The organism is Syntrophotalea acetylenivorans, assembly GCF_001887775.1.
Classification (GTDB): Bacteria; Desulfobacterota; Desulfuromonadia; order Desulfuromonadales; family Syntrophotaleaceae; genus Syntrophotalea_A; species Syntrophotalea_A acetylenivorans.
Genome location: NZ_CP015519.1, coordinates 57,672 through 173,014 on the forward strand (window position 1 = coordinate 57,672; position 115,343 = coordinate 173,014).

General features: G+C 51.5%; 105 protein-coding genes, 1 tRNA gene and 2 pseudogenes (2 of these 108 cut by a window edge). 92 read left to right on the forward strand and 16 right to left on the reverse strand.

Going from position 1 to position 115,343, the window contains the following annotated elements; genetic code table 11:
* The 36 genes from prsT to prsR all read left to right on the forward strand — a co-directional run.
* A protein-coding gene (gene prsT, locus A7E78_RS00260; protein ID WP_072282391.1) for an XrtA/PEP-CTERM system TPR-repeat protein PrsT crosses the window boundary here: on the forward strand, window positions 1–276 show its 3' end. The gene continues 2,397 nt to the left of window position 1, outside the view; the window shows 276 of its 2,673 coding nt (coding positions 2,398–2,673); the start codon falls outside the window, past its left edge; it ends in the stop codon at window positions 274–276.
* Between the two features lie 19 nt (window positions 277–295).
* Complete coding sequence (locus tag A7E78_RS00265) at window positions 296–1,657, forward strand: TIGR03013 family XrtA/PEP-CTERM system glycosyltransferase (protein WP_072282392.1); 1,362 nt, start codon at window positions 296–298, stop codon at window positions 1,655–1,657.
* Complete coding sequence (locus tag A7E78_RS00270) at window positions 1,658–2,455, forward strand: polysaccharide biosynthesis/export family protein (RefSeq protein WP_072282393.1); 798 nt, start codon at window positions 1,658–1,660, stop codon at window positions 2,453–2,455.
* A 104-nt stretch (window positions 2,456–2,559) separates the two neighbouring features.
* Complete coding sequence (locus A7E78_RS00275; protein ID WP_072282394.1) at window positions 2,560–4,068, forward strand: XrtA system polysaccharide chain length determinant; 1,509 nt, start codon at window positions 2,560–2,562, stop codon at window positions 4,066–4,068.
* A gap of 303 nt (window positions 4,069–4,371) precedes the next feature.
* A complete protein-coding gene (locus A7E78_RS00280) occupies window positions 4,372–5,199 on the forward strand; it encodes an XrtA-associated tyrosine autokinase (RefSeq protein ID WP_072282395.1) in 828 nt (275 codons plus the stop codon).
* A 444-nt stretch (window positions 5,200–5,643) separates the two neighbouring features.
* Entirely contained in the window at window positions 5,644–6,885 is a 1,242-nt protein-coding gene (locus A7E78_RS00285; RefSeq protein WP_072282396.1) for a TIGR03016 family PEP-CTERM system-associated outer membrane protein, read from the forward strand.
* A gap of 184 nt (window positions 6,886–7,069) precedes the next feature.
* Window positions 7,070–8,149, forward strand: coding sequence for an XrtA/PEP-CTERM system-associated ATPase (locus A7E78_RS00290; RefSeq protein ID WP_072282397.1), 1,080 nt, complete (start codon window positions 7,070–7,072; stop codon window positions 8,147–8,149).
* Window positions 8,150–8,420: 271 nt separating this feature from the next.
* The gene (locus A7E78_RS00295; RefSeq protein WP_235606767.1) at window positions 8,421–8,789 is read left to right on the forward strand and encodes a GxxExxY protein; all 369 of its coding nucleotides are present in this window, start codon (window positions 8,421–8,423) and stop codon (window positions 8,787–8,789) included.
* A gap of 443 nt (window positions 8,790–9,232) precedes the next feature.
* Window positions 9,233–10,099, forward strand: a complete 867-nt coding sequence (locus tag A7E78_RS00300; RefSeq protein ID WP_072282399.1) for a glycosyltransferase family 2 protein — start codon at window positions 9,233–9,235, stop codon at window positions 10,097–10,099.
* Complete coding sequence (locus A7E78_RS00305) at window positions 10,099–11,220, forward strand: hypothetical protein (RefSeq protein WP_072282400.1); 1,122 nt, start codon at window positions 10,099–10,101, stop codon at window positions 11,218–11,220. Before A7E78_RS00300 ends, A7E78_RS00305 begins: the two co-directional genes overlap by 1 nt.
* Window positions 11,220–12,506, forward strand: coding sequence for an O-antigen ligase family protein (locus tag A7E78_RS00310; protein WP_072282401.1), 1,287 nt, complete (start codon window positions 11,220–11,222; stop codon window positions 12,504–12,506). Before A7E78_RS00305 ends, A7E78_RS00310 begins: the two co-directional genes overlap by 1 nt.
* 28 nt (window positions 12,507–12,534) lie before the next feature.
* Window positions 12,535–14,034: an oligosaccharide flippase family protein gene (locus A7E78_RS00315; RefSeq protein WP_072282402.1), complete on the forward strand. Its 1,500-nt coding sequence runs from the start codon at window positions 12,535–12,537 to the stop codon at window positions 14,032–14,034.
* 15 nt (window positions 14,035–14,049) lie between these two features.
* Window positions 14,050–14,709, forward strand: coding sequence for an acyltransferase (locus A7E78_RS00320; protein WP_072282403.1), 660 nt, complete (start codon window positions 14,050–14,052; stop codon window positions 14,707–14,709).
* 271 nt (window positions 14,710–14,980) lie between these two features.
* The gene (locus A7E78_RS00325) at window positions 14,981–15,607 is read left to right on the forward strand and encodes a GNAT family N-acetyltransferase (RefSeq protein WP_083552462.1); all 627 of its coding nucleotides are present in this window, start codon (window positions 14,981–14,983) and stop codon (window positions 15,605–15,607) included.
* 14 nt (window positions 15,608–15,621) lie between these two features.
* On the forward strand, window positions 15,622–16,749 hold the full coding sequence (locus A7E78_RS00330; RefSeq protein ID WP_072282405.1) for a GNAT family N-acetyltransferase: 1,128 nt from the start codon (window positions 15,622–15,624) through the stop codon (window positions 16,747–16,749).
* Between the two features lie 117 nt (window positions 16,750–16,866).
* Entirely contained in the window at window positions 16,867–17,787 is a 921-nt protein-coding gene (locus A7E78_RS00335; protein WP_235606768.1) for a polysaccharide deacetylase family protein, read from the forward strand.
* A 26-nt stretch (window positions 17,788–17,813) separates the two neighbouring features.
* On the forward strand, window positions 17,814–19,175 hold the full coding sequence (locus A7E78_RS00340; protein ID WP_072282407.1) for a phenylacetate--CoA ligase family protein: 1,362 nt from the start codon (window positions 17,814–17,816) through the stop codon (window positions 19,173–19,175).
* Window positions 19,175–20,275, forward strand: a complete 1,101-nt coding sequence (locus tag A7E78_RS00345; RefSeq protein WP_072282408.1) for a glycosyltransferase — start codon at window positions 19,175–19,177, stop codon at window positions 20,273–20,275. The genes A7E78_RS00340 and A7E78_RS00345 overlap by 1 nt, the downstream gene beginning before the upstream one ends.
* Window positions 20,272–21,429 carry a glycosyltransferase gene (locus A7E78_RS00350; protein WP_072282409.1) on the forward strand — a complete coding sequence of 386 codons (1,158 nt, stop codon included), beginning with the start codon at window positions 20,272–20,274 and terminating at the stop codon, window positions 21,427–21,429. The genes A7E78_RS00345 and A7E78_RS00350 overlap by 4 nt, the downstream gene beginning before the upstream one ends.
* Before the next feature lie 49 nt (window positions 21,430–21,478).
* Window positions 21,479–22,537: a dTDP-glucose 4,6-dehydratase gene (gene rfbB / locus A7E78_RS00355; RefSeq protein ID WP_072282410.1), complete on the forward strand. Its 1,059-nt coding sequence runs from the start codon at window positions 21,479–21,481 to the stop codon at window positions 22,535–22,537.
* A 135-nt stretch (window positions 22,538–22,672) separates the two neighbouring features.
* Complete coding sequence (gene rfbA, locus A7E78_RS00360) at window positions 22,673–23,551, forward strand: glucose-1-phosphate thymidylyltransferase RfbA (protein WP_072282411.1); 879 nt, start codon at window positions 22,673–22,675, stop codon at window positions 23,549–23,551.
* A gap of 2 nt (window positions 23,552–23,553) precedes the next feature.
* Window positions 23,554–24,096, forward strand: coding sequence for a dTDP-4-dehydrorhamnose 3,5-epimerase (rfbC, locus tag A7E78_RS00365; protein ID WP_072282412.1), 543 nt, complete (start codon window positions 23,554–23,556; stop codon window positions 24,094–24,096).
* 59 nt (window positions 24,097–24,155) lie between these two features.
* Complete coding sequence (locus A7E78_RS00370; RefSeq protein ID WP_072282413.1) at window positions 24,156–25,460, forward strand: glycosyltransferase family protein; 1,305 nt, start codon at window positions 24,156–24,158, stop codon at window positions 25,458–25,460.
* Complete coding sequence (locus A7E78_RS00375) at window positions 25,457–26,455, forward strand: hypothetical protein (RefSeq protein WP_072282414.1); 999 nt, start codon at window positions 25,457–25,459, stop codon at window positions 26,453–26,455. The genes A7E78_RS00370 and A7E78_RS00375 overlap by 4 nt, the downstream gene beginning before the upstream one ends.
* A gap of 28 nt (window positions 26,456–26,483) precedes the next feature.
* A complete protein-coding gene (locus A7E78_RS00380) occupies window positions 26,484–28,904 on the forward strand; it encodes a hypothetical protein (protein ID WP_072282415.1) in 2,421 nt (806 codons plus the stop codon).
* Window positions 28,905–28,961: 57 nt separating this feature from the next.
* The gene (locus A7E78_RS00385) at window positions 28,962–29,549 is read left to right on the forward strand and encodes a YdcF family protein (RefSeq protein ID WP_072282416.1); all 588 of its coding nucleotides are present in this window, start codon (window positions 28,962–28,964) and stop codon (window positions 29,547–29,549) included.
* A 148-nt stretch (window positions 29,550–29,697) separates the two neighbouring features.
* Complete coding sequence (locus tag A7E78_RS00390; RefSeq protein ID WP_072282417.1) at window positions 29,698–31,197, forward strand: MBL fold metallo-hydrolase RNA specificity domain-containing protein; 1,500 nt, start codon at window positions 29,698–29,700, stop codon at window positions 31,195–31,197.
* Between the two features lie 596 nt (window positions 31,198–31,793).
* Window positions 31,794–33,233, forward strand: coding sequence for a mannose-1-phosphate guanylyltransferase/mannose-6-phosphate isomerase (locus tag A7E78_RS00395; RefSeq protein WP_072282418.1), 1,440 nt, complete (start codon window positions 31,794–31,796; stop codon window positions 33,231–33,233).
* Window positions 33,234–33,463: 230 nt separating this feature from the next.
* On the forward strand, window positions 33,464–33,847 hold the full coding sequence (locus tag A7E78_RS00400) for a GxxExxY protein (protein ID WP_072284968.1): 384 nt from the start codon (window positions 33,464–33,466) through the stop codon (window positions 33,845–33,847).
* Window positions 33,848–34,797: 950 nt separating this feature from the next.
* Complete coding sequence (xrtA, locus tag A7E78_RS00405) at window positions 34,798–35,631, forward strand: exosortase A (protein ID WP_072282419.1); 834 nt, start codon at window positions 34,798–34,800, stop codon at window positions 35,629–35,631.
* 164 nt (window positions 35,632–35,795) lie between these two features.
* Window positions 35,796–36,143, forward strand: a complete 348-nt coding sequence (locus A7E78_RS00410; RefSeq protein WP_072282420.1) for a four helix bundle protein — start codon at window positions 35,796–35,798, stop codon at window positions 36,141–36,143.
* Between the two features lie 135 nt (window positions 36,144–36,278).
* Window positions 36,279–36,911 carry an exosortase C-terminal domain/associated protein EpsI gene (locus tag A7E78_RS00415; protein WP_072282421.1) on the forward strand — a complete coding sequence of 211 codons (633 nt, stop codon included), beginning with the start codon at window positions 36,279–36,281 and terminating at the stop codon, window positions 36,909–36,911.
* 162 nt (window positions 36,912–37,073) lie between these two features.
* Window positions 37,074–37,445 carry a four helix bundle protein gene (locus A7E78_RS00420; RefSeq protein WP_072282422.1) on the forward strand — a complete coding sequence of 124 codons (372 nt, stop codon included), beginning with the start codon at window positions 37,074–37,076 and terminating at the stop codon, window positions 37,443–37,445.
* Window positions 37,446–37,562: 117 nt separating this feature from the next.
* Window positions 37,563–39,620, forward strand: a complete 2,058-nt coding sequence (prsK, locus tag A7E78_RS00425) for an XrtA/PEP-CTERM system histidine kinase PrsK (RefSeq protein ID WP_072282423.1) — start codon at window positions 37,563–37,565, stop codon at window positions 39,618–39,620.
* A 489-nt stretch (window positions 39,621–40,109) separates the two neighbouring features.
* Window positions 40,110–40,481, forward strand: coding sequence for a GxxExxY protein (locus tag A7E78_RS00430; protein WP_072282424.1), 372 nt, complete (start codon window positions 40,110–40,112; stop codon window positions 40,479–40,481).
* Window positions 40,482–40,541: 60 nt separating this feature from the next.
* Window positions 40,542–41,933: a PEP-CTERM-box response regulator transcription factor gene (gene prsR / locus A7E78_RS00435; RefSeq protein WP_072282425.1), complete on the forward strand. Its 1,392-nt coding sequence runs from the start codon at window positions 40,542–40,544 to the stop codon at window positions 41,931–41,933.
* A gap of 95 nt (window positions 41,934–42,028) precedes the next feature.
* Here the strand turns inward: prsR and A7E78_RS00440 are convergent, their stop codons facing one another.
* Window positions 42,029–42,907, reverse strand: coding sequence for a fibronectin type III domain-containing protein (locus A7E78_RS00440; RefSeq protein ID WP_072282426.1), 879 nt, complete (start codon window positions 42,905–42,907; stop codon window positions 42,029–42,031).
* A gap of 677 nt (window positions 42,908–43,584) precedes the next feature.
* On the opposite strand from A7E78_RS00440, the gene mog reads away from it, so the two are divergent.
* The 4 genes and pseudogenes from mog to A7E78_RS15690 all read left to right on the forward strand — a co-directional run bounded on the left by mog (window position 43,585) and on the right by A7E78_RS15690 (window position 50,007).
* Complete coding sequence (gene mog, locus A7E78_RS00445) at window positions 43,585–44,133, forward strand: molybdopterin adenylyltransferase (RefSeq protein ID WP_072282427.1); 549 nt, start codon at window positions 43,585–43,587, stop codon at window positions 44,131–44,133.
* Window positions 44,134–44,579: 446 nt separating this feature from the next.
* Window positions 44,580–46,178, forward strand: coding sequence for an SLC13 family permease (locus tag A7E78_RS00455; protein ID WP_072282429.1), 1,599 nt, complete (start codon window positions 44,580–44,582; stop codon window positions 46,176–46,178).
* A gap of 325 nt (window positions 46,179–46,503) precedes the next feature.
* Window positions 46,504–48,669, forward strand: coding sequence for a bifunctional 23S rRNA (guanine(2069)-N(7))-methyltransferase RlmK/23S rRNA (guanine(2445)-N(2))-methyltransferase RlmL (rlmKL, locus tag A7E78_RS00460; RefSeq protein WP_072282430.1), 2,166 nt, complete (start codon window positions 46,504–46,506; stop codon window positions 48,667–48,669).
* Window positions 48,670–48,990: 321 nt separating this feature from the next.
* Window positions 48,991–50,007 (forward strand): annotated as a pseudogene (locus A7E78_RS15690) (TPM domain-containing protein).
* A 123-nt stretch (window positions 50,008–50,130) separates the two neighbouring features.
* On the opposite strand, the gene A7E78_RS00480 reads toward A7E78_RS15690, so the two are convergent.
* Window positions 50,131–50,694, reverse strand: coding sequence for a manganese efflux pump MntP (locus A7E78_RS00480; RefSeq protein ID WP_072282433.1), 564 nt, complete (start codon window positions 50,692–50,694; stop codon window positions 50,131–50,133).
* A 201-nt stretch (window positions 50,695–50,895) separates the two neighbouring features.
* On the opposite strand from A7E78_RS00480, the gene A7E78_RS00485 reads away from it, so the two are divergent.
* From A7E78_RS00485 to A7E78_RS00510, 6 genes are all read left to right on the forward strand, one after another.
* Window positions 50,896–51,690, forward strand: a complete 795-nt coding sequence (locus A7E78_RS00485) for a DsbC family protein (RefSeq protein WP_072282434.1) — start codon at window positions 50,896–50,898, stop codon at window positions 51,688–51,690.
* 70 nt (window positions 51,691–51,760) lie between these two features.
* The gene (fabI, locus tag A7E78_RS00490; RefSeq protein WP_072282435.1) at window positions 51,761–52,528 is read left to right on the forward strand and encodes an enoyl-ACP reductase FabI; all 768 of its coding nucleotides are present in this window, start codon (window positions 51,761–51,763) and stop codon (window positions 52,526–52,528) included.
* A gap of 70 nt (window positions 52,529–52,598) precedes the next feature.
* Complete coding sequence (gene hflX, locus A7E78_RS00495) at window positions 52,599–54,242, forward strand: GTPase HflX (RefSeq protein ID WP_145924811.1); 1,644 nt, start codon at window positions 52,599–52,601, stop codon at window positions 54,240–54,242.
* A 59-nt stretch (window positions 54,243–54,301) separates the two neighbouring features.
* Window positions 54,302–55,969 carry a LysM peptidoglycan-binding domain-containing protein gene (locus A7E78_RS00500; protein ID WP_072282436.1) on the forward strand — a complete coding sequence of 556 codons (1,668 nt, stop codon included), beginning with the start codon at window positions 54,302–54,304 and terminating at the stop codon, window positions 55,967–55,969.
* A 172-nt stretch (window positions 55,970–56,141) separates the two neighbouring features.
* On the forward strand, window positions 56,142–56,867 hold the full coding sequence (locus A7E78_RS00505) for a hypothetical protein (RefSeq protein ID WP_072282437.1): 726 nt from the start codon (window positions 56,142–56,144) through the stop codon (window positions 56,865–56,867).
* A 2-nt stretch (window positions 56,868–56,869) separates the two neighbouring features.
* On the forward strand, window positions 56,870–57,553 hold the full coding sequence (locus tag A7E78_RS00510) for a Smr/MutS family protein (protein ID WP_072282438.1): 684 nt from the start codon (window positions 56,870–56,872) through the stop codon (window positions 57,551–57,553).
* Between the two features lie 116 nt (window positions 57,554–57,669).
* On the opposite strand, the gene A7E78_RS00515 is transcribed toward A7E78_RS00510, so the two are convergent.
* Window positions 57,670–60,219: an Rne/Rng family ribonuclease gene (locus A7E78_RS00515; protein ID WP_072282439.1), complete on the reverse strand. Its 2,550-nt coding sequence runs from the start codon at window positions 60,217–60,219 to the stop codon at window positions 57,670–57,672.
* 555 nt (window positions 60,220–60,774) lie between these two features.
* On the opposite strand from A7E78_RS00515, the gene A7E78_RS00520 reads away from it, so the two are divergent.
* From A7E78_RS00520 to A7E78_RS00565, 10 genes are all read left to right on the forward strand, one after another.
* Window positions 60,775–62,703: an ABC-F family ATP-binding cassette domain-containing protein gene (locus A7E78_RS00520; protein WP_072282440.1), complete on the forward strand. Its 1,929-nt coding sequence runs from the start codon at window positions 60,775–60,777 to the stop codon at window positions 62,701–62,703.
* A gap of 330 nt (window positions 62,704–63,033) precedes the next feature.
* On the forward strand, window positions 63,034–63,693 hold the full coding sequence (locus A7E78_RS00525; protein WP_072282441.1) for a hypothetical protein: 660 nt from the start codon (window positions 63,034–63,036) through the stop codon (window positions 63,691–63,693).
* 133 nt (window positions 63,694–63,826) lie between these two features.
* Entirely contained in the window at window positions 63,827–64,354 is a 528-nt protein-coding gene (locus A7E78_RS00530; protein WP_072282442.1) for an O-acetyl-ADP-ribose deacetylase, read from the forward strand.
* A 66-nt stretch (window positions 64,355–64,420) separates the two neighbouring features.
* Complete coding sequence (locus A7E78_RS00535; RefSeq protein ID WP_072284971.1) at window positions 64,421–65,539, forward strand: tRNA-queuosine alpha-mannosyltransferase domain-containing protein; 1,119 nt, start codon at window positions 64,421–64,423, stop codon at window positions 65,537–65,539.
* Window positions 65,540–65,728: 189 nt separating this feature from the next.
* Window positions 65,729–66,199, forward strand: a complete 471-nt coding sequence (locus A7E78_RS00540; RefSeq protein ID WP_072282443.1) for a TIGR00725 family protein — start codon at window positions 65,729–65,731, stop codon at window positions 66,197–66,199.
* A gap of 2 nt (window positions 66,200–66,201) precedes the next feature.
* A complete protein-coding gene (locus A7E78_RS00545; protein ID WP_072282444.1) occupies window positions 66,202–67,245 on the forward strand; it encodes a DHH family phosphoesterase in 1,044 nt (347 codons plus the stop codon).
* Window positions 67,246–67,318: 73 nt separating this feature from the next.
* Window positions 67,319–68,362, forward strand: a complete 1,044-nt coding sequence (locus A7E78_RS00550) for an N-acetylmuramoyl-L-alanine amidase family protein (RefSeq protein ID WP_072282445.1) — start codon at window positions 67,319–67,321, stop codon at window positions 68,360–68,362.
* A 144-nt stretch (window positions 68,363–68,506) separates the two neighbouring features.
* Window positions 68,507–69,241, forward strand: a complete 735-nt coding sequence (rph, locus tag A7E78_RS00555; RefSeq protein ID WP_072282446.1) for a ribonuclease PH — start codon at window positions 68,507–68,509, stop codon at window positions 69,239–69,241.
* A 4-nt stretch (window positions 69,242–69,245) separates the two neighbouring features.
* Entirely contained in the window at window positions 69,246–69,833 is a 588-nt protein-coding gene (locus A7E78_RS00560; protein ID WP_072282447.1) for an XTP/dITP diphosphatase, read from the forward strand.
* A gap of 166 nt (window positions 69,834–69,999) precedes the next feature.
* Window positions 70,000–70,329, forward strand: a complete 330-nt coding sequence (locus tag A7E78_RS00565; protein WP_072282448.1) for a hypothetical protein — start codon at window positions 70,000–70,002, stop codon at window positions 70,327–70,329.
* A gap of 60 nt (window positions 70,330–70,389) precedes the next feature.
* Here A7E78_RS00565 and A7E78_RS00570 read toward each other — a convergent pair whose 3' ends face one another.
* Window positions 70,390–71,184 (reverse strand): L,D-transpeptidase, encoded by a 795-nt coding sequence (locus A7E78_RS00570; protein WP_235606769.1) that lies wholly within the window; start codon window positions 71,182–71,184, stop codon window positions 70,390–70,392.
* Between the two features lie 197 nt (window positions 71,185–71,381).
* Complete coding sequence (locus A7E78_RS00575) at window positions 71,382–71,903, reverse strand: response regulator transcription factor (protein WP_072282449.1); 522 nt, start codon at window positions 71,901–71,903, stop codon at window positions 71,382–71,384.
* A 129-nt stretch (window positions 71,904–72,032) separates the two neighbouring features.
* Here A7E78_RS00575 and hisI point away from each other — a divergent pair, with 129 nt between their 5' ends.
* The 15 genes from hisI to coaBC all read left to right on the forward strand — a co-directional run bounded on the left by hisI (window position 72,033) and on the right by coaBC (window position 85,027).
* Complete coding sequence (gene hisI / locus A7E78_RS00580) at window positions 72,033–72,542, forward strand: phosphoribosyl-AMP cyclohydrolase (RefSeq protein WP_256359868.1); 510 nt, start codon at window positions 72,033–72,035, stop codon at window positions 72,540–72,542.
* Window positions 72,539–73,414 carry an ATP phosphoribosyltransferase gene (hisG, locus tag A7E78_RS00585; protein ID WP_072282451.1) on the forward strand — a complete coding sequence of 292 codons (876 nt, stop codon included), beginning with the start codon at window positions 72,539–72,541 and terminating at the stop codon, window positions 73,412–73,414. The genes hisI and hisG overlap by 4 nt, the downstream gene beginning before the upstream one ends.
* Window positions 73,415–73,604: 190 nt before the next feature.
* Entirely contained in the window at window positions 73,605–74,018 is a 414-nt protein-coding gene (gene ndk / locus A7E78_RS00590) for a nucleoside-diphosphate kinase (RefSeq protein ID WP_072282452.1), read from the forward strand.
* Between the two features lie 107 nt (window positions 74,019–74,125).
* Window positions 74,126–75,184, forward strand: coding sequence for a dual-specificity RNA methyltransferase RlmN (gene rlmN / locus A7E78_RS00595; protein ID WP_072282453.1), 1,059 nt, complete (start codon window positions 74,126–74,128; stop codon window positions 75,182–75,184).
* A 19-nt stretch (window positions 75,185–75,203) separates the two neighbouring features.
* On the forward strand, window positions 75,204–76,067 hold the full coding sequence (gene mtnP, locus A7E78_RS00600; protein WP_072282454.1) for an S-methyl-5'-thioadenosine phosphorylase: 864 nt from the start codon (window positions 75,204–75,206) through the stop codon (window positions 76,065–76,067).
* A 51-nt stretch (window positions 76,068–76,118) separates the two neighbouring features.
* Window positions 76,119–76,862, forward strand: a complete 744-nt coding sequence (locus A7E78_RS00605; protein ID WP_158516046.1) for a tetratricopeptide repeat protein — start codon at window positions 76,119–76,121, stop codon at window positions 76,860–76,862.
* A gap of 26 nt (window positions 76,863–76,888) precedes the next feature.
* Complete coding sequence (locus tag A7E78_RS00610; protein WP_072282455.1) at window positions 76,889–77,704, forward strand: purine-nucleoside phosphorylase; 816 nt, start codon at window positions 76,889–76,891, stop codon at window positions 77,702–77,704.
* Between the two features lie 163 nt (window positions 77,705–77,867).
* Complete coding sequence (locus A7E78_RS00615; RefSeq protein WP_072284974.1) at window positions 77,868–78,260, forward strand: response regulator; 393 nt, start codon at window positions 77,868–77,870, stop codon at window positions 78,258–78,260.
* 90 nt (window positions 78,261–78,350) lie between these two features.
* The gene (locus tag A7E78_RS00620; protein ID WP_072282456.1) at window positions 78,351–78,797 is read left to right on the forward strand and encodes a universal stress protein; all 447 of its coding nucleotides are present in this window, start codon (window positions 78,351–78,353) and stop codon (window positions 78,795–78,797) included.
* Window positions 78,798–78,984: 187 nt separating this feature from the next.
* Window positions 78,985–80,148, forward strand: coding sequence for a response regulator (locus A7E78_RS00625; RefSeq protein ID WP_072282457.1), 1,164 nt, complete (start codon window positions 78,985–78,987; stop codon window positions 80,146–80,148).
* Between the two features lie 93 nt (window positions 80,149–80,241).
* Window positions 80,242–80,868 (forward strand): FAD-dependent oxidoreductase, encoded by a 627-nt coding sequence (locus tag A7E78_RS15595; protein WP_335743821.1) that lies wholly within the window; start codon window positions 80,242–80,244, stop codon window positions 80,866–80,868.
* A complete protein-coding gene (locus A7E78_RS00630) occupies window positions 80,775–81,833 on the forward strand; it encodes an NAD(P)/FAD-dependent oxidoreductase (RefSeq protein WP_335743822.1) in 1,059 nt (352 codons plus the stop codon). Before A7E78_RS15595 ends, A7E78_RS00630 begins: the two co-directional genes overlap by 94 nt.
* Window positions 81,830–82,972, forward strand: a complete 1,143-nt coding sequence (locus tag A7E78_RS00635; RefSeq protein ID WP_072282458.1) for a 3'-5' exoribonuclease YhaM family protein — start codon at window positions 81,830–81,832, stop codon at window positions 82,970–82,972. The genes A7E78_RS00630 and A7E78_RS00635 overlap by 4 nt, the downstream gene beginning before the upstream one ends.
* Window positions 82,972–83,610 carry an MBL fold metallo-hydrolase gene (locus tag A7E78_RS00640; protein ID WP_072282459.1) on the forward strand — a complete coding sequence of 213 codons (639 nt, stop codon included), beginning with the start codon at window positions 82,972–82,974 and terminating at the stop codon, window positions 83,608–83,610. Before A7E78_RS00635 ends, A7E78_RS00640 begins: the two co-directional genes overlap by 1 nt.
* A 199-nt stretch (window positions 83,611–83,809) precedes the next feature.
* The gene (gene coaBC, locus A7E78_RS00645; RefSeq protein WP_072282460.1) at window positions 83,810–85,027 is read left to right on the forward strand and encodes a bifunctional phosphopantothenoylcysteine decarboxylase/phosphopantothenate--cysteine ligase CoaBC; all 1,218 of its coding nucleotides are present in this window, start codon (window positions 83,810–83,812) and stop codon (window positions 85,025–85,027) included.
* Here the strand turns inward: coaBC and A7E78_RS00650 are convergent.
* Window positions 85,021–85,929 carry a zinc dependent phospholipase C family protein gene (locus tag A7E78_RS00650; RefSeq protein WP_335743823.1) on the reverse strand — a complete coding sequence of 303 codons (909 nt, stop codon included), beginning with the start codon at window positions 85,927–85,929 and terminating at the stop codon, window positions 85,021–85,023. The genes coaBC and A7E78_RS00650 overlap by 7 nt on opposite strands.
* A gap of 62 nt (window positions 85,930–85,991) precedes the next feature.
* On the opposite strand from A7E78_RS00650, the gene A7E78_RS00655 reads away from it, so the two are divergent.
* The 16 genes from A7E78_RS00655 (at window position 85,992) to dnaB (ending at window position 100,452) form a co-directional block, all read left to right on the forward strand.
* On the forward strand, window positions 85,992–86,714 hold the full coding sequence (locus A7E78_RS00655; RefSeq protein WP_072282462.1) for a uracil-DNA glycosylase: 723 nt from the start codon (window positions 85,992–85,994) through the stop codon (window positions 86,712–86,714).
* A gap of 1 nt (window position 86,715) precedes the next feature.
* Entirely contained in the window at window positions 86,716–87,483 is a 768-nt protein-coding gene (locus A7E78_RS00660; protein ID WP_083552470.1) for an ATP-binding cassette domain-containing protein, read from the forward strand.
* Between the two features lie 3 nt (window positions 87,484–87,486).
* Window positions 87,487–88,269, forward strand: coding sequence for an ABC transporter permease (locus A7E78_RS00665; protein ID WP_072282463.1), 783 nt, complete (start codon window positions 87,487–87,489; stop codon window positions 88,267–88,269).
* A 185-nt stretch (window positions 88,270–88,454) separates the two neighbouring features.
* Window positions 88,455–89,891, forward strand: a complete 1,437-nt coding sequence (locus A7E78_RS00670) for an ATP-binding protein (protein WP_072282464.1) — start codon at window positions 88,455–88,457, stop codon at window positions 89,889–89,891.
* Window positions 89,892–89,996: 105 nt separating this feature from the next.
* Window positions 89,997–90,860, forward strand: coding sequence for a 4-(cytidine 5'-diphospho)-2-C-methyl-D-erythritol kinase (gene ispE / locus A7E78_RS00675; RefSeq protein ID WP_072282465.1), 864 nt, complete (start codon window positions 89,997–89,999; stop codon window positions 90,858–90,860).
* A 25-nt stretch (window positions 90,861–90,885) separates the two neighbouring features.
* Window positions 90,886–90,960: transfer RNA gene (locus A7E78_RS00680), tRNA-Gln, on the forward strand.
* A gap of 138 nt (window positions 90,961–91,098) precedes the next feature.
* Complete coding sequence (locus tag A7E78_RS00685) at window positions 91,099–92,037, forward strand: ribose-phosphate pyrophosphokinase (protein ID WP_145924812.1); 939 nt, start codon at window positions 91,099–91,101, stop codon at window positions 92,035–92,037.
* 81 nt (window positions 92,038–92,118) lie between these two features.
* Window positions 92,119–92,763 carry a 50S ribosomal protein L25/general stress protein Ctc gene (locus A7E78_RS00690; protein WP_072282467.1) on the forward strand — a complete coding sequence of 215 codons (645 nt, stop codon included), beginning with the start codon at window positions 92,119–92,121 and terminating at the stop codon, window positions 92,761–92,763.
* Between the two features lie 11 nt (window positions 92,764–92,774).
* Entirely contained in the window at window positions 92,775–93,350 is a 576-nt protein-coding gene (pth, locus tag A7E78_RS00695) for an aminoacyl-tRNA hydrolase (RefSeq protein ID WP_072282468.1), read from the forward strand.
* A 22-nt stretch (window positions 93,351–93,372) separates the two neighbouring features.
* Complete coding sequence (locus tag A7E78_RS00700; protein WP_072282469.1) at window positions 93,373–95,388, forward strand: sodium-translocating pyrophosphatase; 2,016 nt, start codon at window positions 93,373–93,375, stop codon at window positions 95,386–95,388.
* 114 nt (window positions 95,389–95,502) lie between these two features.
* Window positions 95,503–96,597, forward strand: coding sequence for a redox-regulated ATPase YchF (ychF, locus tag A7E78_RS00705; RefSeq protein WP_072282470.1), 1,095 nt, complete (start codon window positions 95,503–95,505; stop codon window positions 96,595–96,597).
* Window positions 96,598–96,903: 306 nt separating this feature from the next.
* The gene (rpsF, locus tag A7E78_RS00710) at window positions 96,904–97,266 is read left to right on the forward strand and encodes a 30S ribosomal protein S6 (protein WP_072282471.1); all 363 of its coding nucleotides are present in this window, start codon (window positions 96,904–96,906) and stop codon (window positions 97,264–97,266) included.
* A gap of 33 nt (window positions 97,267–97,299) precedes the next feature.
* Complete coding sequence (gene rpsR / locus A7E78_RS00715) at window positions 97,300–97,578, forward strand: 30S ribosomal protein S18 (protein ID WP_072282472.1); 279 nt, start codon at window positions 97,300–97,302, stop codon at window positions 97,576–97,578.
* 30 nt (window positions 97,579–97,608) lie between these two features.
* Window positions 97,609–98,538 carry a DUF2232 domain-containing protein gene (locus A7E78_RS00720; RefSeq protein WP_072282473.1) on the forward strand — a complete coding sequence of 310 codons (930 nt, stop codon included), beginning with the start codon at window positions 97,609–97,611 and terminating at the stop codon, window positions 98,536–98,538.
* A 22-nt stretch (window positions 98,539–98,560) separates the two neighbouring features.
* Complete coding sequence (gene rplI / locus A7E78_RS00725) at window positions 98,561–99,010, forward strand: 50S ribosomal protein L9 (protein WP_072282474.1); 450 nt, start codon at window positions 98,561–98,563, stop codon at window positions 99,008–99,010.
* Window positions 99,011–99,081: 71 nt separating this feature from the next.
* A complete protein-coding gene (dnaB, locus tag A7E78_RS00730) occupies window positions 99,082–100,452 on the forward strand; it encodes a replicative DNA helicase (protein ID WP_072282475.1) in 1,371 nt (456 codons plus the stop codon).
* 131 nt (window positions 100,453–100,583) lie between these two features.
* On the opposite strand, the gene A7E78_RS00735 is transcribed toward dnaB, so the two are convergent.
* The 3 genes from A7E78_RS00735 to dusB are packed head-to-tail and all read right to left on the reverse strand — an operon-like array spanning window position 100,584 to window position 104,178.
* On the reverse strand, window positions 100,584–102,020 hold the full coding sequence (locus A7E78_RS00735; RefSeq protein ID WP_072282476.1) for a sigma-54-dependent transcriptional regulator: 1,437 nt from the start codon (window positions 102,018–102,020) through the stop codon (window positions 100,584–100,586).
* Window positions 102,021–102,077: 57 nt separating this feature from the next.
* Window positions 102,078–103,199: a two-component system sensor histidine kinase NtrB gene (locus tag A7E78_RS00740; protein ID WP_072282477.1), complete on the reverse strand. Its 1,122-nt coding sequence runs from the start codon at window positions 103,197–103,199 to the stop codon at window positions 102,078–102,080.
* A 4-nt stretch (window positions 103,200–103,203) separates the two neighbouring features.
* Complete coding sequence (gene dusB, locus A7E78_RS00745; RefSeq protein ID WP_072282478.1) at window positions 103,204–104,178, reverse strand: tRNA dihydrouridine synthase DusB; 975 nt, start codon at window positions 104,176–104,178, stop codon at window positions 103,204–103,206.
* 266 nt (window positions 104,179–104,444) lie between these two features.
* On the opposite strand from dusB, the gene A7E78_RS00750 reads away from it, so the two are divergent.
* The 5 genes and pseudogenes from A7E78_RS00750 (at window position 104,445) to A7E78_RS15260 (ending at window position 109,198) form a co-directional block, all read left to right on the forward strand.
* Window positions 104,445–105,749 carry a citrate (Si)-synthase gene (locus tag A7E78_RS00750; RefSeq protein WP_072282479.1) on the forward strand — a complete coding sequence of 435 codons (1,305 nt, stop codon included), beginning with the start codon at window positions 104,445–104,447 and terminating at the stop codon, window positions 105,747–105,749.
* A 216-nt stretch (window positions 105,750–105,965) separates the two neighbouring features.
* Complete coding sequence (locus tag A7E78_RS00755) at window positions 105,966–106,538, forward strand: ANTAR domain-containing response regulator (protein WP_072282480.1); 573 nt, start codon at window positions 105,966–105,968, stop codon at window positions 106,536–106,538.
* Window positions 106,538–107,332 (forward strand): NAD(+)--dinitrogen-reductase ADP-D-ribosyltransferase, encoded by a 795-nt coding sequence (locus A7E78_RS00760; RefSeq protein WP_072282481.1) that lies wholly within the window; start codon window positions 106,538–106,540, stop codon window positions 107,330–107,332. The genes A7E78_RS00755 and A7E78_RS00760 overlap by 1 nt, the downstream gene beginning before the upstream one ends.
* Entirely contained in the window at window positions 107,325–108,242 is a 918-nt protein-coding gene (gene draG, locus A7E78_RS00765) for an ADP-ribosyl-[dinitrogen reductase] hydrolase (RefSeq protein WP_072282482.1), read from the forward strand. The genes A7E78_RS00760 and draG overlap by 8 nt, the downstream gene beginning before the upstream one ends.
* Window positions 108,243–108,604: 362 nt before the next feature.
* Window positions 108,605–109,198: pseudogene (locus tag A7E78_RS15260) on the forward strand (DUF3313 domain-containing protein).
* Window positions 109,199–109,382: 184 nt separating this feature from the next.
* On the opposite strand, the gene A7E78_RS00775 reads toward A7E78_RS15260, so the two are convergent.
* The 7 genes from A7E78_RS00775 to A7E78_RS00800 all read right to left on the reverse strand — a co-directional run.
* On the reverse strand, window positions 109,383–109,982 hold the full coding sequence (locus A7E78_RS00775; RefSeq protein WP_072282483.1) for a PqiC family protein: 600 nt from the start codon (window positions 109,980–109,982) through the stop codon (window positions 109,383–109,385).
* The gene (locus A7E78_RS14760) at window positions 109,979–110,179 is read right to left on the reverse strand and encodes a hypothetical protein (protein WP_083552480.1); all 201 of its coding nucleotides are present in this window, start codon (window positions 110,177–110,179) and stop codon (window positions 109,979–109,981) included. Before A7E78_RS14760 ends, A7E78_RS00775 begins: the two co-directional genes overlap by 4 nt.
* Entirely contained in the window at window positions 110,176–111,633 is a 1,458-nt protein-coding gene (locus A7E78_RS00780; RefSeq protein ID WP_158516047.1) for a PqiB family protein, read from the reverse strand. Before A7E78_RS00780 ends, A7E78_RS14760 begins: the two co-directional genes overlap by 4 nt.
* Window positions 111,626–112,264 carry a paraquat-inducible protein A gene (locus tag A7E78_RS00785; protein WP_072282484.1) on the reverse strand — a complete coding sequence of 213 codons (639 nt, stop codon included), beginning with the start codon at window positions 112,262–112,264 and terminating at the stop codon, window positions 111,626–111,628. Before A7E78_RS00785 ends, A7E78_RS00780 begins: the two co-directional genes overlap by 8 nt.
* Window positions 112,251–112,862 carry a paraquat-inducible protein A gene (locus A7E78_RS00790; RefSeq protein ID WP_072282485.1) on the reverse strand — a complete coding sequence of 204 codons (612 nt, stop codon included), beginning with the start codon at window positions 112,860–112,862 and terminating at the stop codon, window positions 112,251–112,253. The genes A7E78_RS00785 and A7E78_RS00790 overlap by 14 nt, the downstream gene beginning before the upstream one ends.
* 221 nt (window positions 112,863–113,083) lie before the next feature.
* Window positions 113,084–114,487 carry an efflux transporter outer membrane subunit gene (locus tag A7E78_RS00795; RefSeq protein ID WP_158516048.1) on the reverse strand — a complete coding sequence of 468 codons (1,404 nt, stop codon included), beginning with the start codon at window positions 114,485–114,487 and terminating at the stop codon, window positions 113,084–113,086.
* 34 nt (window positions 114,488–114,521) lie between these two features.
* Window positions 114,522–115,343, reverse strand: the 3' end of a protein-coding gene (locus tag A7E78_RS00800; protein WP_083552490.1) for an efflux RND transporter permease subunit. Its footprint extends 2,259 nt past the window's final position; 822 of the gene's 3,081 nt are visible here — the last part of the coding sequence; the start codon falls outside the window, past its right edge — the gene reads right to left on this strand; the stop codon is at window positions 114,522–114,524.

Sequence of the window (115,343 nt, forward strand, 5' to 3'; positions counted from 1 at the left end):
CGCAGCCAGCCGACGAATGCCGGCATCATGGATACCTTGGGATACGTTTTGCTGCGCATGGAACGGTTCACCGAAGCATTGCCGTATTTACAAAAAGCGGCGCAGATGCTGCCGAAGGAACCTCTGGTTAAGATTCACTTGGGGCAGGCTTACTTTGGTCTCGAGCAATTTGTCGAAGCACAGAAGGTGTTGCAGCAAGTCCAAACCGGCAGGCTGAGCGAAACCGAGACTCTTCAAGTGGAAAAACTGTTGCAAGAATTGGCTACCAAAGGTTAAGGGAAAGGGTGAATCAATCGTGAGAAAGATTTCCTGGGGGCTCCTTTGGGCCGATACCACCCTTGCACTGTTATCTCTGCTGATTGGGGCTTTCCTTCGCTTTGGCAGGGTCGAAGAGGTTCCCAATCTGCCCTATTATGGATTTTCCAAGGTAGTGCCATTTGTGGCCATAGTCATTATATGCGGGTTTTTCTGTGAGCTCTATTCCAAGGAGCACCGCAGCCAGGGGGCAGAACTGGCGGCCCGTCTTGCCGTAGAGATGATGGCGGCGTTGCTGGTGCTGTCGGTCTTTTATTATTTGGTGCCGCCGGCTATGATCGGACGCGGCTATCTGACCCTGGCTTTGGCAACATGCGGAGTGCAGCAGTTCATACTCCGCAGGGCCCTGCAGGAACTGGGGCGCTTGCCCGGGTTCGCCCAGCGGGTACTGATTCTCGGTGTCGGGCCGTTGGCCGAAACCATGGAGCAGGCCTTGGGCCTATCCAAGGACAATTACGTACTGGCAGGTTTTGTCCAGCCGGATACCGATTTGGTGACCGTGTCTGCCGATCGGGTGGTTGGCCGGGTCGAGGATATTCGTGAGCTGGCCGACCGTCACCGCGCCACCGAGTTGGTTGTTTCCTTGACCGAGCGGCGCGGGGCTTTGCCAATGCGGGAGCTTCTGAGGTGTAAGCTGAGTGGCATCAATGTACTGGATGCTTCCTGCTTTTATGAAAAGATGGCCGGCAAGCTGCTGGTGGAAAATATCCAGCCGAGCTGGTTTATCTATTCCGGTGGCTTCCGCAATACGCCCTTCCGACTTTTTTTCAAGCGGATTCTCGATGTCGTGTGTTCGCTTTTCGGGATTTTACTTGCGCTGCCGCTCTTCCCGTTAGTGGCTCTGCTGGTCAAGTTCGATTCGCCCGGGCCGGTGCTGTTCAAGCAAAAGCGGGTTGGCGAAGGCGGGCGCGATTTTTACATTCTGAAGTTTCGCACCATGTGTCAGGATGCGGAGAAAAAGACCGGTGCGGTGTGGGCCACGGAAAACGATCCGCGCGTAACCCGCGTCGGAAACTTTTTACGCAAAACCCGCCTTGACGAAATTCCCCAGCTGTTCAACGTGTTGCGAGGCGACATGAGCTTTGTCGGTCCTCGTCCCGAACGTCCTGAGTTCGTCAGTCGACTCAGCGAAACGATTCCCTATTACAATAAACGTCATTTCATCAAGCCGGGAGTGACCGGCTGGGCGCAGATATGCTACCCCTATGGCGCATCGGAAGAAGATGCCCTGGAGAAGCTGCGTTACGATCTGTATTACATTAAGAATTATTCGATTCTTCTCGATTTGTCTATTATGCTGGAAACCGTCAAGACGGTTATCTACGGCCGCGGAGGAAGGTGAATGCTTGGGAAAAAGTTGATTTTAGCAGTGGCGTTTCTGGGTTTATTGAGCTCGGTCGCCTGGGGCAAGGACTATCTTGTCGGTGACGGCGACGTGCTGCAGGTTTCTGTCTGGGGTGTACCTGAGCTGACTGTCGAGGTTACCGTGCGGCCCGATGGCAAGATTACCCTGCCTGCCGCCGGTGATGTGGTTGCCTCCGGGTTGTCTCCGGCGCAGCTTAGTTCACGCTTGACCGAAGTACTTGAGAAATTTGTGAAAAAACCGGTCGTGACCGTTTCCGTGAACCAGATCACCAACAACCGGGTCTATGTTTCAGGTGGCGGCTCCGGACCAACGGTGGTGCCCCTGCCTGGTCGTACCAGCCTTCTCAAGCTGCTCTGCCGGCTGGAAAATCTTAGCAATGCGGATCTGCGCCGGGCTTACATCATTCGCGATGGTCAGCGTGTCGAGGCCGATTTCTACCGGCTGTTCGTCAAGGGGGATATTTCCCATGATGTCACCTTGCAGCCCGAGGATGTGCTGTTTCTGCCCACTCAAGAGCTCAACAAGGTCTATGTAACCGGTGCCGTTCAAGATCCGAAATATATTTTTTACCGCGAGGGCATGACGGTGCTCGATGCCATTCTTGAAGCCGGCGGCTTTGGCGAATATGCCAAACAAAACGATGTCCTGGTCGTGCGCAAGGACAGTGAAGAACTGGAATTACGCATCAAGGACCTGATGTTTGGCAAGGATCTCAAACAGAATATTGCCCTGCAGCCCGGTGACCAGGTCGTGGTCAAGGAAAGCATGTTTTAATTTCCGTAATGCGTGAGGCGTGAATCGTAACTGGTTCAAGCCAATCTGCCCCTCACTGCTTGCGAGAAACAAACCTATTACGTTTTACGAATTACGGATTATAGATGGAATCGAATAAAAACGAAATTATCAACATCCTGCGGATGGTCTACCGGCGCAAAGGGCTTTTCTGCCTGGTGGCCCTGCTGATCACCACCTCGGTGATCACCTACAGCTATTTCATTCCGAAAAAGTACCAGGCAGACAGTACGGTCTTCATTGAAAAGAATGTCATCAACAGCCTGGTCAAGGGGCTGGCGATTACTCCGGATATGAACGACCGGGTCCGGGTGCTGAAATACGCCCTGCTCAGCCGAGAGTTGGTGGCCCGGGTATTGGACGATATCGACAGCACTCCTCCGTTGGGCAATGAAAGCCAGAAACAGGATTTCATTAGTGCACTGCAGCGGCGAGTCAAGCTGTCGGTCAAGGGGAAAGGGGACCTTTTTATTATTTCCCTGATCGATGGAAACCCGATTTTCGCCCGGGATTTTATCAACAGCCTGGTGCGCACCTATGTCGAGGAAAACCTGTCGGCCAAAAGGGAGGAAACCTATGGTGCCAACCGGTTCCTCGATGAGCAGATTGCCCTGTTCAAAATCAAGCTGGATCAGAGTGAGGATGCGATCATTCAGTTTCGCCGCAGTCAGAACGTGTTTCTTGGCAACGACGAACAGTCCAAGGTGGCCGATATAAAAAGCTATCAGAGCCAGATCGATCAGATCGACCTGGATATTACCACCCTGAGCGCTAAAAAGCAGTTGCTGGGGAAACAGCTGCAGACCATCGACCCTGAAATCTCCCTGTTCAGTGAAAAACGCCGGAAAGACACCATTGCCCTGCTTGAAGAACGGCTCAACGGCTTGTTGCTAACCTACACCGAGAGCTATCCCGAGGTGGTCCGCCTCAAGGCCGAAATCGAGGCTCTGCGAATACAAAAGGAGCGTGGCGGCGACCAGATTGCGCCGATGGAAATGCAAGGAGTCAACCCCGTCTATCAGGAAACCTTGCAGAATAAATTGGCCCTCGAAGCGGAAATTAATTCGTTAAAAGCCAAAAAAAGTAAGTTGCAGCAGATGGTTCAGGCGCGGGAGGCAGCGCTGCGGGAAGTGCCGGAGCAGCGCAAGGAACTCGATCGCCTGATCCAAGAACGGGACTCTGCCCGCAAGATCTACCAGGAACTGTTGCTGCGCCTCGGCCAGTCGGAGGTCTCCAAGCAGATGGAGATCGGCGACAAAGCCACTACCTTTCGCATCGTCGATCCGGCCATTCTGCCCCGAGTACCGGTGTCGCCAAATATGCTCAAGATGATCCTGCTGGCCATTGCCGCCGGACTCGGTGCCGCGGGAGGGCTAGTGATGCTCCTCGAAAAGAGCGATGCCTCGGTAAAAAGCGTCGAGGACCTCAAGCCTCACGGGTTGCTGGTACTAGCACAGATTCCGAGCATCGTTGACGAGCAGGCGGTACGGAGGAGAAAAAAAAGGGACCGCTGGTTCTATGCCGCAGCAACGGGCTATGGGCTGTTGGTCTTTGCTCTGCTTGCGTATGAGAGTCTCTATCGGCTTAAAGGGTAAAATGCAAGGCTAATTGGACGCAGATGACCGCAGATTAGGTCAAAGTCTTATCACCACAGAGGGCACGAAGAACACGAAGGAATATTCTTGAAGTAACAGCTTATCTCTGTGTTCTCTAGTGAGTGCAACGAACGGGCGGTAAAACCCAGTTTTTGTTTGATCAGCGTATGCGAAGCATCAGATTTTATCTGCGTCCAATTCCGGGTTTAAGGGGTTGTAAAGCTTAATCGAGACACAGATTACGAATTACTGATTACTTTTTACCGTTTGTGGATTACAGGTTTTAGGAAACGGAAATAAATTATGAGCCGAATTGAAAAAGCCATCGAAAAGGCCAACCAACTGCGACAGGGCGCTCCTGCCGATATATCACCGGTAAAGGTTACGCCGCTGCCGGCCGCTGCGTCGACCATCCAGCCGCCCGCCGAGGACCTTCCGACGGGTCAGGCCCTGCAGCCGGACCACCCCTGTTTGGTCATCAACCGTGACCCCGGTGAAGGAATCGCCGAAGAATACCGCAAGCTCAAGTCGGTGGTGTTCGAACTGACTCGGCAGGGCGGCTTTGACAACACCCTGTTGGTGACCAGCGATCTGCCCGATGCAGGTAAGAGCCTCACAGCTCTCAATCTGGCTCTCACCATGGCCAAGGAGTACGACCATACGGTGCTGCTGGTCGATACCGACCTGCGCAAGCCGTCGGTGCATAAATACCTTGGCATTGCCCCGGAAAAAGGTCTGTTGCATTGTCTGACCGAGAACTACCCCCTGGAAAAGGCCTTGATCCGCACCGGCATCGGTAAGCTGGTGGTGCTGCCGGCCGGTGGCACCGTAGCCGACCCAGCCGAACTGCTCGCATCCAATCGCATGCGCGATCTGGTTGCCGAACTCAAGGCTCGCTATCCGGATCGCTATGTCATCTTCGATACCACGCCGGTATTACCTTTTGCCGAGGCGTCGGTGCTCGGCTCCCTGGTCGACAAGATCCTGTTCGTGGTCCGCGAGCGCCAGACCCGTAATGACCATCTGCAAGAAGCCCTGGGAATGCTCAAAGGGAACAATCTGCTCGGCATCGTTTATAACGACGCCGATGTCAGTCATAAAATGGATCATTACCGGTATTACAATTATTGATTTCCGTAATAGGTAATGCGTGAGGCTTAACGGGACGCAGATTCACGCAGATCAACGCAGAAAAGGTCAAAGCCTTTTCACCACGAAGCTCACGAAGGACGCGAAGGAATAGTCTGGAAGTAATAGCTTATCCCGGTGTTCTCAACCAGCGTAACGGTTAGGTGGTAAAAGCCGGGTTTAAATTGATCAGCGTATGCGTCAGTATCAGATTTTATCAGCGTCCAAATCAGGGCTTAAAGGCTTTTCGGGAACGCAGATGAACGCAGAAAAGGTCAAAGTCTTTTCACCACGAAGGGCACGAAGAAACACGAAGAGATCCTTTTGGAATAATGGTTTTCTCTGTGTTCTTTAGTGAGCAGAGCGAACGGGCGGTAAAAACAAGGTTTTGATCGCTTTACGTTTAAGTGATGATTTTATGGGTTTGGAATGTCGAAGGAGGAAACTTTGCAGCGTATATTGACCATTATTGTCCTGCTAGGAGCCTTATGGCCGCTGTCAGCCCGGGCGGCATTTCAGATCGAACCCCGCCTGCAGCTTCGGGAAGAGTTTACCGACAACCTGTTTCTCGATGACCGGGACGAAGAAAGTGATTTCATCACCACCATCAATCCGGGGATTCTACTGCGCTATGACGCCCGGTTGCTGGAGCTAGAACTCGATTATGGCCTAAACTTTCTCAAATATTTGCACCACGACGAAAAGGACGAAACCAGCCTGAGAGATACTCAGCGGATTCAGTTGAGAAGCGTCTTTTTGCCCGGGCAGGATTTCTCCGTGACGGTGCTCAATGAGTATCAGCGGGTGACCATCGACAGCCAGCGCCAAGTCGATGAAGACAGTCCTTTCGTCAACAAGAGCAACCGTAACAAGCTGGTGATCAACCCCGAATATCGCAGCAGCTATTTCAGGACCTTTACCCCCAGCGTCGGTTACCGGTTTGAAAAAATTGACTATGACAAGCCGGAAGGGGACGATTCCTACAGCCAAGAGGTCTACCTTGATCTGCGCAAGCAGCTCAACTCCAAGATCGATGTGACCCTTGGGGCGAGCCAGCAGTTCTATCGTGCCGACCGGGATCAGGATACTGGCCAGGACGAGGACTACGATCGCCTGGATGTCACCGGTCGTCTCGACTACCGTCTCAGTCGGGCCCTTACCCTGCGGGCCGGAGGCGGCAGCGGTTGGGTTGATTATAAGGATCAGGACGAGGAACAATCCCTGCTCTGGGATCTGGCTCTTGACTATCAGCCCGGCTCCCGCTGGCGGGCAGGCCTCGCCTACCGAGAGGACTTCAGTCAATCCGTCAATGAAGGCTTGACCCGCAGCAAGCGTTTCGAAGCCTCCTTCGATTACCTTGAGCGACTGCCTGTCAGCCTGCTGCTCTACGCCGACAAGCAGGATTACCAGACCGAAGATCGTGAAGACCGCTCCATCGGGGGGAACTTCAAGCTCACCATCCCCTTTGCCAATCGACTGTCTCTCAACCTGACCAGCGAAGCCTCGGTCTGGCGCTTCCGACCCGAAGACGAGGATGCTTTCCGCTACGGAGCCGGTCTGGCCGCCAGTTACCCCTTCAAGATCGGCACCCTGAGCGCCGGTTACCGCTACCGGGCCAGTAATTCCGACCTGGACGAGAACGATTATAAGAGCAATGTTGTTTATGTTCAGGCGGGTTTAACTTTCTAAAGGCCGTAATGCGTGACGGGTGAAGCCGTGAGTATAAACACGTAATAGGGGGAAAAACCTTTTTCTGTTCACGGGATTTATCACTAGCGTCCTTTGACTCACGTTTTAATCCTCACGGCAGTAGACTCACGGCAGTAGACTCACGTTTCCTTACTCACGGAAGTACACTCACGGATTTAAAACCATGTACGAATCCTTCTTCGGTCTCAAAGACAAACCCTTCAGCCTGGTGCCGGACCCGCGTTTTCTCTTTTTGAGCGCGACCCACAAAAAGGCTCTGCGTTACCTGCAGTACGGTCTTCAGGAAGGGGCCGGTTTTATTCTGCTCACCGGCGAGGTCGGCTCGGGCAAGACCACTATCCTAAAGGATTTTGTATCTCGTCTCGCCGGGGATACGGCATTGGCCATGGTGTTCAATACCTCCCTCGACGGCGAACAGCTGCTGGCCGCCATCAATGAAGAATTCGGTCTCGATATCCAAGGCCGGGACAAGATGGCCCTTCATCGCGATCTCAACGATTTCCTCATTCAGCAGTACGCCGACAGCATTCGGCCGATCTTGATTATCGACGAGGCGCAGAATCTCTCCGCCGAATCGTTGGAAGAGATTCGTCTGTTGTCCAACTTGGAAACCGGTGGCACCAAGCTGTTGCAGATCATTCTGGTAGGCCAGCCAGAATTGCAGGAAATCCTTGATCAGCACCGTCTGCGTCAGCTTCGGCAACGCATTGCCGTCAGTTGTCATCTCAGCACATTGTCTTTGGCCGAAGTCGAGGAGTACATCTTCTATCGTCTCGAAAAGGCTGGCAACCGAGGTGCACTCAGCTTCGAGGCGGACTGTATGGAGGTCATCCACCGTTACAGCGGCGGCATCCCCAGGTTGGTCAACCGCATTTGCGATTTTTTGCTGCTGGCCGCCTTCGGCGAGGAGACCTTTTATCTGACCCTGGATCTGGTTACCGAGGTCGCCAGCGAAGCCGGTGACGCGACGGCTCTGGAAGGGGGGCATCCGCGCACGCAGGATCTGCCCGATGAAGGCGCGGAAACACGCCTTGAGCAACTCGAATCGGATTTTGCCCGCATGCTCTCCGGGGATCTGGAGAAAGAACGAATTTTTGAGAAGCTTACCCTGTTTGAGAATGTGTTAAAAAAAATGATTAAAAAACAACAGCTTCAGTTCGATGCGCTGGAGGAGAGTATCGACAAACTTTCTTCCCGTCTGGAAGAGGTGGAGAAGAAGCGGGGGATCTCGTTGGTCAAATGATTTGTTGTCCACGGAAAATACGGTGAAAAGCTTTGTCCACGGAAAACACAGAAAGCACTGACAATGCAGAAATAATAGAGTGGTTCTTTTCAGTGACTTCCGTGCCTTCAGTGGACAAGAAGAGTTTGAAGTTTGAGTTTTGGTTTTTATTCAAAACCTGAAAGGCATAATCGGTCCACGGAAAACACAGAAAGCACGGAAAGGTTAAGAGCAAATATTCAGTGTCTTCTGTGGGCAGAAAAGGTTTTAAGTGAGTTCAGAAGATAAACAGTTGCTGCTTGAAAAAGAGACTTACGTGATTCGTGGCGCGGTGTTCGAGGTTTATCGAGAGATGGGTTGCGGATTTCTGGAGGCTGTTTATCAGGAGTGTCTGGAAAAAGAGTTTGCTCGACAAACAATCCCTTATACTTCACAGCAAACGTTGCAACTCATGTATAAAGGGGAACTTTTGCACCAGAGCTATAAGCCTGATTTTATTTGTTTCGACTCAGTGGTTGTTGAACTGAAAGCTCTTGCAAAACTGACCGGTGAACATAAAGCACAGTTGCTGAACTATCTGAAAGCATCAGGTTTACGGGTCGGTTTGTTGGTCAACTTCGGTTCTTATCCGAAAGCGACTTTGGAGCGAATTGTTCTTTGATCAAAGCGGGTCCAACGGAAAACACGGTGATAAGCTAGGCCCACGGAATACACGGAAAGCACTGAAGGTAAAGAAGGGTAAGGCTGTTTTTTTCAGTGACTTCAGTGCCTTCTGTGGTCAAAAAGGTTTGAAGGTTTAGTTCAGGTTTGACAATACGGACATTAAGGTCGAGCTCAGTCCACGGAAAGCACTGAAAGCACGGAAGGGTTAAATTGTTTTTTCTGTGACTTCAGTGGACAAAAAGAGTTTGAAGACTGAGCCTGGTTTTAATAACAAAAACCCCTAAGTTGCAATCGGTCCATGAAAAATACAGAACGCATGTAATAGTCAGCAAGTATTTTCAGTATCTTCCGTGCCTTCCGTGGATAACAAAGGGTTCTCTGTAGTGCTTATAATCAATTTTTTATCGACGGTGAAAACATTATTCAGAAAGGCCCAAGACATTGTGTGATCTTTCCTTTGTCATATTGACCTGGAATTCAGAATCATACCTGCAGCGTTGCTTCGATTCCATTATCGACAAGTGCCGTCAGGAACAATTGGTTTTTGAAATTATAGTGGTCGACAACGGTTCGTCCGATGATTCGTTGGCTCTTTTTGAACGTTATGAAAGAGACTACCCGGAAAACTTCGTACCGATTTTACTGAAGGAAAATACCGGCACGACTTACTCGCGCAATCTCGGTTTGAAAAAGGCGCGGGGTCAATATCTCTGTATTCTTGATTCGGACACTGAATTCTCCGTTGGTTCTTTGAATCAGGTTCTTCAGCGCCTGGAACAAGATAAGCAGGTCGGTCTTATCGCGCCCCGTCTGGTCTATCCCGATGGTACCGTGCAGAACTCGGTAAAAAAATTCCCCGCCTTCTGGCACAAACTCAGCAAGCTGCCAAAAGCCCTGTTGAAGATCCCGGTGCCGAATCGCGATTTCTATAGCGACTTTCCTTTCACTGCCGAGCGCAGCGTCGACTCCGCCATTTCGGCCTGCTGGTTTTTCCGCAAGGAGCTTGTAGAGGAGGTTGGTCTGCTCGACGAAAAGATCTTTTATTCTCCCGAGGATCTCGACTACTGTCTTCGGGTGCGCAAATCAGGCCGGCAGATCATTTACTGTCCCGATCTGACGGTGATCCATCACACCCAGCAGATTTCCCACAAAAAACCGTTGTCCAAGGTGTCTCTGAGCCACTTCGGCGGTCTGCTCTACTATTTCCGTAAGCATGGCGGCTGGTTGTCTTGTAAAGGCATTTATAGGCAGATTGCCGCTCAACAGGCCAAGGCTGCGACCTCCGGCCAGTCAGTGGCGGGTTCCTGATGAACGAAAAACTTCATAGCTGCGCCCAGTGGCTGCCTCACTACCTGTGGCGCTCTTTGTCACGGACACTGGCGGGCGGGAGAACGAAGCCGCGCCATATCTATTTCGCTATCTGCGATCACTTCGAGCCCTACTGGGGTAAGGCCGACAAGGGCACCGCTCGCAAGCGACTGCAGCGCTGGTTGGATGAGTACCCGAAGATCGCCGAGAAATACCGGGATTCCGATGGGGAGATGCTCAAGTACAGCTTCTTCTATCCCGAGGAAGAGTATCAGAAAGACGATCTCGATGCCCTGGCCGAGCTGTGTCATGCCGGCTATGGCGAGGTGGAAGTTCACCTGCACCACGATAACGATACCTCCGAGAACCTGCGCCGCACTCTGCTCGACTATAAAAAGCGCCTCCATGAAGAACACGGACTGCTGTCGGTGGATAAACGCACCGGCGAGATCGCTTACGGCTTTATCCACGGCAACTGGGCGCTCGACAACTCCCGTCCCGATGGCCGCTGGTGCGGTGTAAACGATGAGATCAGCATCTTACAGCAGACCGGATGCTACGGCGACTTCACCATGCCCTCGGCTCCCAGTAATACCCAAACCCGCAAAATCAACAGCATCTACTATGCGGTTGATGATCCGCAACGGCCCAAGTCCCACAACTGGGGGCGCAACGCCAGGGTTGGCAATCAAGAAGCAGGTTTGCTAATGGTACAGGGGCCGTTGTCACCGGCTTGGCACCATCGCAAATGGGGACTTATCCCCCGCATCGAAAATAGCGGCCTGGCCGTTAGTACGCCCCTAAGTCGTCAGAGGGTACGCTCCTGGATCGATATCGGAGTGCACGTTCAGGGCGCCCCTGAGCATGTGTTTGTAAAACTCTATGCTCATGGCACCCAGGAGAAGAGCCTGGAGATGTTTTTTGATCAGGGGGGTATGTCTCAGTTGCTTGAGCTGGTTCAGGAAGAAGGAGAGAAATCAGGAGCCAAGGTGCATTTCGTAAGCGCCCGGGAGATGGTCAATGTTGTCCAGGCTCTTGAGGAAGGAATGGCGAGGCCCGAAGAGTGCCGCAATAGCCGGTTCCTTAGCCACTTGTCACATCAGGTGAGACAGGCCGGTTAATGCTTTTCTATTTGCTTTGTATATACGTATCGCTCTATTACATTCGGCCATTTGAGTGGTACGGGCCTCTGCGCGGTTTACCGATTTTCGCCGTGCTGGGCATCATCTGTCTGCTGGCCCTCTTCTACTGCTGGGCGACCGATAAGATCCGCCTCTTCGCCTACAAGACTGACTATATGATGGCCGGCTTCGTCCTAGCCATAGTCTTATCCCATCTCAGCAATGGCTATTTCGGCGGGGCTGTCGATTCGGTTATGCAGTTTCTCCCAAGTTTGGTGGGTTATTTTCTCATTGCGCATGGCTTGGACAACAGACAAAAGGTCAACCGGTTTATTTTACTGTTGATCGTGCTGTCAACCTATCTAGGTTATGAGGCTTGGTTGCAACATTCGCAGGGTTTTAGTCATGGCGGCCTGGAGCCGCTCTACCAGCAAATAACCAATGCCGACGGGGTCCGTGAGCCATTGCTTAGGGTACGCTGGTACGGTTTGTTTAACGATCCTAATGATTTAGGGTTGGCATTGGTTATAGCGGTACCCTTTTTGATTCAGCGCATATTAGAGAAAAAATACATTATAGCGGTTGTGTGTCTGCCAACCCTGTTATACGCGATTTATCTGACCAATTCCCGGGGGGCTATGTTGGCGTTGCTGGCCGCCATTTTCACATTTTTCATTCTATATTATCAAAGCAAGAAGGGGATGATATTTGGAGTGATCTTAACGGGACTTCTAATCGTTTTCGGTCCCAGTCGCATGGCCGAGATTTCGGCGGGGGAGAGCTCAGCCTACGGTCGTATTGAAGCTTGGTACGAGGGCTTTCAAATGTTTAAGGGCAGCCCCCTCTTCGGGGTTGGTAAGGGCATGTTCACTGATTACCATGCACTGACAGCCCATAACTCTTATATGCTGGTACTGGCAGAGTTGGGGGCTGTTGGGTCATTTTTTTTCATAGGCGTGTTCTTTTATTCTTTAAGGTGGGCTCAAAAACCCTTTTTCTCTAAAAGAAGTATGCCATCGAACAGCCAGGAACATGGTTTGCTTGCGGCCTGTTACGGAAGCTTGATGGGCCTCATGATATGTATGTTTTTTCTTAGTCGTGCCTATATTTTACTGCCTTTTATGGTTTTGGCCCTGTTGACCAGCTTTATCAATAAGTTGAATAGCACAGAGACAATAAAACCAAACCCCGATTTAGTATCTAAGGATTTCCAAGTGAAAAGGATTGGTCAGTTGGTTTTGTTGGAGATCGTTGGAATGTATGTTCTAATTAAGGTACTTCTGTGAAAGTTTGATTCAGACTGGAGTTTATGGAATGCTGAAAAATATCCTTTCCAATTGGTCCAACCTTTTCCTGTCTATATTGGCAGTCTTTGTGCTTTACCCATTTTGCGTTCGGGTGCTTGGAGAAGAACAGTACGGGGTTTGGCTGTTGATATCCTCCATCACAGGATACTTCGCTTTGCTCCAGCTGGGCGTTCCTCTGGCAAATGTGCGTTTTATTTCTAAATACTATGCCCGTGGAGAGATTGACAAGCTGAACGAGGTTTTTAGTTCAAACTTCGCTTTTTTTTCGCTGCTAGGCTTGGTTGTTCTTCTTTCCGGTATAGGTCTAGCATGGTCAATTGACAATTTTTTTCAGATACCAGCAAAATTTCGGCCCCTAGCACAGCTGGCAACCATCATCGCCTCGGCAAACATAGCCCTAAGTTTTGTTTTTGAAGCGTTTGAAGGTGTGTTGCATGCCCTGCAAAAATTTGTCTTCCTTAACTTTGTAAAAAACATTCTTTTGTTTGTGAGGGTTTTTCTCACCTTTCTAATCTTAAATTCGAGAGATGGGCTTTTTGTTCTGGCTTCGATTCTTGTCGTGGTTACTGTTTGTCAAGCAATGTTCTTATATTTTTACATCAGGTTGAGGCATCCTTATGTAAGGATAAAAAAGAGATATATTAAGCTCGCGACATTTAAAAAAGTGGCTGGTTACAGCATTTTTGTATTAATTTTTCAAGTGGCTAGCAGGGTGAGTTTCAATACCGATGCAATGGTGATCGGAAGCATTGTTTCTGTTTCGTCCATCGTATTTTTTACCGTCGGAAACAATTTTATTATCTATTCCATGCAATTCATCACAGGGATCTCAAAAGCATTAATGCCCCGGGTGAGTGAATTAGATTCGTTAAAAGACAACCAAGGCTTGAAAGATGTTTATTTAAAGTACAGTCGACTAACTTCATTTTTAGTCCTTCCCCTGTGTTTAGGGTTTATTTTCTTTGGTGGCGATTTTATTGCTCTCTGGATGGGGGAAAAGTATCGAGTAGTCTCGGGTAACATTCTTTCGATTCTAGCGATCTCCTATCTCTTTTTTCTGGTACAAAGGGGAGTGGCTTATCCGCTTTTAATGGGTACCTCAAATTTGCGATTTCCAACAATTTTTATGGCTGTGACAGCTATACTTAATCTTTTGTTGAGTATCTGGTGGGGGAAATATTACGGACTTTACGGTGTAGCGTGGGGTACTACTTTGCCGAACTTATTGAACACGGCAGGAATTGTCTGGTTTACATGTCGCACATTCAAGCTGGCCATAAGAACTTATCTGGTATCCGGCCTTTTTATTCCCCTCAGTGCTGGTGTATTTTTTATCATTCCGGCTTTTGTTTTGCACAAATATATAATTTTAGACACTTATCTTAAATTTGGTTTTGCCATAATTAGTTCGAGCCTTATTTATTCATTCTTTGTATTGCCAATATATATTGATAAAAAAAACAGAGACTTCCTGTTAAAAAAAATTCGGTTTTCATACGCAAAATAAAAAAAGGAGAAATGAGTGTTTCTATATTTGGCAAAATGTTTATTAAGAACCTATAGAAATAATCAGTTATTAAAACTTTCCCAAAAATTTCATCGAGAAGCAACTATAGGGCCTTTTTTTGAGCTAGAATTAGGCGCATCTATAAAAAACGAATCAGATGATAAAGGAAAGATTATAATAGGCCATCACTGTCGAATTAATGGAACGCTAGCCTGTAAAGAATTCGGGAAAATAAAAATAGGTAACTATTCAACTATTCAAAGTGGTGCCTCCATAGAATGTTTGCAGAATATCTCTATTGGAAATTTTTCTGCTGTGGCTGGTTGCGCTTTAGTAACGGATAACAATACTCACGCAATTGGAATTGAAGAATGGATCAAACACCGCATCCGAACCGCGCCAGAAGGCGCAGGTTACCCCGGCTTAGGGAATGGATGGGAATTATCTGATTCTGCACCTGTCAAAATAGGTGATGGGGTCTGGGTTGGTGCAGGGAGCACAATTTTAAAAGGAGTGACGGTTGGTGATGGGGCAATTGTCGCTAGAGGGTCTGTGGTGACCAAAGACGTTGTGCCGTTTACTATAGTTGCCGGAAACCCAGCAAGAAAGGTTAAAGATCTTCCTGTCCCTGATAAACCCATTGATGAGATCGTTAATGAAATATTAGTTAAATGAGGCTACCGTGATTTGAATTTTAAAACTTTAGGAGGAGCGTCATACCATTATTCAAATATGTTTCTCCAATCCCATTTTATATTATTAGTTATTTTCTTATTTTTATATGCGGTTTGAATTAGTTAAAGTTGCAGATCATAAGGATAATAAAGTTCAGCTCCATGATTTAGAGCGCATACGATTAACCACCAAAACATTGTCCTTTCTATTGTGTCTTATTATATTAAAAAATATAATAAGATGAAATATTTTTTGTAATTGGTGACAAATAATGATTCAAGTTACTAGGCACATAAAAAAAATTTATAAAGGAATATTGTGGCGTTTTTTAAGAGTTGATAAACTATTAGTCTTTAGTTCCTCTTTATATTCATCTAAAGAATTTCCAGTTTATTCATTCAAATTTATCCGAATATGTAAGCCTAATGACGCCTATAGTCTGCAACAGTTAGAATGTGCGATGCAGTCTATGGGTGAGCCGGCAGGCCTTGTTGAGTCACGATTGAAAAATGGTGATGAAGTTTTTGGGTGGTTGGATGGTGATCGAATTGTATGCTTTGGATGGGTTACATATAGAAAAAGAGCTCTCGGATTAGTGCGCTTCCAAGACAAGCATGGCCGAGTTTTTTTATATAACTTTCATACATCAGAAGATTATCGAGGTCGTGGTCTGTATCCTGCCTTACTAATTAAGATACGTCAGGTGCTTGGTTGTGATCTTGGGGCCGAATTCATTATTGATGTTAATTCTAAAAACCTGAAATCTATTAGGGGAATTGAAAAAGCAGGCTTTGCTCCTGTTGCGCAGCTTTTTTTCTTGGTTCTTTTTAACTGTTGGAGGTGGTCATTTAGAATAAAAACTATAGACCACTCGTCCAGAGATCTATTTCAGATATGAGAGAAGTATAATATATGTCAAAATTATCAGAAAATGAAAAGGTGGTCGCGCGTATTATTACAAATGAACTTGAATGGGATGCCATTAGGTCTGCCTGGAATGGACTTTTTGAGCGGAGCCCTAATGCATCACCGCCTCTTCATTTTGATTGGCTGCGTAGGTGGTGGCGTACATATGGTCATGTCTATGCGGATGGTTTGCTGATTTTTACTTTATGGCGGGAAACAAAACTTATTTGCGGTGTGCCTTTATATGTCAGCAGGGGAAAGTTTGGTGTCAGATGCATTCGTTTTATCTCAACGGGTGAGGAGGAGTATGAGGAAATTTGTCCAGATTATTTGAATATTCTCGCTTTGCCAGGTGAGGAGGAGGTGTCCGCTGCTGCGTTTTGGCGTGAGATAGCTGGCTTGGGTTGGGATCAAATTGAGTTTCAGGACTTGCCTAAAGATTCGCCATTGTTTCCTAATTATAATGACATGTTTGATGCCCAACCTTATTTCAGGGGAGGGTGTCCCATCGCAAATATTTCTGGAGGGTTTGACGCTTATCTTGGGCGCTTGTCATCGCATAGGCGAAATAAGGCTCGCCGTCTCTTGAGGGATGGAAAGCGGGCCGGAGTGAAATTTGAAATCGTTGAGCACTGTAGAGCCGACCAAGTGTTTGACGCATTAATTCGATTACACCAAGAACGATGGGTGGCAAATGGAAAACCAGGTGTTTTTTCGGCCCCGAGGTTCGTTGAATTTCATCGTAACCTTATCCATGATTGGATGCCCGAGGGAAAGGCATTGCTCGCCCAATTGTTAATTAATGATGAGCCAATAGCTGTACTTTACGGTTTTGTTTCTGGTAGTAAATTTGATTTTTACCAGTGTGGAATTAGGCGCGATCCTACCATTTCTCTGCGGAGTCCAGGGAATTTAGCTAATTTGCTTTTTATAAAAGCACTCTCAGAAATGGGAATAAGTGAGTATGATTTTCTCCGGGGTTCTTCTGCTTATAAGAACGAGTTGGCGACATGTGAAAACCAATTGTTTGGGTTAAGAATATGGCGATTAACCCCTAGATCGATGGTTCACCGTTTCATGGGCCTTTCTTGTGGTGCCGTTCGAAAAGGATTATCTCTGTTCGGAATTTATTAGATTTTAATTTTAAATGTAATTCTTTGTTGCTGAAAAGGTAAATTAAAATTGTTGGGAAAAAAACTTATTTTATCGAAAATATTATACCGCTCTCGGATAACTAGTCTTTTAGGCCTGATGTCAAGAAATAAGATTATAGTATGCAATTATCATCGCCTGTATAAAGAAAAAATATTCACAGAATTTGATAGAGGGGTATTTGCTCACTCTGTTATAGAGTTTGAGAAGCATTTGTTATGGCTTAAAAAGAACACTAAAATATTAGCGGAAAGTGAACTTATTGATATTTTATCCGGTAGGGTTTCAACAACCAAAATATGCAGCTTGGTCACATTTGACGATGGTTATATAGATAACTATACGCTTGCATATCCTTTGTTGAAGAGATTAAACGTGCCGGCAATCTTTTTTATTCCAACAGGATTGATTGATTCAAGAAAGCTTGGTTGGTGGGATGTTATTGCGTATTTAATAAAAAAAACTGAAAATACTTCTGTTGATTATAGGGGGGAGGTTGTTTCGCTCGAAAGTAAGATATCTGCGATTAAAAAATTTCAGGGCATTATGAAAATAAAGCCGTTTGAAAAAACAGCAGATCTACTTCACGAGCTCTCTAGTTTATGTGATGTCCCATTGCCAGATATAAAGAAGCAATCAAAAGAATTGATGACTTGGGAACAAATCAAGGAAGTCTCTGATGCTGGCATAGATATAGGGTCACATACTCATAGTCATAGAGTTCTGAGTACCATATCAAAATATGAACAAAAAAAAGAATTAAGTTTTTCAAAATCAATCATAGAGAAAAAAATTGGAAAAAAAGTTAATACAATTGCGTATCCAGTCGGAAATTATCAACACTTTAATTCTGATACAATTAATGTTATTTCTAAGACTGGCTATGATGCTGGATTTTCTTTCAATACAGGGATTAATTATACAAGAGAACTAAGTGGATTTAATCTTAAACGAATAGAACCTTCGGCAAATATAGAACTTTTGGCATCAACAATTTTTTTCCCAAGGTTATTTATTTAATAAAGATAATAGGGTTAACAGCTCATATGTACCAAAAAGTTTACGAGAAAATTTATTTTCCATTTTTCGAGAGATTCCTAAAGCATAGACGCATAGCTAGTATCTATGAGGGGTCATTTGAAACACAATGGCTAAATTTATCAAAAATACAGAACCGTCAGGTCAATTCTCTTAAAAAACTACTTTGTTTAGCGCAGACCCACTCTGCCTATTATAAAGACCTTTTTAAACGTAACAGTTTTGATCCTCATGAACTATCATCGTTAAACGATCTTTCGCAAATAGATATTCTGAACAAAGATATTATTCGTCAGAAATTTGATTCTCTCATTTCTTCTCCCTTTAAAAATAATCTTTGGCGAAAATCTACTGGTGGGTCTACAGGTCAGCCTCTTCATTTTGGATATACCAAAGAAAGCTACGAGTGGCGGGTAGCGATGTCCAAACGGGGCTATGCTTGGGCTGGGGCCCGCCCCGGAACAAAGCAGGCGTACATATGGGGAGTATCGCTTGGTGAAACTACTACAAAACAGCGATTAAAAGAATCGTTACATCATTTTATTGATCGTCAAAAATTTTACAATTGCTTTGAGTTTGGGGAACAGGAGATGGCACAGTGTCTTGCTTCTCTTAACAAATGGCAGCCTCAAAACCTTGTTGGGTATACTAACCCTCTTTACGAATTTGCTCTTTATGTGGACCGCAATGGGGGACCGCTTTTTAAGCCACAATCTATTTTATGTGCAGCCGAAAAGGTTTATCCCTATCAACGAGAGGTGCTTCAGAAAGTCTTTGGTGCACCAGTCTTTAATACTTACGGTTCACGCGAATTTATGCTTATTGCTTCCGAATGTGAAAAACATGAGGGCCTGCATATAAGTATGGAAAACCTTATCGTTGAGGTGGTAGATGATGACGGAAGGCCCACTAGACCGGGTGAGGTTGGCAAGATTTTGGTGACTGATCTGCATAACTACGGTATGCCGTTTATTCGCTATGAAATTGGTGATATGGCACGAGTCAGTGATCACCAATGTTCATGTGGTCGCGGACTTATGTTGTTGGACGACATAGTCGGTCGATCTCTTGATGTCATCAGGTTGCCGGAGGGTAAAACATTACCTGGAGAATTTTTTCCGCACTTGATGAAAGACTTTCCAGAAGTTTATCGCTTCCAAGTTATTCAGGACCGGATAGATCAGCTGATAGTTAAACTTGTTCCGCATGGGGAATTAGGAGCTGGGACCCGGTCAGCAATTGAGCAGATAATTGCTTCAGCTGTTGGGCCAGATATGGTTGTTGCATATGAAATTGTCAGTGAAATCCCACTAACGATTTCCGGGAAACATCGAGTTACCATATCCAATTTGAGCCAGGTGGTTGCGTGATGTTAAATGTTTTGCATGTTGTTCTTGGGCTAGAAATCGGTGGGCTGGAGAAATTTGTTTTAGGCCTGGTCAAAGGCAGTAAAAAGGAGGTTGTTCCACATATTCTTTGTTTGCAAAAAAAAGGGGCCTTGGGTGAACGGATTTTTGATGTACCGATCTTTGAACTAGACTGCTCGGAGGGTATAAAGCCAAAAGTTGTCCTGGATATTTATAAAATAATTAAAAAACTTAAGATCGAGGTTATTCATACCCATAATCCTTCCCCTCATTTCTACGGGGCTTTGGCCGGTTTTTTTGCAGGAGTACCCGTTGTTCATACCAAACACGGTCGAAATTATCCTGGTTCGAAAAAAAAGGTTCTTTTAAACCGCCTGTCCACAGCCTTTACTTCAAAGATCGTCGCTGTGTCTCACGAGGCAGCCGAAGTTTGTCGATTGACCGAAAAAGTACCTGAACAGAAAATACACACAATTTGGAATGGTGTTGATGTCAGTGCTTTTCTTCCTGCTAATGGTAAAAAACCACTTTTGAGTTCTCTTGGTATAGATGACACAAATGTGGTTGTTGGTATTGTTGCCCGCCTTTCTCCTGAAAAAAACCATTCATGCCTATTGCGTGCTTTTGCTGAGACTCAAAGTGAGTTTCCTTTGGGACGGTTATTAATCGTTGGTGATGGTGTTCTCCGTCAGCAACTTGAAGCTGAGGTAAAGTCACTTGGTTTGGGAACCAGCGTTATTTTTACAGGCTCCCGTCATGATGTTCCCGAATTGCTGAGGGAATTCGATGTTTTTTGCTTGTCTTCTAAAACTGAGGGGCTGCCGCTGACTGTTTTGGAGGCGATGGCCTGCAGTTTGCCGGTAGTTGCCACCAATGTTGGAGGTAACTCTGAGGCGGTAAAGGACGGGGAAACAGGGTTTCTTGTTGAATCGGACGACTCTGCCGCTTTAGGGATTAGACTTAAGAGCCTCCTTGGGGATGGTGATTTGCGTAAGCAAATGGGGGAAGCTGGGCGATTACTTGCGGAGAACCATTTTGACAGCCAAAGCACGGTCAAGTGTTATGTGGACTTGTACCGGTCTGTTGCTAGGGGGCGGTCATGACCAAGAAGAGGCTTCTTTTTGTCTCCAATCTTTTCCCAAATCCCCTTGAGCCACAAAGGGGCACTTTTAATCAACAACAGGTTGCTGCGTTGAAGAAATTTTACCATATTGATATTGTGGCACCTGTTGCCTGGACGTTGTGTGAGCGTAAAGCTGGCATACCTTCAAAGAGGGAGTTTGATGGTTCTGCTGTATATCACCCCACCTATTGGTATACGCCCGGGTTATGTCGTTCATGGTATGGGCGATTTTTTTTGAGATCGATTCAAAAAGTAGTTCTTGAGGCCCATAAGGCGAACCCGTTTGATGCTGTTTTTGCTTCTTGGCTTTATCCGGATGGCTGGGCGGCAGGAAAATTGGCTCAAATTATGGGGGTTCCTTTTTTCGTTAAGGTGCATGGCACGGATGTCAATCGTCTAAAATGTGGAACTTTGATGACAAAAGTTTCAATTGAAGGGATAGGGGGGGCTGAAAGAATTTTCAGTGTGAGTGGCGCTTTAAAGTCCCATCTTATGTCACTGGGCGTTCTGGAAAGAAAAATAAAAGTAATTTATAACGGTGTGGACCAAAAGATTTTTTATCCGCGCCCAAAAGATACGGCCCGGCAGTCTGTTGGTGTCGATGGCCAGAGCCAAATAATTCTCTTTGTCGGGAACCTGAAAAAGGAAAAAGGGCTCGGGGAGCTTGCCGCCGCTTTTTCTAAGTTGATTAACTCTGGTGGGGAGAGGGACTACAGATTAGTTATTGTCGGGAGAGGACCTTATGAGGGGGAACTCAAAAAGCAACTTGAAAACCTGGGTGTCATAAACCAGGTGCAGTTTAAGGGAAGCCTCCCGCCAGAGAAAGTCGCTATGTGGATGAACGCAGCTTCAGTTTTGTGTTTGCCAAGTTATATGGAGGGCGTTCCCAACGTGATATTGGAAGCTCTATCTTGTGAGGTGCCGGTTGTGGCGACAGATGTAGGCGGGATACCGGAACTTTCAGTTAAAAGTGGCTTGCTTCAGATGGTAGCTCCTAAGGATATTGATGGGTTGATTCGTGAATTAAAGTTTGTATTGGAAGAAGATCTGGAAGAAGCAAAATGTAATGGTTTACCTACGTGGCTGGAAAATGCCCAACAAGTTCGAGACGTTATCGACTCTTTCGTTTTCTAGTTAACTCAATTAATAGGAACCTGAGAGTGATAAAAAATAAGGGGATTAAATGGAAAATATACTAATTACAGGGGGCGGTGGCTTTATAGGTTCCAACTTTGTCCGGGAAGCGTTAAAGGAATTTTCAGATTGCCGTATTGTCAACTTAGATAAACTGACTTATGCGGGTAATCTGCAAAACTTATCAGATATTCAAGCAGATTCGCGCTATCGGTTTGTTCAGGGCGATATTGGTGATGCTGATCTCGTTGAATCTATTTTTTCCTGTGAAAGCATCGATACGATTGTAAATTTTGCTGCGGAATCCCATGTGGATCGCAGTATTCACGGCCCTGCAGAGTTTGTTCAAACTAACATTGTAGGCACTTTTAATCTTCTTGAGTGTGCTCGTAAAGCATGGGATGGCAAACAGGAGGATTGTCGTTTTCTCCATGTCTCAACCGACGAGGTCTATGGTTCGTTAGGGGAAACAGGGATGTTTACTGAAACTACTCCTTTCGATCCTCGTTCCCCATATTCTGCATCTAAGGCCTCTTCCGATCATTTGGTCAGCGCCTATTACCATACCTATGGCTTGCCGACCCTGGTAACCAACTGTTCTAACAACTATGGTCCCTATCATTTTCCTGAAAAGCTTATCCCTTTGATCATCAACAACGCTCTGAATGGCAAAGATCTTCCGGTTTATGGTGATGGTAAAAATGTCCGTGATTGGCTTTATGTGGAGGATCACTGTAACGCCATACTTACCGTACTTGAAAAGGGGCAAGTAGGCCAGACCTATAACGTCGGGGGAAACAACGAGAAACAGAATATCGAGATCGTTAAAACCATTTGCGACATTCTGGATGAAAAAGTTGGTTTTTTGCCTTCAGGTGAGTCTCGCCGTAGCCTGATTAGATTTGTCAAAGATCGTCCCGGTCATGATCTCCGCTACGCCATTGATGCCACCAAGATTAAAGATGAGCTCGGCTGGGAACCGTCGGTCACCTTTGAAGAGGGAATCCTTAAAACTGTCGACTGGTATCTTGAAAACCCGGAATGGGTTGCATCGGTTGTGAGTGGCGATTATCAGACCTATTACCAACACATGTACGAAGGCCGTTGAGGTGAAGGGTAAAACCAGGTTTAAGCAGGTTACGGGGCAGCGTGTTCCATGACGGCAGGAGGGATTAAAACGCTACGTAAATGGGCGTTAGTTCTTTTGTTTGTTTAATAGATTGCAATCAATAGGAGTGTTTCGATGAGCGGCCTTAAGAAAGGTATTATTCTCGCCGGTGGAGCAGGGAGTCGTCTTTATCCTTTAAATATAGTGGCCAGTAAGCAGTTGCAGCCTGTTTATGACAAGCCGATGATCTATTACCCCCTCTCTACCCTGATGATGGCTGGGATCAACGACATTCTTATTATTTCTACCCCGCAGGACACACCACGTTTTGAAGATTTGCTGGGAGATGGCAGTCGCTGGGGAATCCGGCTTACATATGCCGTGCAGCCGGAACCCAAAGGTATCGCGCAGGCTTTTTTGATCGGAGAGTCCTTCATTGGTAATGATAACGTTTGCCTGATTCTGGGGGACAACATTTTTTACGGCAAGATGGGGCTGGACCGGATTTGTAGAGAATTTTCCAGTGGTGCTCGAGTTTTCGGTTATCCGGTCCATGACCCGGAGCGTTACGGGGTGGTGGAATTTGATAAAACAGGCAAGGCTGTCGGTATTGAGGAAAAACCGACCAAACCCAAATCCCACTATGCGGTTCCGGGTCTCTACCTTTACGACAATAAAGTTGTGGAAATTGCCAAGTCAATGCAAACCTCTGCTCGTGGAGAACTGGAAATTACCGACGTCAATCTCGCCTATTTGGATCAGCAAGAACTGATGGTTGAAAAACTTGGGCGCGGCATAGCCTGGCTCGATACCGGGACCCACACGAGCCTTTTGGAGGCAAGTCACTTCATTGGTACTTTGGAAAGTCGTCAGGGAGTAAAGATTGCCTGTCCCGAAGAGATCGCATTCCGTATGGGCTATATCGATCATTCGCAAATGGAGCGGGTAATCGAAGAGACTCCCAAGTCGAGCTATCGCGATTATCTGACTATGGTACTGAAGGAAGAGTTCTGATCATGGAAGTATTAAAAACAGAAATCCCCGATGTATTGATTATTGAACCGAAGGTGTTCGGCGACGATCGAGGTTTCTTTTTCGAGAGCTTTAATCACCGGGAATGGGAGGAGCAAACCGGGCTGAAGGTTAATTTCGTTCAGGATAATCACTCTCGGTCAACCAAGGGGGTTCTTCGCGGCCTCCATTATCAGGTTAAACAATCCCAGGGTAAGCTAGTGCGTTGTGTCGTTGGGGAAGTTTTCGATGTGGCGGTGGACCTGCGGAAAGGCTCCCCGACCTTTGGCCAGTGGGTTGGGGTACGCCTCTCTGCCCAGAACAAACGCCAGTTGTGGGTGCCTGAAGGTTTTGCCCACGGGTTTCTGGTGGTGTCGGATGTTGCAGAGTTTTTATATAAAACTACAGATTATTATGCTCCAGAGTATGAACGATGTATTGTTTGGGATGATCCTGATTTGGCCATTTCCTGGCCGTTGGAAGGTGCCCCGAATCTATCTGCAAAAGATCGAGAGGGGAATCTCTTCAGGGATGCACAGGGTTTTTAGTTGGGTCCAGGTCTCTGTGTGTTTTCACTTTAAAATCCAAATAATTGAAGACTTACAAAATGAAAGTATTGGTTGTTGCTCACTATTTTCCGCCCGTTGGTGGAGCAGGCGTTCAACGTACTGCAAAGTTTGTAAAATATATGCCGGAGCTTGGGTGGGATCCCATTGTTCTTGCAGCGGAAAACCCCTCTGTGCCTGTTTTTGATAATAGCCTGATGGATGACCTTCCGCCGGAAGTAAAAATAGTTAGAACAAAAACACTTGAACCGTCATATCAGGTAAAAGAAGCGTTGGTGAAAGGCTCTCCAGATAAATCAAAGTGGAAAAAATGGCTTTCTTCCAAACTGCGATCATTCATAAAAGCCCTTCTTTTGCCAGATCCACAAATTCTTTGGTGGCCATGTACGATCTGGCAGATGTTTAAAATAATTAAAAAAGAAAAAGTAGATGTCGTGTTCGCAACGGCGCCGCCATTTTCAGTTTTGTTTTTTTCAACGATTTTAGGTCGTTTGTGCGGTGTACCAGTGGTTATAGATTTTCGGGATGAGTGGGTATTTGCTCGTGAGACACTTGAACAGACTGCCAAAGGTTGGTGGCCAAGGTTTTTTGATCAATTTATGGAGCGACTTTCTGTCGGACTGTGTACAAATTTTACGGCAGCCACCCAAAGTTATGTCACAAGTATCTCGGCAAGACACCAAAAGCAATCCCGTGGTAAAGGAATTGTAATTACCAATGGTTTTGATGAGGACGATTTTTCAGGATTAGGTGCTGAAAACTCCAATGATAATCCCGGTGAGATTGTTTCAATTGTGTACGTTGGCACTGTTTGGAAGGCCACAACTTTAAAGCCGTTTATTGATTCCATAAATGATTTTGTTAAGGACAATGAAAAACTAGCGAAAAAAATAAGGGTTAAAATTTTTGGCAGAGTTGTGGATAGTGAAAAAGATTACCTGATTTCATCTCAAGCCAGGTTTGATATCCAACTATTAGGTTATCAACCGCATAAGGACATTTTAAAAGAGTTGGTCGCAGCAGATACCCTCCTTTTGACTCTCACAGATTTGCCAGGTGCTGAGAGGATTATTCCTGGCAAGCTTTTTGAATATCTTGCTTCTGGAAGCAGAATATTGGCTGATGTTCCTTCTGGGGAGACAAAGAATATTTTGGAAAAATGCCCAAAGGGGCGCGTTTTGTGGCTAACCAGGGATAGAGAGTCCACGTCACGTTTATTTAAAAAACTTATAGGGTGCCCAAAATTGTCTTTTGCACAAGCCCCTGAAATAGAAGTGTATAGCCGTCGATTTTTAACAAAAAGACTTGTTGATGTTTTTGATTCTGTTCTTGGGGGGAAGGCATGACTGTGCGTGTTGGAACAATAATCCATGGTGCTCTTGGTGACTGTTATGAGCAGCTTTGTTGCCTAAAACTTTGGAAAAAAAACAAAGATGTAAAGGTCGTAGGGTTTTTTGCTGTAAAAGACCGTATGTTGGCTATGTTGAACTATGATCTTGATATGTTGGATGAAGTATGGCCTGCCACAGAGATTGAAAATGTCAATGTAGACTATTTTTATCAGTATCAAATTCGCGATTACGAATTAAATAAATTTTTGCTTGATGACCTTCCAGATAAAATTCGTGAAAAGTTTGATTTTAAAAGAAATATAAAGCCTTGGAGTTTTATAAGGAGGCACGACTTTCATAGTTCAGGAATAAAACTTAATCTTAGTGAAAGTGGTAAAAAATACCTTCCGATTTGTATGGAAAATAATGATATCGATAAATCCATTTTTGATGAAAAATTTACTGTTGGATATTTATGGAGATATCGGTCTGGGGGGGCAATTAAACCATATTTTCAAAGGCCAAAAGACTGGGTACTGAAAACAAAAAGTGAGCTTTTTAATCATGTTATTAATAAGTACAACGCTCATGTTTTTGTTTGCGGTATGGCTAAAGAAGAATCTTTTAGGGTTAATAATGATCTTGATGAAGCTGGAGTTGTAGCTGGCGAGTATTTAAGTAAGTACGCCAATGACCGGTTGGACTTACCAGAATCAAACTGTACTTACCTTAAAGGCCTTGGCTATGCTGCAGAGATGGAAATTATGTCCCGATGTGATCTGCTTATCATGATGCCTTCTGGTTTTTCTGAGCCTTTATGGATGATGCAAAAAACACCTGTTGTTATGCTGGACCCTCCACCAGTTTATACAGCCAAGTTGTTTTGGAATCGTATGCCTTTGTTTGATAATAAATCGCTTAAAGGGGCTATTTTTAATTCAATTGTTCCACATACGGCTAAAAATGTTATCAGCTATTTAGAGGGAAGAGGTTTTTTGCCCTTAGCTTAGTTGACGTCAATCCAACAAGGAGTGACCTATGAAAAAGCATCTCTTCTTACAGGCAATTATTTGCTTAACTTTTGTTGCAACTACATATGGTTTTGGCCTGCCAGACTATCTTCCCGATGGTCCCCATCCTAGAATTTGGCTTACCTCTTCGGAGTTGGCACGACTGCGGTCTGACATGGCCGAGAACACCCCAGAGTGGCAGAGTTTAAGCACTTGGTTAACCAATAATTACCCAGCTACCAATTATGATGTTAGATGCCCCTCACCATCGAATCCCTCTTGGCGATCAATAAACTGGGATGGCCATAGCTTCGGCAGTTATCGAGGGCTTGGTTGGCTTAAAAACATTGTTAACTATTCTCTAGCTTATCAGATATTGAAAGCCAGCGACCCGACCACGGCAGAGCTTTACGGCAATCAAGCGGTTGATATTGTTAACGGCATGATCGCAACGCACTCTGTTGGCGAAGAGAACGACAACGGCATATTGATGATGCGGGCAGGGGATGCGGTTTATAACCTGACCAACAATGCCGATGAAGTCACAGCCGCAACAGTAGCGGGGGAGTATATATCGCCAACGTACCGGGTGGGAAAATACGGTTATCCTGCCAGGGCAATGATGGCCTTGCCCATTGCCTATGACTGGCTATATGACCTGTTGACTCCGGCTGAAAGAACCCTTTGGCAAGATGTTATGTTTCGCTACTTCGATTGGGTCAGGGGTGTTACTTCTACCTACAACGATGGCGTTGTTTATGATGGGGTGCGTTATCATGAACAGTCTGATGGCGTTTGTGACGGCGTGACCAATGTTTGCACCTCTGTTAGCGACTTCTATCAAACTGGCGCTTCGTGGGAGGACATCGGGGATAACTTCTGGTCCGGTCACTTTGCAATGATGTCTCTGATTGGTGTGGCTACCTATGGAGATAACGCAGACGCGGCATCTTATTACAATTACGCCTTAAGTGAAATGTGGGAAAATAAGCTCAAGGCTTATTGGAATGATCCCCAATACGGGAAGGGTGGGGATGCCGTTGAGGGGTGGAATTATGGCGGTGGTTATTTCCGCTCTTATCAAGCCTTGTGGGGAATGTATACGGCTACAGGATATAACTTTTTCAACGATACCAGCCACCCCCAGGAGATGGTGCAGAGTTATATCCATTCCACCGCCGCAAACATGACCGATATGTATAATCATGGGCAGTGGAGCGGTAGCGCCGTTGGTCGTCCGTTTGATTACCATTTGTTTATGCCAAAATTCGTGCTTGATCAAATCGGTGATACCACCTATGCGCCAATAGCCCAAAGTTATTTGGATACTGCCGACTTTGCCGTTGTTACGGACGACTGGTCGCAGCTCATGTTTAAATTCGATTCAGCGAGTACAACAGACTACAAAACGCTCCCTCTCCACTATTGGAACGAGGGAAGCGGCTTGTTTTCTTTCCACAGTAGCTGGGATGATTTGTCGGACACTGTTTCATCGTGGTTTCAGTTAGGGCACGGCACCAGTTCAACCCATGAAAATTACGATGAAGGGGCGTTTCAAGTAATTCGTGGTAATGACAAATTGGTTTGGGATGCTGGTTTAAACCGAGATGAGTGGCGGCAGTCTGTTTTGCGCTTTGGCGTATCCGGCACTACAGGTAGTCAACGCCCGTGGGGTACACAGTGGGTGTTAGATAAATCTGTCGTTGGTCAAGAACACGATGCTGCTTACAACTATATAAAAGCTGATTTGCGTGGTGGTTATCAGAAATACTACTACAGTTCAAAAACTGCTGATATTTACCTGAAAAGTGTCTTGTATCTGCGCCCGAATCTCTTTGTTGTTTATGACGTAACCCGCACCGATCCAACCAACGCAAATAAATGGAAAGATTGGCAAACGCAGTATCCTGGCACCCCTACAACGGATGTTGGAACGCAAACCATCACCTTTTCCAATGGCAGTTCCAAGGCGTTTGTTAAGACGCTCCATCCTGCCGTTTCTTACAGTACGGCAGTGGAGTCTGGTGTTTATAACTATGTGAAAGCGCGACCAAATGTTGAGCAGGAATACGATCAGTTTTTACATGTGATTGAAGCGACTAGTTCCACCCAGAACCAAATGACCACAGCAGATGGCTTTTTATCCACAGATGGAAAAATGCGGGGTGCTTATATCCAGCATAGCAGCATACCTTGGGTCGTTCTTTTTAGTGCTGATCAAGATGGGGGGGATGTATCAGGTGATATTTCCTATACAGTCGAAACTTCCCAAGAAGATCGCCCTAGGCATATTCTGCTTGGGCTGCCTCCGAATACAAGATATAAAGTCAGAGTAACCGACAGCAGGGATTTCAGCTTGACAGTCGATGCGACTGGCGACCATGTGTCTTCAAGTCAGGGCGTGTTGTCTTTTGGTCCGCCGGTTTTTAAAGAGCGTACCTTGCAGTAATTCGAACAACAACACTGCTGACTAATGGCACCTTATATCACTCGGAAAAGTTTCTACGTGCTGGCTTCTCTGCTTTTTGCAGCAGGACTCACTTTGGGACTAAGGGCTGAACGCTCTTCCTTTTTAGCCGTCGAGCAGAAAGTCAGCCGTCCAGTGGTGTTGGTGGTGATGGCTGGGGATTCAATCATCAGATTGCCTGTTGCTGCAGCTCGATATCGCGAGGGAGGGGTTGAGAAAGTATTGCTGACCAACGACGGCGTCCTCGGTCGTTGGTCAAAGGAACATCAGCGCAACCTTTATCAGGTGGAATGGGCAGCTCGCAGACTGGTCGAGTTTGGAGTGCCGGAATCTGCTATCGTGAACTTGCCCTTTTCAAAAAGCGGCACGATTCACGATGTACGGGCCGTTCTACGGTATGTAGAGGACCGCGGGATAGAGCGTCTGCTGGTGGTGACCTCTGACTACCATACTCGCCGTACGTTGTGGACCTTTCAGCGGGCATTTAAAGATTCTTCCGTGCAAGTTGGAATTTTTGGCGCTGAAGGCGCCATACAACATGAATCCACTATTTGGCAAGAGCTCGCCGAATACAGGACGCTGATAGTTGAGTTTGGCAAGTATATCTATTATCGGGTTCGTTATTAGCAAAGACTCGTGATGAGTGATGAGTGTTAGCAATACTTCCGTAATGCGTAATACGTGATGGGTAATAAGTGAAGTCATATACCACAATTTCTTTTAAACCCGTTAAGATTTACGCCTCACGGATTTTAAGGCGAGTGACGGCTTTAAAATGAGCAACACATATCCTCAAATTCTCCATCACGGGGCCTTGCAGGGCGTTACCGGTTCCTGTCATGAATTGCGTTTGTCCGGGAAGAGCGGCATCCTCATCGATTGTGGTCTTTTCCAAGGGGAGGAGGCGGAGGGGCAGGGAGCCAGATCCAAAGGGCAAGGATTAAGAGGCGACAACGAATCCTGGCAGACCATCGAATTTCCCATTGAACATATCAAGGCCCTGGTTGTCAGTCATGTGCATATCGACCATGTGGGGCGTATCCCTTATCTGCTGGCAGCAGGCTTTGAAGGGCCGATCTACTGCTCGGAACCTTCCGCGCTCTTGCTGCCGCTGGTTTTGGAAGACGCAGTAAAGGTTGGTTTCACACGGGACTCTCGCCTGGTAGAGCGTTTTCTCAAACGTCTGCAAAAAATGATCGTGCCGTTGCCATATGGGCGCTGGCAGAAAATCGAGACCGATTCCGATGTTCGGCTCGATATCAAGCTGCAGCCGGCAGGGCATATTCTCGGCTCGGTCTATGTGGAATGCAGGGTACGCTCTTTGTCAGAAGACAGCGGTCATTTGCCTGTAACTAATGAGCATAACCTTGCGGCCACCAACCGTCAGTGCGAGCTGCGTTACATTTTTTCCGGCGATCTCGGCGCACCCTATGCGCCGCTGTTGCCGGCGCCTCGTTCACCCTACCGGGCCGATGTGCTGGTGCTGGAAGCGACCTATGGTGACAGGCTGCACGAAGGGCGACGGGAGAGGCGTCAGAAATTGCGCCGGTTGATCGAAGGGGCGTTGCAGGACCGGGGGGTGGTGCTGGTGCCGGCCTTTTCCATCGGCCGTACTCAGGAACTGCTCTACGAGCTGGAAGAGATCATTCACCGCCAGGGGAATCGTACGACCCCTGCTAGTTTGCCCTGGGACGAGTTGGAGATCATTGTCGATTCGCCGCTGGCCAGCCGCTTTACAGAGGCCTATCGGGCGTTGCGTCCTTATTGGGATGCGGAGGCCCGTCGCAAGGTGCGAAGTGGCCGACATCCGCTCAGCTTCGAGCAACTGACTACCATCGACAGCCATACCGATCATCAGCAGGCCGTCGCCTATCTGCAGAAGACTGGCCGTCCCTGTGTGGTGATTGCCGCCAGCGGCATGTGCAGCGGCGGGCGCATAGTCAACTACCTAAAGGCACTGATCGGCGATCGGCGCACCGATGTGCTGTTCGTCGGCTACCAGGCAGCCGGAACCCCTGGGCGGGACATTCAGGTTTATGGACCCCGGGGCGGTTATGTGGTGTTGGACGGCAAGCGCTATCCGATTCGCGCCCGGATTCACACCATCGGCGATTATTCGGCCCACGCCGACCAGCAGAACCTGATCAACTTTGTCCGGCGTATGCGCCATCGGCCCCATACCGTGCGACTAGTGCATGGCGATGCCGAGGCCAAACGAGCTTTGGCGGCGAAGCTGAAACAGGTCATACCAGGCTTGCTGGTTGATATCCCTTAATGATATAAGGTTTGAAAGCCGTAATGAGTGATGCGTGACGCGTGACCGGTTGTCAGCCGTTACTACTAACTCTTACTGATTACTGATTACAGCGTTACACTATTCTGTGTCCAGTTCTAGTTCTAAGGACGTTTGGTGCGTAGGCATAACAAAAACCCTTTTACCACAGAGAACACAAAGGGCACGGAGAAATTCAATAACTCAACAGGGGTTCTCTGTGTACTCTAGTGAGCAAAGCGAACGGGTGGTAAATGCCAGGGTTTTGATCGGTCTGCGTAAGGTCATTATCGGATGTGAGCACTGTCCAATTCTTGTTTTAAGGCCTATGACTTAGTTCAAGGAGGTAGGGCAAGGTCATTTCACCACGGAGAGCACAGAGATTCATTCAAGACAAAGGCTTTTCTCTGTGTACTCTAGTGAGCAAAGCGAACGGGTGGTAATAAACAGAACTTTAAGGCCGTAATGCTTGATGGATTGTGCCGTGAGGATGAAAACGTAAGGTGTAAGGACTTATACGATTCACGTGTTTTTACTCACGGATTTACAAATTTGCGCCCCATAACTTGATTGAAGAAAAAAAGAAACAAGCAGATTGCATGCTGATTCCAGTGATTTTATCCGGCGGTTCGGGTACCCGCTTATGGCCCTTGTCCCGGGAGTTGTATCCCAAACAGCTGTTGCCGTTGGTGAATGATGCCACCCTGCTTCAGGAAACGGTGCTGCGCCTGGACGGACTGGCGGGCATGGGCAAACCGCTGGTAGTGTGCAACGAGCACCATCGTTTTATGGTCGCCGAGCAATTGCGACTTATCGACTGTCCGGCGGCTTCCATCCTTTTGGAGCCGGTGGGACGCAATACCGCTCCGGCTGCGGCGGTGGCGGCCCTGCAGGCGATGGTTGAAGGAGATGATCCTTTACTGCTGGTGCTGCCGGCCGATCATGTGATTCGGGACGCAGAGGCGTTGCGTGAAGAGATTGCAGGCGGGATGCCTCTGGCCGAGGCGGGGCGGCTGATTACCTTCGGCATCGTTCCGGACAAGGCGGAAACGGGCTATGGGTATATTAAGCGAGGCGCTTCTTTGAATTCTGGCGGTTGCCGGCAAGAGCTCGTTCAGGACACTGCTTTTGAGGTAACCGAGTTCGTTGAAAAACCGGACCTGGCTACAGCGGAACAATTCCTGGCCGAAGGCGGTTATTACTGGAACAGCGGCATGTTCTTGTTTCGGGCTTCCCGTTACCTGGAAGAACTGGAACAATTTGCGCCCCAAATATTGACCTGTTGCCGACAGGCATTGCAACAGGCCGAGCAGGATCTTGACTTTGTTCGTCTCGATGCCGGGGCTTTTGCTGCCTGCCCGAAGGATTCCATCGATTACGCGGTAATGGAGAAGACCGATACGGCCGCGGTAATTTCCCTGGATGCCGGCTGGAACGATGTCGGTTCCTGGTCAGCCTTGTGGGAGTCGGGCGAACCGGACGCCGACGGTAATGTGTTGCGTGGTGACGTGCTTACCGAGGATGCCCGCAACTGTTATCTGCATTCCTCCGGGCGCATCGTGGCGGCAGTTGGTTTGGAGGACCTCGTGGTGGTGGAAACGGCGGACGCGGTGCTGGTTGCTGCCCGCGACCGGGTGCAGAATGTGAAAGATATCGTGGCCCGGTTAAAAGCCAAGGGTAGAGGGGAGGCGTTGCTCCATCGCCGGGTCAACCGCCCCTGGGGCAGTTATGAGGGTATCGACCAGTCCGAGCGGTTCCAAGTCAAGCGCATTACGGTTAATCCTGGCGCCAGCCTGTCATTGCAATTGCACCATCACCGTGCCGAACACTGGGTGGTTGTCACGGGCACGGCGCGGATTACTAAAGATGGAGAGAGCTTTACCCTTACGGAAAACCAGTCTACCTATATTCCCCTCGGGGTGGCTCATCGACTGGAGAACCCCGGCATCATCCCTCTGGAACTCATCGAAGTGCAGTCGGGCAGTTATCTGGGGGAGGATGATATTGTGCGTTTTGAGGATACCTTCGGCAGAGATTGAAAAGCGTTTTACCGCAGAGAACGCCGAGGGCGCAGAGGAATGACAAGATACAGAGGGAAAAGCTTGGTCTACTGATAATTTTCCATTTCTTCGAAGTCAAAAACGACCTAAAGAGGATTGTTTATAATTATAGGTTTTCTCCGTGATCTTTGCGCTCTCTGCGGTAAATAATATGTAGTTTAAGGTGTTTGGCCGACGGCATAGGGGAAAATCAGGCTTTGGGATTGAGCATGAATGAAGAACTTGATCAATTGACCAACGCTATTATCGGTGCAGCTATAGCCGTTCATCGGGAGTTGGGTCCCGGGCTTCTCGAATCAGCTTATGAGGCTTGTCTTGCTTTTGAACTGACCGAAAGGGGCCTTCAAGTTGAACGGCAGAAGCCGCTTCCGGTTGCTTACCGGGGTATTCAACTGGATTGTGGTTATCGCTTGGATTTGTTGATCGAAAACAAAGTAATTTTGGAGCTGAAAACTGTCGATCGACTGCAGCCGATCCATGATGCCCAACTTCTCTCATATTTGAAGGTGGCGCAGCAGAAGGTTGGGCTTCTGATAAATTTCCATTCCTTGAGAGTCAAAGACGGTATAAAAAGGATAGTCAACAAATATTGAATTTCTCTGCGTTCTTTACGACCTCTGCGGTGAAGGAGTTTGAAAGATAAAAGGATTGAAAGGCTACTTACCGCCGAGGGCGCCGAGTACGCAGAGGATGGATAAGATTCAGGGGGAGGGAATCTTGGCCTACTGATAACCTTCCATTTTCTGGAAATTAAAGAACACATAAAGAGGATTGGCCATAGTTATGGATTTTCTCTGCGTTCTTTGAGATCTCTGCGGTAAAAGGGTTTGAAAGAGAACAGGATTAAAAGGCTACTTACCGCCAAGGGCGCCGAGTACGCAGAGGATGGATAAGATTCAGGGGGAGGGAATCTTGGCCTACTGATAACCTTCCATTTTCTGGGAATTAAAGAACACATAAAGAGGATTGACCATAGTTATGGATTTTCTCTGCATTCTTTGCGATCTCTGCGGTAAAAGGGTTTGAAAGATAACAGGATTGAAAGGCTACTTACCGCCGAGGGCGCCGAGAACGCAGAGGATGGATAAGATTCAGGGGGAGGGAATCTTGGCCTACTGATAACCTTCCATTTCCTGGAAATTAAAGAACACATAAAGAGGATTGACCATAGTTATAGATTTTCTCTGCGTTCTTTGCGATCTCTGCGGTAAAAGGGTTTGAAAGAGAACAGGATTAAAAGGCTACTTACCGCCGAGGGCGCCGAGTACGCAGAGGATGGATAAGATTCAGGGGGAGGGAATCTTGGCCTACTGATAACCTTCCATTTCCTGGAAATTAAAGAACACATAAAGAGGATTGACCATAGTTATAGATTTTCTCTGCGTTCTTTGCGATCTCTGCGGTAAATATGGTGTTTAGGGCTTTTGGTTTTGCTTGACCAGCGTCCAATTGAGGGTTTAGGGGGCTCATCCCAAGGATTGATTGAACCTGTTACGCGTTACGAATCACGGCTTACGGCCTTTAAGTCTTATGGGGGATACACATGCAATGTGTTGCTGATGTCATGAAAAGGGATGCCTGGTACCTGGCCTTGCTGGTGCCGTTGTTGGCGGTGGTCTACGCCACCGTGGTGCCGGATATGGCGGGGCAGTGGTCAGATGATCCCAACTACTCCCACGGCTTTCTGGTGCCGTTGATTGCCGGGTATTTTATATACCAAAAATGGCCGGAATTGCGTACGACACCGATTCGTCCCAGCCGTCTGGGGCTGCCGGTTATTCTGGCCAGCCTTTCTCTGCTGGTGGTCGGTATCGCCGGCACCGAATACTTTACCATGCGCTCCTCACTGGTTTTTCTATTGGCCGGTATCGTTCTGTACTGGTTCGGTGGGCAGGTGCTGAAAGTTCTTGCGCTGCCCATCGGTTTCCTCTTGTTCATGGTTCCCTTGCCCTACATCGTCTACGATGCCATGGCTTTTCCCCTGAAGTTGTTCATTACCAAGGTCTCGGTCTTTGTGCTCAAGGCCACTGGCATCATCGTCTGGCGGGAAGGGAATATTATCATGTTTCCGCAGACGGTACTGGAAGTGGCAGACGCCTGCAGCGGACTGCGCTCGCTGATGTCCCTGCTGGCCCTGAGCGTGGCCTTTGCCTTCTTCTCGCAGAAGACCAACCTGAAGCGGACCCTTCTGGTATTGTCCGCTATCCCCATCGCCATCATCACCAATATGCTGCGGGTTATCGTCACCGGCTTTCTCGCCCAATATTACGGCAGGGCCGCGGCGGAGGGTTTTTTTCACGAGTTTGCCGGGATGGCGGTGTTTGCCATGGCTATGGTTTTATTGGTGGCATTTAGTGCCGTAATACGTAAGGCGTGAGGCGTAATTGGTAAAAGCTCGTAATGTGTAATACGTAAAGCATAAAGGGTTGAAAACTTTTTAAAGGCTTAAGGGGGTTAACCGTTTACGCCTTACGGCTTACGGCTTACGGCTTACGGCTTACGGCTTACGGCTTACGGCTTACGGATTTTAAAGGGGGAGAGATGAAAAACCACAAGGATCTGGATGTTTGGCAACTAAGCATGGGCCTTGTGACGGATATCTATAAACTCACAGGCGTTTTTCCAAAGGAAGAAATCTATGGCCTCTCAAACCAGATGCGAAGAGCGGCGGTCTCTGTCCCCTCAAATATTGCCGAAGGTGCAGCAAGGAATTCAAAGAAGGAATTTATTCAGTTTCTGCATATCTCTCTTGGATCACTCGCTGAAGTTGAAACTCAATTGATCATTTCAAATAACCTGGAATATGCTCTTGCGATTGAGAGCTTTTTAGAAAAGGTCGAACGGGTAAAAAGAATGCTGAACGGTCTTATTTTTCATCTTAAAAAATAGTTGGTTTGCTTTAAGATCACAGGGGCGATTTGATGGGTTCTTTCTAAAAACGACATTTATTTCATTTGCTCTGTAGTTGGCATGGGCCTTTAACCTATTACGCGTTACGGATTACGCTTTACGGACTTAAAACCAATGATTACCAAATATCGCTTCTTCATCGTTTACGCTCTGCTCATTGCTGCAGCCCTGTTCGTTCATTTGCACGAGGATGTGGCGGTGCCGGTTAATCGACCATTGGCGGAAATTCCACATCATCAGAGCGACTGGCGCATGACAAGTCAGACCCGGTTTGACGACCGGATATTGGAAGTGCTCAAGCCGACCGATTATCTGTCCCGCAGCTATACGGATCAAAAGGGCAACCGGGTCGGGTTCTACCTCGGCTATCATGGCGGCGGTCCAGACAGCGGTCCGATTCATTCGCCGAAGCACTGTCTGCCGGGTAGCGGTTGGCAGGAACTGTCGGCGGAGACTGGCGAGTTGACGGTGGATGGGGCAAATATCCATCTTGTAAAAGCTGTTTACCAGAACGGCTACAGCAATGAACTATTTATCTACTGGTTTCAGGTCAAGGGGAAAAGCCTCGTCAACGAATATGCCCTCAAAATTGCTGAGGTGACCAATTCCATTTTTTACAATCGCAAGGACTCGGCATTTATTCGCATCTCGGTGCCGGTTACAGAGGATCTCGATAAGGCGGTAGCGGTAGGAGAACGGTTCGTTCGCGACTTTTATCCACACATTTGTTCAGTGCTTCCCAAGTGAGGCAAGATCGTTACGCGTTACCTGTGATCTGTGATCTGTGACGGGCAAAAACCGTGATCTGTGACGTGTGACCGATTAAAGTTCTTGATCGGCGATTGAAAAGAGTTTCCCTTGCACTTGTCACTTGTCACTTGTCACTGATCTTGAATCTTGAGGGTTTTGATGGCGTCTAAAATTTCCCATCACAAAGATTTGGATGTCTGGCAGTTGAGTATGGCCTTGGTTTCAGAAATTTATCGACTGACTGGAAATTTCCCCAAGGAAGAAATTTACGGGCTAACTAACCAGATGCGAAGGGCGGCAGTATCTGTGCCGTCTAACATTGCAGAAGGTGCTGCGCGGAATTCCAAGAAGGAATTTTTGCAGTATCTTTATGTTTCGCTCGGTTCCTTGGCCGAATTGGAAACTCAACTTCTTATTTCTAAGAACCTAGGATATTTAGCATCGCCAGATTCAACAATGTGTGAATTAGAAAATATCAGAAAAATGCTCTCGGGCTTGGTCAATTATGTCAGAAGTAAACTTGGGCAATAACGAATGCACAGTGACCAGTGACGCGTGACAATCGATAGATCACCCGTTACCCATTATGGATCACGGCTTGTAGTTTTTCACAGATCACTCGTTACTCATCACGGATCACGGACATTAATGTTTCAAACTATCTGTTCATTTATAGCCATTTTAGGCACGCTCGGTGTTGGTCTGGCTCTGCTGGGAAACAAGTCGCGCAGCTTGAACAAGACCGCTCTGTTGGCGGCCTTGGCGGCCTGTGCCGTACTGGAAGGTCTCGATCTGACCAGTTTGCTACTTCCTGCACGGTTGTTGGACTGGAAACGGGGGGCGGTGCTGGCGGAGGCATTGTTGCCCTTCTGCTGGTTGCTTTATGCCTGGACCATTGCCTGGGACGGCAATTGGAAGTCCATCGCTATGCCGTCGCGGCTACTGCTGGCCATAACCGGTTTGTTTCCCGTGGTAGCGATCTTTGTCGATCTCAACGCTTTGTATTACTCTCCCGATTTTGGTACCGAAAGCCTGCTGTTTCTTGGCCAATACGGTTTCTTTTTCTATCTTGTCCTGCTGGTGCTGTTGGTGCTGGCATTAACTCAATTGGAAAAATCTCTGACGCTGCTGCCCCGGGAAGAGCGATGGCGGGCCAAATATGAGATGCTCGGCGCTTGCCTGTTATTGGCGGCCTTGATCTTTTATTACAGCCAGGGGTTGCTGTACCGTTCGTTGAATATGGCTATGATGCCGGTGCGGACCTTGATGCTGGGGGCCGCGGTAGGCTTGATAGGTTACTCTCGTCTGGTGCGGGGCGAAGCGAAAAACATCATTGTTTCGCGGCAAATGGTCTTTCGCTCGGTGGCTCTGCTGGGGGTAGGCAGCTATCTTTTGTTCCTCGGCATTTTCGGCGAGGGGTTGCGTTATTTCGGTGAGTCGTTTCGTCAATCCATTTTGATCCTGCTTTTGTTCGGTGGGGTGTTGGCTGTTCTGGCGTTTTTGCTTTCTGACCGATTGAAGCGCAAGTTCAGTGTTTTTCTGCATAAGAATTTTTATCGCCAGAAGTATGACTATCGGATTGAATGGCAGCAGTTTACCGGTAGTCTGTCGAATGTTCGCAGCAGCGAAGAGCTTAAGAAGGCTATTCTACGCAGTTTCTGTCAGACCTTTGCCTTGAAAGGCGGAGTTCTGTTTTTAAAAGAAAGCGATGACGGCCGTTTTATCTGTCGCTGCGAATACGAAATGCAGGTGGACGACTATGTTTTTTATGGTGACGACTCGCTGCTGAGTCATGTCAGTGACCATCCTGACTGGATCGTCGATCTCCAGCAGGGACACCCTGCCTTGGAGCAGCAGCATGGGGAGTTTTTTCGCCGTTGTGGAGCTTTTTGGGCCATCCCCTTGGTTTTTGGGGACGATCCAGCAGGACTCTTGCTGCTTGGAGCCCAGCTTAATAGTGGTGAAAAACTTACCTATGAGGATTTTGACTTGATGCGGATGTTGGCCCGCCAGGCCACTTCCACCCTGCTTAGCATAAAACTCTCCGCTCAACTCAGCAGCGCCCAGGAGATGGCGGCCATGGGGCGGGTGTCGACTTTTGTTATACACGATCTTAAAAACCTGGCTTCGAACCTCGCCATGGTGACTGAAAACGCCTCGGATTATCTGGATGACCCTGACTTTCAGCGCGACATGCTCGAGACGCTGACCGCTACTGTGTCCAGCATGAAGGGACTGATTACCCGCCTGAGAAATGTCGCCAGGCCTAAGGAGTTGACGCTGGACTTTACCGACCTGCGTGAATTGGCCGAGCAAGGGGTACGTTTGGCCGGTGGACTTCAAGTGGCAGTGACCGGTGAACCGGTCACTGCGCAGGTCGACGAGGGCGAGATGCAGAAAGTAGTGCAGAACCTGCTCGTCAATGCCCACGAGGCCAGCGGCAGCAATGAGCCGATCGGCTTGGAAGTCGGCCAGATGGGAGAGGCTTATCTCAAGGTGAGTGACTCAGGCTGTGGAATGAGCGAGGAATTCATTCGCGAGCGGTTGTTCCAGCCTTTTCAGACGACTAAAGCCAAGGGCTTCGGCATTGGTCTTTATCAGTGTAAGAATATAGTCGAAGCCCACGGTGGCCGCATCGAGGTCGATAGCCGGGTAGGGCAGGGAACGACCTTTACTGTGTGGTTGCCGCTTGTTGATAATCCGTAACACGTAATGCGTGATTCGTGACCTGTAAAAGGCGTGATAAGTAATTAGTAACGAGTAATGGGTTGAATATTCCACTGCATGAAAAGCTGTTACCACGAAGAGCACGAAGGACACGAAGAATGGACTTCGATGAATTGTCGAGTCGGGTTATTTAATTGTTGAACAGGTTAAGAGCGTGCACAAAGCGTAATTACTGACTTAAATCAAGGTTTCGGGCTCAATAAGATCCATTTTGCTTAACTTTAACGTCAACAGGCTTAAAGATGGAATCAAGTGTTTTGTTCTTTGATTCCTTCGTGCACTTCGTGTCCTTCGTGGTGCTAAGCTTGGACCCTTGTAGAAGATGAGCAACTGGTTAAGCCTAAGTCAGGCAATAGGTGCGGCAGTATTCATATCTGACTTTACCTTAGACCTTGTGGTTTTGTCTGCCATCCTCAAATTCCGGATAAGTAGGTTCTTCCACCACGAAGAGCACGAAGGACACGAAGAATGGATTTTGATGAACTTTCGAATCAACTGATTGGCTGTGCGCTACAAGTTCACCGTGAGTTGGGGCCGGGCCTGTTAGAGTCAACCTATGAAAAGTGTCTTGCCCATGAGTTGAGTTTTAATAATATTGATTTTAAACTGCAACATCCTCTTCCAGTAGAGTACAAGGGTATCCGTCTTGAGTGTGGTTACCGGGTTGATTTATTTATTGAGGATAATCTGATTGTTGAACTAAAAAGTGTAGAGCAAATCAAGGCTGTCCACGAAGCGCAACTGTTGACTTATATGAAACTTGCAAGTGTCAAAACCGGCCTATTGCTTAACTTTAACGTCAACAGGCTTAAAGATGGAATCAAGCGTTTCGTTCTCTGATCCCTTCGTGCTCTTCGTGTCCTTCGTGGTTAAACCGATGCTTTTTGGAGTTATATCGTTTTGGAAAAACTACTGATTATCGATGACAGCCCTGAGATTCGTCAACAACTGAAGTGGGGCTTGAAAAAGGATTATAAGCTGCTTCTCGCCGCTGATGTCGACGAGGGTTTGCGATTGTTTCGCAGCCATCAACCCAAGGTCGTGACCCTGGATCTTGGGTTGCCTCCCGATATCGACGGTGCTACTGAAGGGCTTCGCGGCTTGAAGGAAATTCTCACCGACGCACCCGGCACCAAGGTTGTTGTACTGTCCGGGAATGAGGAACGGGAGAATGCTCTAAAGGCCGTTGGGCTGGGCGCTTACGATTTTTATAGTAAGCCCATCGAACTGGCGGAGCTGAAGACGATTCTACAGCGGGCCTTTCACCTGGCAACCCTGGAAGAGGAAAACCGCGGCCTGCTTCAGGCTACCCAGGCCGAACAACGGTCTCTGTCGGGGATCTTCGGCCAGTGTGTGAAAATGGAGGAGGTCTTTACTTCGATTCGCAAGGTGGCTTCTGTCGATGTTCCGGTGTTGATTCTGGGTGAAAGCGGTACCGGTAAGGAATTGGTTGCGCGAGCGTTGCACGACAACAGCCTGCGTAAAGAAGGTCCCTTTGTACCCATCAACTGCGGCGCGATTCCGGAGAATCTATTGGAATCGGAATTGTTCGGCCATGAGAAGGGGGCTTTTACCGGAGCTCAGTCCCAGGTAAAGGGCAAAATAGAATATGCTCAGGGCGGGACCCTGTTCCTTGATGAAATCGGGGAGATGCCGCCGCCGCTTCAGGTGAAGCTGTTGCGCTTTCTCCAGGAGCGGGTCATCCAGCGGGTCGGCGGCCGACAGGACATCGAGGTCGATGTACGGGTAGTGGCGGCGACCAATATCGATATCCAACAGGCGATACAGCAGGGTACTTTCCGCGAGGATCTTTTCTACTGTCTCGGGGTGATCAGCGTCGACCTGCCGCCGCTGCGAGAGCGAGAAGACGATGTGTTTTTATTGTCGCATCTATTTTTGCATCGATACAATGGCGAATTCGGAAAAAAGGTTCGAGGGATCGGTCAAAATGCTATGGAAGCTTTGCGGGGCTATGACTGGCCGGGCAATGTGCGGGAACTGGAGAACAAGATCAAACGGGCGGTGGTCATGGCCGATCAGCCTTTTCTGGAACCCGGAGACCTGGGGTTTGTCGACGTTGCGCCGGCTGAAGTTCCTGCTGAGAATGGGCAGGCCGGCGGCATCGCTTTAGCTTATGAAGGCCTCACTCTGAAGGAAGCCCGCCAGCGCTTGGAGAAGGAACTGCTGTTGATCGCTCTGGAGAAGGAGGACGGCAATATCGTGCGTAGTGCCGAGATTCTCGGTGTCAGCCGGCCGACTCTTTATGATCTGATGAAAAAACATGGTTTGTAAGGAGTTTAAAAGCGGTGACGAGTGACAGGTGATGAGTGATGGGTTTTCAGCCTTTACTGATCACCGATCACTTGTTACTGATTACTTGTACTGATTCACTCCGCTACAAAAGAACTGGTTTCGCTTTCATATTCCTGCCCGTCGCCATCCACGGCGATGACTTGCCAATAATAAGTCGCGCCTTCTTCCAGGTCGTCGGTCGTGTAATAGCTGTCGGTCAGGCCGGCAACGACGATAGTGTCGCTATCATACGACACGGTAGCCGAAGGACTGCTGCCTCCTCCACCTCCACCACCACCTCCTCCGCCACCGCAGCTGGCGGTGGACAGGGCTAACCCCACGCAGACCGTAAGGGCCAGCAGGCGTTGTTTGCCGAGGCGAGCCGCCAGTTGGCGCAGGCTTAAACCGACCAGGCAAACCATGGCGGCGAGCAACGGTGCCGAGGCGGGCGTGGTGGGGGGAGCGGAATCGCCATGGTGGCTTGCAATCGTGGCACTGCCCGTTTGTAGCTGAGGATCGGTGCCGTAGCGCAGGGTGAAGGTCAGGTTGAGATCTGCCGGCGGCGTGCTCCAGATCAAGGTGGCCGGGGTGCCGGCTGTCTCACCCATCTCCGGTGCGACGGGTGCGGGGATCCAGGCGCTGGCCGTCAGGTTGGAGAGGCTGCTTTCGTACCCTGTGCTGTCGTAGACGGTGGCGCGGAAGTAGTAGACCGATCCTTCCGGCAGTTCGGTCAGGGTGAAGGATGTTACGTCGCCGACGTCGATGGGCGATGGCCCTTCCAAGGCTTCGATGCCATCCAGGGGTAATTCACTGGACCCGGCCTTATAGTAGATCTTGTATCCGGCCACGTCGTCGCTGACGCTGGACTCCCAGTTGAGCTCGATATTTTGCGCCAGCAACAGGCCGGGGCAGGTTAGCAGAGAAATGACCAGTATCATCAGAGCGGCGATGGTCAATTTAATTGTATTTATCATGGGAGCCTCTTGCTCAGAAAATTGGTTTCGTTACTTATTCTGAAAAGCAAGGGGCGTGCCTTGTTTTGTATCTACTGTAAGTGGCTGAAAAATAAAGAGAAGATTTTGTTTTTAGAAAATTTTCTTAAGCATTGCCCGGAAAGGTATTGTTATCGAAGTTTTATGGAGAGACCAGCTGACAAAATATGTCAGGCAAATAGCCGAATGTCCTCAGGATAGGAAAAGTGCCGGGGTTTTAATGGCTTAGGCTGCTTGTGGTGGGACCGTGATCCATTTTTTGTACTCGAATGAGAGGCAATGTGTGGGCCCTGAGGAGGTTGTTCTTCGATTGGTTGTCTTTTCGATAGCGACAGACTGTTCTTCAACTACAGGTTTTATAAGGCCTGTAGGCTGAAAAGATGTGTGATAACAGTTTGTTCTCGTATATTGCTTGGCTTCTGATAAACTACTGACAAACTTTGTCAGCGGCGCCTCAAGGGCCAAGTTGACAGGGATATGCAAAGCAGCTTGTATTAAAATAACGACATGGCGTGATGGCGTCGCAAAAAGTCCGCCCTCCGGCGTTACGGCGTTTTTTCAGGACCTCGACATACTCGATATATGCCTTCGCCCCTGAAAAAACACCAGGCCTTGGTGGTCAAAAATTTTGCTTAGCCATCGTATAGATAGGAGAAGATATGGATACAGGACCTATTGCCAATATCGGTATTGTCACCGTCTCTGACCGGGCCAGCCGCGGCGAGTACGAGGATCGCGGTGGACCGGCGATTGTCGATTATCTTCAACAAGTGCTCTCCTCGGAGTATCGTGAGGTTTTGCGGGTGATCCCCGATGAATCAACGACCATCGAGCAGACGCTGAGGACTCTGTGCGATGAGCAGAATTGTTGCCTTGTCATCACTACTGGCGGAACCGGGCCGGCAGTTCGCGATATCACCCCAGAGGCGACCGAAGCGGTGTGCGATAAGATGATGCCCGGTTTCGGCGAATTGATGCGCAAGGTGTCGTTGGAAAAGGTGCCGACGGCTATTTTGTCCCGTCAGACCGCCGGGATTCGAGGCCGTTCATTGATCGTTAATTTACCCGGTCAACCCAAGGCCATCGCTGAATGTCTCGATGCGGTTTTTCCGGCCATCCCCTATTGCATTGATTTGCTCGGCGGCCCCTATCTGGAAACTGACGAAAAACGTCTCAAGGCTTTTCGTCCTGCATCCGCGATCAAATAATCCGTGGAAAAGAAATGGTTTTCTGTGGATTGAAGGAAAACACGGTCAAAGTCATTTCACCACAGAGGACACAGAGAGCACAGAGGAGTTCATTCAAGACAAAGCTTTTTTCTGTGTTCTCTAGTGAGCGAAGCGAATGGGTGGTAAACCCGGTTTTTATTGATCAGCATATGCATAATTGAAACCCGACCAATGGAACCGCCGAGGACGCAGAGGGCGCCGAGGGAGAACGTAAATAAGATAAATCTGTACAAGATGTTCTCTGCGATCTTTGCGAGCTCTGCGGTAAATAGGGTGTTTAGGAAAGTCATTTCACCACGGAGGACACAGAGGGCACAGAGGAGTTCATTCAAGACAAAGCTTTTCTCTGTGTTCTCTAGTGAGCGAAGCGAATGGGTGATAACCGTATATCAGAAGTTTTCTTTTCCAATTACTAAGTGGGTTTAATGGAGTTTACAATATCTCAAGGTGTTACCGCACAGCCGTCCGGGGGGGCGAATAACGGTTCCCGGCGTCAGCGTGTCGGTCTGCTGCTGGGCCCGTTTTTGTTCTGTGCCTTTTTATTGCTGCCCACCCCTGAGGGATTGGCCCCGGAAGGCCAACGTATGTTGGCTGTCGCTGCGCTGATGGCGACCTGGTGGATGAGCGAGGCGATTCCCATTCCCGCCACCAGCTTGCTGCCATTGGCGCTGTTTCCCTTGCTTGGCATCATGCCTACCGCCCAGGCGGCGGCTCCCTACGCCAATCAGCTGATTTTTCTGTTTATGGGGGGCTTTATCATCGCCCTGGCCATGCAGCGTTGGAATCTGCATCGGCGTATTGCCATGCAGGTGGTGCGCTCGATCGGTTTCTCGCCCGGCCGCCTGATTTTCGGTTTTATGCTGGCTTCGGCTTTTTTGTCGGCCTTTGTTTCCAATACCGTGACGGCGGTGATGATGATGCCCATCGGCCTGGCTATCATTGAGCATGTAGCCGAGTTCGGGCGTAAGGAAGGCCTGGACCGGACGATCGATTTTGCCCCGGGTCGGTTTCATTTTGGCATCAACCTGATGCTGGGCATTGCCTATGCCGCCACCATTGGTGGTGTGGCGACGTTGATCGGCACTCCGCCGAATATGGTGCTCGCCTGTTACCTGCATACCGCTTACGGCTTTGAAATCACCTTTGCCCGCTGGATGCTGGTCGGGGTGCCGCTGGCCGCAGTGCTGCTGCCCATGACCTGGCTGTGGCTGACCAGGTGGGCCTATCCCCTGCGCCTGAAACGGGTTCCGGGAGGGCGGGAAATCATTCTGGACGAATTGCGTCAGCTCGGCCCCATGCAGTCCGGCGAACGGTGGACCGCGCTGGTTTTTGTCCTGACCGCCCTGGCTTGGATCGGCCGGGGTTGGTTAGCGCCGTTACTGCCTTATTCGGCTATGATCAGCGATGCGACCATTGCCATGGGCGGCGCATTGCTGTTGTTTCTGATTCCCGTCGATCTGCGATGCCAGCGTTTTGTTATGGACTGGCATTGGGCGGTGAAAATGCCCTGGGGAGTGTTGGTGCTTTTCGGCGGCGGCCTGTCGTTGGCGGCGGGATTCGAGAGTACCGGTTTGACGAGCTGGATCGGCGGTCAGGTGATGCTTTTGCAGCAAGCTCCCTTGCTGCTGCTGGTGATTGCCGTAACTACAATGATCATTTTTCTCACCGAACTGACCTCCAATACCGCCACCGCCGCCATGGCGATGCCGTTACTGGCGGCGGTGGCCATCGGACTGCACCAGAACCCTCTGCTGTTGCTGATTCCTGCGGCTCTGGCCGCCTCCTGTGCCTTTATGTTGCCGGTAGCCACACCACCCAACGCGATCGTTTTCGGCTCGGGCTACATCACGATTCCTCAGATGGTTCGCAGCGGCCTCGGTCTCAATCTTCTCAGCATCCTGTTGATTACCTTGCTGACTTATCTCCTCGTAGTGCCCCTGTTCCACATTGTATTCAATGAGTTGCCCCAATGGCTTGATGGCGTTGCAAAAATTCCGCCCTACGGCGTTACGGCGTTTTTTTAGGACCTCGACATACTAAATGTATGCCTTCGCCCCTAAAAAAACATCAAGCCTTGTAGGACAAAATTTTTGCTTAGCCATCCAATGAGTTTTGCGAATGCATCATGGCTTGGCCCGGTTGCCGGATAGTGCTGGTAACGCCGTCGTCTGCTGAGGTACACTGCAAGCCGTAATACTACAACCCGTAATACGTGATGCGTGAGGCGTAATGGGTTAAAACCTTTTACAACTTACGCATCGCATCCAGCCAATCATCTATTACGGATTACGGGTTAAGTTTTTAAAATTACCTATTACGATTTACCTATTACGAATTACGGAATTTTACATGACTCAATACGAATTATTCGCTCCCGCCCCTAAAGGCCTTGAACCGCTGCTGGCGGAGGAATTGCGCTCTTTGGGCGCGCAGAATATTGCGGAAACCCGTGCCGGGGTAGCCTTTTCCGGCGACCTTAAATTGGCTTATCGGGTCTGCCTCTGGTCCCGCTTGGCGAGCCGGGTCTTGCTGACGGTGGCCCGTTTTGCCGCAGCGAGTCCTGAGCAACTTTATGAAGAAGCGCTTCTTCAGCCCTGGGAGGAGCATCTGGCTGCCGACGGTACCCTGGCGGTTTCCTGCCAGGTGGTTCGATCTCAGATCAGCCACTCGCGCTATGCGGCTCTCAAGCTCAAAGACGCCATTGTCGATCGCTTTCGAGATCGCTGCGGCAATCGGCCTTCCGTCGATGTGGAACGGCCCGATGTGCGGTTCAACCTGCATCTGGACAAAGATCAGGCGACCCTCAGTATCGATCTGTCGGGAGAAAGCCTGCATCGTCGCGGCTATCGCACTGAAGGGGTGCTTGCGCCGCTGAAAGAAAATCTGGCTGCGGCTATTCTGCTTCGGGCCGGTTGGCCCCAGATTGCCGCCAAGGGCGGTTCGTTGCTTGATCCGGTGTGCGGATCCGGGACCCTGCTCATCGAGGGGGCGTTGATTGCTGCCGACATTGCCCCCGGTTTGAACCGTCCTTATTTCGGTTTTGAGGGCTGGAAAGGTCATCAGCCGGACATCTGGCGGGAGCTTCTGCTGGAAGCACGGGAGCGGCGCAAGGTGGGGCTGGCTCAACTACCGATGATTGCCGGACGGGATCGGGACTCCAAAGCGGTCCGTGCCGCGCATCTCAATGCCGACCGGGCCGGGCTCGGTGGACAGTTGCATTTCTCAACTGCCGATCTGGCCGATTTGCGGCCACCGGACAATATGGAAGATCGGCCGGGGCTGTTGATAGCCAATCCTCCCTATGGCGAACGGCTCGGCGAACGGGACGAACTGGTGCATCTCTACGGCCGTCTGGGTGAAAATCTGCGTCGTTATTTCCTTGGCTGGAAAGCCTCTGTCTTCACCGGTAATCCCGACCTGGCCAAAGAGCTGGCTATCCGCGCCCGGCGCAAACATAACCTCTATAATGGAGCCCTGCAATGCCAGTTGCTCCACTTTGACATCAACGAGCGCTGGTTCTTTGGCGCGCAAAAGGATCAGCGCCCGGCCAAACCGGCTGCCCCCTTAAGCGAAGGGGCGCAGATGTTCGCCAACCGCATTAAAAAGAACCTGCGCCAGGTTGCCCGCTGGGCAAAAAAGAACGACATTTCTTGTTACCGGCTCTACGATGCCGATATGCCCGAGTATGCCGTGGCCGTCGATCTTTATGGTCCCTGGGTGCATGTTCAGGAGTACCAGGCCCCCGATACCATTGATGCAACCATGGCTCAACGGCGCCTTAAAGAGGCTATGGCTGCTTTGCCGGAAGCTCTGGATGTTACGCCGGAACAGATCTTTCTTAAAGTGCGCAGCCGCCAGTCGGGCCGCTCCCAGTATCGAAAGTTACAGGAAGAGGGACAGTTTCATGAAGTGACGGAGGGCAATTGCCGTTTTCTGGTCAACTTTACCGATTACCTCGATACCGGCTTGTTCCTCGACCACCGACCGACCCGGTTGTTGGTGCAGCAGATGGCTGCCGGTAAGCGTTTTCTCAACCTGTTTGCTTACACCGGCAGTGCTACGGTGCATGCCCTCAAGGGCGGCGCTTCGTCGACCCTGACCGTCGACATGTCCCGCACCTATCTTGAATGGGCCCAGCGAAATCTGGCTTTGAACGGTTTTCAGCTGGACGAGAATCATCGCTTGCTGCAGGCCGACTGCCTGGCCTGGCTTGAACAGGCCGAGGGAAGCTTCGATCTGATCTTTCTCGACCCTCCCAGTTTTTCCAATTCAAAGTCCATGACCGGAACCTTCGATGTGCAACGGGATCATGTTGCTTTGTTACGCCAGGCTGTCGCTTTGTTGGCCGAGGGTGGGGTGTTGCTCTTTTCCAATAATCTGCGACGATTCAAACTTGATCGTGAGGTCCTGGCCGATCTGGAAATTGAAGATTTGACCGCCGCCACCATTCCCAAGGATTTTGCCCGCAACTCACGAATTCACAATTGCTGGCGTATTAAGGCTCGTAATACGTGATGAGTGATGGGTGATGGGTGATGGGTGATGGGTGATGGGTGATGGGTGATGGGTGATGGGTGATGGGTGATGGGTGATGGGTGATGGGTGATGGGTGATGGGTGATGGGTGATGGGTGATGGGTGATGGGTGAGCTATTGGCCTTCTAGAAGGGCAGAAACCTTTTTCACCGCAGAGATCGCTGAGGACGCAGAGAAAGGCAAACACCAATCTAGCTTGATGTGGTTTTCAGGCTTTTCTCTGTGCTCTCTGCGTCCTCGAGTGAGCAGAGCGAACGGGCGGTGAAAAACGATTTTGAGTCAGATTTTTCAGGAGGCGCCGATGCCACGTTTTGGTGTTCTATTTCTGATTTTGGCAACTGTGCTGTTTTGCGCTTGTCCTCGAACAGATAATCAGGAGATAGACGATCAGGCAGGTCTGATGGCGCCGATTGAACGGCAGCGGGTGGTCTCTTTTGCGCACAGCCTGTTGCGGAATCAGGACATCGAACTCAAAGTGGTGATCCTGGAAAGAGCAGCCGCCGATCTCGACCAAAAGGCTCTGAAGTTATTTGAGGATTACAGGGTCGGGAATCAAACTCACGGCGCCCGAGGGTTGTTGCTGGTGATCGATCCGTTGGGTCATTAACTGCGGCTGGAGGTCGGTTACGACCTGGAAGGGCTCTACCCGGATGGTTTTGTCGGCTATGTCGAAAATCAGCAGATGGCGCCCTTTTTTCAGGCCAGCCGTGTTGGTGCCGGGATCGAAGCGACGGTCGAATTGCTGATCGCTCGTGCCTCAGAAGTTGGCATAGCTGATGTGGTCGACGGAGGGACTTCTCTAACCCATCTGTCCGGTGGGGGCGGAGCCCGCATCGACGTGCAAGTGGGCAGTGGTGTTGGGGAAAAAGAGCGTGTGGCGGATAGCGCGCCTTTTGCCGCCGCGGATTCACCGGAAGAGACTTTGCAGCGCTATTTACAGGTATTGCAGGGGCACATCAAAGATCCGGATTTAGGTCTCTATACGCCGCAAACCAGGGAGTTTTTTCGCAATTGGCTGGTAACGGATGCCCAGCAGGACAACGAACTGCGTGAGCTGCAACGGGTCATTGAACAGGGCAGGGTGGTGGTTGCGGGCGAACTGGCGGTAGTGCGCTTTCCCATCGGTCAGCGGCGTAACTCTCCCTATCTGCTGCGGCGCGGTGAGGGTGGCTGGATGCTCGATTTTTCCGCCATGAGCCGCCTGCTCGGCTTCAATCATCGAAACCAGTGGTTCTTTCGTAGCACGGAACACGAATTCATGTTCGCTTTTAACGACCTGCGATTCGATAGGAACGGGTTTCCGCATGAAGATCCGTGAGGGAAGGGCCGTGAGGGATGATGCCGTGAGGATGAAGCCGTGAGGATGGTGCTGTTACTTATGATTCACGTCTTCTTACTCACGATTCACGTTTTTTTACTCACGACTCACGGCCTTTAGAAGTTACGCACCTAAAAGATGTTCCAGCAAAACCTTGGTGCCGATGCCGATGAGAATCAGGCCGCCCAGGACCTCGACCCGTTGTCCCCACAGGGCGCCGATGCGTCGCCCAAGGAGCATTCCGATCAGGGTGAGCAGTCCGGCGACCAGGCCGATTACGACAGCCGGTTTCCAGATGGAGACACCGAGCATGCCGAGAGAAAGGCCGACCGCCAGGGCGTCGATACTGGTGGCTACCGAAAGCACCACCAGCGACAAGCCGCGAGTGGGGTCGCCGGTTTCTCGTTGATCTTCCTCCTTGAAGGCTTCATGGATCATCTTGCCGCCGACAAAGGCCAGCAGGCCAAACGCCAACCAGTGGTCGAAAGCCGCCAGCTGTTTTTGTACGGTGATGCCGGCCAGCCAACCGATAACCGGCATCAGGGCCTGAAACAGGCCGAAATGAAAGCCGAGGCGAAAGAGATGGCGTCCGGTCAGGGGGGCTACCGCCAGGCCGACACCGAGGGATACGGCAAAGGCATCCATGGCCAGGGCCAGGGCGATGCCAAGCAGGGTGATGAAATCCATGGGGTTCCTTTTGTCTAGCGGCCACGCAAGGGTGGTTTTGTTGGTTTCCCGTCGGTGTACCAGTCAGCGGGATTGGTTGTCAATGTTAAAGAAGACTTTTAGAATCCGTAATGCGTGACGCGTAACAGGTAATAGGTTAAAATCCCTTACGGCTTACGGCTTGCAGGGTTTTCGTTGTTCGATGAGGAAAGGAAGACAAAAATGAGGTTTTTACTGATAGGGCTGTTGTTGATTGGTTGGGCGAGTATTGCTTCGGCCTTCCCCCAGGAGGATTGCGGAGAGAAACGCTGCACCGACTGTCATAGCCTCACGAAAGAGGAAGCCGGTTTTCTGCTCGGTGCCGGTGCCGACCGGGTTCTGAAAGTCGACCAGGCCGAAATGCCCGGAGTGTGGGCGGTGGAGGTTGAAAAGTCCGGCCGTAAATATCCGGTATATATCAACTACAGCAAGAGTCACTTGCTCCGGGGCCAGGTAGTACGCCTGAAGGATGGTGAAAATCTCACCAAGCTTCGGATGGCATCGCTTAACCGGGTTGATGTTTCCCGCATTCCTTTAGAAGATGCCTTGATCATCGGTGATCCTCAAGCTTCTAAAAAGGTGGTTGTCTTTACCGATCCTCAGTGCCACTTTTGCGCCAAGCTGCATCGCGAATTGCCGGAGGTGGTGGCTCGCGATCCCAATATCGCCTTTTACATCAAGTTGCTGCCCCTTGCCATGCATCCCGATGCATATCATATCGCCAAGAGCATTGTTTGTAACCGGTCCATGGAAATGCTGGAGAATAGCTTTGACGGCAAGTCGGTGCCGCCGCCCTTGTGCCGCGCCGAAGCGGTCGATGAAACCTTGGCGCTGGCCCGCAAGCTGGGTATCCGTTCCACGCCCACTCTGGTACTGCCCGATGGTCGGCCTTTCTCCGGTTATAAAAAAGCCGATCAACTCTTGAACTTGCTCGATTCCTCAGAAATAGATTCCTCGGTAGAACCTGGCAAACGTTGATAATGGCTTGCCTTGTTGACGGGTTTTTGTTAAAAGACAGGATCAACTTTTCTATTCAGGAGGGGCAAATATGGGTTTGATGGCAGGGAAACGTGGGATTATCTTTGGCGTTGCCAATGACAAGAGTATCGCCTGGGGAATCGCCCAGCAGCTGAGGGCCGCTGGTGCCACGCTGGCTTTCACCTATCTTAACGAGGCGTTGGAAAAGCGGGTTCGGCCTTTGGCTGAGAGTCTCGATTCTGAACTGGTCCTGCCCTGCGACTTGTCAAAAGACGAGGACATTGAGGCCGTTTTCAAGAAGGTCGGCGAGCAATGGGGGGACATTGATTTTGTCGTCCATGCCGTGGCTTTCGCCAATCGTGAAGACCTTAAAAATCCCTTCAGCCAGACCAGCCGCGAAGGTTTTACTCTGGCTATGGATATCAGCGCTTATACCCTGGTGGCTGTGAGCCGCGCTGCGGCACCGCTGATGAAAGATGGTGGCAGCATCGTCACCATGACCTATCTCGGCGCTCAACGGGCAGTACCCAACTATAACGTCATGGGTGTGGCCAAAGCGGCCCTTGAGGCTTCGACCCGCTATCTGGCAGCCGAATTGGGCGAGCAGGGGATTCGCGTTAACGCCATCTCCGCCGGTCCGATCAAGACTCTGGCAGCTTCGGCTGTCGGCAAGTTCAAAGAAAAGCTCAAGGTCATGGACGAGCGCGCACCTCTGCGTCGCACCGTGACCCAGGATGAAGTGGGCAAGTCGGCCCTTTACCTGCTCTCCGACCTGTCCAGCGGCGTTACTGGCGAAACCCATTTTGTCGATGCCGGGTTTAATTTCGTCGTTTCCTGATCGACTTTTACTTTTATAACTGCGAAAAGGGCCCAGCCGGGCCCTTTTTTTATCTATTGGCGGCAATAATTTGATACACGGCAATCTCACCGGACTGAAAACCAGCCAGGTCAAGGCGCTGGAGCGCATCTACCGACGTCGTATACCGGCTTCGCAGATCGTGACCGGCGAATTGGCCCGTTACCTGACCGAGATTTCCCAGGAGATTCGACGTCAGGTTGGGCTGATCATCGATCGATCGGGTGCGGTCAAGTATGTCATCGTCGGTGATGATCGAGAGATCGTGATCCCTGACTTGTCCGACTTTGCTCTCGGTCGCAGCGGCTTGCGCGGTCTGCGCTGCGTCCACACCCATTTGCAACGGGACCCCCTGAGTACCGATGACCTGACTGACCTGGCCCTGCTGCGTCTCGATCTGATGGTGGCCATTGAGGTTGGTGAGCAGGGACTGCCTGGCGAGGTGCACTACGGCCATATTTTACCACCCAATCGCTCTGGCAAAAGTGTCGAGGTTTTAAAGGCCTCTTCCATCTATGAGTTGGATCTCGATCTGGCCAGCTTTTTACGGGCTCTTGAAAGAGAACTCGAGATGAAGATGGCCGAAACCGTGGATCTGTCGGATACCCGGGAAAAGGCCATTCTGATATCGGTCAGTCAGGATTCCCGCCGGGAAACGGAAGATTCTCTCGATGAACTGGAAGAACTGGCACGCACCGCCGATGTGGTGGTCCTCGATCGTTTCGTGCAGCGGCCGCGGCGGATTAATCCCAAGTATCTCATGGGGGAAGGCAAGGCTCGCGAGGTGGTGATCAGCGCTCTGCAGCAGGGGGCGACCCTTCTGATTTTTGACCAGGACCTGGCGCCGAGTCAGGTGCGATCCATTGCGGCCCTGACTGACTTGAAGGTCATCGATCGCAGTCAGCTCATTCTCGATATTTTTGCCCGCCGTGCCCATACCCGGGATGGCAAGGTTCAGGTCGAGCTGGCCCAGTTAAAATATATTCTGCCCCGTTTGAGCGGCCGAGGGATCGCCCTATCCCGACTCATGGGCGGTATCGGCGGTCGCGGTCCGGGAGAAACCAAACTTGAAATCGATCGGCGCCGCATCCGTGATCGCATCAATCGCCTGGAGCGAGAGCTCAAAAGTTTGTCCCGGGGGCGTCTGCAACGCCGCAGTCGGCGTGCCAAAGCGGGTGTACCTATAGTCTCTATCGTCGGTTATACCAATGCCGGCAAATCGACTCTCCTTAACGCCCTGACCCAGAGTGAGGTATTAACGGAAAACCTGCTCTTTGCTACCCTCGATACCGCTACCCGAAGGTTGCGGTTTCCCCAGGAGAGGGAAGTCATCATTACCGATACCGTCGGTTTTATCCGTAAATTACCACCGAGTCTGCTCGGCGCCTTTAAGGCCACTCTGGAGGAGATGGAGGATGCCGACCTGTTGTTGCATGTGGTCGACGCCTCTAATCCTAGATTCGAGGAGCAGGTCAGTGCGGTGGAGCGAATTTTGCTTGATTTGGATTTGGACCGAATTCCAAGATTGTTGATTTTCAACAAGGTTGACTTGTTGCCGGCCGACGAAGTAGCGGCCTTGTGCCGTCGCTTCGAGGCCTTGCCTATTTCCGCGATGGATCGAAATAGTTTTGAGCCGCTGCTGGAAGTGCTGGAAAAGCGTTGTTGGCCCGATTCCCAAAGGGATAACGGTAGCTAGAGTTTTTTTTGCAGGAACTGCCTGGTCGGTTGCTGGTGCATTACCCATAGGAGGTTGTTGTGGCCCGGATTTATGTGGTGGCCCTATTCGTGTGTTTGCTGGCTGGTTGCGCAGTTGCTGATTTCCCCTGGCCCGGTGCTGCCGTAGATTCGGATGCCGCCCTGAAACAGGCCGGTGATGCTACGGTACCCGCTGTTCAGGAGGAAAGTCAGGAAGAACTATCCGGTAACTCCGATTCAAAGATAGTGGCCGAAGAACCGGTGCCGCTGACCGAAGAGGCCGAAACGGCCCCAATGGATGCCGAGACCCTGGAAGATCTGGCCTTGTTAACAGGGGCCGATCAGTTTGTTCCTGAAGAAGAGGGTGAAACGGTCGTTGAGGAGGCTGTCTCCTTTGACCTTCCGATGGTGGAAAACGCAAAGGTTCGCCATTTTGTCAATTATTACACCGGACGCGGTCGGCATGGTTTTCGGCGATGGTTGGAGCGTTCGGGTCGTTATTTACCCATGATGAGGGAGGTCTTTGCCGAGCTGGACCTGCCTCTCGATCTGACTTATCTGGCGATGATCGAATCGGGCTTTAATCCCCGTGCCTGCAGCCGTGCCAATGCCGTGGGCCCATGGCAGTTCATGGCTAGCACCGGAAAGAATTACGGCCTAAACAACGATTGGTGGCGTGATGAACGGCGAGACCCTCTCAAGTCCACTAAGGCTGCTGCTCGCCACTTAAAGGATTTGCACAAACGTTTCGATGGGGACTGGTATTTGGCCATTGCGGCTTACAATGCCGGTCCTGGTAAGGTCGAAAGGGCGATCGGCAAATCCCGTAGCCGCGATTTTTGGCAATTGTGCCGGGGAAGTTACCTGCGCAAAGAAACCAAAAATTATTTGCCGAAATTGCTGGCCGTGCTGCTCATTGCAAAGGAACCGGAAGCCTACAATTTTAACGATCTGCAATACCAACCGGCACTGACTTTTGATATCGCCGAGCTGCCCAGTTCTACCGATCTCGATATTGTGGCCCGATTGTGTGGTGTTTCCTATGAAGAGATTGTGGCCCTTAATCCTGAACTGAAGCGGTGGTGTACCCCGCCTCGTCACCCCAATTACAAGGTTCGTCTGCCCGCCGGAAAGGGTACCTCCTTTTCGGCAAAGTATGCTCAGATTCCGGCTGACAGACGTGCCAATTATCGGCGCCACAAGATCAAGCCCGGGGATACTCTCATCGGCATGGCCAAGCGCTACGGTATTCGCAGCAAAGATATTGTCGCCTTGAACAACATCCGCAATCCCCGTTCCTTGCGGGTCGGTCGCGATCTTATTCTGCCGTTGAGGCCCGGCGCTTCACTGCCGGCGGATGTGTTGGAAGAGGGGTATGAACGGACCCGTCAGAGGCGTTATAAGATTCGCAGGGGGGACAGTCTGTGGAGCATTGCCCGCCGATTTGATGTTACCACCAGCCAATTGTGCGCCTGGAACGGTATAGGCAAGCAAACCATTCTTAAGCCGGGCAAGGTGTTGCGTGTGGCCGGCAGCACTAGGACCTCCAGTCGCGACCGGCGTAAACTGGTCTACAAAGTTCGGGCTGGTGATACACTGTGGGATATCAGTCGTCGTTATGATCTTAAGACCGGCGATATCATGCGCTGGAATCAACTGGGCAGGAGGCATGTTCTGCGTCCAGGAGATCGTCTGACCCTTCTGGTTAAGCCGGGTCGGCAGGGATAGGTTTTGACATTTAATCTCCGGATTGCTACACTTCCCGCGCCCGCAGGTTAAGGGGCTTTTTCTGGTTTCGACAGTTTTGTTTCGAAATCATCTTCAGCAAAGATTCCCCGCGTGCTACGCGCAAACCCTGGCCTTTATTCGGCCTGTTTGGTTAAGAAAGGATTTCCCTCCGATGATCAATCTCGGCATTTCACTGCTGGTATACACCCTGATGCTTTTGGCGTTGAATTTTGGCGCCGGGCTTCCAGTTCTCTATTCCGCCCTGCTGGCTCTGCTCGGTTTTGCCGGCAGTTTCTTTTTGCTAAGCCGCCGAACTTCCAAACAACTCACCGCCTTGATGGAAGGGGTGCAACGGGATATGCAGGGAGGTCGAACCGAAAAGGCGATCAAGGCCCTGCAGTCTGGCTATCCCCTGGGTAAATGGCAGTTTTTTGTTAAATCCCAGATCGAAGCTCAGATCGGTTGTCTGCTCTATCTTAAACGGGATTTCGCTCAGGCCTTCGACCATCTGCAAAAGGGTTTTACCCGGCATTGGGTGGCCATGGCCATGCTGGCCATTTGCTACATGAAACGTAATAATCCCGAAAAGATGAAGGCCTCCTTCGAAAAGGCTGTGGCCGCAACCAAGAACGAATCCTTGCCCTGGGCTTTGTATGCATTTTGCCTTGATAAGGTTGGCGAGCGAAGCAAAGCCATTGAAATTCTCGAAAAAGGCATTAAGAAAGGGGCGGCCGACGATACCCTGCTGGCTAACCTGGGTGCCCTTCAAGAAGGCAAGAAGATGAAGATGAAGAGCTACGGCGACCTCTGGTATCAGTTCCATCTGGAGAAGCAGGGAACCGTGATCAAGCAACAGACCCGGGCCGTACAGGGCCGCCGGAAAATTGTGAGACGCTGATCTTGTCCAAGCGCAGCAAAAAGCAGAAAACAAAGGACTTTCAGAACAGTCCTTTTAAAGCGTTAAAAGGGGTGGCGGTGGCTGCTGAAAAGGATTCCGGGGCTCCCAAATCGGACCCTCTGCCGCCCAAAGAGCCGGTTGTCGAAGACGATTCCGCTGCTTTTGAACGGGAAATGGCCCTGCTGGGGGTTGATCCTCGGGAGCAGGATGAACGTCAGCGGGAAGTAGAGCCGGTTGCCGACGATTTCGCGGATGACAAGAGCGAAAAGAAGGTTGAGCTTACCGACGACGAATTGTTTTTGGAATCTCTGGGAAGTATGGATAGCGTCTTTCGCGATGAGATTCCGGAAACCGAAGAGGTTGCAGCAACTCCGCGGCGTATGCGGCAGCTTCGCCAGGGTAAATTGGCACCCGAGGCAAAACTCGACCTGCACGGTCTGACCCGGCAGGAAGCGCGGGAAAAGGTTCGCTTCTTTCTCGAAGATGCTACTTTCCAAGGGCTCAAAACTGTTCTTATTATCACAGGTCGGGGAAAAAGCTCATCGGATGGACCGGTGTTACGGCAGTTTATGGAACGTTATCTGTCCAGTGATGCCAGGGCCTGGGTTGTAGAGTGGGGTCGGGCGCCGGCTCGCTATGGCGGCGAGGGTGCCCTGGTGGTTTTTCTTAAGGGGCGCCGAAACTGATCCTATCGAGTCCGCGGCCTTTAAGGCTAATCCCCTGGTGCCGCGGTTAAATAAACGAAGAATTATAAGCAGTATAGGAAAGGCCGGAGCATTGTGTGCTCCGGCCTTTTTTTGCTTTATTCGGTGTCGGATTCGCTGGGCTTCGAGGTTGCTTTGGCAGCGGGTTTCCGGCGCGGTTTAGGCTTCGTCTTCTCTTTATCCTTGTCCATATTGTCGGTGGCAGGCTCAGGTTTTTCCTCTGCCGGTTTTTTGCGAGGACGACCACGGCGCGCCGGCTTTTTGGGAGGCTCGGCGGCCGTGGGGCCTGTTTCGTCGGCCGTCTTTGGAGGGGCAACGTCCGCGCTTGGGGATTCCGTTGCCTTTTCCGTAGGTTTGCTCTCTGTTTGCTTTGCAGCCGGTTTGCGCGTGCGTCGGCGCTGAGGCTTTTCTACGGCCTTTTCATCCCCGGTCTTGGATTCTTTGGCCCTGGCTTCTTCCACCGGGGCGGCTGGCGTTGTTGGCTGATCTGACTGCTCCGGCTCGGTGGTCTTTTTTGCCGCAGGGGAGCGCCTTCTACGGGGTGTTTTAGGTTTCGGCTTTTCCGCCGGTGCTTCTGCAGCCGCTTCCTTTGCCGAGTCCCCTTTCGAGGTGTCAGCAGGCGGTTCTTCCACCGTCTCCGGTTTTGCTTCCGTTGAGGCCGGTTTCCTGGCAGCGGCCGGTTTGCGTGGTCGGCGGCGCGGTTTGGGTTTGTCGCTTTTCTGCTCGGCACCAGTTTCCGGAGCCGGTTCGCCGGCTGCCGGCTGCTGAGCCATAACCGGTTCTGTTTGACTTTCTACTGGCTTGGCTTCAACTGTTGGAGCCGGAGAAGTTTCCGTTGGAGCGGTTGGTGCGGTTTGTTCCTCTGCAACGATCGGTGCCGGTTCGGTAGTGGCGGCCTTTTGCGGTTCAGAGACAGGTTCCTCAGGCGTGATTGCAGCGCCCTCTTCAGTGCTGCCAGTCGCAGTAGTTTGTTCAGTACTCGCCGCTGCCGGCTTCCGCCGACGGCGGGGGCGGCGGCGTTTCCGTCCGCTGGGCCGGCTCTCGGCTTCTGCCTCGGCTCCGGGGGCCGAATCGGATTCACCATCCTTTTCAACAGTCTCTTCCTGTGGGCCATCAACCTTTACCGACGAGGCTTCCACATAGTTCTGGGTCGAATTCTGCGGCTCTTTTTCCCGACGTATGAAGTCGACTTCAAGTTGTCCGTTGGTGAAATCCGGGCAACCTTTGATGTAGATGGTCGCATTATATTGCTGTTCAAGACGAATCAGCTCGGCGCGCTTATTGTTCAGCAGGTAGGCTGCGACTTCAATGGGAACTTGTCCGTCCACCCGGCCGATTTGGCCTTTGGCCATTCCGGCAGACAGGCGCCGGACAAAATGCAGAGCCTGAGCCTCCGCGCTCTTGATTCGACCGCTGCCATCGCAGTGGGGGCATGGCAGATAGGAGGCCTCAGCCAAGGCCGCCTTGATACGCTGCCGGCTCATCTCCAATAAGCCGAATTGACTGATGCGACCGACGGAGACGCGGGCCTTGTCGCTCTTAAGGGCATCTTTGAGGCATTTTTCAACATCGCGGATATGTTTGCGATCCCGCATGTCGATGAAGTCGATAACAATCAGACCGCCCAGGTCGCGCAAGCGTAGCTGGCGGGCTGCTTCAGCGGCGGCTTCCATGTTCGATTTGAAGGCCGTCGCTTCTACCCCTTTTTCAGTGGCCATTTTCCCTGAGTTTACATCGATGGCGACCAGTGCCTCAGTGGTGTCGATGACGATAGAGCCACCGGAGGGCAGGGGAACCTTGTTGCGCGAGAGGGCCTCGATCTGTTCTTCAATCTGATAGCGGGAGAAGATCGGCCGACGCTCCTGGTGAAGTTTTACCAGTTGGGCGTATTCCGGCATGACCTCCTGGAAAAATTCTTTGCCCTCCTGGGCCGCCTTGGGATCGTCCACCAGCACCTCGTCGATATCCGGGCTGAAATAGTCCCGGATTGAGCGGATTACCAGATTGGATTCCTTGTAGACCAGGGTCGGCGCTTTGACCTCTTTACCCAGTTCGCAGATTTTTTCGTAGACCCGCAGCAGGTAGTCCACATCCCGCTTGAGCTCAGTTTTTTTCTGGCCGATGCCGGCAGTGCGGACAATGTAACCGATATTCTCCGGCAGTTCCATGGAGCTCATGGCTTGTTTAAGCTTTTTTCGAGTCGATTCCTGCTCGATTTTACGGGAAATGCCCTTGGTGTCACTTTCCGGCATTAATACCATGTAGCGTCCCGGGAGGGACAGGTAGGTGGTCAGGGCCGCACCTTTGGTGCCTCGCTCTTCCTTAACGACTTGCACCATCAGTTCCTGTCCGCGACGCAACAGGTCGTTGATGCGCGGACGTCCCTTGGTTTCGCTGTTGGGGTCGGCTTTATGGAAGGAAGGGTGGATTTCTCCGATCTGTAGAAATCCGGGCCGCTCACCGCCATAATCGACAAAGGCCGCCTGCAGACCGGTTTCGACCCGGACCACGACGGCCTTGTAAATATTGCCCTTGGTTTGTTGTTTTCCGGTGATTTCGATGTCGAGTTCGCTCAGGGCGCCGTCATCGACGATGGCTACCCGGTGTTCTTCCGGATGGGTAGCGTTGATCAGCATCTTCTTGCTCATGTAGGTCCTTTCGGCTGCTCCGCAGAGAAGCCATTAAAATGTAATGCGGCAAGGCATATGCCTGCCGGTTCGCCCGGGGTCCAAGTCTTGAAGACTGCACCTGCTAACGGTGAAGCTCTCAAACGGACCCGTACGGGGAAAATCCTGTGTTGTTTCAAACAACTCTAAACTAGATTTAAGCACCGGGTCGAAGTGGCTCTCCAATGGATACGAGCCATGTATGACATTGCGGTGCCAGGGCCTTGCAGGCCCGTTGCCGGTAAAAACGGTATCGGCGAAAACCATGCCGAATGGTGTCAGGGCCATTGAGAAGTCGTATCGGAAACGGCTCCTGAAAATATGTTCTATTCAGTCTTGAAAACAGCCAGGTGGTCTATCCGTCGTTGGTAGAGAAATGACCCGTGGACTGTATAGGATTTTGTCCGTTAATTGTTAAACCGTTGCAACTATAGCAGAAAGCAGTATTACTGGATAGCAGAAACTACCTTTTTGTGCCTATGTTAAACCATATTTGTAGGTTTTTTCGTCGCCGAGCTTATGGTATAAAAGAGAGCTATGTTGCAATTACGAGATATTACCAAAAATTTTGCCGATCGAAGACTTTTTGCCGGTATCAATTGGCACATTCGGCCCGGTGACCGGATCGGCTTGTGCGGTGAAAACGGAGCCGGAAAGACCACCTTGCTGCGTCTGCTGGCTGGCCAGGTTCAGGCTGACGACGGTACTCTGCAGATGGCTCGCGGGACCACTTTTGGTTATCTGCCTCAGCAGGGTCTGGAACACCATGGGCATACCCTGTTTGACGAGGTGCGTTCGGCCCTTGGCGAGTTGACCGCCATGGAACAGGAGATGCGTGCTCTGGAACAGGAGCTGGCCGGTGGCTGCAACGATGACCGCATGGAGCGTTACGCCCATCTGGAAGAGGCCTTCCGGCAGCGGGGCGGCTATACTCTTGATACGGAAATCGCCAAGGTTCTCGATGGCCTCGGGTTTTCCAGTGACGACCGTGACCGCCCCTGCGAGCATTTTTCCGGCGGTTGGCAGATGCGCATTGCTCTGGCCAAGTTGCTGCTTCAGCGGCCCAATTTGTTGCTTCTTGACGAACCGACCAACCATCTCGATCTGCCGGCCAGAGATTGGCTGGAGGATTATCTCGCCAACTACCCTTATGCCGTGGTGCTGGTCTCCCATGATCGCTTTTTTCTCGATCGGGTGGTCAGCCGCATTGTTGAAGTCTGGAACGGCGAACTGACCGAATATCCCGGAAATTACAGCCGTTACCTCGAGGAACGTGATCGGCGGGTAGCGGCCCTGCGCGAGGCCAAACAACGCCAGGACGAAGAGATCGGCCGCATCGAAGCTTTTATCAGTCGCTTTCGCTATCAGGCCAATAAGGCTTCTCTGGTGCAGAGCCGGATCAAACAATTGGAACGTTTTGAGCGTATTGTGGTACCGCCTCTACGCAAACGCATTGCTTTCCAGTTTCCTTCGCCGCCACGCAGCGGACGCGCGGTTCTTGAACTCAAGGGCGTGGAGCATGGTTACGATGCGCTGCAAGTTCTAGCGGATGTCGAACTGACCGTCGAGCGGGGTGAACGTATCGCCCTGGTGGGGGCCAATGGCGCCGGCAAGTCGACCTTGATGCGGTTGCTGGCCGGGGTGGAGGAGCCACGCCAGGGAACCTGCACTCAAGGTCACCAGGTGCTGCAAGCTTATTTTGCTCAAGACCAGGCCCGGATTTTGGATGGAAGCAAAACCGTTCTTGAGGAAATCACCGGGGCTGCACCTTTCGATATGGTGCCTCGGGTACGGGATATCCTCGGCTCGTTTCTCTTTTCCGGCGACGATGTGCACAAGCCGGTGTCGGTGTTGTCCGGCGGCGAGCGCAATCGTCTGGCCCTGGCTCTGTTGTTGTTGCGGCCGGCCAATTTGCTGCTGCTCGATGAACCGACCAACCATCTCGATTTACAGTCCAAAGAGGTCTTGCTCACCTCTTTGAGAAACTTCCCCGGCACCCTGGTTTTTGTCAGTCATGACCGTTACTTCGTCGATGCCTTGGCGACCCGGGTGTTGGAAGTAGCGGAGGGTGGCGTTGTCTCCCACCTGGGAAATTACGAGGACTTTCTCCGCGCTAAAGCGGCGGCTGGAGATGCGAGTCATTCGTCCTTGCGGGTCGAACAGGCCGCTGCAGAAACCATTGTTGCCGAAACTCCAACAGCTGGTGATGAGCAACTGTCCTATGCCGAGCGCAAAGAACTAAAGCGCAAGGAGCGACGTCGTCAGAAAGACCTGGCCGAGATTGAACAGCGCATTGAAACTCTGGAACAGGAATTGGCTGAATTGGAGGAGACCATGGCTGATTCGACCCTGTACCAGGATGCCGACCGTTGGCGGGAGGTCAGCGATCGCCATGCCCACTTGAAGGACGAGGTCGAGGGTTCCTACCGGCAGTGGGAAGAGCTGCAACTGGCCGAATCGGCCTGAGCCGTCCATGCTCTTTAGATAATCAACAAATAGTCAAAGGCCAGGCGCTTTACCACGAAGGTCACGAAGAGCACGAAGGAATACAATGGTTTTCGACCTGATTATCTTACGATTTTCTCCGTGTCCTCTGTGCTCTCTGTGGTGAATGGTTCTGGGTAAAAAAAACAGGACTTTTTGAACTGAAAAACACAACCCGGTTAACTCTCTGCCTGTTGGTCTCGCCAGCCGCTCCGTGTCGGTGGCGTCACAGGGGTTGTGAGATAAAATCAAGGGGTGCTTTTCTATGCAATATCATTGACATCTCACGAGTAAGAAAGGTGCCTGCACGGAATGTTGTTGCCAAAGGGAAAATTGATCAAGGATGAGTTCAATCCGGTACGTATGAACTGGCTGGAAGCGATTCAAAAGCTTCAAGCCGGTCGCTTCTCCGGTTATCTGGCGTGCAGGGATCTGCATGGACGGGGTGTTGTATTGTTTGTCGGCGGTCAGCTGGTGGCAGTGCGTTTTGTTGGCGAAGGAGAGGCGCTGTCCCATCAGGAAGCTTTTGCCCGTATCTTCGCCCGATCTTTGTCCGGCGATACTATGCTCTCTATTTATCGGCTTTCCCAGACCTTGGCCCTTCAATTATTTGGTGTGGTCAGTGGCGAGATGCTCTATGCCGCTCAGCAGTTACGTTTACTCGATATCCCCCATCTGTTGCATACCCTTAAGCATGATCACTTCAACGGTTGTTTGCGTGTCTATGCTGCGGAGGATGTGGCTCTGATCTTTTTTCAACAGGGCAACCCCATCGGTTTTTTTCATGACGGTGGTACCGATCTGGCGCAGGATGCTGAATTAAGCGAATCCGTCGCCTGGCAGCCCGGTGCTTCGGTAGATATTATTGCCGGCCAAAGCGAGCTGGCAGAGAATCTGCCTGACCTCATGGAATCGCTGGACCTTCCCGGATGCTGGCAGCAGGCGGTGGCCCAGGCGGCGCTTGATCGGTAAAAGAAAAGAGTCGTCATTTTTGAGTTGGATGTAAGCCGTTTCAGGTGTTCGGGGATCGATATCCGGCTCTGTCAGTGGTAACCTTTGCTAAAGCGATACCGGGTATCCAAACTTACAGGCAGAGGAGGGCTCCATGAAACATGAAACCTTCGGTCGGATGGAACTGCTGCAGGGTGATATCACCGGCCTCCAGGTGGATGCCATTGTCAATGCGGCTAATCGCTCCCTTCTTGGAGGCGGCGGAGTGGACGGGGCCATTCATCGGGCGGCGGGTCCGCAACTTCTGGCCGAGTGCAAAACACTCAATGGTTGCGAAACAGGTGAGGCCAAGATCACGGCAGGCTACCGGTTGCCGGCCCGGCATGTTATCCATACCGTCGGTCCGGTCTATCGTCAGCGGCCGCAGGACCCGCAGCTTCTGGCGGCCTGTTACCAGAACAGCCTTGAGCTGGCCGTGGCGCGCGGGCTGAAAACGGTGGCCTTTCCGGCGATCAGCTGTGGCGTTTACGGCTATCCTCCGGAGAAGGCCTGCGCTATTGCCGTCGATACGGTGAAGGCTTTTCTACAACAGGACCATGGTCTGGAAAAGGTTTTATTCGTTGTATTTGCCGACGAAATTTATCGGATCTATCACGATTATTTAACGGCCGGCGGCAACTGAGAATTTTCCCGGGAGGTTGCTCCTGGCGCGGAAGCCGGTGTCCAAAAAGGGTGAATGATGGAAGCCATGAAATTACTTCTTCTCGAACCCTATTTCACCGGTTCGCATGCGGCCTGGAGTGAAGAATACGCCGCCCGCAGCCGTCATCAAGTGGATATCCTGTCTTTGCCGGGTCGTCATTGGAAATGGCGCATGCACGGCGGTGCGGTGACCCTGGCCCGGCAGTTTCTTGAACGCCGTGAACCGATCGATCTGTTGCTGGCCAGTGCGATGCTCGACCTGACCACTTTTCTGGCCCTGACCCGCAGCAAAAGTGCCGGTGTGCCCTCGGTACTCTATTTTCACGAAAACCAGCTGACCTATCCCTGGTCGCCACGGGATAACGACCCGGCCGCACGGCGGGACGCTCACTACGGTTTTATCAATTACGCCAGCGCCCTGGCTGCCGATCGGGTGCTGTTCAATTCCCACTATCACCGTCAGGCCTTTCTCGAGGCGCTGCCCGGTTTTCTTGGAGTTTTTCCTGACCACCGGGAGACTATGAGCATTGAAGCTATTGCTGACAAGAGCCAAGTACTGCCGTTGGGACTGGATCTGCAACGCTTCGATACCTATCGCCCGCAAGCTGAGCTTGATCCCCATCGATTGCCGTTGTTGTTGTGGAACCATCGTTGGGAGTATGACAAAAACCCGGAAGAATTTTTTCGGGCTCTGTTTCTTTTGCAGGACCAGGGCCTCGATTTTCAGGTGGCTATCCTCGGTGAAAGTTTTGCCGAGCAGCCGGCTATTTTTGCCGAGGCTCAGCAGCGCCTCGGCAAGCGGGTAGTGCAGTTCGGTTATGCTGCCGATTTTGCTTCTTATGCCGAATGGCTATGGCGGGCCGATATTCTGCCGGTTACAGCAATTCATGACTTTTTTGGTATTAGTGTGGTGCAGGCCATGCATTGCAACTGTCATCCGCTATTACCGAAACGGCTGGCGTATCCCGAACATGTGCCGCCTTCTCTGCATGAAGACTATTTTTATGCAGATTTTGACGACCTGGTGGCCCGGCTGGCCGAATCGATCGGACAAGTTTCCGCCTTGCGCTGCCGTAGCGTGAGGCCCTTTGTGCAGGATTACGACTGGCGGCAGTTAGGTGTTCGCTACGATGTTCTTTTTGCCGGGTTTCAGGAGTTACTCTAGTGCCCTGTGCGGTTAATCCTGACTTCAAATTCTGGTAATTTTCGGCCCTGCCTGCGTTGCGCCAATTTGACTTAGCGCACGGCTAGACCTGCATTGGCGACGCCTTGGCAGGCCCCAAAATGCCTCAGAATTATTTGACACTATCACCCACACAGGACACTGGGCGTTTGTTTAATTCAAGAGGGAACGATGCGTAAAACTATTATCGGTGTGATAGGTGCCGGCCAGGTTTCCGATACCGGCTATGCGGTGGCTCGCGAGGTCGGCCGCCGCATCGGCGAGGGGGGCGCGGTGCTTGTCTGCGGCGGTTTGTCCGGGGTCATGGAGGCGGCCTGCCAGGGTTGCAACGAGGTCGGCGGAGAGACCCTTGGTCTTTTGCCCGGCGGTGATGCGGCGATGGCCAATCCTTATGTTACTCTGGCGGTTCCGACCAACATGGGTCATGCCCGCAATGTGATCATCGCGCACACCGCACAGGCGTTGATCGCGGTGGAAGGGGAATACGGGACATTGTCGGAAATAGCCGTTGCACTCAAACTGGGTAAACCGGTGGTAGCGCTGAACAGCTGGCCGGGTATCGAAGGTGTGATCGAGGCGTCTTCCGCCGAGGAAGCGGTAGAAATAGCATTGCAACTGGCGACAGGACAGGGAGAGGCATAACTATGTTCGAACAATCGGCCTTGCAGCGTTCACGGGAGTTTTCCAGTCAGTTTATCGAATGGCTGCGGGGTAAGGGGACAGTGCTCATTGTCACCCATGATCACCCCGACCCCGATTCCCTGGCTGCGGCCATGGCCCTGAAACACCTGATTTTGGTCAAGACCGGTCAAAGGTCGACCATTGCATATGGCGGAGTGGTCGGTCGCGGCGAAAACAGGGTCATGGTGGAAAAGTTGGAGATTGAACTGGTGCCGTTGGAAGAACTCGATCTTCAGCAATTTCAGGTGGTCTGTATGGTCGATACCCAACCTCAAGCGGGCAACAATTCATTGCCGGCCGATTGCAAGGTCGACCTGGTGATCGATCATCATCCGCTGAGGGAGTCCTGCCGGGACTCTGTCTGGGTCGATGTGCGCGAAGACTATGGGGCCTCGGCGACCATCCTGCTCGAATATTTGCTCGCCCAGGAAATTACCATATGTACAAAATTAGCGACGATCCTCTTTTACGCCATCAAATCCGAGACCCAGGATCTTGGCCGGGAGTGGAGCCGGGCAGACCGCCTGGCTTATTTGCATTTGCTGCCGTTGAGCAACAACCGTATTTTGTTCGATATCATTCATCCCGAGGTGCCGAGGGATTATTTTGCCGCTTTCAGTCTGGCGATTCGTAATGCCCGTATTTTCAGCGATGTGTTGGTGTTTAATCTCTATGAAATCGGTAATCCTGATATTGTCGCTGAAATGGCCGATTTTCTGCTGCGGGTGGACCGGGTCAAAATCGTGCTCGGTATGGGTCATTATCAGGAGGACGAGATTCTTTCCTTTCGCACTTTGTTGCCCGATATTCGAGCCGGGGCGGTGATGCAGGAAGTGGTCGCCGGGCTCGGCACCGCCGGTGGCCATGGTATGATCGCCGGTGGCCAGATTCGTTCTGTAGACAAAGACTCTACTTCCCAAAACGATCTGGAAGAAACCCTGACTGAGCGTTTGCTCAACTGTCTGAAACGCCCTGTCGGCCCCGGCCAGCCCCTGGTTGTTTCCTGATGAGCCGCCGCTCCTTGCGTTGACACTCCCCGCGGGGCTGGGGTATAAGAAGGCCCCTGTTTGAGAGGTAGTTATGATTCGAATTTTTTTCCTGCTACTGATGTTGTTGCCGGCGTTGAGCGTTGCCGAAGGAGCGGTGCAGTTGGCTCTCGAAGGTAACTCCCCGGTTACCATCAATGAAGTCTACCACCGCGACGGGGTGGCGTATCTGGCGGTTGATGAGGTATTGCCGGTGCTCGGTCTATCCGGAACCTGGGATTCGGTAAAACACGTCTATTCAATCAAGACGCCTTGGGGCAGGGCACAGATGTCCCCCGGCAGCCAGTTTTTGCGCTTTGGCGGCCAGTTCCAGCCTCTGACCAATCCGCCCAGTTTCATCGACGGCCGATTGCGGGTTGACGAAAACTTTGTGGCGATCCATCTGCCGGCTCTGCTAAACCTGTCCGTTTATTACCGCAACCTCGATCCTTCTGTCGAACAGATGCCGACCCAAAGCTCTCTTGACCGCTTGTACTCCTTTCTGTTGCGCAAACAGAAGCCTGCCGATGTCAAAGGGTTGCGGGCTGTCGCCATCGACCCCGCCCATGGCGGGTCCGATCCCGGCAGTATGGGGTCGAACGGCATGAAAGAGAAAGATGTGGCCCTGGCCGTGGCACAGGGGCTGCAGAAGCGTTTCAAAATGCGCCTCGGTCTGCCGGTCTACTTAAGTCGGGATGCCGATTACTCAATGACCGTGGCTCAACGTTTTGCCGCAGTCAATAAACCCGAAGTCGATGCCTTGATTTTGCTCCATGCTCAGTCCGCTTTGAGCGAGTCCTCCCGTGGGGCGGTCTTGTTTATCCGGCGTCAAGAACAGCGGGCCGAAAATCCCAACGGAGACAGTATGACTCTGGCTGTTCATTTAAGTCAGGCCCTGAGCCGGGCCGGTATACAGGTGGCCGCTATCGAACGGGCCCCACTGCTGCCATTGGGGCAGGGCGATTTGCCTACCGTGCTGGTGGAGCTCGGATATTTAAGCAACCCGGCTGACCGGGAAATGCTCGGCCAGTCCGCCGGTCAGGAACGTCTTGCCGAAGCACTCTATCGTGGCCTGAAGGCCTTTGCCAAACAACAGTGATGGCGTCGTAAAAAAATCCGCCCTGCGGCGTTACGGTGTTTTTCAGTACCTCGACAGAGGTGTTGCATGCCTTCGCCCTGAGAAAACACCAGGCCTTGCAGGCCGAAATTTTTGCCAATGCATCAAGAGCAGGAGATCAAATAAATGACGGAAACATCCTTTGTAAGAGCCGATGCCCGGCTGCCGAATCAGTTGCGTCCCGTTTCTTTTCTGCGCGGGTTCACCCGCTATGCGGAAGGTTCGGTTCTGGTTTCCTTTGGTGAGACACGCGTGCTGTGCAATGCGACTGTGGAAGAGGGTGTGCCGCCTTTTTTGCGGGGCAAGGGAAGCGGTTGGGTGACGGGAGAGTACTCCATGCTTCCCCGAGCCACCCAGACCCGATCGGCACGGGAATCCCTGCGGGGTAAGGTGGGTGGTCGTACCTATGAAATCCAACGCCTCATTGGCCGATCCCTCCGGGCGGTGGTGGACCTGGAAGCTCTTGGCGAACGAACCGTCGTTCTCGACTGCGATGTGCTGCAGGCTGACGGAGGCACTCGCACCGCAGCTATTACCGGTGCCTGCGTGGCTCTGGCCGATGCTTTGAACGGCCTGGTGGCCAAAGGGTCTTTGGCCAAATCTCCCTTGCGTGAAGGCGTCTCGGCCATCAGCGTCGGCATCATTGATGGCCGGCCCTTGCTCGACCTCGATTATCAGGAAGATTTCAGCGCCGCGGTTGATATGAATTTTGTCATTACCGAATCGGGATTGCTGGTCGAGGTTCAGGGAACTGCGGAAGAGCATCCTTTTACGCCTCAACAACTTGATGAAATGCGTGATCTGGCTCTGTTGGGCTGCCGGGACTTGAACCTTATGCAGAAGCAAAGCCTGGAGGGCTGAGAGCATGGAATTGATGGTGGCCACCACCAATAAGGGGAAATTAAAGGAAATCAGGCGCCTGCTGGCGGATACCGGTATCCAGGTCAAGGGTCTGGATGAGATTCCCGACTTGCCGGAGATTGTTGAGGATGGCGATACCTTTGAGGCCAATGCTCGAAAGAAGGCCCTTACCGTGGCCCGTCATTGCGGCTGTTTGACCCTGGCTGACGACTCCGGTCTGGTGGTTGAGGCTCTTCAGGGCGAGCCCGGGGTCTATTCGGCTCGCTATGCCGGTCCCGGGGCCAGTGATTCGGATAACAATCAAAAGTTGTTGGCCGCCATGACCGGTTTGCCCCGGGAACAGCGCGAAGCCGCCTTTCATTGTGCCATGGCTCTTTGTGAGCCTTCGGGTGTTTGTCATATTTTTCAAGGACGCCTTCAAGGCCTGATCCTTGAAGAACCCCGGGGCGGCGGCGGGTTCGGTTATGATCCTCTGTTTCTGGTTCCTGAATACGGGAAAGCTTTGGCGGAATTGCCCTTGGAAATCAAGAATCGCATCAGCCATCGTGGCGAGGCACTGCGTCAAACTCTTGCTTATCTGCAACAACAGTAACGGGAATACCTATCCATTCCGGTTAACGGAACCGTTGGGTTTGGAAATGTCCAGGGCAACCTTGGATTGTCTCAACAAACTGATATTATTTGGTGGAACTGGTTGACAGTGCACATATTAGCAGGATAATTAATAGAAAACGATTCTTAACCAAGGAGGGAATCTCATGCGTAAATGGCAATTTGTTCTCGCTGGTGCTTCATTGGGTTTGTTGGTGCTGAGTGGCTGTACAGCACAGTTGACCCCGGCTGATCGTGATCTGCTTAATCAGGCTCTGGATTCAGGCCAGATGGCTACGCAACAGGCCGCCAAGGCTCAGGCCGCTGCCGGTATGGCTAGCGACGCCGCTGCTCGGGCTGAAGATGCCGCAGTAAGAGCCGAATCCGCTGCTGCTGCTGCGGATAAGAGTGCCGCCATGGCTTCTGCCAGTGCTGACGCTGCTGCCGCCAGTGCCGCCAAGGCTGCCAAAGCTTTTGAAATGGGGCAGATGAAGTAAACGATTTCGAGAATAAACATTCTGCAATTAACTAAAAAGGCCCCGCCGAGCGGGGCCTTTTTAGTTTTGTGATATGGCGACTGGCACGCCTCGGCGATCAGCAATCGCCTTGGATAGAGCCTGCATATCGATCTTTCCTTGCCAGGGCAGGGTGGCGACCTGCCGGAGAACCTCTGCGACCGGGTCGCTGATCCGCTGCTGTTGATCCGGGTGGATTTCAGCAAATAGCTGACCGTTTTGCAAACCAACCTTGATCGGCTGATAGATTATGCGCACCGGTGTGCCTTTAGGAGCTCGCGGAAAGAGATCGCGAATATCCTCCGGATAAAGGCGCAGGCAGCCGTGGCTGACCCGACGTCCCACACCGAAGGGTTTGTTGGTACCGTGAATGCCATAGCCTGGCGTTGATAGTCCCAGCCAGTATTCGCCAAGGGGATTATCCGGTCCCGCTGGAATGCTGGTCGCGGTGCCTGGCTCAGCCGCTAGAATAGTGCTTGGAGCCGTCCATGAAGGGTTCTCAATATGTTGAGCAATGGTGAAGTCACCCTCCGGGGTGTCCCATCCTTCGCTACCGATTCCGACGGGATAGGCCCTGATCCGCTCTTGACCGCCTTCTTCCCACAGATAGTAGAGGCGCAGTTCGGCCAGGTTGACAGTAATGCCCTTTTGAACCGATTGGGGCAATAGAAAGGCATAGGGCAGCAGGACCCTTGTTCCGGCTGGTGGCAGCCAGGGGTCCACATTCGGGTTCGCATTAAGCAAGGCCAGGTAACCGATGCCGCTGCGTCGCGCCAGCTCGATAAGGGTTTCGTCGGGGCCGAGCAGATAGTTACGGTGCTTTCCCACCAGAGCCATTGGTTGCGCCTGGTCTCGGTACGATTCCTTTTTCAGCCGCGGGTACCACGGACAACTGTCTTTCGGGCAGAATAAAAATACACATAGCAGAATGCAGCAGAGGATAGTTTTCATGGCCGCAGTATAAAAGAAAAGGTGCCAGAGGGCCATTCCAAATTGAGGTGTAAGGGCAGATGAAATGCTACGATAACTGACCGTTACCGTCCGCCAGGCGTGGTCCGCTCCTGTTTGGCGTCAGATTTGTGCCGACCGATCATTTTGTTTGCTCGCAGAACTATTTCCTTGAGGCTGTACGGTTTGGTCATATAGTCGTCGGCTCCCAGTTTCAGTCCCAGAGCACGGTCCTGGTCTGTTGACAGGGCAGTGAGCATCATGATGGGGATGTCGGCCAGGGCGGGATCGGGTATTTTGCGCACCAATCGACAGACCTCCCACCCATTAAGTTCTGGGATCTTGATGTCGAGCAGAATCAGATCTGGGCGCAAAGCGTTGATCATGCGACATGCCGTCAAGCCGTCACCGGCGATGGCTGTAACGAAACCTTTGTTTCGCAAATAGTGTCCAAGTAAAACAGCAAGCTCCGGTTCGTCCTCTACAATCAAAATTTTTCTCTGCAGGTCATTCTGCCGTGATGTTACAGAGAAGGGTTCTTCATTAGAGGAAGTCGTGTAGACACCGTCAGATAACGGAATCTCAGGTTGTTCAACCGAAGAATTCAATCGTTACCTCCATGTTGATAAGTAATGTCCAGTTTGATGTGAGGTGAGATGGGGTGCCGTCAAGCTAAGGTACAAATATTAGTCACCTGTTAAGCCTGCATGATTAAAAGGTTAAGTTCTTTGCCGCCTATGCTGGGGATTAAGAGGTCTTGTCGGGTGTTGACCAGTCCCGGGGGGAAAGAGTTGACACTGCGGGTCTGCCGTTGTATTAAAAATAAGTTTTGTTTTCCAGCCAATACAGCCAAATCTCACGGAGGCTTCATGATCAAAATCGATTTTGAAAAGATGGGTGGATTGATTCCTGCCATTATTCAGGACCACGAGACCAACGAAATATTGATGTGTGCCTTTCTGGACGAGAAGGCCTTGAACCTGACCTTGGAAACAGGAAAAACCTGGTTTTTCAGCCGGCGTCGGAATAAATATTGGATGAAGGGCGAGCAGTCCGGTAACACACAGGATGTTCTGGAAGTTTACACCGACTGCGATGCCGACACGGTGGTGATCAAGGTTAAGCAGAACGGTGGCGCCGCTTGTCATACCGGTAACCGTACTTGTTTTTATGTCAAATGGGAAGATAACCAATGGGTGGAGCATTCCGAGCCGTTGTTCGATCCTGATGAGGTCTATAAAAAATGAGCCAGTCGATAAAGTTCGGTATTCCCAAAGGGAGCTTGGAAAAAGCGACAGTCGAACTTTTCGAACAGGCCGGCTGGACTATTCGCCTTTCATCGCGTAACTATTTTCCTTCGATCGATGACGATGAGATCAGCTGTAACCTGATTCGCAGTCAGGAGATGGCCAAGTACGTCGAACGGGGCACCATTGACGTCGGAATCGCCGGACGCGACTGGGTGGAAGAGAACGAATCCGATGTCGTCATCGTCGACAACCTGGTTTATTCCAAGGTCTCCCGCCGCCCGGCCCGCTGGGTACTGGTGGTAACCCAGGATTCTCCGGTGCAACGCCCAGAGGACCTGGCCGGCAAGACCATTTCCACCGAACTGGTGGAATTTACCAGGCGCTATTTCGCCGAACGTAACATCCCTGTGGACGTGGAATTTTCCTGGGGGGCAACAGAAGCCAAGGTCGTTGAGGGACTGTGCGATGCCATCGTCGAGGTTACCGAGACCGGTTCCACTATTCGCGCCAATAACCTGCGTATCGTCGAAACCCTGATGGAGTCGACGCCGGTGATTCTGGCCAATAAGAAGGCTTGGGCCGATCCCTGGAAGCGCCAGAAGATTGAACAGCTCAACACCTTGTTGCAGGCGGCGCTGGCTGCGGAAAAGATGGTCGGCCTGAAGATGAACGTGGCCCACGCCCAAATCGATACCATTATCGCAATGCTGCCAAGCCTCAACAAGCCGACGGTGGCCCACCTTTATCAGTCGGATTGGGTTTCGGTGGAGACCGTGTTACACGAAAAAGAAGTGCGGCGCATCGTGCCTGAATTGATCAAGGCCGGGGCCGAGGGGATTATCGAATACCCTTTGAATAAGATTCTTTAGTGATGATGTCGCGATAGGACCGCCCTCCGGCGTTACATCGCTTTCTGGACGGTTGCCTTCGCCCTGAAAAACCACCAGGCCATGACGGTCGAAATTATTGCTTGGCCAGCTTATGATTTTTTGTGAATGCATCTAGTCGTATTTAACTGATATTTTTGGATGGAAGCCTTTTAGGAGTATTTTTATCGTTATGGAACAAACATTTGCCGTCATTAAGCCCGATGCCTTTGCCGCCGGGCACGCCGGAAAGATTCTGGCCCGTATTTATGAAGCCGGTTTTTCCGTCGTCGGTCTGAAAAAGATTTGGCTCAGCGAGACTCAGGCCGGCGGATTTTATCATGTGCATCAAGATAAACCATTCTTTAGCGACCTGACTTCTTTCATGAGCAGCGGTCCCTGTCTGGTTATGGTGCTTGAAGCTCCTGATGCCATCCTTAAGTGGCGAGAGATGATGGGAGCCACCGATCCGGCCGCTGCTGCTGCCGGCACCCTGCGAAAGGACTTCGGTACCTCCATCGGCCGTAATGCCACCCATGGCTCTGATGCTGCTGAAACGGCCGCGTTTGAAATCAACTATTTCTTCGCTGGATTGGAACTGATCTGACCCGCGACGTATTAGCCTTGTGCCTGAAAAGCCCTTCAGATACAATCTGGAGGGCTTTTTGCTGGATAAACGCTAGCTGCCAAATCAGTACGATTACCAGGAGTTCCATGCCAGAATCACAGCTTGTCGATATAAAAAATCTCACCCAGGAAGAGTTGATCGAGTTTCTTTCCGGCCTCGGTAAAGAACGGTTCCGCGCCAGCCAGATCATGCGTTGGATCTACGGCAGAGACGTATGTTCTTTCGATGCCATGACCGACTTGGCCAAGGCGCTGCGCCAAGAATTACAGCAGCGTGCTACCGTTTCCAGTCTGCAGCCGGAGGCCGTCGAGGAAAGTAGCGACGGCACGCGTAAATACCTGTTTCGGTTGGACGACGGCCAAAGTGTGGAGACGGTACGCATCCCCATGGAAGCTGGTCGGGCCACCCTGTGTATTTCCACCCAAGTCGGTTGTGCCATGGGCTGTTCCTTTTGTCATACGGGCAGCTTCGGCCTGGTGCGCAATTTGACGACTGCTGAAATCGTCAATCAGGTCTGCGCTGCCCGACGGGACGGACCGATTCAAAATATTGTGTTGATGGGCATGGGCGAACCTCTGGATAATCTGGAAAACGTTATCAAGGCGCTGAAGATCTTCTATCTTCCGGAAGGCCTCGATTTCAGTCCGCGCAAGGTAACCCTGTCAACGGCCGGCCTGATTCCCCAGATGCTTGACCTTGGCCGGAGGATTAAAATTAACCTTGCGGTATCTCTCAATGCGACTACCGACGAGGTGAGGGATCGGCTGATGCCTATCAATCGTCGTTATCCCCTTAAAGAACTTATGGCGGCCTGTCGGGCCTATCCCCTCGCGCCGCGGCAGAAGGTCACCTTTGAGTATATTCTGATTCGCGACGTCAACGACAGCGACCAGGATGCCAAACGCCTGGTCGGTCTCCTGCACGGTATCCGGGCTAAAATCAACCTGATCCCTTATAACGAACACCCCGGTTCGCCCCTGAAGGCACCGACGGCGAGGCGTATCGAGGCCTTTCAAACCTATCTGCTCAGTCGCGATATGATCGCAATTCGGCGCGCCAGTAAGGGGCAGGATATTTCTGCGGCCTGTGGTCAGCTTAAAGGCAAGCTTGACGGCACGAAATCCAAGCAAACATCGACATCTTAAAGACGAAAGGAACTCATATATGGCACAGGCAGTTATCGGCGTAATTGGCGGCAGCGGTCTCTATGAAATCGAAGGCTTGAGCGACGTGAAACAGGTTGAGATCGATACTCCCTTTGGCAAACCTTCCGATGCTCTGATAACCGGTGTCCTCGACGGTGTGAAAATGGTTTTCCTGCCACGCCACGGTCGTGGTCATCGCTTGTTGCCGAGCGAAGTCCCGTATCGCGCGAATATCCACGCTATGAAGCAACTGGGGGTGGAGCGTATCATCTCGGTATCGGCGGTGGGCAGCATGCGTGAAGAGATCGTTCCCGGCCATATTGTCATTCCCGATCAGTTTTTCGACCGAACCCAGGGCAAACGGGCCTCGACCTTTTTTGGCGAGGGGGTGGTCGGGCATGTGCAGTTCGCTGATCCGGTTTGTGGCGACCTGTCTGCGATTCTGGCGCAGGCTGCAACGGAGGTCGGTGCGACAGTGCACCAGGGCGGCACCTATATCTGCATCGAGGGGCCGAATTTTTCCACCCGGGCCGAGTCGAATATCTATCGTAGCTGGGGAGTGGATATTATCGGAATGACGAATTTGCCGGAAGCGCGCCTGGCCCGCGAAGCAGAGATTTGTTATGCTACCGTAGCCTTGGCCACCGACTACGACTGCTGGTTCGAGGGGCACGACGACGTTTCGGTAGAGGCGGTGCTGGCCACCATCAAACAGAATGTGGCCACGGCTCGTAATATTATCAAGGCGGCTGCAGGACTGGCTGCCGCAACACGTCCTTGTGCCTGTGAAAGCGCTCTGCAGTATGCCATCATGACCGATTGCACTCAGTTGCCCGATGCCACCCGTGATCGTTTGGCTCTGCTGTTGGATAAATACCTGTAACCGCCTTTTGCCGCTAAAGTTCGATTTCTTTCAATGGTGTTGGAGGGATCTATGCGTTTCAGTTCGGCTGTTGTCTTTATTTTGTGTAGTTTACTGGTTGGTTGCGTTGAGCCTCAAAAAGATACCCCCCAACAGGATGTTCATTATATTCTGGGTGTTTCTTATCTGCAGGAAGGGAATGCAAGTCGAGCTCTGCAGGAGTTTCACCAGGCCTATGAAGTCGACGCCCACAACCCCGATGTATTAGTCGGCCTGGGGCGTGCTTATCAACTCAAGGGGGCTTTTTCCGAAGCGGAAAGTTTTTATCTGAAGGCCTTAAAAGAGCGCCCTGATGATCCCCTGATCGAGAATAATCTGGGAGCCTTGTATCTCGACCTTCAGCGCCCGGATGACGCTATTCATTATTTTGGCAAGGCGGCTTCCAATCTGATGTTTGCCAGCTCGGAGGTTTCTCTGACCGGTCTTGGTTTTGCTCATTTCCAGAAACTGGAATATCTCGAAGCGATCCAAGCGTACCGTGAGGCTTTGGTGCAGAATCCTCGTTATGCCCAGGCTCATTTGCGGCTTGGAGAAACCTATTATGCCATGGGAAAGACGGACCGTGCGGTGGGTGAATTTCAGCAGTCCCTGAAACTCAACGGTAACAATCCCTTTACTCATTTTCAACTCGGGCTGGCCTATATGAAATTAAATAACCCGACGGAGGCGGCCCAATATTTTCGCAATGTGGTGCGTCTGGCCCCCTCGTCGGACCTTGGGGAACAGGCGGATCACTATCTGGAACTGTTGCAATAGCCATATTTGTAGAGGAGTTGAAGGGGATGGCACAGGGGTTTGACCAGCTAAAGGAGGCGGTTCAGGAACTGCTGGGCGGTGAGCCCTTTGACTTGGCGGTTATCCTCGGTTCCGGCCTGGGGGATGCCGCGGAAATTTTGGATCAGGGACATATTTTTCCCTATTCGGATTATACCTGTTTCCCTGCTGTCGAACTGGCAGGGCATGCCGGGCGATTGATTGCCGGCAGCCTGCAAGGCTGGCGAGTGTTGTTTTTCCAGGGGCGTTTCCATCTCTATCAAGACCTGGATGCCCGCCAGGTCTGTGCGCCGGTGCATCTGGCGCATCTGCTCGGTTGCCGGTTCCTGCTCCTGACCAACGCCGTCGGTGGCATTCGTCAAGATCTTGTGCCCGGCCACTTTATGGCTGTCAGCGATCATATTAACCTCCTGGGGGACAATCCTTTGAGAGGGCAGTGTAGCGACCCTTTTCTCGACTTGTCCCAACTCTACGACCAACAACATCATGCGGCTCTACAGTCCTTTGCCGCGCAAAGGGGTATAGGCCTTGAGACCGGTGTCTTGGCGGCTCTGCAGGGACCATCCTATGAGACCCCGGCTGAAATACGAGCGCTTGGTCTGCTTGGCGCCGATGCTGTTTCCATGTCCATGGTGCCCGAGGCGATTATGGGGAAATACCTGGAAATGCGGGTGGCTGGACTGTCCTATGTTGCCAACCGGGCGGCGGGGCTTGGTTCTTCACCTCTCAGCCACCAGGAGGTGCTGGCTGTCGGTCGCGGTGGCGCCGCTCCTTTAGCTGAACTGATTCAAAAGTTAATCCTTCTCTGGCAAGAGGAATCTTGACCGGCTACCTTCCCTTTTAGAACTTCCTATTCTGTATTAAGTCTCCAAGTATCCGAAATTAAATAAAAAATCATAAAGCCTCAGGATGGTTCCCCGCTTGACAGCCTTTCTGTTAATGGTAAACTTTTCGCAGACAGACAGTGAAAAGCAAGGGGAGGTAACGGTGGGACAACGAAATAGAAGAGTGTTGGTCGTCGACGACGAAGAAAATGCCCGGATCGGATTGAGCAAGATCCTGGAACAGGAAGGCTATCGGGTCGATAGTGTAGCTAATGGTCAGGAAGCCCTTGATTTTTTACAGCGGCAGAGTGTTCAGGTGGTGATAAGCGACCTGCAGATGCCGGAAATGAACGGCATGGCGTTTTTACGCGAAATTAATCGTCACTATCCCAGTACTCAGGTCATCATGGTGACCGCCCACGGCGGTGTCGAGTCCTATCTGGAGGCGATTCATCTGGGTGCGTATGAATATATCAACAAGCCGATCAGGCTGGATGAATTGCGCATCGTTATGGATAAAATGCTTACTGAAAAAAGGGTGGCAAAGGCAAATTAACAACCATGTGGAGAGTGGGAATTTAACCGTCATCCTGTCCTGGGTCGCAACGGGGGGTACAAATAACTGTAAGTACCGAGTGGAGGCACAATGAAAGAATTCAAAACAATCCTGTTCGCCAGCGATTTTTCTGAAAATTCAGCCTATGCCTTCGAATATGCCCGTGACCTGGCCATCAAATACCAGGCCCTTCTATTGGTGGTTCATGTGATTAACGAACCGGTTGATCTGCGGGGCTTTTATGTTCCGCATATTTCATTCGAGACCCTTGAGGAAGAGATCGAGCAGGGAGCCCGCAAGATGATGGACAAGTTCTGTCGAACGAATCTGCGGGATTACGATAACTACGAAACGTTTATTGTTCCGGGAATCCCCTATGACGAGATCATCAAAAAAGCCGAGGATGTTTCCGCCGATCTGATTGTGATGGGTACCCACGGTCGCAGCGGTCTCGATCATGTACTGTTTGGCAGTACCGCGGAGAAGGTGTTACGCAAATCTCCGGTTCCGGTGATGACGATTCGCTATCCAGATTAGGTTTTATCTGTAATCGACCCCCTGATCTTATTTTTGATAAAGCATTACACTGAGCAGCCTTAGGGCTGCTTTTTGTTTATTTCAGACCGCTTTTTCGGAGGGCTTTGTCCTTGCAAAAACGGACCCTCAAGGGTTATGCTAGGCTCGGTTTGCAGGCAGCCAAACAAATCAATCAGGAGGCGCAGGCATGTCCGGTCGGATATTGGTGGTCGACGACGAAACACTCATCCTCGACTTGGCAGTAATGTTACTTACTACCCGCGGTTATGAAGTAATCACTGCTCAAAATGGCGAGGAATGCCTGGAGCTGGTAGCGCAGGAAAAACCGCCCTTGGTACTGCTCGATTATATGATGCCTGGAATGGATGGCATGACCACCTTGCAGGAGATGCGCAAGCGTTTTCCCGATACGTATGTCATTATGCTCACCGGCAAAGGTAACGAGCAGATCGCCGTTGATGTTATGAAAGCCGGTGCGGCCGATTATATTTTAAAGCCTTTTAGCAATCAGGACCTGATCGACCGGATCGAGAATGTCCTGCGCATTCGGCGTATCGAGATTCACAACCGTGAACTGCGTGTTGACCGGGAGCGATTGCAGGGTGAAATTGAAAGCTGGAATCGTGAATTGGAGCGACGAGTCGAGGAAAAATCCTTTGAGCTTGAGCAGGCTCATGCCGAGATCCTGCAGGCGGAAAAACTGGCGTCTCTCGGTCACCTGGTTGCTGGCCTGGCACATGAGATTCGCAATCCCCTTAATGCCATCAGCCTTTTTGGCCAGATGCTCAAGCCGGCTCTGGCTCATGATGCTGAAAAGGTCGGGTATGTTGATCGATTGCTCGGCGAGGTTGATCGCGTCGACAACATTCTGGTTAAACTGCTGGCATCCAGCAGCCGTTCTCGAGGAACGGCCGAGCCGGTTTCATTGCGGCAGGTTATAGATGGTGTCCTGAAGAATTTCTCCGAACAGTTTGAAACTCATAACATCGAACTGGACAAGAACCTGGAGAGAGGACTGCCAACGATCACGGCCGACCCGGCCGAAATCGAGTTGATCTTTACCAACTTGTTTACTAACGCTCTTTATGAAATGCGCGAGGGGGGAAAGTTGGGAATCCGCTTGGCTCGAAAGCAGGAGCTGATTCAAATAGAGGTCAGTGACACTGGTCAGGGCATCCCGCCGCAAAATCTCAGCAAGATATTCGATCCCTTTTTCACAACCAAAACCAAGGGAACAGGTTTCGGTTTGTCGGTGGTGTTGCGAATCGTCAAAACCTACAATGGTCATATTAAGGCTCAGAGTGAACCAGGGCAAGGTACCGTCTTTCAAATTGAATTCCCCGTTGTATAAAATTTGTTTCCCAGGTCGAGCCGGGTTGGATTGCCTGTCGCCGGCAAAAGTTACAGGGCTTTTGCTGGCAGAAGGTTTGAGGAGGGCTGTCTGATGGCTCTGCAGTTGCGTGAAATTGCGCTGGGGCTCGATGAGGATGAATCGCTGCTACCGGCCAAGGTAGCTGCGGAATTGGGCTTGGACCCCGAAGCTCTGCGCAATTTCAAGGTAGTGCGCCAAGCCATCGATGCACGCCGCAGGTCGAAAGTACTGCGGATTTTTTCTGTTGTTTTTGAGCTGGCGGACGAAGAAAGCGTTTTGGCGCAGCAGAGCGCCAATCGGCGTCTGAGCACTTGGACGCCTCCGGCGATACCCAGTATCGAGCTAAAAAAACGCTCTCATCGCGTGCTGGTGGTCGGTATGGGGCCCGCGGGGCTCTTTGCTGCTTTAAGCCTGGCCCGTTACGGTTTTCAGGTTACCTTGATCGAGCGCGGCGAATCGGTGGAACAGCGCGTGCCCGCTGTAAATCAATTTCGTTCCGGCGGGCCTCTTAACCCATCGAGTAATATCCAATTCGGTGAGGGAGGCGCAGGAACTTTTTCCGACGGCAAACTCAATACGCGCGTCAAGCACCCCTGGGGGGGTATGTGCTTCGGACATTGGTGGATTTCGGCGCAGGGGAGGAGATTCTTACTCAGGCAAAACCCCATGTCGGCAGCGATCGGTTGCGCCTGGTACTGATAAACTTTCGACGGGAACTGTTGCGTCTCGGAGTGGAGATACGTTTCGGTACTTGCCTGACCGGTCTGACTATTGGCGCTGGTCGATTACAGGGGGCGGTTCTCGATCAGCGGGAGGAATTCCCTTGCGACAGTCTGGTTCTCGCAACAGGCCACAGTGCTCGTGATACCTATGGTATGCTGGCTGAACAGGGGGTAGCTATGGAAAGCAAACCCTTTGCGATTGGCTTGCGGGTAGAACATCCGGCCGAATTGATCAATTTTATTCAGTATGGACATCGCCGCCATCCTAAATTGCCAACGGCCGAATATGCCTTGACCTACAACGATCCGGACAGTAAGCGTGGCGTCTATTCGTTCTGCATGTGTCCCGGTGGTGAGGTGGTGCTGGCGGCCTCCGAACCTGGTGGTCTGGTAGTCAATGGCATGAGCAACCGCCTGCGCAGCGCTCCTTACAGTAACAGTGCTCTTGTGGTGACGGTACGTCCTGATGATTTTGGTGCAATCGATCCCCTGGCTGGAATGCGTTTTCAGCGGCGCTGGGAAGAGGCGGCATTTATTGCCGGCGGCAGCGATTATCGAGCCCCGGCACAGAACCTTCTCGGATTTCTCGGTCGCGGCAAAGGGCCGCTGAATTCCTCCTGCCGTCCCGGAGTACGGGAAGCGGAATTGCGGCAGGTCTTGCCGCCCTTTGTCAGCAGTGCTCTGCGTCGCGCCTTGCCCCATTTTGAACGTCGCATGCGCGGCTTTATTACGGCTGAGGCCACTCTCGTCGGCGTCGAAACACGGACTTCTGCGCCGCTACGCATTTTGCGTCAGAGCGATGGTCAGGCTTTGCATCAATCTGGACTATATCCCGTTGGCGAAGGAGCCGGTTATGCGGGAGGAATTATGAGCGCTGCTTTAGATGGTCTTAAGACCGCCGAGCAGATTGCAGCAACAGCAATTAACAGGAGTCGTCGTTGAAAGAGCTTTTTGTAGCACAGATTAAAGAAAGAGATCAGGTCAATGGCCAGTTTCTGGTGCGGGAAAAAAACACCGCTATGGCCAAAAACGGTAAACCCTACATGACCTTGAAGTTGATGGATCGTACCGGTGAAGTCGAGGGAAGAGTCTGGGACCGTGTAGAGGAACTGTCGGCGCTGTTTGACAAAGACGATTTTGTGCGTGTTGTGGGCAAGGCCAGCGTCTATCTCGGTAAGATGCAACTGGTCGTCCAGCGGTTGGAAAAGATTGCTGAACAGGATGTGGACCTGGCGGATTATCTGCCGGTCAGCAGTCGGCCGGTGGATGAGATGCTGGCGGAATTGCGGCAACTGGTGGCCAGTCTGGAGGCCCCCCATTACCGTGAATTGATGGAAGCCTTTCTCGCCGACGATGAGTTCCTTCAGGGTTTTGTTCAAGCACCGGCAGCCAAAACCATCCACCATGTCTATCTCGGTGGGTTGTTAGAACATTCCCTGGCGGTGGCCCAGCTGGCCGACGATATCGGCCGTCGTTATCCAGGGGTGCAGCGTGATCTGCTCTTGACCGGAGCTTTATTGCACGATATCGGTAAGGTCGCCGAACTCTGTTACGAGCGCTCTTTTGGCTATACCGATACGGGGAAATTGCTTGGTCACATCGTCATCGGTGTGGAGATGGTCGAGGCCAAGCTGCGTCAGTTGGAAAATTTTCCCGTGCCGGCAGGGCTGTTGCTGAAACATCTGCTCCTTTCCCATCATGGTCAATATGAGTACGGATCACCAAAGCGTCCCAAAACGCTGGAGGCGGTTATTCTCAATTATCTGGATGATCTCGACAGCAAGATCAACGGCGTGCAGACCCATTTGCAGAAAGAACCCGATAATGATGCCTCCTGGAGTGGCTATCATCGCATTTATGACCGGTATTTTTTCAAGGAAACCGGAGAACAGCCGATTGGTGCGACCGAACCCTTACCGGTGCCGGCTCGTGAGGCCGCACCGCCGGTCAAAGAGGAAAAACCAGCCAAACGCCGTCGCCAGCCGGCTACCAAGGATAAAGATCTTAGCTTCAGCCTGGCTGATCAGCTGAAAGATAAGACCTTGAACCTGTTTGCCGACCTTGATGAAGGGGATAACTGATGAGTTTGTGGAAGAAATCGTTGGTTACCGGAGAACTGCAAGTTAATTGCTATCTGCTGGGCTGTGAGGCAAGCGGACAGGCAATGGTCATCGATCCCGGCGGTAAGGCGCAGCGCATCCTGGAGATATTGGCCGAGCATGATTTGACGTTGAAAATGGTGGTCAATACCCACTGCCATTTCGATCATATTGGCGCCAATCGGTCCTTAGTGGAAAAGACTCAGGCTGAGCTGATGATTCACCCCGCCGATCTACCTATATTGCGCGGTGCCTCCGAGCATGCCATGCGCTTCGGCTGTGAGCCCATCGAACCTTCCCCGGAGCCGACCCGGTTATTGCAGGATGGAGATACCGTCGAGCTTGGTGACTTTAGTTTTAAAGTCATTCATGTGCCCGGACATTCCCCCGGTGGGATCTGTCTCCTCGGTGAGGGCCTGTTGTTTGCCGGAGACAACCTGTTCGCCGGTTCCATCGGCCGGACCGACCTTCCTTCCGGCGATCAGGGGGCTTTGATGAAGGCTCTGCGAGACCGCATCCTGACCCTGTCCGATGAAATTATCGTCTGTCCTGGCCACGGTCCGGAAACGACCATCGGCCGGGAACGGCGAACCAACCCTTACTTGCGCTATATCGTTTGATGGCGTTGCAAAAATTCCGCCCTCCGGCGTTACGGCCTTTTTTCAGGACCTCGACATACTAAATGGATGTCTTCGCCCCTGACAAAACACCAGGCCCTGGTGGTCGAAATTTTTGCTTAGCCATCTTATGATTTTTTGTGAAGGCATCATCGTTTAACGGCCTGCTAGATCTGTGGCCCACTGTGGAACCGAGGACCTTATGCTGCAAGGCAAAGAGATCGTGTTGGGTGTATGTGGTGGCATCGCTGCCTATAAGGCGGCTGAACTGGTGCGCCTTTATATCAAGGCCGGTGCCAATGTCTCGGTGATCATGACCGCGGCGGCCCAGGAATTCATTACCCCGCTGACCTTTCAAACCCTGTCCGGCCGACCGGTTCACAGCGAATTGTTCAATCTGCTTCAGGAACAGGATATCGGCCATATCTCATTGGCCGACCGGGCTGACTTGCTGGTGATTGCTCCCGCTACGGCCAACCTGATCGGAAAACTGGCGGCGGGGATCGCCGATGATCTTTTAACCACGACGGTGATGGCCTGCAAGGCGCCCGTATTGGTGGTGCCGGCGATGAACAGCAACATGTGGGAGAATCCCATCTGCCGCCGCAACGTGGAGCAGTTGCGGAATGCCGGTTGCCAGGTTATGGAACCGGCTACCGGCATGCTTGCCTGCGGTTGGGAAGGACAGGGCAAACTGCCGGAGCCGCAAGCGATTTTGGAGCAAACGCAACACCTGCTTGCCCCTCAGGATCTGACCGGGGAGACGGTGCTGGTGACGGCAGGGCCGACGCGGGAAGAGCTCGATCCGATGCGTTTTCTCAGCAATCATTCCTCGGGCAAGATGGGCTATGCCATTGCCCGGGCCGCTGCCGACCGGGGTGCTCGTGTCCGCTTGGTGGCCGGTCCCACCGCTTTGTCCACACCCCGCGGTGTTGAGTTGCGGCAGGTGGTCAGCGCCAGGGAGATGCATGCTGCCGTTATGGATCTGGCAAGCGATTGCTCCATCGTCGTAAAGGCGGCGGCGGTAGCTGATTATCGCCCCGCCTGTCGCCAGGATCAAAAAATCAAGAAGGGCGGGGAATCGACCCTGTCCCTGGAATTGCAGCGCAACCCCGATATTTTGGCGGAATTGGGACAGTTGCAGGGAGAACGGTTTCTGGTCGGCTTTGCCGCCGAAACCGAACAGTTGCTGGAAAATGCCCGGCGCAAACTGCAGGACAAAAATCTCGACCTGATCGTGGCCAATGACTTGACTGCAGAGGGGGCCGGTTTTGCCGGCGACACCAATGTGGTTCGGCTGATCTATCGGAATGGCGATGTAGAGGACTTGCCCCAGATGAGCAAGGACCAGCTGGCCCACAGCCTGCTGGATCGCATCCGAAGTCGGCTTCATGGCAAGGAGGAGGCTGGCTGTCAGTAGCCGGCTAGCAGATCGAGCAGGGCTTCGGGTTTGGTGATGCCCTGACGAAAGCGCTCTTTCAATTGGGCCAACAGCTGTTGCGCTTCGCCTTCAGGCAGTTTACCGTCCAGCCACAGGAGATTAAGGTTTTTACGGATGATGTCTGCCGTATAGAGGGCTCGCTCGCCGGCGGGATCGGCCTTCCAATAGGGGCTGTCCTCCATGTCCGTCAAAATGCTCTCGGTAGCCTGCTGAGCCAGGACGAGATAGTGCTCCTGGTCTTCTTCTTCCAGGACCCATCTCGATTGTTCACCGATGGATTGCAGCATTTTTTGCCAGCGCTGCAATCGGCTGAGCAGCAAAATGGAATTGAAAAGCCGTTTGTTGGTGGAAAAAGAGAAGATGGTGCGGGACAGCACATTGCTCATCATCTCATCGTTGGCTCGAAAATCCTTGCGGGCGATGGTTCTTGCCAGTTGCCAGATGGAAGGATCGACGCGCGACTCGAAACGCATCTCCCAGTAGAGATGCTTGAGCATGGCGGTATTGAAGGTGCGGACCATTTTGTACGGCACCATGTAGGAATGAGCGACGGTGTCCGCCGCCAGATGCCCCAGGTATCCGTAAGCGCAGGCTCGCTGGGGATCGGTTTTGGCCGCGGCGAGGATCTGCTGACCGATGCGCCAGGAGTGACAGTGCTTTAGATAGTGCGTATATTTTTTGCCCAGGGTGATGTCGGCACTGATGAATCCATAGAGAAAGTCGTATGGGTAGTTGCTGAGCAGGGGTTGCAGAAGGCTTGGCAGGCGGCTCAGGGCTTCAAGAGTCTGGGAGCCAAGTTGCAGGTGCACGCCGATGCCCCAGGCCAGAGCCTCGTTGGGCAAGAGCAGCAGAATGATAATGATGAGTAAGGATCGAGCCATGGCCATCGCGCTGTTGGGTTGACCTATAGGATAATCGTCTCCGTCCGGGAAGTAAAGAAGCTATGCCCGACAAATTTTACAAGGAATTTCAGGAAACTGTCGCCCAGGTCCGGGGCCTGCTTGAAGATTTAAAGCATCTGGGAGTGGCCGAAGTTCCTGGTGAGACCGACCTCGACGCTCGGCCTGTTTGCCAACTTTCCGAGGTGCATTCATCCACCAGCTGTCGCTCTGAGACCCTGGAGGAAATTTCCGCTGATCTGGGGGATTGCCAGCGCTGTGGATTGAGCAAGGGGCGCAACCATATCGTGTTTGGCGCAGGCAACGCTTCCGCCCGGTTGGTGCTGGTGGGTGAAGCCCCCGGTCGCGACGAGGACCTGCAGGGGCTTCCGTTCGTTGGTGAGGCGGGCCGACTGCTTGAACGTATTTTGTTTGCCATGGGTTTTAAGCGCGAGGATGTCTATATCTGTAATGTGCAGAAATGTCGCCCACCGAAAAACCGCGATCCTCTGCCGGAGGAGATTGCCGCTTGTGTGCCTTTCCTTCAACGGCAGCTGGCTGCTTTGCAACCTCAGGTGATCGTGACTCTCGGTCGTTTTGCTGCTCAAACCCTTCTCGATACTTCGCAGCCTATCAGTAGCCTTCGGGGCCATTGGCAAAGTTACGAAGGGATTGCCGTCCTGCCTACCTACCATCCCGCATTTTTATTGCGCAATCCTGCAGCAAAACGCGAGGTCTGGGAGGACATGAAACAGGTCATGAGCCGGTTGCGTCAAGGAGATAGTTGACATGTCCCTTGCCGGCGAGCCGGTATTGCAGATAGCCGGACTTGGTAAAGTTCGAGTCAATGAACAGGGCCGGGAGGTGACCGTATTGCGTGATGTCGATCTGACCCTGGTGGCAGGTCAAATCACGGTGATTATCGGTCCCTCGGGTGGTGGCAAAAGTACCCTGGTTCGGCTGCTCAATCGACTGGAAGAGCCCAGCAGTGGAGAAATCCTGCTGAACGGACGCAATATCCGCCTCCATGATCCATTGCAGTTGCGCCGAAAGGTGGCGTTGGTCGCCCAAAAGCCCTTCGTTTTCAACGGTTCGGTTCTCGATAATCTGCAGCGTCCGTTTATATTTCAAGGGGACAAGCCGCCTGCGGCAGAGGATTCCCGCTTGCTGGAGCTGTTGGCCCTGTGCCAACTCTCTGCTGAATGGTTGCAGCGCGACGCCCGTTCTCTGTCGGTGGGGCAACAACAACGTCTCTGCTTAGCCCGCAGTTTGGCGATGGGGCCCGAAGTACTGTTGCTCGACGAACCGACCAGCGCGCTGGATCGCCCTACGGTCAATAGTCTGGCCAGCAGCCTGCGTAAAGCCTGCCGCAAGTGGCAGCTGGCGGTATTGTTGGTGACCCATGATTTACATTTGGCAAAGACGATCGCCGACCACTTAGCTTACCTCGAAGATGGATGTATCTCAGAGCAGGGATTGCCTGACGAGTTGTTTGCCCGCCCGCGTAGTAACGCTTTGCAATGCTTTCTTTCTGAACCATCCAAAAAGCAGGTTTAAAACATGTCGGCCCAAGAGATCATAGCGTTGGCACCCCACGATCTGCTTTGGGCTTACGGTGCCTTGCTGCTGGCCGCTGCTCTTGCCTGGCAGCATCGTATCGGGCAGTCACGCGATCTGTTATGGGGCTCTCTGCGCATGGTATTGCAACTGCTGGCCGTGGGGTATGCCTTGCGCTGGATATTTGCAGCCCGCCATCCATTGCCGACCGTGTTGATGCTGTTGGTGATGGGCGGATTTTCTTTGCAGATCATGGCTGGCCGTCTTCGGCATAAACTGCCTGGGTTTTATCGAATCGTCAGTCTTTCTTTATTTGCCGGTTGTGGCGGCGTCACCCTGTATTTCTGCCTGCTGGTGGTTGCGCCATCCCCCTGGTACGAGCCCCGCTATCTGATCCCCTTGGCCGGCATGATCATCGGCAACTCCATCAATGGCGCTTGTCTGGCCGTGGAGCGTCTGGCGGCTGAAATGAAAGAGCGGCAGGCGGAGATCGAAGCGGCTTTGTGTCTCGGCGCCAGTCCGCGCATGGCTTGCCAGGAGCCGCTGCGCAACGCCTTTCGTGCGGCCTTGCTGCCAATGGTCAACACTATGGCGGCCATGGGGGTCGTTTCTCTGCCGGGTATGATGACCGGGCAGATCCTCTCCGGTACCGATCCATTGATCGCCGTGAAATATCAGATTGCCATCATGTGTGCCATTGTCGGTTCCGTGGCCCTGACCAGTGCCCTCTTGTTGTTGCAGGGGTATCGAACCTATTTCACCGACGCTCACCAGTTACGTTCCTGAATCCACCAAATTTATTTCCAGTTGGAGTGATAAAATCCTTTGAGCGGGTATGCTTTAAATGGTAGGTCCATGAACTAACAGAGGCAACGCTCATGGGAGCGATTTCCTGCTGAATAGCTAGGTCAGTGCAAACTGCCGCCTCTGTTAGTGTGAACTTTTGGAGATATGGCTTGGAGGTGATGTCCATGCTGAAACAGCTGGGAAAACGGCTACTTGAGAAGAAGTTGATTTCGGAGAAACAGTTAAAGAAGGCCCTTGATCGACAGCGTAGCAAGGGGGGACGTTTAGGTCAGAATTTGTGCGACATGGGTTTTCTTGAGGAAGAAAACCTGGATCAGGTTTTTCATCCATTGCCTCCGATGCCGCAGACCGTGGCCGAGTCGGGCCTTGATCTGGGATTTATAACCGACTTAGCTCTTAAACACAGCCTGTTCCTTGGAGAATTCGGGCGTAACGAACTGATGGAGCGGACCAAGCTGCCGGCCAGTATCATCGATGCCGTTCTGGAAAATTTGCGAAAAGATCAGTTTGTCGAGGTCAAAGGAGCCGAACTCTACGCCCGGCACAGTTTTCGATTTGCTATTACCGAACAGGGCATTCGACGGGCCAATGTTTTGCTTGAGGTGTGCCGATATGTCGGCCCGGCCCCGGTGACCCTGGACGTCTACCGGGATATGGTTGCGCTGCAGACGGTCAAGAATATCTTGATCGACGATCAGCAGGTCAGGCAAGCCTTCGACCACTTGGTGGTAAACGATGATTTGCTCTACCGCCTCGGCCCCGCTCTGAGTTCCGGCAAAGAAATCTTTCTCTATGGCCCACCGGGAAACGGAAAGACTTCCATCGCTGAGGCTATCGGGAGCCTGTTGCCCGGTACGGTCTTCATACCGTACGCTCTATTGGTACGGGGTGAAATTATCAATGTATATGATCCGGTCAGTCATGGTGATATTATTTCGACGGTCGGTGAAGAGAATCCTGATCAGCGCTGGGTCGAGGTGCGGCGGCCTGTGATTATGGCCGGCGGAGAGTTATCCCTGCGCACCCTGGACCTGGATTTTAATACGATTACCAAGTATTACGAAGCGCCTCTGCAGGTCAAGGCCAATAATGGTGTGCTGATCATTGATGATTTCGGCCGTCAACAGATCGATCCCAAACAGTTGCTTAATCGTTGGATGGTTCCTTTGGATCGCCGCATCGATTTCATGACCCTGCATACTGGCATGAAGTTCGATATTCCTTTTGATACCTTGGTGGTTTTTTCCACTAACATCGAGCCGGCGGATTTGGTGGACGAGGCCTTTTTACGACGTATTCGTTACAAAATTAAAATAGATCATCCTTCCATTGGTGAGTTTGAGGAGATTTTTCGGAGGCTATGTGAGGATCACGCTATGTCGTTTAGCAGACCTGTTTTCGAGCATCTGATGGATCACTATTATCGAAGACTCGAAGTACGCTTCAGCTCCTGCCATCCCAAGGACCTTGTCGAACATATCATCGAGGAGGCCTCTTATCACGGCCATCCTCCAGAACTATCGCAAGGTGCCATTGATCGTGCCTGGCACAATTATTTTGTTAACAGCAGTCTGGGGGCAAGGTTCTGCCCTGAGCGGTGATAACACTTGACAAAGCAGCGGCCGATTGATTAATAGATAGGCGCCGCACGTAGAGAGTCGTTCGGCACGGGGATTATTTGCGACAGCTTTCAGCGGGCACCTATCATGATTAAAACCTATCTGGCCCCGGCCAAAATCAATCTCTGCCTCCATGTGCTCGGCAAGCGAGCCGATGGTTATCATGACCTGGCGATGTTGATGCAGCGCATCTCTCTCTATGACCGCATCACCTTACGTCTCACAGCCGGTCCCGGAGTGACGGTGCGCTGTGCCGGGGTGAGCCTGAACCCCGAGCAGGAAAACATTGCCGCTCTGGCAGCTCAAAGGTTGCTGGCTTTTGCTGGTTCGTCCATCGGCGTCGATATAGATATCGATAAGCAGATACCGGTAGCAGCAGGTCTTGGCGGCGGTTCTTCCGATGCGGCAACGGTATTGATGGCCTTGAACGAGATGCTCGACCTGAAACTCTCTACGCAGGTGCTGCAGGATCTGGGGGTTAAGCTTGGCGCTGATGTGCCTTTCTTTATTTATGGGCATCCCGCTTGGGCTACGGGGATCGGCGATGTGTTGCAAAGAATCGAAAAGCTGCCACCGCTCTGGTATGTTCTGGTTAATCCCGGAATCGCTGTATCTACGGCTTGGGCATACGGAAATTTAAGGTTGACATCCCGCCGGGATGATCATAAAATACCGCGATTTTCCAGTACGCTAGATAGCGTGACGGCGGTGCTGCATAATGACCTTGAAGAAGTCACCGTTGGTCAACATTCGGAGATAGGTAAAGTGAAAAGGCGTCTGACGGCTTTAGGAGCTGCAGGATCGCTGATGTCCGGTAGTGGCTCCACGGTATTTGGGGTTTTTGCCGGAAAAGCCGAGGCGGAAGAAGCCGCTGTGCAGTTACAGCAGAAGCCAGGTTGGCGGGTCTTCGTTGTTCATCCGGTGGATGGCGAAGGGCCGATAAAGTGCTGATTATTGATTTGATCTGTTAAGTTTTTGGGGCGTCGCCAAGCGGTAAGGCACCGGATTTTGATTCCGGCATTCCCAGGTTCGATCCCTGGCGCCCCAGCCATTTATAAGACTCTGCAAGGCAAGACGTTGCGGAGGATATCGTTCCGAAGGTGGATGAGTCGCCGATCGGGCTTTACGTCAGCAGGTCATGGAGTCCATGGCCTGCAGTTTTTTCGTGCTTTGAGCAAGGATTGTCGTTGTGAATAAGTTGAAGATTTTCGCCGGTAACTCGAATGTTTCACTGGCCCGTGAGATCTGCGGACATTTGGCTGTACCTCTGGGGGCTGCCAAGGTTCGTGCTTTCTCCGATGGTGAGATTATGGTTGAGATCGGAGAAAATGTCCGTGGGTTGGATGTGTATATCATCCAGTCTACCTGCGCTCCGGCCAACGATAATCTGATGGAGTTGCTGATTATGACCGATGCTCTCAAGCGCGCATCGGCGGCTCGAATTACAGCGGTAATTCCCTATTTCGGATACGCCCGTCAGGACCGCAAGGTGGCTCCGCGCACACCCATCACCAGCAAGCTTGTTGCAGACCTGGTGTCTACTGCCGGTGTCGACCGGGTGTTGACCATGGATCTGCATGCCGGTCAGATACAAGGTTTTTTCAATATTCCGGTCGATCACCTCTATGCTGCGCCGGTTATTCTTCGGGACATTACAGCACGTTTCGATCAACCCGTCGTTGTTGTTTCGCCGGATGCCGGCGGTACTGAGCGGGCTCGCGCATTTGCCAAACGCCTTAATGCCGGCTTAGCGATTATCGATAAGCGTCGCAGTGGTCCCAATGTTTCGGAAGTGATGAATATCATCGGTGACGTTGAAGGACAGATCTGTATTATTGTGGACGACATGATCGATACGGCAGGCACCCTTTGCCAGGCAGCTCAAGCCCTGAAGGGAGAAGGGGCCGCTGAGGTCTACGCTTGTGCGACCCACGCTGTTTTGTCCGGGCCGGCTCTTGAGCGTATCGACAACAGCTCGTTAAAAGAAGTGCTGGTCACCAATACGATTCCGGTTGAAGAAAAGCTCGCTGAATGTGAGCGTCTACGGCAGCTGTCTGTAGCAGAATTGTTAGCTGAGGCTATTCGCCGTATACATGGTGACGAGTCTGTCAGTTCGCTGTTTGTTTAGAACAGCAATACGAACATAAATATTAGGGCATGAATTGCCTAAGTACCCTTTAGCACTTTATTCTAACGGAGGATTGATTATATGGCACAGACAGAATTGATGGTTAACTCACGTGAGGCACTCGGTAAAGGCAGTGCTCGCAGTCTGCGTCGCGAGGGTTTGGTTCCTGCGGTCGTTTACGGGAAAAATGTTGAGCCTTGCGCTCTGAGCGTCGATCCCAAGGCCCTCAAGAAATCGATCTCTACCGAGGCCGGTTTGAATACCTTGATCACCCTCAAGGGGGACGGACCTTTCGATGGCCAGGTGGTGATTCTTAAAGACATGCAGGTTGATGCCGTGGTCGGCACCCTGATGCATGCCGATTTCCAGGTTATCGACCTGGCTGCCAAGGTCAGTGTCATGGTACCGGTTCACCCCGTTGGCAAGTCTGCCGGCGAAAAAGAGGGTGGCAACCTGTCGGTAATTCGTCACGAAGTTGAAATCGTGTGTCTGCCGAGCGCTATCCCTGCTTCTATCGATATCGATGTTACTGAGATGCAGATTGGCGATGTGGTCCATGTCGAAGATCTGCAGCTAGGTGATGGGGTTGAAGCTCCCCATGATGCTAACTTCACCATTCTTACCGTTGTCGGCCGTATGGCTGAAGAAGTTGAGGGAGAAGAGCTTGAAGAAGGCGTCGAGGGAGCCGAAGCAGTTGAGGCGGCCCCTGAAGCTGACGCAGAATAAGCGAGGTTCGTTTGAAGGTTGTAGCCGGTCTCGGCAACCCGGGGCCGGAGTACAGTGCTACCAGGCATAATATCGGATTTATGGTCGCGGAGTTGTTTGCTGCCAGAAACGGTATTTCGCTGAAAAAAAAAGGTCATCAGGCATTCTATGGTGTGGGCCGTTGCAACAATCAGGAGTTGTTGGTTTTGTTGCCGCAAACCTTTATGAACCGAAGCGGTGCCAGCGTCGGATCCGTGGTCAAGGCTCAACAGTTAATGATAGAAAACCTGGTGGTGGTACACGACGAGATCGACTTGCCTTTCGGCACGCTGCGCATTAAGGCAGGGGGAGGGCACGGCGGTCATAACGGTCTGCGCGATATTCGCACTGTGCTCGGTAGCGGCGATTTTATCAGGTTGCGCATCGGCGTTGGGCGACCTCCTGCCGGAGGAGATGTGGCTCGCCATGTTCTGCGCGAGTTTTCCCCTACAGAAAAAAAACAATTGGATGATCTGTTGTTGCTAGCGGTCGAGGCTCTGGAAATGCTTCTGAATGAAGGAGTCCAGCCAGCCATGAACGCTTTCAACAATCGCGATATTTCACATTAATTCAGAGAGGGAAAGAGTCAAAATGGAACTGCAAATGTATGCTCCAATTTTGGGGGCGATCGGATTTCTGATTGCCATCGTCATGTACAACGTCGTAAAGGCGCAACCCGTTGGCAACGATCGGATGAAAGAAATTTCCGATGCCATTCATAACGGCGCCATGGCTTTTCTTGGTCGCGAATACCGCGTTCTAGCATTCTTCATCATCCTGGTCTTTTTCGTCATTGCCATGGGTATGAACTTTGAAACCGCCTTCGCTTTCCTTGGCGGCGCTATCTGTTCAATGACTTGCGGTTTTATCGGTATGAAGGCCGCCACCCGTGCCAACGTTCGGACTACCGAGGCGGCGCGCCAATCGGGTCAGGCTAAGGCCCTGTCAGTATCCTTTAACGGCGGCGCCGTTATGGGTCTGGCCGTGGCTTCCCTTGGCCTGGTCGGCGTTGGTGTTGCTTTTATTTTCTTCGGTGGCAACCCCGAAACCGCTAAATACATCAATGGTTTTGCCATGGGCGCTTCGTCCATCGCTCTCTTTGCCCGTGTAGGCGGCGGTATCTACACCAAGGCCGCCGATGTCGGTGCTGACCTGGTTGGTAAGGTCGAAGCCGGTATCCCGGAAGATGACCCCCGCAACCCTGGCGTTATTGCCGATAACGTAGGTGACTGCGTTGGTGACACCGCGGGTATGGGTGCGGATATTTTCGAATCCTACGTCGGCTCCATTATCGCTACTATCGCTATTGCCGCCGCTGCAAGCCCGGCTCTATTGGAAAAGCTCGGTGGTGGTGTGGATATCAAGGCGGCCGCCATGCTGTTGCCTTTGACCCTGGCCATGGTCGGCCTGATCTTTTCCGTCATCGGCATCGGTTCCATGAAGTTCCTGAAAGGAATCGATCCGGCCAAGGCTCTGCATTATACAACTTTTGTGGCTGCTGCCGGCTTTCTTGTCGCCGCCTTCTTCGTTATTAAGTCCTTCGGTATCAGCACCGGCGTTTTTTATGCCATTCTGGCCGGTACGCTGGCTGGCATCGCCATTGGTCAGATTACTGAATACTATACCGCTTCCAGCCCCGTCGCACGTATCGCTGAAGCCAGTAAGACCGGCCCTGCTACTAACATCATCAACGGTCTGGCTGTAGGTCTTGAGTCTTGTGCTCTGCCGATCCTGATCATCTGTATCGGTATCTTTGTAGCCAATTATTTTGCCGGTCTGTACGGCATCGGTATCGCTGCTGTTGGCATGCTGGCTACCGTTGGCGTCACCATGACTGTCGATGCCTACGGCCCCATCGCTGACAACGCCGGCGGTATCTCGGAAATGTGTGGACTCGGCCCTGATGTTCGTAAGATCACCGACGGTCTGGATGCCATCGGCAACACCACCGCTGCTATCGGCAAGGGTTTCGCCATCGGTTCCGCAGCCCTGACCGCCTTGGCTCTCTTCTCCGCTTACGCTACCACGGTCAAGCTCGAAGCCATTAACCTGATCAACCCCAGTGTCGTTATTGGCCTGTTGATCGGTGGCATGCTGCCCTTCCTGATCGGTGCCATGACCATGACCTCCGTCGGCCGTGCCGCCGGCAAGATGGTTGATGAGATCCGTCGTCAGTTCCGTGAGATCCCCGGCCTGCTCGAAGGCAAGCCCGAAGCCAAGCCCGAGCCAGAAAAGTGCATCGACATCTCGGCCCGTGCCGCTCTCCGCGAAATGGTTCTGCCCGGTGTTGTGGCTGTTGTTGCCCCGGTTCTGGTCGGTTTTGTTATCGGCAAGGAAGCTCTCGGCGGCATGCTCGCCGGTGCTACCCTGGCCGGTGTGCTGCTTGCCCTGATGATGTCCAATGGCGGCGGCGCTTGGGACAATGCCAAGAAGTACATCGAATCCGGCGAATTAGATGGTGAATCCAAAGGCGGCGAAGCCCACAAGGCTGCGGTTGTTGGCGATACCGTTGGCGACCCCTTCAAAGACACTTCCGGTCCCGCCATGAACATTCTCATCAAGCTGATGAGCGTTGTGGCTCTGGTTATTGCACCGCTGCTGGTGTAAGGAACGAACCATAGAATGGAAACGATAGCCGGGAGATTTTCCCGGCTATCGTTATTTACAGCCTGTTTAACAAAATGTTTTCTTTGTAACCAGCCTCTCATTCAGGAACATATCATGGGTTTTAAGTGCGGCATCGTTGGCCTGCCCAATATTGGCAAGTCGACCATATTTAACGCCATAACTTCTGCAGGTGCAGAATCGGCTAACTATCCATTCTGTACCATTGAGCCTAATGTCGGAGTCGTAGCGGTCCCCGATAAACGCTTGGATGCTCTGGCCACCATCGTCGACCCCGAAAGGGTTCTGCCTACCACCATCGAATTTGTGGATATTGCAGGCCTGGTCAAGGGGGCCAGTAAGGGAGAGGGGCTCGGTAATCAGTTTCTGGGCAATATTCGCCAGGTCGATGCCATTGCGCACATCGTGCGTTGTTTTGACGACACCAATGTAGTACATGTGGATGGTGACGTTGATCCTTTGCGGGATATTGAGGTTATCCAGACCGAATTGAATCTGGCCGACTTGGATACGGTGGAAAAACGCATCATCCGTAGTCAAAAACTGGCTAAAAGTGGTGATAAAAAGCTGCAATTCGAAGTTGAGATCCTTGAGCGAGTGCAGGCTTGTCTTAACGAGGGCCGCCCCGCACGGTCCCTGGGGCTTACGGCAGAAGAGTATCAGGTCATCGATGACTTGCATCTCATTACGGTAAAGCCTGTGCTTTATGTAGCTAATGTAGCTGAGGATGACTTGAATGGCGAACACGACTTTGCCAAAAAGGTTCAAGCTCATGCCGAATCAGAGGGAGCTCAGTTCGTCGCCATTTGCGGAAAGATTGAAGCCGAGGTGGCGGAGCTTGAGGAAGACGAAAAGATCGAATTCCTCAATGAACTGGGTCTGCGGGAATCCGGCCTCGACCGAATGATTCAGGCTGGCTATAAGTTGCTCGGCTTGATCACCTATTTCACTGCCGGTAAAAAAGAAGTTCGTGCCTGGACCGTCACCGACGGATCTAAAGCTCCGGCTGCGGCAGGTGTCATCCATACGGATTTTGAAAAAGGATTTATTCGTGCCGAGGTTATCGGTTACGATGACTATATCGCTTCTTCCGGCGAAACAGGGGCTAAAGAGAAGGGCCTGATGCGCCTGGAGGGTAAAGAGTATCTGGTCGTTGACGGTGATGTCATGCATTTCCGATTTAACGTCTGATAGCGTCACAAAAATTCCGACCTTCGGCGTTACGGCGTTGTTCAGGACCTCGACATACCGGATGTATGCCTTCACCCCTGAGCAATCACCAGGCCTTGTAGGTCGAAAAATTTGTTTAGCCATCCTATGAGTTTTTGCGGATGCTTTGATTTTTAATCGAGGAAGGCGGCAACCGTTTCAGGAATAAGCATTGTAAACTTCCGTCGCTTATGCTAATAAACATGGTTCTGTTTTTTCTGGGCATGGTGCCCGCTCCTTGCTCCGAATTGGCTTCGGGGCTACTAACTCTAGAGGAGAACGTCGAACATGCGTACTTACGAACACATTTTCATTGTACATCCGGAGGTGGTCGGTGATGACTACGCCGCTATCCTGGATAAGTTCAAAAACATTCTGACCGAGCAGGGTGCCAACATCCTCAAGGTGGATGAGTGGGGCGCGCGCAAGCTCGCCTATCCGGTCAAAAAGCAGACTCGCGGTACTTACGTACTGATGACTTTCGAAGCCGGTGCCAAGGTTATCGCCGAGTTCGAGCGTCGTTTGCGTCTGGATGAAAAAATCATCAAGTTTCAGACCATCGTGCTGCCTAACGGGGTTGAGATCGCTGCTGAGGAACCTGCTGAAGAGGCTCCCGCTACCGAAGGCCCTGCTGCTGAAGAGACCGCTTAACATTTATTCTCGAAACCGAAAAGGATTCATCATATGGCTTATCAGAAACGTCCCGCCGCTGGTGGTAAGAGTTCTACTTTCCGTCGTCGTTTTTCCCGTCGTAAAGGTTGCCGGTTCTGTGGCGACAAATCCATGAAGATCGATTACAAAGAAGTTCGTAACTTGCGTTACTTCATTTCTGAGCGCGGCAAGATTGTACCTCGCCGTATCTCCGGTTGCTGTGCAGATCATCAGCGCAAAGTGTGTGAAGCGATCAAGCGTGCACGCAATATTGCCCTGCTGCCCTTTACCGCAAGCCACTCTCTCGATTAAATCGAAGACCGTTACAACGGGAGGGTGTTTGTGAAGCAGGTTCAGGCTGGTAGCTTTATCGTTGGCGCAACACTGGTGACTCTGTTGCTGCAGGGCAGTGTCGGACTGTTGCCGGTTGGTGCGTTGGCAGCTCTATTAGTACCTTTGCCGGCTGCGTATGTGGTTATGCGCTTCGGTCTGACGGCTGGCTGTCTGGTGGTGGCGGGCACGAGTGGGATTGCTTACGGTCTGATCAGCCAGGTGGCTGCAGTGGGCTACCTGGTGCAGTTTGGCGCTCCCGCACTGCTACTGAGTCTGTTGCTCAGACGCGGCGTCGACTGGTGCCGCGCTACCGGTTGGAGCCTCATTCTACTGCTTGCTACCGGTGGGCTGTTTTTGTTGGCCATGGCCGTCCAACAACAGACCGAGCTGACCACCCTCGTTGAAAGTTATCTTCAGGTAGAGATCAATACTGCCCTGACATTGGCCAAGGACATGGAACTGCCGGCAGCTCAGGCGGCCCAGTTCGAAAAGACCGTACGCAACACCGGAGCCTTGCTGTTGCAGGTGTATCCTGCAGCAGCTGCAGTTGGATACGGTCTTTTGTTATTGATCACCCAACTTGGTCTGAGTTTGGCCGCCCGCTCTCGATACAGCATCCCCGGGATACCTTTTGATCAATGGAAGGTTCCGGAGGTTTGGATCTGGGGACTGATTCTTTCAGGAGCTGGCGTCTTGTTGGCCAACGGGGGACTGGAAACAGCAGCCCTCAATCTGTTGGTGGTCATGCTGGCCCTCTACTTTTTGCAGGGTCTGGCTATTGTGAAGTACTTTTTCCGTACGCGCAGGGTTTCAACTCCGCTACGGACTTTGGGCTATGTGCTTTTAGCGACACTCAACCCGTTGCCGGTACTGGTTGCCGGAATCGGAGTTTTCGATTTGTGGATTGATTTTAGAAAACCACGAAAAACAGAGGACTAGATCCTTTTTTTTGGAGGAAGCGATGGATATCATTCTTGTAGAAAATGTCGATGGTCTCGGCAATATCGGTGACCTGGTAAGCGTTAAGGCCGGTTACGCTCGTAACTACCTTATTCCGCAAAAATTTGCTGTTGCAGCCAATTCCCGCAACATTAAAGAAATGGAACACCAGAAGCGTCAACTGGAGCGTAAAGCGCAGAAGGTGATGCAGGCTTCTGAAGTAATTAAAGGTCAGATTGAGGCCTTGAGCTGCGAATTTGCCCTTCGCGCCGGCGAAGAAGGCAAACTGTTCGGTTCGGTGACCACCATGGAACTCGCTGCTAAAATCAGCGAAGCCGGCATCGAAATCGACCGTAAGAAAATTCAACTCGACGAGCCCATCAAGAACCTGGGAGAGTTCGAGATTCCGGTCAAGCTGCCCGCCGGTGTTGTGGCGAACCTCAAGGTTGCCGTTGTTGCCAGCGAAGAGTAGTAATGTACGCTTGCCGAAGGAAGGTTTTGTTCTTCCTTCGGCAAGTAGCTTTCTTGTAGTTGGACTGAAGCATGAGTGAACAGTCGTCCCACCGTCTTCCACCGCAAAGCCTTGAAGGGGAAATGTCCGTCCTTGGCGGCATTCTGCTGGAAAATGAAGCCCTCAACAAGGCCCTGGAACTCCTGCGGCCTGAAGACTTCTATCGCGAAAGTCATCGCAAGATTTTTTCCGCACTCATCGATCTATCCGATCGTGGCGAACCTGCCGACCTGGTTACCCTGACCTCTACCCTGCAAAAAAAAGGTGAACTGGAAGAAGTTGGCGGCAGCAGTTATCTCGGCGTTTTGGTCGATTATGTTCCGACGGCCGCTAACATCGGCTATTATTGCCGAATGGTCAAAGAAAAAGCTTTGGCCCGGCATATGATTCACGTTTCCACTGAAATTGCCACTCGAGGTTATGAAGGCGGCGATATCGAGGAAACCCTCGATTGGGCCGAAAAGTCGATCTTTGAGATCAGCGGCATGAAGAGCCGCCCGTCCTACTTCTCCACCCGCGAGATCATGCAGGACACCTTCAAGAACATCGAAAAGCTCTATCAGCGTAAAGAACTGGTTACCGGTGTTCCGACAGGCTTTACCGATCTTGACACCATGACCGCCGGTATGCAGCCATCCGACCTGGTCATCATTGCCGGTCGCCCCTCCATGGGTAAGACCGCTTTCATTCTCAACATCGTTGAAAATGCCGGACTCCGCGCCGAACCCCAGGTTCCGACCCTGGTTTTTTCTCTGGAAATGAGTAAGGAACAGCTTGTGCAGCGTATGCTCTGTTCCGTTTCCCGTGTCGATGCCAGTCGCCTGCGGACCGGCCACCTGGTAGATTCTGACTGGGGTAAGCTCACAGACGGTGCCGGCAAGCTTTCCGATGCTCCCATTTTTATCGACGATACCCCGGCTATCACCGTGCTGGAGTTGCGAGCCAAGGCCCGCCGCCTTAAAGCCGAGCGCGACCTGGGCTTGGTCGTAGTCGATTATCTTCAGCTCATGCAAGGTCACAATTCCGAGAGCCGTCAACAAGAGATTTCGGAAATTTCCCGTTCTCTTAAAGCCCTGGCCAAGGAACTTAATATTCCGGTTATCGCCCTGTCTCAGCTTAACCGTTCCTTGGAAAACCGTACGGACAAGCGACCGATTATGGCCGATTTGCGCGAATCAGGTGCTATTGAGCAGGATGCCGACGTGATCATGTTCATCTATCGCGAAGCGGTTTATTGCGAAGATTGCAAAAGCCGGGATCGCAGCTGCGAGAAGGGACATGAAAAAGACGCGGAAATCGTGATAGGTAAACAGCGTAACGGTCCCATTGGTACCGTGCACCTGACCTTTCAGGGGCAGTTTACCCGCTTCGAAAATCAATCCAAGAGGCAGGAGGGGTATTAAACCAAAACTGTCCGGATGGAGAATCTTTGGTAGCCAACGAATTAAAAAATCCCCCAACCCGAAAGGGCTTGGGGGATTTTTTTGTTGAATCGGTATCTTAGCCAGATCGACGGACTTCCTTCGCTCCTGGCTTAGACATTCTTGATGTCGATATCCAGGGTTTGAATCTTCTTCCGCAGCGTGTTGCGATTGATGCCCAGGATCTCAGACGCCCTCACCTGGTTGGAGCGGGTCTTTTCAAGAATGATTTTGATCAGAGGTCTCTCCATCTGGTGCATGACCATCTCGTAAAGGTTGTCCAGTTCCTGAACATCCATTTGAGCGAAACTGCTGCGTAACTTTTTGGAGATCAAGGCTTCCAGGGATTCATCGACTTCCGCCGCAGCTCCTCCCTGGGGTTGCAGGCTAGGAAAGTCTTCAGGGGTCAATAGCGCGTCAGCCGAAAGCAGCGCTGCCCGCCGCAGGCTATTTTCCAGTTCGCGGATATTCCCTGGCCAATCGTGTCGCATAAGCAGGTCCATGGCTTCTTTGGTGCAACCACGGGTTTGAACGTTCAATTCCTGTTGGGCGCGGGGGATAAAATAGTCGACCAGCAGCGGGATGTCGCTGCGTCGATCGCGCAACGGTGGAATATTGATTGGCACCACGTTCAGGCGGTAGTAGAGGTCCTCCCGGAAAGCCCGGCTGCGAACCTGCTCTTCCAGGTTCTGGTTGGTGGCAGCGACAATGCGTACATCGACGGGGATGGAGGTGCTGCCTCCGGTACGGGTAATTTCTTTTTCTTGCAGAACCCGGAGCAACTTAGCCTGCAGATCCAGAGGCATGTCGCCGATTTCGTCAAGAAACAGGGTGCCGCCGCTGGCCTGCTCAAACTTACCTATTTTTCGCTCGGTTGCGCCGGTAAAGGCCCCTTTTTCGTAGCCGAATAGTTCGCTCTCAAGGAGTTCGCTGGGGATGGCCGCGCAGTTGAGGGCTAGAAAAGCCTTACCCAGCCGCGGGCTGTTGTAATGAATAGCTCGAGCGACCAATTCCTTGCCTGTTCCGCTTTCGCCGGTGATGAGCACGGTGACATCCGTCGGGGCGACCCGACCAAGAATTTTATAAATGTCCTGCATCGGCTGGCTCTTGCCGATAATGGTGCGGTCGAGATGGTAATGGTCCTTGATTTCGTCCTTGAGTCGCCTTATTTCCTCGGTAGCCGAAGAGGCGTTTTGGGCCTTAAGGATGATGGCGTCGAGGGCATCGAGGTCAAAGGGTTTGGTGAGATAGTCATAGGCGCCAAGGCGCATGGCTTCGACGGCATTTTTCATGGTCGACTCGGCGGTCATGATGATCACCATCATTTCCGGACGCTGTTCGCGAAATTCGCTGAGCAGGTCGAGACCGGAAATACCAGGCATTTTTATATCGAGTATCGCAAGATCGTAGGTGTTCTTTTCTACCTGTGCTTTGGCCGCGGTGCCGTCGGCTACCGTATCAACGGTAAAACCCTTTTTGGTCAGGGCCTTGGCCAGAACCCAGGCAATGCTCTGTTCGTCATCCGCTACCAGAATTCGCTGGATGGACATGAATGTTTACCTTTCTCTAAAAAACTCCAATAGGCGAAGGGAAAAGTCCGACAGTAATTAGGAGGTGGCTTCTTGGTTGGTTTTGGGACGCAACATGGGCAGTGAAACTGAAAACTGTGTTCCTTCCCCGGGTTGGCTTTCTACTTTGAGAAATCCGCCATGATCGCTGACGATCTTCTGGCAAATGGCCAGGCCAAGGCCTGTGCCGCGGTCCTTTGTGGTGTAAAAGGGGGTGAACATATGTTCCATCTGCTCGGGTGTAATGCCCGAACCGTTATCCTTGACCTCAATAACTACCAGAGGTACCGGTTTTTCCCCTGGCTTATTGTAACGAAACTGGGAAGCGATGCGACTGCAAATAATCACTTGGCCTCCGTGGTCGACGGCTTCGGCGGCATTTTTGATCAGATTGAGAAATAGTCTGACAAGCAATTTTTCGTCCGCTCGAATGGCTGGAATACTCGGATCGAGCTTTAATTGGAAATCCACCTGCTTCGGACGCTGACTCTCTTTTTGTAACAAGACGATATCGGAAAGCAACCGGCCAAGATTCACCGCGCCTAAACGGGGTGAAGGGGGTCGCTCCAAGTCGAGGAGTTCTTCGATGATATCGTTGACCCGGTCTACTTCGCGGGTCATTACTGAGGTATACTCTTTCAGAGTGCTTTCGGGAGGCAGCTCCATATTCAGAAGTTGTGCCGCGCCCTTGATTCCCCCTAAAGGGTTTTTTATCTCGTGGGCCAGACCTGCCGCCAGGGTGCCAAGCATCGAGAGCGTTTCCGAGCGACGAATGGCTTCCTGCAGTTCCCTCACCTGCGTGAGATCCCTCAGCATCAGAATAACACCGTCGGGGTCACCGTGCTGGTCGAAATTAGGTGATAAGGACACCCGCACCGGCAGGGGGGCACCAGTGGAACGCACCAACATCAGATCCTCATGGTTGAACAGGGAGCGACTTTTCTTTAAAGCTGTTTCGACTAATTCAAGTAGCTTGGTCTGATTTTTAAACAGGGTCTGGTAACATTTACCAAGAGCTTGTTTTTCTGAAAGACCGGTGCAGATTTGGGCGGCAGGGTTGTACAAGACTATTTTTCCCTGCCGGTCAATAGCGATAACCGCTTCTTCCATATTCTCCAATACCCGTAGGTAGAGGGTGGCGTCTTTTGGAATAGCGGGCATTGTTTTAAGTCTCCACAGAATCTATAGCAGCAAGGAAAAAATCTTCTGTCGCTTGCTGGAGCTCGGCAAAAGAGCGGGTTGCATTAATCAGGGTGCGGAAAGCGGCGGCTTTGGGCAATCCCCGTGAATACCAGCAAAGGTGCTTACGCATGTCGAAGAGAGCTTTTTGCTCCCCGAAATGACGGACGAACAATTCGAAATGGCAACGGACCGCTTCGAGTCGCTGTAGCGGGTCGGGAGCAGGGCAGGGCCGACCTTCCCGTCTTGCCAGGATAGAACTAATCAACCAGGGGTTGCCGTAGCAACCGCGGCCGAGCATTATGCCATCGCAACCGGTTTCGGCAAGCATGGCCTCCGCATCCTCGGCGCGGACAATATCGCCACTTCCGATCACCGGCACTGTCACTGCGTTTTTTAGCTTTTTGATATGGCTCCAGTCAGCTCGGCCGGAAAAGGCCTGGCTGCGGGTGCGTGGATGCAGGGTCAGAGCATCAGCGCCCTCTGCCTCGGCGATGCGGCCGATCTCCAGATAGTTAATCGATGAACTGTCCCAGCCTGATCTCAGTTTTACAGTGAGCGGGCGGCTGGTGGCACGCCGCACAGCGGCAACAACCTGCGCTACCTTGGCAGGATCTTGCAACAGGGCACTGCCGGCTCCGGAGCGAACCACCTTTTTTACCGGGCAACCGAGGTTTAAATCGATCAATTCGCCGCGATCTTCAACCTGGGCCGCGGCCCTGGCTAATACCTGGGGATCGTCGCCAAACAGTTGAACGCCCAGGGGATGGTCTTCCGCCGTGCTGAGCAGCAGTGCTTCAGTATTGCGACCTGCACGAACCAAGCCATTGGCACTGATCATTTCAGTGAAAGTTAAATCAATGCCATAACGCCGCATTATTAAGCGATAAGGCAGGTCGGTGATACCGGCCAGCGGAGCCAGTAGAATGTTATTTTTTAAAGGAAGGCAACCTATTTGCATAAAAATCAGTCAGTTTCTGCATAGAAAATATGCAATTTAGCACGGCTGGTGGCCGTAGGGTAATGAAAAAAAGGCAACGGAAAATTACTGTTGCGGCCAATAATTGTCAGGAAGTTGTAAAACTGTAGTGTTTTCAGTATATTGTTATCATGAACTAAATAAATTCCAGGCTCGTTGCGCCGCCAGTGAGCACCATCACATGCGGCTCGGGAAATCAAATAGTTTCTGGTTTCCAGACGGTCGATTTCAGATGAAGGAGAACAACGATGGCAGGTCTGAAAGATATTCTCCATAAAAAAATACTTGAACAACGACCGCGGGTCAAACGGTTGCTTCAAGAACATGGCGACGTGTTGTTTGATCAAGTCACCATCGGCCAGGTTATTGGAGGTGCTCGAGGGATCAAATGTCTGGTAACCGATATCTCCCATCTTGATCCCGAAGAAGGGGTACGTTTTCGTGGACGTACCATCCCGGAAACTTTTGCTGCATTGCCCAAGGCTCCCGGTTCTTGTTATCCCTATGTTGAGGGGTTCTGGTATTACCTTTTGACGGGAGAGGTGCCAACGGAACGACAGGCTCTTGACGTCGTTGCCGACTTTCAACGGCGGCAACAGATACCAGAGTACGTTTTTGATGCCTTGCGGGCTATGCCTCGCGACCTTCATCCCATGGCCATGCTTTCGGCCGCCGTTGTTGCCATGCAGGGAGAGTCCGTTTTTGCCCGCCGTTACAATGAGGGTATGAACAAGATGGATTATTGGGAACCCATGTACGAGGATGCCTGTGATCTCTTGGCCAGGCTACCGGGGATTGCCGCTTTTATCTATCGACTCAAATACCGCGATGATTCGCCGATTAGTGCCGACCCAGATCTTGATATGGGAGGGAATTTTGCTCATATGATGGGCATCGAAGCTCCCTACGATGATGTGGCTAGAATGTACTTCATTCTCCATTCTGATCACGAATCGGGTAATGTTTCGGCTCATACTACTCGTTTGGTGGCTTCGGCCCTGGCCGATGCCTATTACAGCTTTTCCGCTGGCGTCAACGGCCTGTCCGGCCCCCTGCATGGCTTAGCCAACCAGGAGGTTCTCCGCTGGATTCAAGGGGTTATGAAAAAGCTTGGCGGCAAGTTGCCCAGCGAAGCTGAACTGACCGACTTCCTTTGGGATACCCTCAATAGTGGCCAGGTCATTCCTGGCTACGGCCACGCCGTATTGCGTAAGACCGATCCGCGTTTTTCTGCCCAGATGACTTTTTGTGAAAAGCATTTGGCTGATGATCCCATGTTTCAATTGGTGCAAATGATCTATCGAGTGGCCCCCAAAATTCTTATGGAGCACGGTAAGGCCCGCAATCCATGGCCCAATGTCGATGCTCAATCCGGGGTTATTCAGTGGCACTTCGGAGTCACCGAATACGATTTCTACACAGTGCTGTTTGCTGTGGGGCGGGCTATCGGAGTCTTGGCTAATATCACCTGGGATCGGGCCTTGGGCTATCCCTTAGAGCGGCCCAAGTCGGTTACCCTTGATATGCTGGAGGAAGCAACAAAAGGACGTTGATGGTGATTTGCTCGTCTCACTAAATATGCTTTGCCCGGGCTCCTTGTTTCAAGGGGCCTTTTTTTTTGCGGTTATGATAATTGGAGTACGGCAGACCAAATGAAAGAAGCAAGAGAGGTAGAATTATCGTAGCGGCATTGAATATGCAGAGTTGATTGATCAACATTCGAATATTTGCTGTCAACCCTGAGGGAAAGTTTCTGGAGGATTGGTTCCGTGAAGAAAGCATTGGTTGTCGATGATAAGAAAGAGAACCGCCGGCAGGTGGCAGAAGCGCTGGTTCGTTACGGGTTTACGGATATTATTGAAGCGGAAAACGGACAGCAGGCCGTTGAGTTGGCCGTGTCCCATAAGCCAATATTGATCGTGATGGATGTCGGCATGCCGGTTATGGACGGGATCACCGCTGCTGAAAAAATAAGCAAAAAGGCGCCGGCGCCTATTGTTCTGCTGACGGGAAAAACAGATGCTCAGACAGTTGAGCGAGCCCGCCTGGCCGGTGTAATGAACTATGTAGTTAAGCCCTTTCGCGAAGAACAGTTTTATCCGGCGGTCGACTTGGCCATTCATCATTTTGTTTGTGAATCGAGTTTGCGCGATGAAGTTGACAAGCTTAAAGAAACTCTGGAAACCCGCAAAGTCATTGAAAAGGCCAAGGGCCTGCTGATGAAAAACGGGCTGTCTGAGGACGAGGCGTACCGTCGCATTCAGAAGATGGCCATGAACAATCGCAAGAGTCTTCGAGAAGTGGCCGAAGCTATTCTACTCACCGATGGCATGGTTGGTTGATGTCTACTGCAGCTCTTAATCTGTGCAACCTGCCTCCCTGGGCCATTGCTTCGCGTCATTTCAACCGCCAGCCGAAGTCTTTGGAAATTCAGGGCGTCCGCCAGGCCAATCGGCTATTATTTGAACGACTTGAAGAGGAGCCTTGCTCTGTAAAACGGGCAACCATCTTTAACGATTTCATGGATGTGACGTTCCAACTCCATCAATGGCAGCAGCAAAAATCGGCCGGTGGTCGCAAGAGCCTCAAAAACAGCTACCTGCGCTTTCTGAGGGGCTGGATGTTCGACTCCAACGGTCGCGAGGGGGCGGTCCTTAAGGGTTGGGTGGAAAGTCGTTTCGGTTTGCATCCGACCTATCACGAGGTACCCATAGAGGACCCCCACTCGGAAGGTTATTTTCATTTTCTGGTGCAGCGCATGCGCGGCGCGGCCCGCACCAGCGCTATTCATCAGCAGCTCGATGTGCTCTACGAGTTCACCCAATATGAATTGCAGCGCAGATTTCCTGATAAAGACCATTTCACTCTCTATAGAGGGGTGTACGGATTCGAGGAACACGTCATCCTTGAGAAATTCGATAAGCATAATTGCCTGATGCGGCTCAATAATCTTAATTCCTTTACCGGCGATTTCGAGCGGGCCTGGGAATTCGGTAGTCGAGTTCTGAAAACCGAAATTCCTTTGGCCAAGATTGTTTTTTTCAATGGCCTGCTTCCCACTGCCCGGTTGCAGGGAGAGGAGGAATACCTGGTGATCGGCGGTGAATACGAAGTCGAGGTAATGATCGGTGGCTGATCCGGGATACCCGGCAAAGAACCGGGACGAGATCGTGGCGAGGGCGCAAGCTGCTTTTCTGGGTTTGGCCCTGGGTGATGCACTGGGCGCCACCACGGAGTTTCTTCTGCCTGGTGAGATTCGCTTTCGGCACAAGGTGCATAACAAGATTATTGGCGGCGGCTGGTTGAATCTCAAGGCCGGTCAGGTAACTGATGATACGGAGATGAGCTTGTGCATTGCTCGGGCTATCGACGAAACCGGCGGTTGGGATAGAGTTCGTATCATGGAGCTTTTCGCCGAATGGCTGAAAGGCCGCCCTGTAGACGTTGGCGCCACCTGCCGCCGCAGTATCAGTCGTTACATCATCAAAGGTGAGATCGGGAAGGAGTACAGCGATCAGGACGCTGGCAATGGTGCCGCCATGCGCATGGCACCCGTGGCCTTGTTTTCCCTGGGGGACGAGGACCTGCTCAGGGAGCAGGCTGTCGATCAAGCAAGGCTGACCCACCACAACAAACTTTCCGATGCTGCTTGCATCACCATTGGTCGTCTGGTTCAGCAGGCCATCCTCGGTGCGGATCGTCCCGCATTGCATAGCATTGTGCGGCAACTTTACAGTGAGTGCCCAAAATTCCAATGCAAACGCTACCGGGGTGGTGCCTCGGCCTATGTGGTCGAAACCCTGCAGACCGTCTTTCATTATTTCTTCGGTACTGCCCATTTTGAAGAATGCCTGGTCGGGGTGGTCAATCAGGGAGGGGATGCCGACACCACCGGAGCCATTGCCGGTATGATTGCGGGGGCGTTCTACGGTATGGATTCCTTACCGAAAAAGTGGCTTAAAAAACTTGATCCGATGGTTCGCAAAGAGATCGAAGTACTGGCCGAGCGTTTGGTGGAATTTTCTCCACTGGGGAAGCAGTTTTAACCTGGTACCGGACGTTTTTCTCAACACTGCCAGCGGTACCATCACCAAGCTTTTCCCTGACATAAGCATTCTTATTTAAGGCCACCGAAATTCGGTGGCTTTTTTACTAAAAACCACAGCTAGATGAAGTGGCAGTGCCCAGGAAACGAAGGACAGGTCCGGCAAAGGGCTTATATGTTTTAATGGCCAGTTTGATTTTCGAGATCATAGGGTAAAGTTAAACGAGGTTATTGGCTGCTGGAGTTAAGTGGTGAACGCCGGGAATAGATCCTTTATCGAGAAAGGAGAAAATTATGAGTGTAACGAAACTGGCAATTGCTTTTATGTTCTGCGCTTTGGTTATGGGTTGCGCGGCCAGCGGGATGAAGGACGTTACAAAGACCGGGTTCCTTGAAGACTACAGTATGCTTAAACCGGGTGGTGAGGATTTCGCGGCTCTGGTTTACATCAATTCAGAGATCGATTTTAAACCGTACGACAAAATTATGTTCGAACGCATCCAGATATCTTTAAGTGATGAGGCTGAATACAAGGGGTTTGATCCGGCCTTGCTCAATGAGCTCACAGAATATTATCAAAACGCGTTGTTTGAGGCGGTCAAAGGTGGTTATGAAATCGTTGATTAACCGGGGCCAGGAGTTTTAAGAGTAAGAACGGCGATTACCGATGTTAAACCAAGCAAACCTATTTCGAACACGATGTCATCCATTATTCCGGTGGGTATGGTTGTCGCCGGTGCAACGAAGGCAGCCAGCGGAGATAATTTAGGGACCGGCGAGGCGGCTACTGAAATCGAAATTCTCGACTCTCTAACGGGAGAACGACTCGCTGCAGCAGTTGATCGCCGACAGGGCGGCAAAAGTGCTTTCAGGGGTAAATGGGTGGACACCAAGCAGGCTTTTGATTATTGGGCGAAACGTTTCCGTCAGCGGTTGGATGCAGTACGAGGACTATAAAAACCAGTATTTTAATTCCGTTTGATGTTTTTGAACGGCGAATCATCGAGTAGTCTTATCCGAACTTAGCGCCGCTGAGTAGAGCCTATTGATCCAAGGATCAATAGGCTCTGTTTGATGGGAAGAAGGAAGTGTTTGTTTTAACTTATTTATGGGAGCAAATACCAATAGCAAAAAGTAGGAACTACTTATTTTCAAGTTTTCTTAGTTCGACACTGATCTCCCGGCAGAGCAAGGCAACCGCTTGACTCTCTGCCTGAACCAGAGAATCGACACTTTGGTCGGTCACCTGTTGTGCATATTCACTGATGATTCTCACCAACATCTGTTGACCAGAACCATCGACGATTGTCCAGCCGGCTCGCAATGACACCACGCCTCCAGGTTTTCCCGTCAAATCCAGGACCTCGATAATAATTCGATAATCAGGATGGTCGTATGATTCCCATGGGTACCTGACGACCTGATCTGTGTCGAGCAGCTTGCCAAGGTTTTCCATAATCACCATTGTCAGATTATTTTCCAGAAGACCGGCCCATCGGTGAAGCTCAGACAATTGGTATTGATTGCCATCACCACGAATGACGATTTCCTGGCGTTTGAGCATTTCAGGAATCGTGACGGGGCCGACGCCTAGGATGAGCTCAGACAAAGGCTCTGTGCTCGAAACTGTGGATGTTGGCGTCAATTGATAATAACGCATTGCCGGTTGAGTCCCGCTACAACCGGTAAAGAGCAGCAATGAAATGATAATCACCAAAACAGTGGCACTCTGGTATCTCATTGTTTTGATTCTCCTCGGCCAAAAATAAGTGACTGTGGGTTGCGATCCAGTTGGTCGGTGACCGCACGCAGCGAGCGGATCGCACCGGTGAGTTCATCCAGAGTCTGTTGAGCTTTGAGGTTAAGAGCAGAATCTGAACCAAAAGAGTTGTTGACCTCAGTCAATGTCTCCTGCAATTTGATCATGGTCTGATTCAAGTTGGGTAGAACCTCCTGATGGATGTTTCCCGCCGCCCCCTGAATTCTTGTAGAGTTGCCCTAAGGGTCACGATTGTTTCATGTAAATCTTCGCCCAACTCTTCGATCGGGATCGAATCAATTTTTTTAACTACCTTGCTGATATCTTCGGCAATTTTTCCTAAAGGTGTCGAAACTGTTGGGAAGATCGGGTAGTCATTCTCATAAGCAACCTCCACCGGTTCCGCATCAGGGAAAAGACCGATTTCGATGTATAACTGCCCCGTCAATAGATTGCCTGTTTTCAACTGGGCCCGCATGCCGTGCTTGAGAAGTTCCTCCTGGATAAGACGTTTGTTGCCCTTTGCTCGTTCTTCAATGGCGGACTGGTAATCAACTTTTTTGCCATTGGAATATAATTCCAAACGTTCAGGTTCGATCATCACCAGTACCGGGATACGCACTTTCAGGCTGGCGGTATCGATGATTAATTTAAAGTCGACAACTTCCCCTATCTGGATACCGCCAAATTCCACCGGCGCACCAGGCACTAGTCCGCGTACTGATTGATCAAAGTACATCATGTAGTAGTTCTTGATGGCGTAGCTCTTTTTTGTTGCGGCCTCCCGGTCGGGATGCAACGGGAATTTAAAACTGTCGGAAACTTTCGTTATGGCGTCTAGGGTGGATGGTGTATCAAAAGCAATACCCCCTTGAAAAATCGAGACTATCGATTGGGTATCAACTTTGATTCCTCTGGCATCCATTTTCACGTCCACCCCGCTTGCATTCCAAAACTTGGTGGCTGAGTTGATTCGCTTATCATGGGGAGCGTGGATAAAAACTTTAATCTCAACAGCTTGGCCTGTTTGATCAAAATCATAGTCCACCACTTCGCCAACTTTGATCTGACGATAAAAAACAGGTGAAGCGATATTCAGCGAGCCCAGGGACGGGGAGCGCAGCAGGTAGTGCTGACCAGGCTCATCCGCTGTGACTAGAGGCTGTTTCGCCAAACCGGTAAAACTGCGCGTCGGCTTGCCTTCCTGAATTGGATCCATACCGATGTAGGCGCCGGACAAGAGGGTCCCCAAACCCGACACTTCACCCGCCGAAATTCTGGCTCTAACAACCCAAAAGCGCGTCTCTTCGGTCAGATACGGCTTAGTGTCTTTATCCATTCGAGCCAGTACAATGACTCCATCCAACTTCTCTGACAGCTTGATTTCTTCGACCTCGCCGATTACAACATCCTTGTATTTGATTTTGGTTTTGCCTGCTTCCAGTCCTTCAGCGGTCGTAAAATGGATACTGATCAAGGGGCCATGCTCGGTGATGGCCTTAAAGGCCAGCCAGCCGCCAATGGCCAGGGCAATAAGCGGTATCAGCCAGACAATTGAAAAGCCCTGCTTTGTACGCACTTCAGCTTGAGAAAAGGCTTCAGGGGGCAGGTGATTTATATTCGAATCATTCATTGGCTTCCTCCATGGCATCCCAGATCAGCCGCGGGTCGAAACTTTCAGCGGCGAACATCGTCAGAACCACGACTCCCGCAAAAAATACGGCGCCGAATCCCGCATCAATTGTCGCCACTGCGCCTAGTTTTACCAGGGCGACCAGAATAGTGACGACATATACGTCGACCATCGACCAGCGACCAACTAGTTCCGTCAACCGGTAGAGACGCGTCCGGTCTTTTGGGCGCCACTGCCAATGGCGTTGAACTGAAAACATCAGCAAGGCAAGAATCGACAATTTGACTACAGGCACAAAAACGCTGGCAACGAAGATCACCAGGGCGATTGGCCACATGCCCGAGTGAATGAAATAGATCACGCCGCTGATAATGGTGTCCGCTTGAGTATGACCCAGTGCCGAAGTAATGGTAATCGGCAGCAGATTTGCCGGGATTAAAAGGATGCTGGCGGCAATTAGCAACGCCCAGCAGCGAGTAAGACTGTTTTTTTTGCGACTGTGCAAGGCCGCACCGCAACGGGGGCAGGAAAAGCGGCCTTCCCTTTCCTCGGATGGCAGTCGACATAAAAGATGACAGCTGTGACAGCTGGCCATCCCCCTTTGTCTGGCTGTTGCCTCAATCAGTGCCATCGGATGCCTCCAACGCTACCCACACCCTGTGGGTATCAAGAACCGCCGTCTGGGCAGCAGTGGTAAAAATCAACAGAGCAAAGGCCCAGAGTGAAATACCGGGAATAATTGCAGCCAGCTTAGCCAATTTGACCAAAGAGACCAGAATCCCGATCATGAAGACTTCCATCATGCTCCAGGGTTGCAGGTGCTGAACAAAGCGGAAGACCTGAACCGCCCGCGGCAGGCGCCTTTTCAGGTAGACGGGCAATAATACATAGAGCAGGCCGGTCATCTGCAGCAAGGGGAATAGCACGCAAGTCAGCAAAACGACTGTTGCCAAACCTTCCATTCCTTGCTGATAAAGTAAATAGACGCCGGTGATCAAGTTGGTCTGTTGCTCGAATCCACCGGATTTCATCGCCAGAAAAGGAAAGCTCAGGGCCACCGCAAACAGGACGATGCTGGCCAGGACCAGCGCCAAAGATCGTTCGATGCTGTTCGGTTTAGCACGCATGAGGAGAGAGCCGCAACGGGGGCAATAGGCCGCACCATGCTTCGGAAGTGGTGGGATTTGAGTCAGCAAATCGCATCCATGGCAGGCCAGCAAGGGTGACATTGGTGGATCATCTCCTGGGATTCAAACTTGTCCATAGAGGAAACGTAAATGACTTTGATGCAATATTTACCAGTCTGGCGCTCGCCACAGAGGCTGCTTGCCTTTTTCAAGCAGTCGGCCCCAATCCGTGCGTCTGCTCATCTCCTGCTGCATGGGCTCCGGCACAATGTCTTTTCCCTGCCGCATCTGCCAACCGCCGCCTAGAGCCTTGTACAGAGCGATCAGGTTGAGAGCAATTTCCCCCGAGTGGCGGTGTAAATGTCTTGTTGCTCTGTGAGAAAGCGATCGGTGTCGAGCACACGCTGGTAGTCGATGACTCCCTCACGATACTGAATCATCGCCAGTTCAGATGCTCGCTTGGCTGCTGTTACACCTTTACCCAGAAATTCAGCCTGTTCCTCAGCCCTGGCAAAACCGGTCAAGGCGTCTTCAACTTCGCGAGCCGCTTCGAGTACCACGTTACGATAGTTGACCAACAGCTGTTCAAGCCGAGCATCTTCGATACGGACCTGGTTCTTGATGCGTCCGTAGTTGAAGAGATTCCAGCGGATGGAAGGCCCAGCTTGAAAGGTCAAACTGTCGCTGAACTCAAACACATCGCCTGTGTCGGAATTGCCTGTGTTGGATGCACTCCAGCCAATACTGCCTAACAGGGTGAAGCTGGGATAAAGATCAGCCTTAGCGAGGCCGATTCGGGCACTTTGTGCTGCGGCTTGCATCTCTGCTCGTTTAATGTCAGGGCGCCGACGGAGCAATTGCGCTGGTATGCCAACGGCGATCGTTGCTGGTGCTTCTGGAATATTTGCCTTACCCATGAGAAGAGAATATAGATCGCGAGGAGGCAGGCCGAGCAGAATACTCAGGGCATGCTGGGCCTGGCGATGAAAGCTTTTGAGTTGCGGGATAAGAGCCTGAGTACTGCGCAACAGCGATGTGGCCTGCTGCACGTCAAGCTCGGTGACGGCTCCGTTATTGAATCGAACAGCGGCAATTCGCAGTGATTCGCTCTGAATCGTTACATTGTCTTCGGCCAGATTGATTCGTTCTTCCAGAGTACGAATGAGGGTATAGGTACGAGCCACTTCGGCGGTGAGTGTGACCAGCACATCGTCGTAGCTGGCGATGTCCGCCATCAATGCCGCGTCCGCACTTTCTACGCCCCGCCGAAAGCGTCCCCAGAAATCAAGTTCCCAAGCAGCGTCAAAACCGAAAGAGGCTTGGTCGTACACGCGATCAATTCCAGGGGAAATGTTAGGGCTGTTCCGACTGAGTTGGGTTTTGGAATAGCCGGCGGTTGCCTGCTGGGTCTGAGGATATAGATTGCCGGTTGCCAATCCCAGACGCGCCCGAGCCTCGAGGACTCGCAGCCCAGCGATTTGCAAGGGCAGGTTCTGATCATAGGCGCGTTTGATCAGGCCATCGAGAACCGGGTCGTTAAAGGCTTGCCACCATTCACTAAGATCTTCTTCCCGATGCTGAATACCGGCGTTTTCGGCATCGATCCAGCTTTCGGCAACCGGTGCTGTCGGCTTTACGAAGTCGGGACCTACCAGACTGCAGCCGGAGAGGAGAAAAGCGGCCGTGGTGATCAAACAAAACGTGCGAATGAGAGGAATCCTGGTCATGAAGCTCTCTCCTTTGTCGGGCATGACAGAAAAATCACCCTTCTGCGACTTCGGTTCGGTGTGGAATCGGAACCTTAAAGAACAAGGTATAGAGTAATGGGACGACACCCAAGGTGAAGATAGTGCCGATTGCCAGGCCCCAGGCCATGACGCTGGCCAGGCCGTAAAACAGCGGGTCACGGGACAGGATGAGCGGAAGCAGACCCAGCACCGTGGTGGTCATCGACATCAGGATCGGCCGGAAACGGGAGATGGCCGCCCCAATCACCGCCTCGTAATCCGTCTGCCCATCGCTGCGGTTGACCTCGATTTTATCAATAAGCACGATGCCGTTGTTGATGATGGTGCCCATCAGGCTCAGCAGACCGAGGATGACCATGAAACCGAAATCGGCCCGCATCACGATCAAACCGACCACGGCACCGATGATGATCAGGGGGATGGTAAAGAGGATGATGCCTGCCCGGCGGAAGGAGTTGAACTGCCAGACCAGCAAGGCAATGATCAGCAAAAAGCAGGGCGGAAACCAGAAGAACAGCAATTCCTTGGCTTCGGCCGCATCCTCTAGTTCGCCGCCGAGCTCCCACCAGTGGCCGGCCGGTAGCTCCAGGCCCTCCAAGGTCGGCTGCAGCGCAAGGAACAGTTCGCTCGCAGCCATGTTCGGATGAACGGCGGCGATGGTCACGGTCCGTTCCTGATTATAGCGATGAATCTGGTTGATCTCCCGCTCTGCATGAATATCGGCGATCTGCGACAGGGGCACATTGTTACGGGTGGTCCCCGAATAGATGCCGAGACCGGGCAGCGAGCCGATATCCTTGCGCTCTTGTTCAAGGCCGCGGACCACAACCGGCAC

Coding starts and splice junctions, on each gene's coding strand:
- A7E78_RS00270 (WP_072282393.1), top strand. CDS start 1,658: ATGCTTGGGAAAAAGTTGATTTTAGCAGTGGCGTTTCTGGGTTTATTG.
- A7E78_RS00275 (WP_072282394.1), top strand. CDS start 2,560: ATGGAATCGAATAAAAACGAAATTATCAACATCCTGCGGATGGTCTAC.
- A7E78_RS00280 (WP_072282395.1), top strand. CDS start 4,372: ATGAGCCGAATTGAAAAAGCCATCGAAAAGGCCAACCAACTGCGACAG.
- A7E78_RS00290 (WP_072282397.1), top strand. CDS start 7,070: ATGTACGAATCCTTCTTCGGTCTCAAAGACAAACCCTTCAGCCTGGTG.
- A7E78_RS00305 (WP_072282400.1), top strand. CDS start 10,099: ATGAACGAAAAACTTCATAGCTGCGCCCAGTGGCTGCCTCACTACCTG.
- A7E78_RS00310 (WP_072282401.1), top strand. CDS start 11,220: ATGCTTTTCTATTTGCTTTGTATATACGTATCGCTCTATTACATTCGG.
- A7E78_RS00315 (WP_072282402.1), top strand. CDS start 12,535: ATGCTGAAAAATATCCTTTCCAATTGGTCCAACCTTTTCCTGTCTATA.
- A7E78_RS00325 (WP_083552462.1), top strand. CDS start 14,981: ATGATTCAAGTTACTAGGCACATAAAAAAAATTTATAAAGGAATATTG.
- A7E78_RS00330 (WP_072282405.1), top strand. CDS start 15,622: ATGTCAAAATTATCAGAAAATGAAAAGGTGGTCGCGCGTATTATTACA.
- A7E78_RS00335 (WP_235606768.1), top strand. CDS start 16,867: ATGTCAAGAAATAAGATTATAGTATGCAATTATCATCGCCTGTATAAA.
- A7E78_RS00340 (WP_072282407.1), top strand. CDS start 17,814: ATGTACCAAAAAGTTTACGAGAAAATTTATTTTCCATTTTTCGAGAGA.
- A7E78_RS00345 (WP_072282408.1), top strand. CDS start 19,175: ATGTTAAATGTTTTGCATGTTGTTCTTGGGCTAGAAATCGGTGGGCTG.
- A7E78_RS00350 (WP_072282409.1), top strand. CDS start 20,272: ATGACCAAGAAGAGGCTTCTTTTTGTCTCCAATCTTTTCCCAAATCCC.
- rfbB (WP_072282410.1), top strand. CDS start 21,479: ATGGAAAATATACTAATTACAGGGGGCGGTGGCTTTATAGGTTCCAAC.
- rfbA (WP_072282411.1), top strand. CDS start 22,673: ATGAGCGGCCTTAAGAAAGGTATTATTCTCGCCGGTGGAGCAGGGAGT.
- rfbC (WP_072282412.1), top strand. CDS start 23,554: ATGGAAGTATTAAAAACAGAAATCCCCGATGTATTGATTATTGAACCG.
- A7E78_RS00370 (WP_072282413.1), top strand. CDS start 24,156: ATGAAAGTATTGGTTGTTGCTCACTATTTTCCGCCCGTTGGTGGAGCA.
- A7E78_RS00375 (WP_072282414.1), top strand. CDS start 25,457: ATGACTGTGCGTGTTGGAACAATAATCCATGGTGCTCTTGGTGACTGT.
- A7E78_RS00380 (WP_072282415.1), top strand. CDS start 26,484: ATGAAAAAGCATCTCTTCTTACAGGCAATTATTTGCTTAACTTTTGTT.
- A7E78_RS00390 (WP_072282417.1), top strand. CDS start 29,698: ATGAGCAACACATATCCTCAAATTCTCCATCACGGGGCCTTGCAGGGC.
- A7E78_RS00395 (WP_072282418.1), top strand. CDS start 31,794: ATGCTGATTCCAGTGATTTTATCCGGCGGTTCGGGTACCCGCTTATGG.
- A7E78_RS00400 (WP_072284968.1), top strand. CDS start 33,464: ATGAATGAAGAACTTGATCAATTGACCAACGCTATTATCGGTGCAGCT.
- xrtA (WP_072282419.1), top strand. CDS start 34,798: ATGCAATGTGTTGCTGATGTCATGAAAAGGGATGCCTGGTACCTGGCC.
- A7E78_RS00410 (WP_072282420.1), top strand. CDS start 35,796: ATGAAAAACCACAAGGATCTGGATGTTTGGCAACTAAGCATGGGCCTT.
- A7E78_RS00415 (WP_072282421.1), top strand. CDS start 36,279: ATGATTACCAAATATCGCTTCTTCATCGTTTACGCTCTGCTCATTGCT.
- A7E78_RS00420 (WP_072282422.1), top strand. CDS start 37,074: ATGGCGTCTAAAATTTCCCATCACAAAGATTTGGATGTCTGGCAGTTG.
- prsK (WP_072282423.1), top strand. CDS start 37,563: ATGTTTCAAACTATCTGTTCATTTATAGCCATTTTAGGCACGCTCGGT.
- A7E78_RS00430 (WP_072282424.1), top strand. CDS start 40,110: ATGGATTTTGATGAACTTTCGAATCAACTGATTGGCTGTGCGCTACAA.
- A7E78_RS00440 (WP_072282426.1), bottom strand. CDS start 42,907: ATGATAAATACAATTAAATTGACCATCGCCGCTCTGATGATACTGGTC.
- mog (WP_072282427.1), top strand. CDS start 43,585: ATGGATACAGGACCTATTGCCAATATCGGTATTGTCACCGTCTCTGAC.
- A7E78_RS00455 (WP_072282429.1), top strand. CDS start 44,580: ATGGAGTTTACAATATCTCAAGGTGTTACCGCACAGCCGTCCGGGGGG.
- rlmKL (WP_072282430.1), top strand. CDS start 46,504: ATGACTCAATACGAATTATTCGCTCCCGCCCCTAAAGGCCTTGAACCG.
- A7E78_RS00480 (WP_072282433.1), bottom strand. CDS start 50,694: ATGGATTTCATCACCCTGCTTGGCATCGCCCTGGCCCTGGCCATGGAT.
- A7E78_RS00485 (WP_072282434.1), top strand. CDS start 50,896: ATGAGGTTTTTACTGATAGGGCTGTTGTTGATTGGTTGGGCGAGTATT.
- fabI (WP_072282435.1), top strand. CDS start 51,761: ATGGGTTTGATGGCAGGGAAACGTGGGATTATCTTTGGCGTTGCCAAT.
- A7E78_RS00505 (WP_072282437.1), top strand. CDS start 56,142: ATGATCAATCTCGGCATTTCACTGCTGGTATACACCCTGATGCTTTTG.
- A7E78_RS00515 (WP_072282439.1), bottom strand. CDS start 60,219: ATGAGCAAGAAGATGCTGATCAACGCTACCCATCCGGAAGAACACCGG.
- A7E78_RS00520 (WP_072282440.1), top strand. CDS start 60,775: ATGTTGCAATTACGAGATATTACCAAAAATTTTGCCGATCGAAGACTT.
- A7E78_RS00525 (WP_072282441.1), top strand. CDS start 63,034: ATGTTGTTGCCAAAGGGAAAATTGATCAAGGATGAGTTCAATCCGGTA.
- A7E78_RS00530 (WP_072282442.1), top strand. CDS start 63,827: ATGAAACATGAAACCTTCGGTCGGATGGAACTGCTGCAGGGTGATATC.
- A7E78_RS00535 (WP_072284971.1), top strand. CDS start 64,421: ATGAAATTACTTCTTCTCGAACCCTATTTCACCGGTTCGCATGCGGCC.
- A7E78_RS00540 (WP_072282443.1), top strand. CDS start 65,729: ATGCGTAAAACTATTATCGGTGTGATAGGTGCCGGCCAGGTTTCCGAT.
- A7E78_RS00545 (WP_072282444.1), top strand. CDS start 66,202: ATGTTCGAACAATCGGCCTTGCAGCGTTCACGGGAGTTTTCCAGTCAG.
- A7E78_RS00550 (WP_072282445.1), top strand. CDS start 67,319: ATGATTCGAATTTTTTTCCTGCTACTGATGTTGTTGCCGGCGTTGAGC.
- rph (WP_072282446.1), top strand. CDS start 68,507: ATGACGGAAACATCCTTTGTAAGAGCCGATGCCCGGCTGCCGAATCAG.
- A7E78_RS00560 (WP_072282447.1), top strand. CDS start 69,246: ATGGAATTGATGGTGGCCACCACCAATAAGGGGAAATTAAAGGAAATC.
- A7E78_RS00565 (WP_072282448.1), top strand. CDS start 70,000: ATGCGTAAATGGCAATTTGTTCTCGCTGGTGCTTCATTGGGTTTGTTG.
- A7E78_RS00570 (WP_235606769.1), bottom strand. CDS start 71,184: ATGGCTCTGGTGGGAAAGCACCGTAACTATCTGCTCGGCCCCGACGAA.
- hisI (WP_256359868.1), top strand. CDS start 72,033: ATGCTGGGGATTAAGAGGTCTTGTCGGGTGTTGACCAGTCCCGGGGGG.
- hisG (WP_072282451.1), top strand. CDS start 72,539: ATGAGCCAGTCGATAAAGTTCGGTATTCCCAAAGGGAGCTTGGAAAAA.
- ndk (WP_072282452.1), top strand. CDS start 73,605: ATGGAACAAACATTTGCCGTCATTAAGCCCGATGCCTTTGCCGCCGGG.
- rlmN (WP_072282453.1), top strand. CDS start 74,126: ATGCCAGAATCACAGCTTGTCGATATAAAAAATCTCACCCAGGAAGAG.
- mtnP (WP_072282454.1), top strand. CDS start 75,204: ATGGCACAGGCAGTTATCGGCGTAATTGGCGGCAGCGGTCTCTATGAA.
- A7E78_RS00605 (WP_158516046.1), top strand. CDS start 76,119: ATGCGTTTCAGTTCGGCTGTTGTCTTTATTTTGTGTAGTTTACTGGTT.
- A7E78_RS00610 (WP_072282455.1), top strand. CDS start 76,889: ATGGCACAGGGGTTTGACCAGCTAAAGGAGGCGGTTCAGGAACTGCTG.
- A7E78_RS00620 (WP_072282456.1), top strand. CDS start 78,351: ATGAAAGAATTCAAAACAATCCTGTTCGCCAGCGATTTTTCTGAAAAT.
- A7E78_RS00625 (WP_072282457.1), top strand. CDS start 78,985: ATGTCCGGTCGGATATTGGTGGTCGACGACGAAACACTCATCCTCGAC.
- A7E78_RS15595 (WP_335743821.1), top strand. CDS start 80,242: ATGGCTCTGCAGTTGCGTGAAATTGCGCTGGGGCTCGATGAGGATGAA.
- A7E78_RS00640 (WP_072282459.1), top strand. CDS start 82,972: ATGAGTTTGTGGAAGAAATCGTTGGTTACCGGAGAACTGCAAGTTAAT.
- coaBC (WP_072282460.1), top strand. CDS start 83,810: ATGCTGCAAGGCAAAGAGATCGTGTTGGGTGTATGTGGTGGCATCGCT.
- A7E78_RS00650 (WP_335743823.1), bottom strand. CDS start 85,929: ATGGCTCGATCCTTACTCATCATTATCATTCTGCTGCTCTTGCCCAAC.
- A7E78_RS00655 (WP_072282462.1), top strand. CDS start 85,992: ATGCCCGACAAATTTTACAAGGAATTTCAGGAAACTGTCGCCCAGGTC.
- A7E78_RS00660 (WP_083552470.1), top strand. CDS start 86,716: ATGTCCCTTGCCGGCGAGCCGGTATTGCAGATAGCCGGACTTGGTAAA.
- A7E78_RS00665 (WP_072282463.1), top strand. CDS start 87,487: ATGTCGGCCCAAGAGATCATAGCGTTGGCACCCCACGATCTGCTTTGG.
- A7E78_RS00670 (WP_072282464.1), top strand. CDS start 88,455: ATGCTGAAACAGCTGGGAAAACGGCTACTTGAGAAGAAGTTGATTTCG.
- ispE (WP_072282465.1), top strand. CDS start 89,997: ATGATTAAAACCTATCTGGCCCCGGCCAAAATCAATCTCTGCCTCCAT.
- A7E78_RS00690 (WP_072282467.1), top strand. CDS start 92,119: ATGGCACAGACAGAATTGATGGTTAACTCACGTGAGGCACTCGGTAAA.
- A7E78_RS00700 (WP_072282469.1), top strand. CDS start 93,373: ATGGAACTGCAAATGTATGCTCCAATTTTGGGGGCGATCGGATTTCTG.
- ychF (WP_072282470.1), top strand. CDS start 95,503: ATGGGTTTTAAGTGCGGCATCGTTGGCCTGCCCAATATTGGCAAGTCG.
- rpsF (WP_072282471.1), top strand. CDS start 96,904: ATGCGTACTTACGAACACATTTTCATTGTACATCCGGAGGTGGTCGGT.
- rpsR (WP_072282472.1), top strand. CDS start 97,300: ATGGCTTATCAGAAACGTCCCGCCGCTGGTGGTAAGAGTTCTACTTTC.
- rplI (WP_072282474.1), top strand. CDS start 98,561: ATGGATATCATTCTTGTAGAAAATGTCGATGGTCTCGGCAATATCGGT.
- dnaB (WP_072282475.1), top strand. CDS start 99,082: ATGAGTGAACAGTCGTCCCACCGTCTTCCACCGCAAAGCCTTGAAGGG.
- A7E78_RS00735 (WP_072282476.1), bottom strand. CDS start 102,020: ATGTCCATCCAGCGAATTCTGGTAGCGGATGACGAACAGAGCATTGCC.
- A7E78_RS00740 (WP_072282477.1), bottom strand. CDS start 103,199: ATGCCCGCTATTCCAAAAGACGCCACCCTCTACCTACGGGTATTGGAG.
- dusB (WP_072282478.1), bottom strand. CDS start 104,178: ATGCAAATAGGTTGCCTTCCTTTAAAAAATAACATTCTACTGGCTCCG.
- A7E78_RS00750 (WP_072282479.1), top strand. CDS start 104,445: ATGGCAGGTCTGAAAGATATTCTCCATAAAAAAATACTTGAACAACGA.
- A7E78_RS00760 (WP_072282481.1), top strand. CDS start 106,538: ATGTCTACTGCAGCTCTTAATCTGTGCAACCTGCCTCCCTGGGCCATT.
- A7E78_RS00775 (WP_072282483.1), bottom strand. CDS start 109,982: ATGAGATACCAGAGTGCCACTGTTTTGGTGATTATCATTTCATTGCTG.
- A7E78_RS00780 (WP_158516047.1), bottom strand. CDS start 111,633: ATGAATGATTCGAATATAAATCACCTGCCCCCTGAAGCCTTTTCTCAA.
- A7E78_RS00785 (WP_072282484.1), bottom strand. CDS start 112,264: ATGGCACTGATTGAGGCAACAGCCAGACAAAGGGGGATGGCCAGCTGT.
- A7E78_RS00790 (WP_072282485.1), bottom strand. CDS start 112,862: ATGTCACCCTTGCTGGCCTGCCATGGATGCGATTTGCTGACTCAAATC.
- A7E78_RS00795 (WP_158516048.1), bottom strand. CDS start 114,487: ATGACCAGGATTCCTCTCATTCGCACGTTTTGTTTGATCACCACGGCC.